The sequence below is a fragment of the Pseudomonas sp. GV085 genome (genome assembly GCF_003050925.1).
Classification (GTDB): Bacteria; Pseudomonadota; Gammaproteobacteria; order Pseudomonadales; family Pseudomonadaceae; genus Aquipseudomonas.
The window spans coordinates 1-115,343 of record NZ_QAOV01000004.1 but is presented as its reverse complement, the minus strand read 5'-3'; the positions used below and the strand labels follow the sequence as shown (position 1 = coordinate 115,343).

98 protein-coding genes, 1 tRNA gene and 1 pseudogene are annotated in these 115,343 nt (G+C 59.2%); 35 read left to right on the top strand and 65 right to left on the bottom strand.

What is annotated here, in order from left to right; genetic code table 11:
* Nucleotides 1-131: 131 nt before the first annotated feature.
* Complete coding sequence (locus tag C8K63_RS10075; protein WP_108216571.1) at nt 132-707, top strand: PadR family transcriptional regulator; 576 nt, start codon at nt 132-134, stop codon at nt 705-707.
* Nucleotides 704-1,486: a siderophore-interacting protein gene (locus C8K63_RS10070; RefSeq protein ID WP_108216570.1), complete on the top strand. Its 783-nt coding sequence runs from the start codon at nt 704-706 to the stop codon at nt 1,484-1,486. Before C8K63_RS10075 ends, C8K63_RS10070 begins: the two co-directional genes overlap by 4 nt.
* Before the next feature lie 553 nt (nt 1,487-2,039).
* On the opposite strand, the gene C8K63_RS10065 is transcribed toward C8K63_RS10070, so the two are convergent.
* From C8K63_RS10065 to C8K63_RS10025, 9 genes and pseudogenes are all read right to left on the bottom strand, one after another.
* Nucleotides 2,040-3,302 carry a hypothetical protein gene (locus C8K63_RS10065; protein ID WP_371920751.1) on the bottom strand — a complete coding sequence of 421 codons (1,263 nt, stop codon included), beginning with the start codon at nt 3,300-3,302 and terminating at the stop codon, nt 2,040-2,042.
* A 17-nt stretch (nt 3,303-3,319) separates the two neighbouring features.
* Nucleotides 3,320-3,796, bottom strand: coding sequence for a CS1 type fimbrial major subunit (locus C8K63_RS10060; RefSeq protein ID WP_108216569.1), 477 nt, complete (start codon nt 3,794-3,796; stop codon nt 3,320-3,322).
* 54 nt (nt 3,797-3,850) lie between these two features.
* Complete coding sequence (locus C8K63_RS10055; protein WP_108216568.1) at nt 3,851-4,594, bottom strand: pilus assembly protein; 744 nt, start codon at nt 4,592-4,594, stop codon at nt 3,851-3,853.
* Between the two features lie 59 nt (nt 4,595-4,653).
* A complete protein-coding gene (locus tag C8K63_RS10050; RefSeq protein WP_108216567.1) occupies nt 4,654-5,913 on the bottom strand; it encodes a hypothetical protein in 1,260 nt (419 codons plus the stop codon).
* A 34-nt stretch (nt 5,914-5,947) separates the two neighbouring features.
* A complete protein-coding gene (locus C8K63_RS10045; protein WP_108216566.1) occupies nt 5,948-8,470 on the bottom strand; it encodes a CS1-pili formation C-terminal domain-containing protein in 2,523 nt (840 codons plus the stop codon).
* Nucleotides 8,471-8,585: 115 nt separating this feature from the next.
* Entirely contained in the window at nt 8,586-9,089 is a 504-nt protein-coding gene (locus C8K63_RS10040) for a CS1 type fimbrial major subunit (protein ID WP_108216565.1), read from the bottom strand.
* A gap of 301 nt (nt 9,090-9,390) precedes the next feature.
* A pseudogene (locus tag C8K63_RS10035) lies at nt 9,391-9,630 on the bottom strand (IS5/IS1182 family transposase); the annotation flags it as partial.
* Between the two features lie 214 nt (nt 9,631-9,844).
* A complete protein-coding gene (locus tag C8K63_RS10030; RefSeq protein ID WP_223531165.1) occupies nt 9,845-10,408 on the bottom strand; it encodes a Pr6Pr family membrane protein in 564 nt (187 codons plus the stop codon).
* Nucleotides 10,409-10,488: 80 nt separating this feature from the next.
* The gene (locus C8K63_RS10025; RefSeq protein WP_108216564.1) at nt 10,489-10,719 is read right to left on the bottom strand and encodes a VF530 family DNA-binding protein; all 231 of its coding nucleotides are present in this window, start codon (nt 10,717-10,719) and stop codon (nt 10,489-10,491) included.
* 305 nt (nt 10,720-11,024) lie between these two features.
* Here C8K63_RS10025 and C8K63_RS10020 point away from each other — a divergent pair, with 305 nt between their 5' ends.
* The 7 genes from C8K63_RS10020 to cmoB all read left to right on the top strand — a co-directional run bounded on the left by C8K63_RS10020 (nt 11,025) and on the right by cmoB (nt 20,875).
* Nucleotides 11,025-12,407: a carbohydrate porin gene (locus tag C8K63_RS10020; RefSeq protein WP_108216563.1), complete on the top strand. Its 1,383-nt coding sequence runs from the start codon at nt 11,025-11,027 to the stop codon at nt 12,405-12,407.
* A gap of 224 nt (nt 12,408-12,631) precedes the next feature.
* On the top strand, nt 12,632-15,043 hold the full coding sequence (locus C8K63_RS10010; protein WP_108216562.1) for a glucose/quinate/shikimate family membrane-bound PQQ-dependent dehydrogenase: 2,412 nt from the start codon (nt 12,632-12,634) through the stop codon (nt 15,041-15,043).
* Between the two features lie 299 nt (nt 15,044-15,342).
* A complete protein-coding gene (lon, locus tag C8K63_RS10005) occupies nt 15,343-17,760 on the top strand; it encodes an endopeptidase La (protein ID WP_108216561.1) in 2,418 nt (805 codons plus the stop codon).
* A gap of 217 nt (nt 17,761-17,977) precedes the next feature.
* Nucleotides 17,978-18,370: a protease inhibitor I42 family protein gene (locus C8K63_RS10000; RefSeq protein ID WP_108216560.1), complete on the top strand. Its 393-nt coding sequence runs from the start codon at nt 17,978-17,980 to the stop codon at nt 18,368-18,370.
* A 2-nt stretch (nt 18,371-18,372) separates the two neighbouring features.
* Nucleotides 18,373-19,014, top strand: a complete 642-nt coding sequence (locus C8K63_RS09995) for a lysoplasmalogenase (protein WP_108216559.1) — start codon at nt 18,373-18,375, stop codon at nt 19,012-19,014.
* Nucleotides 19,015-19,142: 128 nt separating this feature from the next.
* Nucleotides 19,143-19,922, top strand: a complete 780-nt coding sequence (gene cmoA, locus C8K63_RS09990) for a carboxy-S-adenosyl-L-methionine synthase CmoA (protein ID WP_177413266.1) — start codon at nt 19,143-19,145, stop codon at nt 19,920-19,922.
* Nucleotides 19,919-20,875 (top strand): tRNA 5-methoxyuridine(34)/uridine 5-oxyacetic acid(34) synthase CmoB, encoded by a 957-nt coding sequence (gene cmoB, locus C8K63_RS09985; protein WP_108216557.1) that lies wholly within the window; start codon nt 19,919-19,921, stop codon nt 20,873-20,875. Before cmoA ends, cmoB begins: the two co-directional genes overlap by 4 nt.
* A 114-nt stretch (nt 20,876-20,989) precedes the next feature.
* Here cmoB and tadA read toward each other — a convergent pair whose 3' ends face one another.
* The 7 genes from tadA to treP all read right to left on the bottom strand — a co-directional run bounded on the left by tadA (nt 20,990) and on the right by treP (nt 30,602).
* On the bottom strand, nt 20,990-21,487 hold the full coding sequence (gene tadA / locus C8K63_RS09980; RefSeq protein ID WP_108216556.1) for a tRNA adenosine(34) deaminase TadA: 498 nt from the start codon (nt 21,485-21,487) through the stop codon (nt 20,990-20,992).
* Nucleotides 21,487-22,863, bottom strand: a complete 1,377-nt coding sequence (locus C8K63_RS09975) for a multicopper oxidase family protein (RefSeq protein WP_108216555.1) — start codon at nt 22,861-22,863, stop codon at nt 21,487-21,489. Before C8K63_RS09975 ends, tadA begins: the two co-directional genes overlap by 1 nt.
* Before the next feature lie 201 nt (nt 22,864-23,064).
* Nucleotides 23,065-23,355, bottom strand: coding sequence for a PTS transporter subunit EIIB (locus C8K63_RS09970; RefSeq protein WP_108216554.1), 291 nt, complete (start codon nt 23,353-23,355; stop codon nt 23,065-23,067).
* Between the two features lie 2 nt (nt 23,356-23,357).
* The gene (gene ptsP / locus C8K63_RS09965) at nt 23,358-25,892 is read right to left on the bottom strand and encodes a phosphoenolpyruvate--protein phosphotransferase (protein ID WP_108216553.1); all 2,535 of its coding nucleotides are present in this window, start codon (nt 25,890-25,892) and stop codon (nt 23,358-23,360) included.
* Between the two features lie 166 nt (nt 25,893-26,058).
* Complete coding sequence (locus tag C8K63_RS09960; RefSeq protein ID WP_108216864.1) at nt 26,059-27,282, bottom strand: carbohydrate porin; 1,224 nt, start codon at nt 27,280-27,282, stop codon at nt 26,059-26,061.
* A gap of 108 nt (nt 27,283-27,390) precedes the next feature.
* Nucleotides 27,391-29,040 (bottom strand): alpha,alpha-phosphotrehalase, encoded by a 1,650-nt coding sequence (gene treC / locus C8K63_RS09955; RefSeq protein ID WP_108216552.1) that lies wholly within the window; start codon nt 29,038-29,040, stop codon nt 27,391-27,393.
* Nucleotides 29,041-29,159: 119 nt separating this feature from the next.
* Nucleotides 29,160-30,602 carry a PTS system trehalose-specific EIIBC component gene (treP, locus tag C8K63_RS09950; protein ID WP_108216551.1) on the bottom strand — a complete coding sequence of 481 codons (1,443 nt, stop codon included), beginning with the start codon at nt 30,600-30,602 and terminating at the stop codon, nt 29,160-29,162.
* Between the two features lie 237 nt (nt 30,603-30,839).
* On the opposite strand from treP, the gene treR reads away from it, so the two are divergent.
* Nucleotides 30,840-31,544, top strand: coding sequence for a trehalose operon repressor (gene treR / locus C8K63_RS09945; RefSeq protein ID WP_108216550.1), 705 nt, complete (start codon nt 30,840-30,842; stop codon nt 31,542-31,544).
* A 74-nt stretch (nt 31,545-31,618) separates the two neighbouring features.
* Here the strand turns inward: treR and guaA are convergent, their stop codons facing one another.
* The 8 genes from guaA to C8K63_RS09905 all read right to left on the bottom strand — a co-directional run bounded on the left by guaA (nt 31,619) and on the right by C8K63_RS09905 (nt 38,992).
* A complete protein-coding gene (gene guaA, locus C8K63_RS09940; protein ID WP_108216549.1) occupies nt 31,619-33,196 on the bottom strand; it encodes a glutamine-hydrolyzing GMP synthase in 1,578 nt (525 codons plus the stop codon).
* A 99-nt stretch (nt 33,197-33,295) separates the two neighbouring features.
* Nucleotides 33,296-34,765: an IMP dehydrogenase gene (guaB, locus tag C8K63_RS09935; RefSeq protein WP_008053208.1), complete on the bottom strand. Its 1,470-nt coding sequence runs from the start codon at nt 34,763-34,765 to the stop codon at nt 33,296-33,298.
* A gap of 218 nt (nt 34,766-34,983) precedes the next feature.
* Nucleotides 34,984-35,532, bottom strand: coding sequence for a sugar ABC transporter ATPase (locus tag C8K63_RS09930; RefSeq protein ID WP_108216548.1), 549 nt, complete (start codon nt 35,530-35,532; stop codon nt 34,984-34,986).
* Nucleotides 35,533-35,717: 185 nt separating this feature from the next.
* Nucleotides 35,718-36,899, bottom strand: a complete 1,182-nt coding sequence (gene purT, locus C8K63_RS09925) for a formate-dependent phosphoribosylglycinamide formyltransferase (protein ID WP_108216547.1) — start codon at nt 36,897-36,899, stop codon at nt 35,718-35,720.
* An 87-nt stretch (nt 36,900-36,986) separates the two neighbouring features.
* Nucleotides 36,987-37,454: a VUT family protein gene (locus C8K63_RS09920; RefSeq protein WP_108216546.1), complete on the bottom strand. Its 468-nt coding sequence runs from the start codon at nt 37,452-37,454 to the stop codon at nt 36,987-36,989.
* Between the two features lie 148 nt (nt 37,455-37,602).
* Nucleotides 37,603-37,818, bottom strand: coding sequence for a DUF1289 domain-containing protein (locus C8K63_RS09915; protein WP_108216545.1), 216 nt, complete (start codon nt 37,816-37,818; stop codon nt 37,603-37,605).
* Complete coding sequence (locus C8K63_RS09910; RefSeq protein ID WP_108216544.1) at nt 37,815-38,339, bottom strand: gamma carbonic anhydrase family protein; 525 nt, start codon at nt 38,337-38,339, stop codon at nt 37,815-37,817. The genes C8K63_RS09915 and C8K63_RS09910 overlap by 4 nt, the downstream gene beginning before the upstream one ends.
* Nucleotides 38,340-38,392: 53 nt before the next feature.
* Nucleotides 38,393-38,992 (bottom strand): CoA pyrophosphatase, encoded by a 600-nt coding sequence (locus tag C8K63_RS09905; protein WP_108216543.1) that lies wholly within the window; start codon nt 38,990-38,992, stop codon nt 38,393-38,395.
* Nucleotides 38,993-39,139: 147 nt separating this feature from the next.
* Between C8K63_RS09905 and C8K63_RS09900 the strand changes: the two genes are divergently transcribed.
* The 3 genes from C8K63_RS09900 to C8K63_RS09890 all read left to right on the top strand — a co-directional run bounded on the left by C8K63_RS09900 (nt 39,140) and on the right by C8K63_RS09890 (nt 46,366).
* Complete coding sequence (locus C8K63_RS09900; RefSeq protein ID WP_008016748.1) at nt 39,140-39,691, top strand: NUDIX hydrolase; 552 nt, start codon at nt 39,140-39,142, stop codon at nt 39,689-39,691.
* 109 nt (nt 39,692-39,800) lie between these two features.
* The gene (locus tag C8K63_RS09895) at nt 39,801-40,304 is read left to right on the top strand and encodes a murein L,D-transpeptidase family protein (RefSeq protein ID WP_108216542.1); all 504 of its coding nucleotides are present in this window, start codon (nt 39,801-39,803) and stop codon (nt 40,302-40,304) included.
* A gap of 308 nt (nt 40,305-40,612) precedes the next feature.
* Nucleotides 40,613-46,366 (top strand): membrane-targeted effector domain-containing toxin, encoded by a 5,754-nt coding sequence (locus tag C8K63_RS09890; RefSeq protein ID WP_177413267.1) that lies wholly within the window; start codon nt 40,613-40,615, stop codon nt 46,364-46,366.
* An 85-nt stretch (nt 46,367-46,451) separates the two neighbouring features.
* Here the strand turns inward: C8K63_RS09890 and C8K63_RS09885 are convergent, their stop codons facing one another.
* Nucleotides 46,452-46,763 (bottom strand): YqfO family protein, encoded by a 312-nt coding sequence (locus tag C8K63_RS09885; protein ID WP_108216541.1) that lies wholly within the window; start codon nt 46,761-46,763, stop codon nt 46,452-46,454.
* Between the two features lie 20 nt (nt 46,764-46,783).
* Nucleotides 46,784-50,680: a phosphoribosylformylglycinamidine synthase gene (gene purL, locus C8K63_RS09880; protein ID WP_108216540.1), complete on the bottom strand. Its 3,897-nt coding sequence runs from the start codon at nt 50,678-50,680 to the stop codon at nt 46,784-46,786.
* A gap of 285 nt (nt 50,681-50,965) precedes the next feature.
* On the opposite strand from purL, the gene mltF reads away from it, so the two are divergent.
* A complete protein-coding gene (gene mltF, locus C8K63_RS09875; protein ID WP_108216539.1) occupies nt 50,966-52,426 on the top strand; it encodes a membrane-bound lytic murein transglycosylase MltF in 1,461 nt (486 codons plus the stop codon).
* 103 nt (nt 52,427-52,529) lie between these two features.
* Here mltF and pdxJ read toward each other — a convergent pair whose 3' ends face one another.
* From pdxJ to lptF, 8 genes are all read right to left on the bottom strand, one after another.
* Nucleotides 52,530-53,270, bottom strand: a complete 741-nt coding sequence (pdxJ, locus tag C8K63_RS09870) for a pyridoxine 5'-phosphate synthase (protein ID WP_108216538.1) — start codon at nt 53,268-53,270, stop codon at nt 52,530-52,532.
* A 51-nt stretch (nt 53,271-53,321) separates the two neighbouring features.
* On the bottom strand, nt 53,322-54,011 hold the full coding sequence (gene recO / locus C8K63_RS09865) for a DNA repair protein RecO (RefSeq protein WP_108216537.1): 690 nt from the start codon (nt 54,009-54,011) through the stop codon (nt 53,322-53,324).
* A 133-nt stretch (nt 54,012-54,144) separates the two neighbouring features.
* The gene (gene era / locus C8K63_RS09860) at nt 54,145-55,047 is read right to left on the bottom strand and encodes a GTPase Era (protein WP_108216536.1); all 903 of its coding nucleotides are present in this window, start codon (nt 55,045-55,047) and stop codon (nt 54,145-54,147) included.
* Nucleotides 55,040-55,729, bottom strand: coding sequence for a ribonuclease III (gene rnc, locus C8K63_RS09855; RefSeq protein ID WP_008053221.1), 690 nt, complete (start codon nt 55,727-55,729; stop codon nt 55,040-55,042). Before rnc ends, era begins: the two co-directional genes overlap by 8 nt.
* 184 nt (nt 55,730-55,913) lie before the next feature.
* The gene (lepB, locus tag C8K63_RS09850; RefSeq protein ID WP_008053222.1) at nt 55,914-56,768 is read right to left on the bottom strand and encodes a signal peptidase I; all 855 of its coding nucleotides are present in this window, start codon (nt 56,766-56,768) and stop codon (nt 55,914-55,916) included.
* Nucleotides 56,769-56,773: 5 nt separating this feature from the next.
* Nucleotides 56,774-58,573, bottom strand: coding sequence for a translation elongation factor 4 (lepA, locus tag C8K63_RS09845; protein WP_108216535.1), 1,800 nt, complete (start codon nt 58,571-58,573; stop codon nt 56,774-56,776).
* A gap of 170 nt (nt 58,574-58,743) precedes the next feature.
* Nucleotides 58,744-59,805, bottom strand: coding sequence for an LPS export ABC transporter permease LptG (lptG, locus tag C8K63_RS09840; RefSeq protein ID WP_108216534.1), 1,062 nt, complete (start codon nt 59,803-59,805; stop codon nt 58,744-58,746).
* Nucleotides 59,798-60,916 carry an LPS export ABC transporter permease LptF gene (gene lptF / locus C8K63_RS09835; RefSeq protein ID WP_108216533.1) on the bottom strand — a complete coding sequence of 373 codons (1,119 nt, stop codon included), beginning with the start codon at nt 60,914-60,916 and terminating at the stop codon, nt 59,798-59,800. The genes lptG and lptF overlap by 8 nt, the downstream gene beginning before the upstream one ends.
* Nucleotides 60,917-61,345: 429 nt before the next feature.
* Here lptF and C8K63_RS09830 point away from each other — a divergent pair, with 429 nt between their 5' ends.
* Genes C8K63_RS09830 through C8K63_RS09820 form a run of 3 tightly spaced genes read left to right on the top strand, consistent with a single transcriptional unit; the run spans nt 61,346 to nt 63,729 of the window.
* Complete coding sequence (locus tag C8K63_RS09830; protein WP_108216862.1) at nt 61,346-62,836, top strand: leucyl aminopeptidase; 1,491 nt, start codon at nt 61,346-61,348, stop codon at nt 62,834-62,836.
* A gap of 60 nt (nt 62,837-62,896) precedes the next feature.
* A complete protein-coding gene (locus C8K63_RS09825; RefSeq protein WP_108216532.1) occupies nt 62,897-63,325 on the top strand; it encodes a DNA polymerase III subunit chi in 429 nt (142 codons plus the stop codon).
* An 8-nt stretch (nt 63,326-63,333) separates the two neighbouring features.
* Nucleotides 63,334-63,729 (top strand): DNA polymerase III subunit chi, encoded by a 396-nt coding sequence (locus tag C8K63_RS09820; RefSeq protein ID WP_108216531.1) that lies wholly within the window; start codon nt 63,334-63,336, stop codon nt 63,727-63,729.
* A 75-nt stretch (nt 63,730-63,804) separates the two neighbouring features.
* Here the strand turns inward: C8K63_RS09820 and C8K63_RS09815 are convergent, their stop codons facing one another.
* Nucleotides 63,805-64,569 carry a sulfite exporter TauE/SafE family protein gene (locus C8K63_RS09815; protein ID WP_108216530.1) on the bottom strand — a complete coding sequence of 255 codons (765 nt, stop codon included), beginning with the start codon at nt 64,567-64,569 and terminating at the stop codon, nt 63,805-63,807.
* Between the two features lie 136 nt (nt 64,570-64,705).
* Here C8K63_RS09815 and xseA point away from each other — a divergent pair, with 136 nt between their 5' ends.
* A complete protein-coding gene (gene xseA / locus C8K63_RS09805) occupies nt 64,706-66,085 on the top strand; it encodes an exodeoxyribonuclease VII large subunit (RefSeq protein WP_108216529.1) in 1,380 nt (459 codons plus the stop codon).
* A gap of 3 nt (nt 66,086-66,088) precedes the next feature.
* Nucleotides 66,089-66,910: a peptidoglycan DD-metalloendopeptidase family protein gene (locus tag C8K63_RS09800; protein WP_108216528.1), complete on the top strand. Its 822-nt coding sequence runs from the start codon at nt 66,089-66,091 to the stop codon at nt 66,908-66,910.
* 133 nt (nt 66,911-67,043) lie between these two features.
* On the opposite strand, the gene C8K63_RS30460 is transcribed toward C8K63_RS09800, so the two are convergent.
* Entirely contained in the window at nt 67,044-67,205 is a 162-nt protein-coding gene (locus C8K63_RS30460) for a hypothetical protein (RefSeq protein WP_178086783.1), read from the bottom strand.
* 166 nt (nt 67,206-67,371) lie between these two features.
* On the opposite strand from C8K63_RS30460, the gene leuA reads away from it, so the two are divergent.
* Nucleotides 67,372-69,051 (top strand): 2-isopropylmalate synthase, encoded by a 1,680-nt coding sequence (gene leuA / locus C8K63_RS09790; RefSeq protein WP_108216527.1) that lies wholly within the window; start codon nt 67,372-67,374, stop codon nt 69,049-69,051.
* A gap of 104 nt (nt 69,052-69,155) precedes the next feature.
* Here the strand turns inward: leuA and C8K63_RS09785 are convergent, their stop codons facing one another.
* The 21 genes from C8K63_RS09785 to trmJ form a co-directional block, all read right to left on the bottom strand.
* Nucleotides 69,156-69,947 (bottom strand): amidohydrolase, encoded by a 792-nt coding sequence (locus C8K63_RS09785; protein ID WP_108216861.1) that lies wholly within the window; start codon nt 69,945-69,947, stop codon nt 69,156-69,158.
* Nucleotides 69,935-71,083, bottom strand: coding sequence for a pyridoxal phosphate-dependent aminotransferase (locus tag C8K63_RS09780; RefSeq protein WP_108216526.1), 1,149 nt, complete (start codon nt 71,081-71,083; stop codon nt 69,935-69,937). Before C8K63_RS09780 ends, C8K63_RS09785 begins: the two co-directional genes overlap by 13 nt.
* 134 nt (nt 71,084-71,217) lie before the next feature.
* Nucleotides 71,218-72,687, bottom strand: coding sequence for a ribosome biogenesis GTPase Der (gene der / locus C8K63_RS09775; RefSeq protein ID WP_108216525.1), 1,470 nt, complete (start codon nt 72,685-72,687; stop codon nt 71,218-71,220).
* 236 nt (nt 72,688-72,923) lie between these two features.
* The gene (gene bamB, locus C8K63_RS09770) at nt 72,924-74,075 is read right to left on the bottom strand and encodes an outer membrane protein assembly factor BamB (protein WP_108216524.1); all 1,152 of its coding nucleotides are present in this window, start codon (nt 74,073-74,075) and stop codon (nt 72,924-72,926) included.
* Nucleotides 74,068-74,709, bottom strand: coding sequence for a tetratricopeptide repeat protein (locus C8K63_RS09765; RefSeq protein ID WP_108216523.1), 642 nt, complete (start codon nt 74,707-74,709; stop codon nt 74,068-74,070). The genes bamB and C8K63_RS09765 overlap by 8 nt, the downstream gene beginning before the upstream one ends.
* A gap of 41 nt (nt 74,710-74,750) precedes the next feature.
* Nucleotides 74,751-76,040 carry a histidine--tRNA ligase gene (gene hisS, locus C8K63_RS09760; protein ID WP_108216522.1) on the bottom strand — a complete coding sequence of 430 codons (1,290 nt, stop codon included), beginning with the start codon at nt 76,038-76,040 and terminating at the stop codon, nt 74,751-74,753.
* 38 nt (nt 76,041-76,078) lie between these two features.
* Complete coding sequence (gene ispG / locus C8K63_RS09755; protein WP_003185136.1) at nt 76,079-77,188, bottom strand: flavodoxin-dependent (E)-4-hydroxy-3-methylbut-2-enyl-diphosphate synthase; 1,110 nt, start codon at nt 77,186-77,188, stop codon at nt 76,079-76,081.
* Between the two features lie 3 nt (nt 77,189-77,191).
* On the bottom strand, nt 77,192-78,226 hold the full coding sequence (locus tag C8K63_RS09750; RefSeq protein WP_108216521.1) for a RodZ family helix-turn-helix domain-containing protein: 1,035 nt from the start codon (nt 78,224-78,226) through the stop codon (nt 77,192-77,194).
* Nucleotides 78,226-78,984, bottom strand: coding sequence for a type IV pilus biogenesis/stability protein PilW (pilW, locus tag C8K63_RS09745; protein ID WP_108216520.1), 759 nt, complete (start codon nt 78,982-78,984; stop codon nt 78,226-78,228). Before pilW ends, C8K63_RS09750 begins: the two co-directional genes overlap by 1 nt.
* Nucleotides 78,985-78,996: 12 nt before the next feature.
* Complete coding sequence (gene rlmN, locus C8K63_RS09740) at nt 78,997-80,145, bottom strand: 23S rRNA (adenine(2503)-C(2))-methyltransferase RlmN (RefSeq protein ID WP_108216519.1); 1,149 nt, start codon at nt 80,143-80,145, stop codon at nt 78,997-78,999.
* A gap of 28 nt (nt 80,146-80,173) precedes the next feature.
* A complete protein-coding gene (gene ndk, locus C8K63_RS09735) occupies nt 80,174-80,599 on the bottom strand; it encodes a nucleoside-diphosphate kinase (protein ID WP_108216518.1) in 426 nt (141 codons plus the stop codon).
* Between the two features lie 88 nt (nt 80,600-80,687).
* On the bottom strand, nt 80,688-80,888 hold the full coding sequence (gene iscX / locus C8K63_RS09730) for a Fe-S cluster assembly protein IscX (RefSeq protein WP_108216517.1): 201 nt from the start codon (nt 80,886-80,888) through the stop codon (nt 80,688-80,690).
* A 14-nt stretch (nt 80,889-80,902) separates the two neighbouring features.
* The gene (gene fdx, locus C8K63_RS09725) at nt 80,903-81,244 is read right to left on the bottom strand and encodes an ISC system 2Fe-2S type ferredoxin (RefSeq protein WP_108216516.1); all 342 of its coding nucleotides are present in this window, start codon (nt 81,242-81,244) and stop codon (nt 80,903-80,905) included.
* A gap of 2 nt (nt 81,245-81,246) precedes the next feature.
* Nucleotides 81,247-83,109, bottom strand: a complete 1,863-nt coding sequence (hscA, locus tag C8K63_RS09720; protein WP_108216515.1) for a Fe-S protein assembly chaperone HscA — start codon at nt 83,107-83,109, stop codon at nt 81,247-81,249.
* A gap of 51 nt (nt 83,110-83,160) precedes the next feature.
* Entirely contained in the window at nt 83,161-83,682 is a 522-nt protein-coding gene (hscB, locus tag C8K63_RS09715) for a co-chaperone HscB (RefSeq protein WP_108216514.1), read from the bottom strand.
* An 8-nt stretch (nt 83,683-83,690) separates the two neighbouring features.
* Nucleotides 83,691-84,014, bottom strand: coding sequence for an iron-sulfur cluster assembly protein IscA (iscA, locus tag C8K63_RS09710; RefSeq protein WP_003227904.1), 324 nt, complete (start codon nt 84,012-84,014; stop codon nt 83,691-83,693).
* A 34-nt stretch (nt 84,015-84,048) separates the two neighbouring features.
* The gene (iscU, locus tag C8K63_RS09705) at nt 84,049-84,435 is read right to left on the bottom strand and encodes a Fe-S cluster assembly scaffold IscU (protein WP_007982746.1); all 387 of its coding nucleotides are present in this window, start codon (nt 84,433-84,435) and stop codon (nt 84,049-84,051) included.
* A 101-nt stretch (nt 84,436-84,536) separates the two neighbouring features.
* Nucleotides 84,537-85,751 carry an IscS subfamily cysteine desulfurase gene (locus C8K63_RS09700; protein WP_108216513.1) on the bottom strand — a complete coding sequence of 405 codons (1,215 nt, stop codon included), beginning with the start codon at nt 85,749-85,751 and terminating at the stop codon, nt 84,537-84,539.
* A 50-nt stretch (nt 85,752-85,801) separates the two neighbouring features.
* Nucleotides 85,802-86,293 carry a Fe-S cluster assembly transcriptional regulator IscR gene (gene iscR / locus C8K63_RS09695; protein WP_007974010.1) on the bottom strand — a complete coding sequence of 164 codons (492 nt, stop codon included), beginning with the start codon at nt 86,291-86,293 and terminating at the stop codon, nt 85,802-85,804.
* A gap of 262 nt (nt 86,294-86,555) precedes the next feature.
* Nucleotides 86,556-87,332 carry a serine O-acetyltransferase gene (gene cysE / locus C8K63_RS09690; RefSeq protein WP_108216512.1) on the bottom strand — a complete coding sequence of 259 codons (777 nt, stop codon included), beginning with the start codon at nt 87,330-87,332 and terminating at the stop codon, nt 86,556-86,558.
* A gap of 2 nt (nt 87,333-87,334) precedes the next feature.
* On the bottom strand, nt 87,335-88,105 hold the full coding sequence (gene trmJ / locus C8K63_RS09685) for a tRNA (cytosine(32)/uridine(32)-2'-O)-methyltransferase TrmJ (protein ID WP_108216511.1): 771 nt from the start codon (nt 88,103-88,105) through the stop codon (nt 87,335-87,337).
* Nucleotides 88,106-88,251: 146 nt separating this feature from the next.
* Between trmJ and suhB the strand changes: the two genes are divergently transcribed.
* The gene (suhB, locus tag C8K63_RS09680) at nt 88,252-89,070 is read left to right on the top strand and encodes an inositol-phosphate phosphatase (RefSeq protein ID WP_008053258.1); all 819 of its coding nucleotides are present in this window, start codon (nt 88,252-88,254) and stop codon (nt 89,068-89,070) included.
* Between the two features lie 88 nt (nt 89,071-89,158).
* Nucleotides 89,159-89,302, top strand: coding sequence for a hypothetical protein (locus C8K63_RS30455; RefSeq protein ID WP_177413269.1), 144 nt, complete (start codon nt 89,159-89,161; stop codon nt 89,300-89,302).
* Nucleotides 89,303-89,317: 15 nt separating this feature from the next.
* Here C8K63_RS30455 and C8K63_RS09675 read toward each other — a convergent pair whose 3' ends face one another.
* The 6 genes from C8K63_RS09675 to queA all read right to left on the bottom strand — a co-directional run bounded on the left by C8K63_RS09675 (nt 89,318) and on the right by queA (nt 95,402).
* Nucleotides 89,318-89,866, bottom strand: coding sequence for a glycine zipper 2TM domain-containing protein (locus tag C8K63_RS09675; protein WP_108216510.1), 549 nt, complete (start codon nt 89,864-89,866; stop codon nt 89,318-89,320).
* A 120-nt stretch (nt 89,867-89,986) separates the two neighbouring features.
* Complete coding sequence (gene secF, locus C8K63_RS09670; RefSeq protein ID WP_108216509.1) at nt 89,987-90,901, bottom strand: protein translocase subunit SecF; 915 nt, start codon at nt 90,899-90,901, stop codon at nt 89,987-89,989.
* Between the two features lie 9 nt (nt 90,902-90,910).
* Complete coding sequence (secD, locus tag C8K63_RS09665) at nt 90,911-92,779, bottom strand: protein translocase subunit SecD (protein ID WP_108216508.1); 1,869 nt, start codon at nt 92,777-92,779, stop codon at nt 90,911-90,913.
* Between the two features lie 64 nt (nt 92,780-92,843).
* Nucleotides 92,844-93,179: a preprotein translocase subunit YajC gene (yajC, locus tag C8K63_RS09660; RefSeq protein ID WP_007982729.1), complete on the bottom strand. Its 336-nt coding sequence runs from the start codon at nt 93,177-93,179 to the stop codon at nt 92,844-92,846.
* Nucleotides 93,180-93,222: 43 nt separating this feature from the next.
* Nucleotides 93,223-94,338: a tRNA guanosine(34) transglycosylase Tgt gene (tgt, locus tag C8K63_RS09655; protein WP_177413271.1), complete on the bottom strand. Its 1,116-nt coding sequence runs from the start codon at nt 94,336-94,338 to the stop codon at nt 93,223-93,225.
* Between the two features lie 14 nt (nt 94,339-94,352).
* Nucleotides 94,353-95,402, bottom strand: a complete 1,050-nt coding sequence (gene queA / locus C8K63_RS09650) for a tRNA preQ1(34) S-adenosylmethionine ribosyltransferase-isomerase QueA (protein ID WP_108216506.1) — start codon at nt 95,400-95,402, stop codon at nt 94,353-94,355.
* A gap of 108 nt (nt 95,403-95,510) precedes the next feature.
* Here queA and C8K63_RS09645 point away from each other — a divergent pair.
* The 5 genes from C8K63_RS09645 to C8K63_RS09620 all read left to right on the top strand — a co-directional run bounded on the left by C8K63_RS09645 (nt 95,511) and on the right by C8K63_RS09620 (nt 101,805).
* A tRNA-Leu gene (locus C8K63_RS09645) sits at nt 95,511-95,595 on the top strand.
* A 163-nt stretch (nt 95,596-95,758) separates the two neighbouring features.
* On the top strand, nt 95,759-97,078 hold the full coding sequence (locus C8K63_RS09640; RefSeq protein ID WP_108216505.1) for an integrase arm-type DNA-binding domain-containing protein: 1,320 nt from the start codon (nt 95,759-95,761) through the stop codon (nt 97,076-97,078).
* 906 nt (nt 97,079-97,984) lie between these two features.
* Nucleotides 97,985-98,968 carry an integrase domain-containing protein gene (locus C8K63_RS09630; protein ID WP_108216504.1) on the top strand — a complete coding sequence of 328 codons (984 nt, stop codon included), beginning with the start codon at nt 97,985-97,987 and terminating at the stop codon, nt 98,966-98,968.
* Nucleotides 98,961-99,236, top strand: coding sequence for a hypothetical protein (locus C8K63_RS09625; RefSeq protein ID WP_108216503.1), 276 nt, complete (start codon nt 98,961-98,963; stop codon nt 99,234-99,236). Before C8K63_RS09630 ends, C8K63_RS09625 begins: the two co-directional genes overlap by 8 nt.
* 196 nt (nt 99,237-99,432) lie before the next feature.
* Nucleotides 99,433-101,805, top strand: a complete 2,373-nt coding sequence (locus tag C8K63_RS09620) for a DEAD/DEAH box helicase family protein (protein WP_108216502.1) — start codon at nt 99,433-99,435, stop codon at nt 101,803-101,805.
* 192 nt (nt 101,806-101,997) lie between these two features.
* Here C8K63_RS09620 and C8K63_RS09615 read toward each other — a convergent pair whose 3' ends face one another.
* Nucleotides 101,998-102,900, bottom strand: a complete 903-nt coding sequence (locus C8K63_RS09615) for a LysR substrate-binding domain-containing protein (RefSeq protein ID WP_108216501.1) — start codon at nt 102,898-102,900, stop codon at nt 101,998-102,000.
* A 251-nt stretch (nt 102,901-103,151) separates the two neighbouring features.
* Here C8K63_RS09615 and C8K63_RS09610 point away from each other — a divergent pair, with 251 nt between their 5' ends.
* The 4 genes from C8K63_RS09610 (at nt 103,152) to speB (ending at nt 108,894) form a co-directional block, all read left to right on the top strand.
* A complete protein-coding gene (locus tag C8K63_RS09610; RefSeq protein ID WP_256594921.1) occupies nt 103,152-104,351 on the top strand; it encodes an agmatine deiminase family protein in 1,200 nt (399 codons plus the stop codon).
* Between the two features lie 322 nt (nt 104,352-104,673).
* Nucleotides 104,674-105,963, top strand: a complete 1,290-nt coding sequence (locus C8K63_RS09605; protein WP_256594920.1) for a polyamine ABC transporter substrate-binding protein — start codon at nt 104,674-104,676, stop codon at nt 105,961-105,963.
* Between the two features lie 118 nt (nt 105,964-106,081).
* Nucleotides 106,082-107,791 carry an amidase gene (locus C8K63_RS09600; RefSeq protein ID WP_108216500.1) on the top strand — a complete coding sequence of 570 codons (1,710 nt, stop codon included), beginning with the start codon at nt 106,082-106,084 and terminating at the stop codon, nt 107,789-107,791.
* A 146-nt stretch (nt 107,792-107,937) separates the two neighbouring features.
* Nucleotides 107,938-108,894, top strand: a complete 957-nt coding sequence (gene speB / locus C8K63_RS09595; protein ID WP_108216499.1) for an agmatinase — start codon at nt 107,938-107,940, stop codon at nt 108,892-108,894.
* A 225-nt stretch (nt 108,895-109,119) separates the two neighbouring features.
* Here speB and C8K63_RS09590 read toward each other — a convergent pair whose 3' ends face one another.
* Nucleotides 109,120-110,571: a DUF1254 domain-containing protein gene (locus C8K63_RS09590; RefSeq protein ID WP_218279796.1), complete on the bottom strand. Its 1,452-nt coding sequence runs from the start codon at nt 110,569-110,571 to the stop codon at nt 109,120-109,122.
* 931 nt (nt 110,572-111,502) lie between these two features.
* On the opposite strand from C8K63_RS09590, the gene C8K63_RS09585 reads away from it, so the two are divergent.
* The 4 genes from C8K63_RS09585 to C8K63_RS30615 all read left to right on the top strand — a co-directional run.
* Entirely contained in the window at nt 111,503-111,832 is a 330-nt protein-coding gene (locus C8K63_RS09585; protein ID WP_108216498.1) for a hypothetical protein, read from the top strand.
* 654 nt (nt 111,833-112,486) lie between these two features.
* Nucleotides 112,487-114,046 carry an AAA family ATPase gene (locus C8K63_RS09575; RefSeq protein ID WP_108216497.1) on the top strand — a complete coding sequence of 520 codons (1,560 nt, stop codon included), beginning with the start codon at nt 112,487-112,489 and terminating at the stop codon, nt 114,044-114,046.
* The gene (locus C8K63_RS30100) at nt 114,047-115,126 is read left to right on the top strand and encodes a hypothetical protein (protein ID WP_146176385.1); all 1,080 of its coding nucleotides are present in this window, start codon (nt 114,047-114,049) and stop codon (nt 115,124-115,126) included.
* A gap of 29 nt (nt 115,127-115,155) precedes the next feature.
* Nucleotides 115,156-115,343: hypothetical protein (locus tag C8K63_RS30615; RefSeq protein ID WP_218279795.1), on the top strand; the 188-nt coding region annotated here is incomplete at its 3' end.

The window sequence follows — 115,343 nt, the reverse complement described above, 5'->3', positions numbered from 1 at the left end:
TTTTTCGATGAATTCCACACATTCTACTGCGTCACCGCTCGTCGGCATGAGGTCGCCTCGCATGGAAAACGCCTTGATCGAGATAAAAGATATATCTTAAGTTGTATCTAAACACGACGAGAGAAGACGAAATGAGAGACCATCATTCCCCCCATCGCGAACACGGTGACGGCCGCGACGGCTTCGAGAAGCGCCCCGGCCGCGAACGCGGTGGCCGCGGCCCACGGGTATTTGCCCCCGGCGATCTGAAACTGCTGCTACTGGCGCTGATTGCCGAACAGCCGTGCCACGGCTACGACCTGATCCGCCAGATCGAAGGGATGTTCGATGGCGCCTACAGTCCCAGTCCCGGTGTGATTTACCCGACGCTGACGTTCCTTGAAGAAAGCGAACTGATCCAGGGTGACGCCGAAGGCGGAAAAAAACGCTACACAATCACCGACGCCGGACGTCTGTCTTTAAGTGAACAAGCGATTGCCCTGGACGGCGTGCGCATGCGCATCGAAGTCAGCAAGCGCTCATTGCGCGGCCATGACCGTCCCGCCGAAATTCACGAAGCGGTGCACAACCTGCGCCACGCCCTGCAAATGCATCATGGCCGCTGGAGCCCCGAAGAAATCCTGCGGGTACGCGACTTGCTCAACAACACCGCCAAAGCCATCGTCGACGGCCCTGCCGTTGAACCGGTTCAGGAGAACGCCGAATGACTGAAGTGATCACCGCCATTGCCCGTGTCATGCACGACATCAAACGCCGTCGTCTGGAAGTGTTGCGCGTGGTCGACCTGACCCCGCGCATGCGCCGGATTACCCTGGGTGGCCCTGAGCTGGCAGGTTTCGTCAGCCTGGGTACGGACGACCACGTCAAACTGCTGTTCCCGCAAAACGCCGAGCAAGCTGCGGCCCTGGAAACCCTGGTGCCGGGCGCCGGCAAGGACAACGGTCCGCAGCCTGAAATGCGCGACTACACGCCGCGTCGCTACGACCTGAACACCCTGGAGCTGGACATCGACTTCGTGCTGCACAGCGACGGCCCTGCCTCGACCTGGGCCGAGCAGGCCAAACCCGGCCAATTCCTGCACATCGCAGGGCCGCGGGGTTCGATGATCGTGCCGGACATCTTCGACAGTTACCTGCTGATCGGCGACGAAACCGCCCTGCCCGCCATCGCCCGACGCCTGGAAGGCCTGGCGGCCAACCGTCGTGCGTTGGTGATCGTGGAAGTGGAAAACGGCAAGGAACAGCAAGTGCTGCACAGCGCGGCCGAGGTCAATGTGATCTGGGTGCTGCGTGAAGGTGGCAAGGACAATCTGCTGACCACCGTGCGCCAGATCCAGGTGCCAGCCGGCAGCCTGTACGCGTGGGTGGCGACCGAGAGCAAGGTGTCGCGGCAGATTCGTCGGGTGTTGCTCGATGAGCATGGGCTGGACGAGCAGTTCGTCAAGGCGGTTGGTTACTGGAAACTGGCTGGCAGTGACGAGGAATAAAGATCATCCATAGTCAGCCGAATATTCTGTGGCGAGGGCGCTTGCCCTAATGCCAGTCAGTTAAGCGTTTGAACACCGCAAACCTTGTGAGAGCGAGCTTGCTCGCGATGACGATTAGACAGTCACACAAGGGGCGCCTGACGGTCCGCTATCGCGAGCAAGCTCGCTCCCACAATGTCCGGGCTTAACTGACAGACATTAGGGCTTGCCCGCGATGACGGCGGCACATCCGGTATTGATGTGACTGACAGGACGCTATCGTCGGAACGCCGCCCGGACCAAGCTCGCTCCCACAATGTCTGGGGCTTAACTGACTGGCATCAGGGCCAGCCCGGCAACTTGATCATCGGCCCGTTGCGCTGGCTGTGTCCGGCCTGAAAGAGGCGTCGATATTGATCGCGGCAGCATTCGTTACGGCAGAGAACCAACCCAGTGCCGTCATCAGCACGAACCTGAGGCCCATTGCCGCTCCATTATATTTTTTCCAGGAAACATGATTCCCACCTAACCATACGGAGTTATTGAGCGCCCGGTACAAGTCATGGAAAGCGATTCACACTTCCGAATCCCAGATCACCGACACCGTGCCCGACCAGGTATCGCCCTCGCGCTTGAGCATTTCTTCCACACCTTCCCTTTGCACTTCGAAGTGCAAGGTGCCAGGCCGTCGGTCGACATAGAAGGAAGGTTGAAACAGCTCGGTCCCCGCGCCGCTGACCCGCAGCGGCAGGCGGTTGACCGCACCACCATCGATGTTCGTCAGGCCGTTGGGCAAGCTCACCAGTACCTCCAGCGGCACCTGGCTACCGGCAGCGTTTTGCACGGCGCAGGTATCGCCAATCTGGCCCGTGCCACACTCGAGCTGCATCTTGAAACGTGAACTGGCCGAGAGGTTGAAGGTCTGGTCGCGGAACAACTTTGCGGGTTTGCGGCCCTGATTGAGCCAGGCTTGCCAGCCGCCCTGGGGCTCCAATTGGATACGGTTGCCACCGGGCGGGATTTCGACCTTGAGGGTGTGCTCCACCGTCAGGGTGAAGTTGAAGACGATGTTGTCGTCGCCGGGCAGCATTACATCGCCCATATCGAAGTCTTTGAACGGCCCCACGCTATAGGAAATACTGCCCGTGTAAATGCCGGCGTCCATTTCCAGAGGCTTAGGAGTGCGCAGCTCATACGCCACATCAAGGTACTGATACACCATTCCAGGTATCGGGTACCGGGCCAACTTCGAACAGAACCCTTCAACGGGTGTTTTCCAGAAGAACGCATAACCTCTGGCCCCATACAGTGCCAGGCCGGTGCCTAAGCAAGGCCCGGGCGCATAGAGCCAGTCGCTCCCCCATAATTTTCTGTGTGCATCAAGTACGCTGACCGCCCCCGGAACAAGCTCCACGGCGCTGTGACTCAGAAGGTAAGCACTGCCGATTCCCGAAATGCGCAGCTCCACCTCGGTTTCATCACCCGTTGCAGGGTTGACCACCGTCAACGTCCGCCAATCGGCGGGCGCCTTGAGGGTGGCGCCCTGACGATGGTCACTATGATTGGCCTCAATGGTCGTACGGGAATTAAACGTCAACGGCAGTCGAAAACTGAGCTTGCATCGGGTCGGATAGTTGGCGCAGTAACCGCTCGACGGCGTGGTGTTGGTGAACTCGTTTTTCAGTGGATCACCCGCATCCGGGCGAAACGAAGCCTTGAACTCGACCTCGACCGCATGGGCCGATAAAGAAAACAGCACCGCTGGGAAGGCCAGCCAGAGTCGGCGGCATACCTGCCTGAACATGCGATCCACATTGCCGCTCACAAACTTCATCATTGATGCCCTCTGGTGTTTCACGGGCTCATCGCCTCGAAAATCATATGCACGTTGCCGTGGTAGTCGCCGGCCTTGAAGCCGTCCGGGCCTTCCAGCGCAGCGATTTCCAGAATCACCCGGCGGCCCGGCCGGGCGTCGTCCACCACCGGCTGGCTGTCCAGCGTCAGGGGGACTTTGTTGAAGGCCACGTTCAAGTCGATCTCGTCCTGGCCATTGGACAAGTACGCCCGCTCACTCAGGCGCGCCGATATCCCGCCATTGATATTCTTCACATCAAAGTTGGCGCGCAGCGGGCTGAGCGTTGAAGTGACCGGGTTCCAACTCAGGCGCTGTTCGCGCTCAAGCAGCTGCGGATCGACAGGCAGTACATAAAAGCTCGCAGTCGGAATGGTGACCGACACTTCAAACTGCTCGACGAAGCGTGCGGCCAATGCCACAGGTCCCAACGCCGATGTCATCACCAACACGGTCGTCATGACTAATTTACGAAGCATTTTTTTCACCGTTACTTGCAGGCCATTGGGTTGAGGTCAAGAGCGCCTTCATTGTTAGTTCCCTGCCACGCGCAGGCTCTTGGTCTGTGTGCCCTCAACCAGATTGAAGCGATACTCACGGCCTGGCTGTTTATCGAACTGGAAAGTCCGACCGGCAAGAATGTGATGTTTGGTAGTGGGTTGACACTCCTGCTCGCTTTTCACTGAACAGTCCTTGAACTCATCGATCACCACCACCGTGTTGCCGTTGTTGCGGATCTGATAGCTGGCCGTGCCGTTATCGATCACGCTGTCAAAGCGTGTTTCCTTGGGGCGCACGAAAAACACTGTGCCGTAGCCAGCCAGTACGTTAACGCCGGCCGACAGGCCTTTTTTGTAGTCTTCGCGTTCTTCGGTGGACACCGCGAACTCATCTTCTTTCTCCGGTACTACCGGAACGAAGCGCACCCGGAAGTAACGCTCTTTATCGCGCTCGCCCATGTACAACAACCGCGTACCCTGCATGCCATTGGCCGGCACGATCAACCTGGCCGGACTGGCCATCAAACCATCACGGGCGCTGGCGTCGGCCTGAGAGGTCAGCGGGATTTCCCGTGCCTTCCCATCGGCGTCATAGACGATCTCGAGGATATTGACCTTGACGAAGGCGGTGCTGTCGCCACCGTTGAAGACCCGTTTCAGGTAGGTGCTTTTATCGCCATCGAGGTAGTCGTACACCACCCCGACATTGATCTGCGGCCCGGCTTGAGCCGCCTGAGAAAGCAGATAAAAACCGAATAATGCCAACAGGTGTTTCATAACGTTAAACCTCAATTAATAAACACAACCGAACCGGGCCGTTATGGCCCGAACGCCGCTTAAACTTCCGAATCCCAGATCACCGTGACGTTGCCCGAATATTGCTTTGCAGCACCATCGTTCAACATTTGTTCGACCTGATCCCTGGTGATCTCGAAGTGCAAGGTTCCCGGTTTGCGATCGACATAGAAACCAGGTTGAAACAGCTCGGTACCACTGCCGTCGAGCCGCAATGGACGAAGTTTGACCGGTTGCCCGTTGGCGTCTGTCAGGCCGTTGGGCAAACTCACACTGATATTGAGTGGCACAATATGATCGGATTCGGGATCGCGCACAGCGCAGGTATTGCTATCGGAGTATTGGCACTCCAACTGCATCTTGAAGCGGTTCGACGAAGAGATATTAAATGTCTGGTCACGGAACAGCCGCGTGGGTCTACGCCCCTGATTCAGCCATGCCTGCCAGCCGCCTTGAGGCACCAATTCAACCTTGTTACCGCCGGGAGGTATTTCGACTTTGAGGGTGTGTTCGACGGTCAGGGTGAAGTCGAGCTGGATGACCGCGTCTGAAGGAACGACGATGTCGCCAAGATCGAAATCGCCGTTAGGTCCGATCGAGTAGACCTGTGTACCCTCATAGATCCCCGTGGACATCTTCAGCGGATTGGGCGTACGCAGTTCATAGACGAAGTCCAGGCCCCGATAGCCAAAGCCGGGAATCAGGAACTTGGCCTGCTTGTTACACACCGCTTCCTCAGGGGTCAGCCAGAAGAACGCGTAGTGGTCAGGACCGTAATAGGCGCTGACGATGGAAATACAAGGACTCGGCGGATTGTCCCAACGCTCCCCCCACAACGCTCTATGACCCCTATAGTTATCAGGGTTGCCGGTGAGCTCCTGCACTGTGTGACTCAGTTCATAGCGACCGGCTATCCCGGCAATACGTACTTCCACCGTGGTCTCTTCGCCGGATTGGCGCTCCTTGACCGTCAAGGTGCGCCAGCCCGCCGGCGTCTTGATCATCGCCCCCTTTCGTACGTCTGCGTGGTTGGGCTCGATAGGGCCGTTGAGCGCAATTACCTCGTGAGAGCGCAGACTGAATACATTGTGGGCCTTGCAGTGCTGCTGCAGCGTCTGGCAGACCCCTTCATTGGGTGTCGTGTTCTTGAATTCGTTTTTCAGCGGATTCCCCGGATCCGGGTTGAAGGTGGCTGTAACCTGCTTAACGACCGCCCCAGCCTCCATGGCCGAGACCGACAGACAGCAGCCGACCAGGATCACCCTTAGCGTGTGCCATTGATAAATAGTCCAAAAGCTCATCGTTTTACGCGCTCCAAATAGTAGGTAACCTTCATCAGCCGGCTCTCTGTACGGCATTGGTGGTATCCGCCAACGTATCCGGCGTACAACGCAAATCCCCGATCATCAACACATCGTTCTCATTGCGCGCACTGCTCGGATCAAGTCGGAACTGGCACAACAACTGGTTGCCGTAACGCACTTCCAGGGTCGGCGAACCGGCCTTCATTTCCATGGAGAAGAACCCGTCCACTTCACTCACGCCACGGCTGGCGTGGTTGATGATGTGGTGGCCCTTGAGCGGTTTGCCCTGGGGGTCGACCAGGCGGCCGAGCACGGTCAGGGTTTTGCTGATGGTGATCTTGCGGTAGTCCACGCCGCCCTTGTTCAGGTGATAACTGGTGCGGGCCGGCTGGATACTGGCCGCTGGCGGGTGGTTGCCTTCAAAGTCGAAGCTCACCGAACTGCTCTTGTAGGCAGTGATCGGGATGAAGTTGCGCCCGGGACGCAAGGCGGTGCTGCCACCGGTCAAGTCGTCGGCGCGCAGGGCGATTTCATCGAGGTCGGATTCGACGTCGATGATCATCCCGGCACCGCTGCCTTGATGCTGGCTCGTCATGACGACGTGCTGGCCGCCCACGGCAACGGTGCTGTCCAGGTTCAACCCGCCGGTGTAGTTGCCATTGAACGACGAACGCTGGACGAAGGCATCGCCGTTGATGGCTTCGGTCTGGAAGTTCGTCAGGCCGGACAGCCCGACCCCGTAGGTATCGGTAATCGCGGTGGCCGACACGTTTTGCAGCACATGGTCCTGCAGGTCTTTGCGGTAGGTCAGCGAGGCGTTGTTATCGCGGCCCCCATCACGGGAAGTGCGCGAACCGATGCTGCCGGACCATTGCTCACCCGGTCCGCCCAGCGCGAGGCTGACGGTCAGGTCGAAGCCACGGTTGCGTTGGTCACCGCTGCTGAAAGTGCCGGGCCGGTCAAATACCGAGAATCGCCAGTTGCCATCGCTGCCGAACAGCTGGGTGCGCTGGGTCCAGCCCAGATCCAGGCCTACGCCTTCACTGTTGCCGTCGGTGTGAGAGATTCGGCCGTTGAGCGAGCTTCTGCTGCTGATCCGATGATTCACCGACAACGACGAAGTGCTGGTCTGGCCGACAAACACATTGCGCTGCCGCACCCGAGTGCCATCGGGCAGGGTTTCGTAGATTTTGGTGGTGTCCAGCCAACTGCGGTTATGGGTGGCGAATACACTTCCGGTGCCATAGTTGTACATCGCTTGCACATCAAGACCGGTGCCATGGTCCTGGGTCTGATACACGTTGGCAAAGAGGCTGGTGTTGTCAGCCAGGGTCCAATCGACCGACGAGCCATATTGCAGTGCGTCCCGAACCTGGCGCCCCGAGACGCCGAGAATGAGCCGTGGATGCAGCAGGTAGTTGAAGGCGGCGCCGGCGGTCATGTCGCCGTAAGCCTGCTCATCCCAGTTGCTCAACAACTTGCTTTCCTGCCCGGCGAACAGGTTGTAGCGCCAGCGCTCATCGTAATTGCGCCAGTTGCTCGGTTTGTACACCAGTTCCTGGGTAGTGGAGGTGATTTGACCGTCTTCGATCAAGCGCACTTCCACTTCGTAGATCCCGCCGGGCAAGGGCCGCGTATCCAGGGTTTGCAAGCCGGCATCGACCGGTTGGGTATTGATCAGCAAGCCATTGCGAAAAATCTCCACCGAGGCCTGACGGTTGGCGGTGACATAGATCGGGTAAACGCTGGGCTTGGGGCTGTTGATCGCCAGGCTGTCGGAGCTTCCGTACATGAGGCCCACGGCCGTGTCGGGGCTGGCACCAAACGAACGTGGCTGGCGGCTCAGGCCTTCGGAGTTGGGGGTGAAATAACCCAGGCGCATAAAATTGCCCTCCAACTCACGTTGGCTGTAAAGCTCATGTATCGCGTGATAAAGCTTGTCATCCGGGCCGCCCAGACGGGCTAGCTGCATATTCAGATTCTGGGTCCAGTTGCCCAGGCTGCTGCTGGCCTCCAGCCCATATCGCCCACCCAGGTCCTGATCCTGGCCACCGTTGAGGTTCAGCTGGTTGCGCAAGATCAACCCTGTGCTGCCGCCTTCCGGCTGCTGGTAATAACGCTTGGTTTGAGTGTCGCGCTCGGCATTTTCAGTGAGAATCGACACCAATGAATTCTGAAGGTTGTAATGCACGGCCAGCATCTGCTCCGGGCAACTGCCTTCGCAGGCGCCAAGGGCCACGCCTTTTTGCAGGTAAGCCGCCCAGGTTTCACGCTCACTGGCGAGAATGTTGCTATCGCTGACATCGGCAAACTCAAGCAGGGTGATGCGATCATCGCGGGACAATACGATCATCGCCTCACCCAGAAATTGTTGATCAAGTTCCACCCGAACCGCCAAAGGCACATCGAAGAAGTGCTCTTCGAACTCGGACGGCAAACCTTTGGCCTGAGCGAGCAAACTGCGGGGTGTCGTGCCATTGTCAGTTGGCGCGGCCAGTGCACTTGCGCAAAAAAAAAGTGCGAGCGCAGCCGCGATGGGAGTCATCGGGAACATGAACGGAATACTCTGAGAATGAACGGTTAACGCTGTAAAAAGCCCGGCCGACAGGGGAGACTGCCGACCGGTTTTTGATGCCTTGTGAGCTTTGCGCTCACAAGCATTCAAGACATCAAGGCGTCACTGTTGGCACTGCATCAAAGATCATGGTGACCGCACCGGTGTAGTCACCCGGCTTATAGCCAGCACCTGGCTTGGTGGGAGCAATGACCAGTTCGACACGCTTGCCCGGAGTGGACTCGGTCTCGCTGACGACTTCCTCAGCCGCCGTATGTTTCAGCGTTTTACCATTGAACGTCACCGTCAAGGGAACCTTATCCGCGTCTGCACCGTTGAACAGGAACGCTTCACTTTCAAGGCTGGCGGCAATCGAGCCATTGGTGTTTTTGGTGTCGAATTGCGCACGCAAAGTGCTCAGATCACCGGAAACCGGGTTGTAGCTCAATCGTTGATCTTTAGTGATCAGATCCGGATCCACCGGCAGTACGTGGAACTCCTCGGTTGGAACCGATGCAACCAGATTAATGGAATGACGCGCTTCACCTGCTGCAAAAGCCATGGAAGAACTCAGTGCCAGAACGGCCAGAGGAGTAGCGATTGCGATTTTTTTGAACATGGTAAATACCTGTTACTTCAAATGGGCCGGACAATTGAAAGCTCGAACAAAGCCGAGACTTCCCTTTTTATTAACGAATAGACGCTGACAAGTCATCACTATGGGCTGGAGCCAAAATAGCTATTTGTCTGGGCTTTCAACGCCGGGGCATACTCGACTAAATCCTAGGAAAAGTAAGTAGGATTTTTCACCAGTCAACGTAGGAAAAATGAAACCTGAATATTGCAAAAACACAAATAAAACCAACAAGTTAACCTTCCGCATGTAAGAACTCACCTACAAACAGATTGACTTAGACTCTTTACGAAAAGTAATGTCGTAAACACCGCATGGCACATACCAGCGAGACCATCGCCGCATAACTTTTCGCGAGTTTGTCGAAGTGCGTAACGATGCGGCGGTTTTCTTTCAGCCAGCCGAACATACGCTCAATGAAGTTGTGCTGCCGGCACTTGGGACAATCAAACAGACTCGGCAAACCCGACTCAGGTTTACGCTTCATGCTGCGCAGAGCAATCACCGGCTGCACGAGCAGTGCGTCAAGGCGGTTGGGTACTGGAAGCTGGATAACAGCACCGAGGAGTGACTGGCGTCACAATGTGGCGAGGGAGCTTGCTCCCGCTGCGCTGCGCAGCAGTGCCAAAACCTGCAACTTGGTTTTTCTGAAAAACCCAATAAGCAGATTTAACGGCTGCTTCGCAGCCGATCGGGAGCAAGCTCCCTCGCCACAAAGGGGATCAACATACCCATGGCACTCACCTTCGAGCCCGCCACCGATCCAGCCCGATCACCAGCAACGCAATCACTACAAACCCCGCCAACAACCCGCCGGCATTGATGAACACCTGTGGATAACCCAGCTTCTCGACATCGATGAACGGATACGGATAAACCGCCAGCAGATGCCCGCGCAGCAGTGCATAGCCAAAATAAACCAGCGGATAAATCACCCACAGCGCGATGTGCCACACGCGCAATGTGCCCTTGGGCACATAACGCCACCAATACCCCAGAAACAGCACTGGCATGATGTCATGCAACAACTCATCGGCCAGCCATTGCCAGCCCTCGGGATGCCACAAGTGGCGCAGCAGCAGGTTGTAGGCCAGGCTCACCACGGCGATGCTCACGGCAATCGCACTGCTGACCCAAGGCTGCAGGAACCAGCGACGCGCGGCTGACTCGCGGGTTGTCCATTCACAGGACAGCACGGTCGCCACCAGGGTGTTGCTCAGCACGGTGAAATAGCTGAAAAAACTCATCAGCCCGCCGATAAGGCTGGCGCCCAGCGTCCAGCGTGAATGGAAAATCAGGTACATCTGGATGCTCAATCCCGCCCAGCCGAGCGTGGCAGCCACAGCCACAAAACGGCGGCGAAACCCGGACGGATTGACCCTGTTCACAGCGGTCGTTTGGTGCGCATCAACTTCACATACAGGCGTTCGACCTTTTCTCGCGCCCATGGGGTTTTACGCAGGAACGTCAGGCTCGACTTGATGCTCGGGTCGCTCTTGAAGCAGCGGATATCGATGCGTTCGGCCAGCCCCGACCACTCGTAGTGTTCAACCAGCGCGTTGAGGATCTGTTCCAGCGTCACGCCGTGCAGCGGGTCAGGGTTGTGTTCGGTCATGCCGGGCCTTCGAGCAGAATGGGAATTGGAAGCCGCGCACCTTACGTTAAATGTAGGTGAAACGGAAAAGATCGCGGCCTGCGGCAGCTCCTGCGTTGGAATCCGTATCCTGTAGGAGCTGCCGCAGGCTGCGATCTTTTGTCACTGTTACCGAATCCGAAAGGATGCATGTCAGTAAAAGCCCTTTCTCTATTTGTAACGGAACATTATCCTTGCGCCCGCTGCCTGCTGAAACGCTTCTGCTTTCGCTTCACGCCTGCTGCTTTCCGTTTATCCCCCAGAAAAAGATCAAGAACTCCGTCTCTATGCCTGACTTTAAAACTTTTCGAGACAGCGCTGTCTTTGCAACTGCTGCCCACCGAAGCATCCTGCCCCTGATTGGTGGCCTCACCGCGCTGGGCCTTGCCTCCTGCGTTCAGGCGGCGCCTGCCTTCGACAGCGATTCACCGTGGATGCTCGGTGACTGGAACGGCACTCGCACAGAACTCGCGGAAAAAGGCTACGACTTCAAAGTCGATTACACCGGTGAAATGGGCAGCAATCTGCACGGCGGCTACGACCACGACCGCACCGCGCGCTACAGCGACCAGTTCGCCCTGGGTACCCACCTGGACTTGCAGAAGATCCTCGGCTGGGATGACGCCGAGTTCCAGTTGACCATCACTGAACGCAGCGGTAACAACATCAGCAACGACCGCATCAACGACCCGCGTGTCGGCGGCTTCACCTCGGCCCAGGAAGTCTGGGGCCGCGGCCAGACCTGGCGCCTGACGCAGATGTGGTATCAGCAGAAATTCCTCGATGAAAAACTCGACATCAAGGTCGGCCGTTTCGGTGAGGGCGAAGACTTCAACAGCTTCCCCTGCGACTTCCAGAACCTGGCGTTCTGCGGATCCCAGGTCGGCAACTGGGCGGGCGACATCTGGTACAACTGGCCGGTCAGCCAGTGGGCGATGCGGGTCAAATATCACCTGACGCCGCAGTTGTACGCGCAGATCGGCGCGTTTGAGCAGAACACGTCGAACCTGGATCGCGGCAATGGCTTCAAGCTGAGCGGCAGCGGTACCCAGGGCGCGGTCCTGCCGGTGGAACTGGTGTGGACGCCGAAGCTCAACGGCCTGCCGGGCGAATACCGCGCCGGTTACTACTACAGCAGCGCCAACGCCACCGACGTCTATAAGGACAGCAATGGCCAGCCTGCTGCCCTGACTGGCGAAGCCTACCGCAGCGCCTCGAGCAAACACGGTATGTGGCTGGGCCTTCAGCAGCAGGTCACCAGCCTCGCCAGCGATCACTCCCGGGGCCTGAGCCTGTTCGCCAACGGCACCATGCACGACAAGAAGACCAACGCCATCGACAACTACGTCCAGGCCGGCCTCGTCTACAAAGGCCCGTTCGACGCGCGCGCCCGGGACGACATCGGTTTCGCCCTGGCCCGCGTCCACGTCAACCCGGCCTTTCGCAAGAATGCCGAGGCGACCAACCAGGCCAACGCAGTCTTCGATTTCGACAATCCGACCTTCCTGCCGCCTCAGGACACCGAATACAGCGCCGAACTCTATTACGGCGTGCACGTGACCAACTGGCTGACCGTGCGCCCGAACCTGCAATACATCCGCCATCCCGGTGGCGTGAACGAGGTCGATGACGCGCTGATCGGCGGGATCAAGGTCCAGTCCTCGTTCTGAAAAACACCACAAAACCTCTGTAGGAGCGAGCTTGCTCGCGATGGACGCCAACGATAACGCTTCGAGCCTGACACCCCGTGGCGTTCTCAGGTTTCTCGCGAGCAAGCTCGCTCCTACAGGGACTGCATCAGCTGAACCAGTTTTATCTGAACCCTGCCCGCGCCGGATCGTCATCTACAGTGAACTGGCGCGGGACTACTTGAAACGTCACGGAGAATCACACTATGAGCACTGATGGTGCCTTGAGTCGAAGCCGTCTGTTGCCGACCCTGCTCGGCATTCTGCTTCTACTGATGGGCCTGGCCATGCTGGCCGGGGGGATCAAGCTGAGCATGCTCGGCGGCTCGCTGTATTACCTGCTGGCCGGTATCGGCATCGCGCTGAGCGGCGTGTTGCTGATCGCCGCCCGCCGCGCCGCGCTGGGCCTGTACGCGCTGGTGCTGTTCGCCAGCACCCTGTGGGCGCTGTGGGAAGTCGGCCTGGACTGGTGGCAACTGGTGCCACGCCTGGCGCTGTGGTTCGCCCTCGGTGTGGTGATGTTGCTGCCGTGGTTCCGTCGTCCATTGCTGATCAACGGCCCTGCCCCTATGGGCACTGGCGCCTTGAGCGTGGCCGTGGCCCTGGCCGGTGTCACTGCCGTGGCCAGCCAGTTCACCCATCCGGGCGAGACCTTCGGCGAGTTGGGTCGTGACTCGGCTGACATGACCAGCACTGCGCCACAAATGCCCGAAGGCGACTGGCAGGCCTATGGCCGCAGCGAATTCGGTGACCGCTACTCGCCGCTCAAGCAGATCACCCCGGCCAACGTCGGCAAGCTGCAAGAAGCCTGGCGTATCCAGACCGGCGATCTGCCAACCGCCGGTGACCCGGTGGAACTGACCAACGAAAACACCCCGCTCAAGGCCAACGGCATGCTCTATGCCTGCACCGCCCATAGCAGGGTGCTGGCGCTGGACCCGGACACCGGCAAGGAACTGTGGCGTTTCGACCCGCAGATCAAGAGCCCGGTAGGCTTCAAGGGCTTCGCCCACATGACCTGCCGTGGCGTGTCGTACTACGACGAAGCGGCGAATGCAAAAGCTGAAAATGCTGCGTCCGCCGTCATCTCTGAAGCCGGCAAGGCCGTCGCCCAGGCATGCCCGCGTCGTCTGTACCTGCCAACCGCCGATGCACGCCTGATCGCACTCAACGCCGACACCGGCAAGGTTTGCGAAGGTTTCGGTAAAAACGGTGTGGTTGACCTAACTCAAGGCATCGGACCGTTCACCCCCGGCGGCTACTACTCCACCTCGCCAGCAGCGATCACTCGTGACCTGGTGATCATGGGCGGCCACGTCACCGACAACGAGTCGACCAACGAGCCATCCGGCGTGATTCGTGCCTTTGACGTACACGACGGTCATCTGGTGTGGAACTGGGACAGCAACAATCCCGACGCGACCGAACCGCTGCCAGAGGGCGAACACTACAGCCGCAACTCGGCGAACATGTGGTCGCTGGCCAGCGTCGACGAAAAACTCGGCATGGTCTACCTGCCACTGGGTAACCAGACCCCTGACCAGTGGGGCGCAGACCGCACCCCGGGCGCCGAGAAGTTCAGTGCCGGCCTGGTCGCGCTGGACCTGGCCACCGGCAAGGTGCGCTGGAACTACCAGTTCACTCACCACGACCTGTGGGACATGGACGTCGGCAGCCAGCCAACCCTGCTGGACATGAAAACCGCCGACGGCATCAAGCCGGCTGTGATCCAGCCGACCAAGCAAGGCAGCCTGTACGTCCTCGACCGTCGCGACGGCACGCCGATCATCCCGATCAAGGAAATCCCGGCTCCGCAAGGCGCCGTGAAAGGCGACCACACCGCACCGACCCAGGCCCGTTCGGACCTGAACCTGCTGGCCCCGGAACTGACCGAAAAAGCCATGTGGGGCGCCAGCCCGTTTGACCAGATGCTGTGCCGCATCCAGTTCAAGGAGCTGCGTTACGACGGTCAGTACACCCCACCGTCGGAACAGGGCAGCCTGATCTATCCGGGTAACGTCGGCGTCTTCAACTGGGGCGGAGTTTCGGTCGACCCGGTTCGCCAGATGCTGTTCACCAGCCCGAACTACATGGCCTTCGTCTCGAAAATGGTGCCTCGCGCCGAAGTCGCGGCCGGCAGCAAGCGCGAGAGCGAAACAGCGGGCGTGCAACCGAACACGGGCGCACCTTACGCGGTGATCATGCACCCGCTCATGTCGCCGTTCGGTGTACCGTGCCAGGCTCCGGCCTGGGGCTACGTGGCCGGCATCGACCTGACCACAAACAAAGTCGTGTGGAAACGCAAGAACGGCACCAGCCGCGACAGCTCGCCATTGCCTATCGGCCTGCCACTCGGCGTGCCAAGCATGGGCGGCTCGATAGTCACCGCCGGCGGCGTCGGCTTCCTCAGCGGCACGCTGGATCAATACCTGCGCGCCTATGACGTCAACACCGGCAACGAGCTTTGGAAATCGCGCCTGCCGGCTGGCGGTCAGGCTACGCCGATGACCTACACCGGCAAGGACGGTAAGCAGTACGTGCTGCTGGTCGTCGGTGGCCACGGCTCACTGGGCACCAAAATGGGTGACTATGTGATCGCGTACAAACTGTCCGAGTAAGCTTTAGCGGCAGTCAAAACAAAGGCGACGCCCTCACAGGCATCGCCTTTTTTATTGCCACCACCGCCTTCCCCTGTAGGAGCGAGCCTGCTCGCGATGGTGTGTCAGCCAAATTGATGCCGACTGACACACCATCGCGAGCAGGCTCGCTCCTACAGTGGGCCGGTGTCGAGCCGAATCCCAGCTAACCTGTCTGTGCGCTGAACACGCCTTCGAAACACCGCGTTGCAGAAAATGACCGTTGAAACCACCGCCAACCTGCCCCATCTAAGACCCATACCCATTGCGCAGGTGCCCCCATGAGCGACCAGCAGGAATTCCCCGAAGACCCGAGCGAATACGCCGCCCCGGAAAACGCCCCGCACCACGTCCCCGGCAAAGGCCTGGCCCTGCCTGGCCAGAACCTGCCGGACAAGGTCTACGTCATCCCGATTCACAACCGACCGTTCTTCCCGGCCCAGGTCCTGCCGGTCATCGTCAACGAAGAGCCGTGGGCCGAGACCCTGGACCTGGTGGCCAAGTCCGAACACCACTCCCTGGCCCTGTTCTACATGGACAGGCCCCAGGATGACCCGCGCCACTTCGACACCTCGGCCCTGCCGCTGTACGGCACGTTGGTCAAGGTGCACCACGCCAGCCGCGAAAACGGCAAACTGCAGTTCGTCGCCCAGGGCCTGACTCGCGTACGCCTCAAGACCTGGCTCAAGCATCACCGCCCACCGTACCTGGTGGAAGTCGAATACCCGCACCAGCCCACCGAGCCGACCGACGAGGTCAAGGCCTACGGCATGGCGCTGATCAATGCGATCAAGGAATTGCTGCCGCTCAACCCGCTGTACAGCGAAGAGCTGAAGAACTACCTCAACCGCTTCAGCCCCAACGACCCGTCGCCGCTGACCGACTTCGCCGCCGCCCTCACTTCGGCCACTGGCAGTGAGCTGCAGGAAGTCCTCGACTGCGTGCCCATGCTCAAGCGCATGGAAAAAGTCCTGCCGATGCTGCGCAAGGAAGTCGAAGTCGCGCGCTTGCAAAAGGAGATTTCTGCCGAGGTTAATCGCAAGATCGGTGAACATCAGCGCGAGTTCTTCCTCAAGGAGCAACTCAAGGTCATCCAGCAGGAGCTGGGACTGACCAAGGATGACCGCAGTGCCGATCTCGAACAGTTCGAACAGCGGCTGACCGGCAAAGTGCTGTCGCCACAAGCGCAGAAACGCATCGAAGAGGAAATGAACAAACTGTCGGTGCTCGAAACCGGCTCGCCCGAGTATGCGGTCACCCGCAACTACCTCGACTGGGCAACCTCGGTGCCGTGGGGCATCTATGGCGAGGACAAACTCGACCTCAAGCACGCGCGCAAGGTGCTGGACAAACATCACGCCGGTCTCGACGACATCAAGGACCGCATCCTCGAATTTCTCGCGGTCGGCGCCTATAAAGGCGAGATCAGCGGCTCCATCGTATTGCTGGTCGGTCCGCCGGGCGTGGGCAAGACCAGCGTCGGCAAATCCATCGCCGAATCCCTGGGCCGGCCGTTCTATCGCTTCAGCCTTGGCGGCATGCGTGACGAAGCCGAGATCAAGGGCCATCGCCGCACCTACATCGGCGCACAGCCGGGCAAGCTGGTGCAGGCGTTGAAGGACGTCGAAGTGATGAACCCGGTGATCATGCTCGACGAGATCGACAAGATGGGCCAGAGCTACCAGGGCGACCCGGCCTCGGCGCTGCTGGAAACCCTCGATCCTGAGCAGAACGTCGAATTCCTCGACCACTATCTCGACCTGCGCATGGACCTGTCGAAAGTCCTGTTCATCTGCACCGCCAACACCCTCGATTCGATCCCCGTCCCGTTGCTGGACCGGATGGAAGTGATTCGCCTGTCGGGTTACATCACCGAAGAAAAAGTCGCCATCGCCAAGCGTCACCTGTGGCCCAAGCAGCTTGAGAAAGCCGGCGTGTCCAAGGGCAGCCTGAGCATCAGCGACAGCGCGCTCAAGGCCCTGATCGACGGTTATGCCCGTGAAGCAGGCGTGCGTCAGCTGGAAAAAAACCTCGGCAAACTGGTGAGAAAAGCGGTGATGAAACTGCTCGACGAGCCGAACTCGGTGATCAAGCTCGGGCCGAAAGACCTCGAAACCTCACTCGGCAAACCGGTGTTCCGCAACGAGCAGGTGCTGTCGGGTGTCGGCGTGATCACTGGCCTTGCCTGGACCAGCATGGGCGGTGCGACCCTGCCAATCGAAGCCACACGCATCCACACCCTCAACCGTGGGTTCAAGCTGACCGGGCAACTGGGTGACGTGATGAAAGAATCGGCGGAAATCGCCTACAGCTACGTCAGCTCGCACCTGAAGTCGTATGGCGGCGATCCGAAGTTCTTCGACGAAGCCTTCGTCCACCTGCACGTGCCGGAAGGCGCCACGCCGAAGGACGGCCCGAGCGCCGGCGTGACCATGGCCAGTGCCCTGCTGTCGCTGGCGCGCAACCAACCGCCGAAAAAAGGCGTGGCCATGACCGGTGAGTTGACGTTGACCGGGCATGTCCTGCCGATTGGCGGGGTGCGGGAAAAGGTGATTGCGGCGCGGCGGCAGAAGATATTCGAGCTGATTCTGCCGGAGGCGAACCGGGGGAATTTCGAGGAGCTGCCGGAGTATCTGAAGGAAGGCATTACCGTGCACTTCGCCAAGCGGTTTGCGGATGTGGCGAAGGTGTTGTTCTGAAAGTGATGTAGTGCCTGCTCCATCGCTATCGCGAGCAGGCTCGCTCCTACAGGGTGTTGTGATGAACACACAATTTGTGAACACCGCCAACCACTGTAGGAGTGAGCCTGCTCGCGATGGCGTCAGCCCTGCCACCGCCTCCTTCCGCGGCTGTCACACTTTGTCCCATCTTAAGTTATGCTCGCCGTTCGTCGTGAACGCCGGAGCCCCTGAGCCTATGTCCCCCATTCGCCTGTTTGTCCCCCTCGCCCTCGCCCTGCTGGCCGCGTGTACCACGCAACCTGCGCATAACGTGACCGTGGAAAAACAAAGCGAATGCCCGGTGCAGCTCAACAACGGGCAAAACCTGATCCTGACCCTGCCGAGCAACCCGACCACGGGTTATCGCTGGGCGATCCAGGATTCGGCTGGTGGCGTACTACACGCCCTGGGGCCAGAGGTTTATCGAAACCCGGAAGATGCCGGCATCGTCGGCGCGGCCGGGGTCTCGACCTGGCGTTTTCAAGCCTTCGCGACCGGCACCGGGCGCTTGCGCCTGACCTCGCAACAGCCGTGGGCACCGGAAGTGCTGCCGGTGGATTCGTTCGACTGCGCAATCTCGGTCAACTGACCGTGGGCTGGCTGATTCTGGCGCTGATGGGCGCGGTGACCTTTCTTTACGGCCTGAGCGTGCATGCCTCGCTGCTGTGCCTGCTGGTCAAGCCGCTGCCGATACTGGCCCTGCTCGGCTGGCTGCATGACGCACCACCCGGCGAATATCGGCGCTGGATCAGCCTCGGCTTGATTTTCTCCCTGGTCGGCGATGTACTGCTGGCGTGGCCGGGGGATCTGTTCGTGTTTGGCCTTGGCGCGTTTCTGGTTGCGCATCTGGCTTATCTCAAGGCTTATCTGAGCGATTGCCGACGCCTGGCCGCGCTGCCGCTGGTGTTGGCCCTCGGTGTCGGCGCCGTCCTGCTGGGGATTTTGATTGCCAACGGCCTAGGGCCATTGCTGGTGCCGGTGATTGTCTATGGCACGGCGATCAGCGCCATGCTCTGGCGCGCCCTGGCCCGACTCGGGACCGGTGTGTCCAAGCGTTCGGCGCTGCTGGCGGCGGCGGGCGCAGTGGCATTCGTATTCTCCGACAGCGTGATCGGCATCAGTCGGTTTGTGGTGCCGTTCGATGCGGCGCCATATGTGATTATCCTCAGCTACTGGCTTGGGCAATGGGGGATCACGGCCTCGGCTTTCAGCAAAAAAACGCAACCGGCATGAGAAAAGATCGCAGCCTGCGGCAGCTCCTACAGGGATCGCGTTCCAATGTAGGAGCTGCCGCAGGCTGCGATCTTTTGATTTGGCGCTTTATCAGACAACCCGCGCATCCCCGCGCCAACTTGGCTAAAATGCCGGCCTTTTCCACCTACACCGCTGGAACCGCCGTGAGCAAAGAATCCGATCGCCTTTTCGCCCAGCCTTTGGCCCAGGTGCCTGACTTCGCCTTTAACGAGGACGTGGTGCGGGTGTTCCCGGACATGATCAAGCGCTCGGTGCCGGGTTATCCGACCATCGTGGAAAACCTCGGCGTGCTTGCCGCGCAGTTCGCCCAGCGGGACAGCGTGCTTTACGACCTGGGCTCTTCGCTGGGTGCCGTGACCCAGGCCCTGCGCCGGCACGTGCGCACCGAGGGTTGCCGGGTGATCGCTGTGGATAACTCGGCGGCGATGGTCGAACGCTGCCGCGAGTACCTCAACGGTCAGGATTCAATGTTCCAGGAGTTGCTGCCGGTTGAAGTGATCGAGGGCGACATCCTCGCCCTTCAATTTCAGCCAGCCTCGGTGGTGGCGCTGAACTTCACCCTGCAATTCATCGCCCCGGACCAGCGCGCGGCGTTGCTGTCGCGCATCCGCCAATCACTGCTGCCCGGCGGTGCTCTGATTCTCTCGGAGAAACTGCGCTTCAACGATGCCGAAGAACACGCGCTGCTGACCGATCTGCACGTGGCCTTCAAACGCGCCAACGGCTACAGCGAACTGGAAATCGCCCAGAAACGCAGCGCCATCGAAAACGTCATGAAGCCCGACAGCCTCGAAGAACACCGCGAACGCCTGCTGGCCGCCGGGTTCTCGAAAGTCGTGCCGTGGTTCCAGTGTCTTAACTTTGCCTCGTTGATTGCCTTGCCATGATTGATCTGTCCCCCCTCGCCCGCCGTCTGGCCGGCACCCCGCTGGCCGACTGGGCCAACACCCTGCAGGCACAACTCGACAAGAAAATGGAAAAGGGTCATGGCGATCTGGAGCGCTGGCAAAGCGCACTGGACGCCCTGCCGAAGATCCAGCCGAGCGAAGTCGATTTGCTCAATGGCCTGAAGCTGGACACCGATTGCGACGATGAAACCCGCGCGCAAATGCGCACCGCGTTGATGGGCCTGTCGCCATGGCGCAAGGGACCGTTCGACCTGTTCGGCGTGCACGTCGACACTGAATGGCGCTCGGACTGGAAATGGTCGCGGGTCGCCCCGCACCTGGACCTTGCGGGCAAGCGCATCCTCGATGTCGGCTGCGGCAACGGCTACTACATGTGGCGCATGCTCGGCGCCGGTGCCGACAGTGTGATCGGTGTCGATCCGAACTGGCTGTTCTTCTGTCAGTTCCAGGCGGTGCAGCGTTACCTGTCCGAGCCGAATGCCTGGCACCTGCCCTTCCCGTTCGAAGACCTGCCGCCAAACCTCGAAGGTTTCGACACAGTGTTTTCCATGGGCGTGTTCTACCACCGTCGTTCGCCCATCGAGCATTTGCTGGCGCTGAAGGATTGTCTGGTCAAGGGCGGCGAACTGGTGCTGGAAACGCTGGTAGTCGAAGGCGACAAACACCAGGTGCTGGTGCCGGAAGACCGCTACGCGCAGATGCGTAACGTGTGGTTCCTGCCATCGGTGCCGGCGCTGGAGTTGTGGTTGCGTCGCGCAGGGTTCACCGATGTGAAGTGCGTGGACGTGAGCACCACCACGGTCGAGGAGCAGCGCGGGACGGAGTGGATGAAGTATCAGTCGCTCAGTGACTTCCTCGATCCCGAGGATCACAGCAAGACCATCGAAGGTTTGCCGGCGCCGATGCGGGCCGTCATCGTCGCCCGAAAATAATTGTCCCGACGGAGATCCCTGTAGGAGCGAGCCTGCTCGCGATGGTGTGTCAGTCGGCATCAATGTAGCTGATACACCATCGCGAGCAGGCTCGCTCCTACAGGGGTTCGGTGTTCAGTCTGCGGGCCTCGCTCTTCGGGCCTTGAAGAACTCGCTCAGCACCGCCCCGCACTCCTGCGCCAACACCCCGCCTTCATACAACACCCGGTGATTCAAAAAGCCCTGGGTAAAAAACTGCCCCTGGCTCTGCACGATCCCGGCTTTCGGCTCTAGTGCGCCGTACACCACCCGCGCAATCCGCGAATGCACGATCAGGCCTGCGCACATGCTGCACGGTTCCAGCGTCACATACAGCGTGCTGCCCGGCAGGCGGTAGTTGCTCACGGCCTGGGCGGCGGCGCGGATGGCGACCATCTCGGCGTGAGCGCTCGGGTCACTGGCACTGATCGGGCAATTGAAACCGCGCCCGATGATTTCCCCGTCCTGTACCAGCACAGCGCCCACCGGCACTTCGCCAAGGGCCGCGCCTTGCGCCGCCAGTGCCAGGGCTTCGTGCATGAATTCGCGATCACGACTGCGGTCGATGATGGCAGCGGGACGAATCTGTCGCATCACGCCACCTCGATGGCGGCCATCAGGCCGGTTTCCATGTGATCGATCACATGGCAGTGGAACATCCACACGCCAGGATTATCCGCCACCAGCGCCACTTGCGCGCGCTCGTTCTTGCCCAGCAGGTAGGTGTCGGTGAAATACGGAATGACCTTGTGCCGGTTCGAGGCAATGACCTTGAAGCTCATGCCGTGCAGGTGAATCGGGTGTTGGTACTGAGTCATGTTCTTCAATTCGAAAATGTAGCTCTTGCCCTTCTCAAGCTTGGCAATCGGGCGGTCGGCGCAGGTCTTGTCGCTGATGTCCCAGGCCTTGCCGTTGATCTGCCACAGGCTCGGCGGCTTGCCGTTTTCGACGTTGACCGATACCGAGCCGACCCATTCGAAATTGAAGTTGAGTTTCTCGGCATTGGCCAGGTCCGGTTCGGCGATCGGATTGGCCGGCAGTGCCGGTGGCCACTCGGTCGGCGCATCGGTATTGGCCACCGAACGGAACGTGCCCAGGCGCACCGGACCGTTGCGTAACGACAGCTCTTCACCGGCCGGCGGGGCCTTGATCGCCAGGCAAATGCGCATGCCAGGACCCAGCCAGTATTCCTTGCCCAGTGGTCGTGGTTCAATCGGATTGCCGTCCAGCGCGTAGATCTGCGCTTCGACGCCTGGGATATTGAGACGATACGTCAGCGTATTGTCGAGGTTGAGCAGGCGTACGCGGGTGATCTGCCCGGCGGGCAAGTCGATCACCGCTTGTGAGACACCGTTGATGGTCGACAAGCCCCCCGCCGTGCCGCCACGGGCTGCTTCGCGAGGAATGCTGAACGCGACGAACGCGCCCTCTTCATCGACGTGCCAGCTCTTGAGGCTCAAGGTCTTTTCGTATTTGAAACCGGTGGGCTCGCGCTCCTCGATGATCAACGGGCCGACCAGTCCGCGACCGAGTTCTTCGCTGCTGTTCACGTGTGGGTGATACCAGTAGCTGCCGGCGTCGGGCACGCGGAATTTGTAGTCGAAGTACTCGCCCGGCAGCACCGGCAATTGCGAGACATACGGCACACCGTCCATTTCCAGCGGCAGACGAATGCCGTGCCAGTGAATGGTGGTCGCCACCGGCAGGTGGTTGATGAAGCGCACCCGCAGCCATTCGCCCTGACGCACGCGCAACTCAGTGCCCGGCGCCGATGGGCCGAACGCCCAGGCCTGAGTCTTGTGCCCGGCCACCAGTTCGACGTCCAGCGGGGCGGCGATCAGCTCATAGTCGTGGCCGGCGTCAGCGTCGGCCATTTTGCCCAGCCAGTAACGCGACGCGCCACCGGCTCCGACACCAACGACAACAAGACCGGCCAGGCCACCGAGGAATTGGCGACGGGTAAAGGACATGAACTCAACTACCTCACGTATCAACCACAGGCGAGGGGCCTGCAAAAGGCGAATACGATACACCTGCGGTTGAGAAACAGTAAGGGCAGAGCGGCGGATGGTCGCCACAAGAGCAAGATCAAAAGATCGTCCGAACGCGGCCCGAACCTTCGGCAGCTCCTACGGGGTGAGGGGCGGCCCCCCCTCATCACAAAGGTCCGGTTATGGCTGAAGGCCGGTGATCAGATGAACAACTCCACCCTCCAGCAGCATCACTCCCGGCACCCCCGCAGCCGTTAGCGCCTGCCGATCCATTTGCACCACATCCCGCAACTCCACCCGCACCCGGGTCAGCGCCACCGGCTGTTGCGACTTGAGGTTATCCACACCACCCAGCGCGGCCACGACATTCGGGGCCAAACCGCAAACAGGCTGAGCCACCACTTTCGGCTCATCCACCACCAGGTCCGGCGTCAACGCTTTCCAGAACGCCCGCTGCATTTTCTCGAACATGCTCAGTTCTCCAGAACCAGTGAAGTATTGACCGTTGTCTCGTGGTGCTGCCGCAATGCCTCGCGTACCTGCTCGGCACTTTCCAGCCCCAGCACCTGCTGGGCGATGGCCTGGCAATCCAGCAGGTCCACTTCACGAACCACCGCTTTGATCGCCGGAATCAACGGCACACTCACCGAAAGCTCATCCACCCCAAGCCCCAGCAACAGCGGCACCGCCAGTTTTTCCGAAGCCATGGCGCCGCACACACCGACCCATTTGCCATGGGCATGAGCGCCTTTCACGGTGCTGGCAATCAAGCGCAACACCGACGGATGAAAACTGTCGGCCTGACTGGCCAGCCGTGGGTGATCGCGGTCCATGGCCAGGGTGTATTGGGTCAGGTCGTTGGTGCCGATGGAGAAGAAATCCACCTCGGGCGCAAACAGGTCAGCCATCAACGCCGCCGCTGGTACTTCGATCATGATCCCCAGTTTCGGCAGTTCCGTGAGCCCCAATGCCAGCGCCTCTTCTGCAAGCAGCTGACGAGCCAGCCGCAACTCCGACAGCTGCGCGACCATCGGCAGCATGATGTGCAGGCGAGCCAGCCCGGCGCTGCTCAAAATCGCCTTGAACTGATCGCGCAACAGTTGCGGACGCTCCAGGCACAAACGAATCCCGCGCATGCCCAAAAACGGGTTGGTTTCGCGCTCCATCGGCACGTAGGCCAACGGCTTGTCACCGCCGACATCCAGGGTGCGCACCACCAGATTGCGCGCTGGCCCCAGGGTGCGGGCGATGGCGCTGTAGGTGGACGCTTGCTCGTCATGGCTTGGCGCATGATTGCGATCCAGATAAAGAAACTCCGAACGCAACAGACCGACGCCCTCGCCACCCAGCGCCATCGCCTGTTCGGCTTCGGCCAGCGAAGCGATATTGGCGGTGATTTCAACGTGATGCCCATCACGGGTACAGGCGGCCAGTCCTGCATTTTCAAGCTCGTATTGCTGGCGTTTCTTTTGCTGCTGACGATGGGTTTGCAACTGCTCGATGGCGGCCAGATCAGGATCCAGCTGCAACTCGCCCTTGTCGGCATCGAGCAACACCCGGGTGCCGTTGGCCAGTGCCAACACCTGAACCGGCAAGCCGCAGATCGCCGGCAAGCCGAAGGCCCGCGCGAGAATCGCCACATGGCTGGTAGCTCCACCGCCGACCGTGGCGAACCCCAGCACCTTGCGCGTGTCCAGACCAGCCGTTTGGGAGGGCGTCAGTTGCTCGGCAATCAGAATCGCCCCGTCCGGCAACTCCATCGCACGATCTTCTACACCGAGAATCAACTTGAGCACCCGTTGACCGACATCGGCCAGGTCTGCGGCCCGTTCGGCCAGCAAAGCATTGCCCAGGCTTTTGAACAAGGCTGCCGTCGACTCGGTGGCCGCACGCCAGGCGAAACCGGCGCTGTTGCCGGCGTTGATCAGTGCCAGGGCCTGATCCAGCAGGCCTGGGTCTTCGAGCAGTTCCTGATGCGCCTTGAAGATGTCTGCCTGGGCGTCACCTGTGGCGTTGTCACGCAACTGCTGCAGTGCCATAACCGCCGCCGCCAACGCCCGGGACAGGTGCTCGCGCTCTGCCTGCGGACTCTCGCCGAACTCGCTCACCTCAAGTGTCTGCTGCGCAATTTGCACCACTTGGCCAAACGCCGACCCCGCCGAGGCGCAGACGCCGCGCAGCACTTTCAGCGATGAGGTCTCGACCACAACTGTCTCGGCCTCTGCCACCACCGTCACGGTTTCTCCGCAACCGGCAGCCAGCAACTCGGCCAGCGTCTTGATCGCCGCTTCGGCATCCGCGCCCGCCGCGCTGACCTGCAGGACATCACCATGGGCGGTCTGCAAAGCCATGATCGCCACCAGGGATTTGGCGTTCGCGCTGGCCTGCTGTTTATGCAGGCAAATGCTCGCCGAAAAGCCTTTCGCCGCCTGGGCAAACACTGCCGCAGGGCGAGCGTGCAAGCCGTTGGCATTGGCCAGCGTCACCGGTTTGGAGAACAGCGCTTCGCCCTCCTGCGCAATCCGCTCATCGGCCGCCACTTCGGATGGATTCAGACTCAGCAGCGGCTGGCCACTTTCCACCACACCCGTTTCGGGCGCCAGCCAGGTGAACGGCTCACCGCTGACCACCAGCATCAAGGTCAACAAACTGCGGGCGTTCAAGGCAATGTAATCGGCATCGAACTCGATCAGCGCCTGCCCCACCACCACCCGCTGACCTTCTTCCACCAACCGGGTGAAACCCTTGCCGGCCAGGTTCACGGTGTCGAGGCCGATGTGCATCAATACCTGCACGCCATTGTCGTCAGTGATGCTGACCGCATGCCCACTGGCCTGCACGTTGCTGATCACTCCTGCCAGCGGTGCGCACAAGGTTTGCGAGGTCGGATCGATGCATAGACCGTCACCGATCACGCGGCTGGAAAACACCTGATCGGGCACCTGGTCCAGCGGCATCAGCACGCCGGACAAAGGTGCCAGCAGTTGCAATTGTTGGGGTGTGGCCATGACGTCACCTGCTGTTTTGTTCTTTATAAAAGACGCTGGGATATTGCGGTACCGGGTAGGCGCTGCCGAAGGTTCGGGCCGCGTTCGGACGATCTTTTGCGTCCGCAAGGACGTCAAGATCAAAAGATCGCAGCCTTCGGCAGCTCCTACGGGGGTCATGCTGCGTTTATTTCCACCAATACTCGACCTGCAATCCGACGTTCGCACCGTGTCGCGCCGTGCCGAAGGAACCGGTGTCGGACAACGCCGAACCCGCCGCCAGCTCGTTGGCCGCCCGTTTGGCCGCCTCGTTCCAGCTGGCATAGGTGTAGTACAAACGCACCTCGGGACGTTCCCAGAACCCCGGGCCTTTTGGCGACCAGGTTGGGACAAAGGAGAATTTACTCAACTTGCGCGTACCTCCCGAGGCCTTGACCTGATCGTGTCCCAGCTCAGTCACCAACTTGAATTGGTCGGTGATTGCGTAAGCCGGGCGAACACCCAGGGAAATCCAGTTCTGGCCGTTACCGTCCGGGCGGATATCCTTCTGATAGACCGCTTCGACCTGACCACCAAAACGCGGTGTCACTTGCCAGTCGAAGAATTCCACCAGCCGGTAGCTCTTGTTGCTGTCGTCCAGGCCCACATCGCCGGTGTAACCCAACCCGGTGCCAGGCCCTTCGCCGTATTGCAGCGCCAGTTTGTTCTTACCGCCGAGGAAGTCTTTCTGCACATGCTGGGCGGTGATTGCCCAACCTGCGTGCGCATCGCTGCGGCCAGGTTTTTCGATGTAACTGAGGCCAAACTCCAGCTCACCGCCGGGGTTGGTCTGAAAACCTGCGACGTTGAAATCCTGCCGGGTGACATAATCCTTCTGGTACAGGTTGTCCTTGCGCGAAAAGGCGTAGCTGTATTTCAGGTCGCCGATCTTCACATCCTCGATACCACCACCCGTGGCGCTCTGGTTCCAGTAGTAGAAGTCGGAAATGTGGATATCGTTGCGTTTGTAGTAACGCCGACCGGCCCACAGCGAACCGCCGTTGAGGCTGGGCATGTTCGACCATTGCACGTACATCTGGGGCATGCGCACCGAGCCGTTGTCACCGTTGAAAGTCAGGTCCTTGTCGTACTGGTTATACAGCGATGCCATGCCGTCGACGCTGAGTACCGAACCATCGTCCAGGGTGTACATATCCTGGCGCAGTTCAAGTTCAGCGTACTGCTCACATTCGTTACCCAAACGGTATTTGGACTGCGCTCCCTGCAACTGGAAACACTGCTGCTCACCGCTGTTAACCGAGGTCCCGACGCCGCTGCGCAAGTAACCGGAGAACTCCAGCGCCTGGGCCGACAGTGGTAATGCCAGGCACGCGCCCGCCGCTACAAGGCTGCGATTTATTGTTGTTTTCAAGAACCACCCCATTATTTTTATTGTGTGATGCAGCAAAAAACGGCGCGCAAAACTCCCCCGCGCAGTGTTCTGCGTGTTTTTTGAAACAGTGCTTTTATTGGTTAAGGGCTAGTGGTTAGTCAGGTGCAGCACGAACGACTCGAATGGCCGTAAAAACACCTGCTGACTACGCAGCGGACAGTCCGGGTAGTTGCTGATCACCAGCCGTTGCGCCATCGCTTCGCTGATCACCTCATCCGGCAGTTCGACTTCGCACGGCGTGCCGTAGAAGTTGTTCAGCACCAGCAAACGCTCGCCATGGCCTTCACGCACGTACGCCCATATTTGCGTGTGCTCAGGCAACAACTGCCGATACACACCGTCGGACATCAGCGTTTCACGGCGGCGCAGGGCGATCAGCTGACGGTAGTGATGCAGCACGGAATCCGGGTCGTCGAGTTGGTGGGCGACGTTGATCTGCGCCGCGTTGGCCGGCACCCCGATCCATGGTTCGGCAGCGCTGAAACCGGCGTTCGGCCCGGCGTTCCAGTGCATGGGCGTGCGACCGTTGTCCCGGGACTTCTGCATGATCGCCGCCATGTTGTCGGCATCGCTGCTACCGGCTTCGCGCTTGAGCCGGTAAATGTTCAGGGTTTCGACATCGCGGTACTGATCGATGTGATCGAACCCCGGATTGGTCATGCCCAGTTCTTCACCTTGATACACAAACGGCGTGCCCTGCAGGAAATGCAGCGCCGTACCGAGCATCTTCGCCGACTCCACCCGATGCTCACCGTCATGACCAAAACGCGAGACCACCCGTGGCTGATCGTGGTTACACCAGAACAGTGCGTTCCAGCCGCCGCCGGCCTGCATGCCGGTTTGCCAGTCGGAGAGGATGCGCTTGAGTGCGAGGAAGTCGAAATCGGCGCGAATCCACTTTTGCAGGTTCGGGTAATCCACCTTCAAGTGATGAAAGTTGAAGGTCATCGAGAGCTCTTTCGACTCTGGCCGCGAATAGCGAATGCAGTGTTCCAGGCTGGTGGATGACATCTCGCCGACGTTGATCAGGTCATGGCCTTCGAACACTTCACGGTGCATTTGCTGCAAGTAGTCGTGGACGTTCGGGCCGTCGGTGTAGAAACGTCGACCGTCGGTGTTGTCCTCGGGGAAATCCGCTGGTTTGGAAATCAGGTTGATCACGTCCAGACGGAAACCACCCACGCCTTTGTCGCGCCAGAAACGCATCATCTTGAAGACTTCGGCACGCACCTGGGGGTTGTCCCAGTTCAGGTCGGCCTGCGTGTGGTCGAACAAGTGCAGATAGTATTGACCGGTCTGGGCCTCGTACTCCCAGGCCGAACCGCCGAACTTGGATTCCCAGTTGTTCGGCTGGTCGCGCCAGATGTAGAAGTCGCGGTAAGGGTTATCGAGGCTGCTGCGGGCCTGCTGGAACCAGGTGTGTTCGATCGAGGTGTGATTGACCACGATGTCGAGCATCAATTTGATCCCGCGCTTACCGGCCTCGGCGATCAGCAACTCGCAGTCGGCCATGGTCCCGTAGCTCGGGTCGATGGCGTAGTAATCGCTGATGTCGTAACCGTTGTCGCGCTGGGGCGAACGCAGGAACGGCGTGATCCACAGGCAATCGACACCCAGCCAGTGCAGGTAATCGAGCTTGGCCACGACGCCGAGCAAATCCCCCGTGGGTTTGCCGGCGTGGCTGTGAAAACTCTTCGGGTAGATCTGGTAGATCACCGAACGTTGCCAGTCTTGCATGGCGCTATTCCTTCAGTAAGTTTTGTACTGGCCTTGCGGGCCTCTTCGCGAGCAGGCTCGCTCCCACATTTGGAATGCGGTCAACCTGTGGGAGCGAGCCTGCTCGCGAATGCGATCTGTCAGGCGACCCGATACCCTGGCCGGACAATCCTCATGCTCAACCCGCAGGTCAGAACAAACGGCACGACCATGGCAATCACCATCCCGATCACGAACATCGGAATGAACTGCGGAATGATCGAGATGAAACCGGGCAATCCGCCGACGCCGATCGCCGAGGCCTGGACCTTGTTCAGCGACAGGAAAACGCTGCCCAGCGCCGAACCGATCAGGGCCGCATAGAACGGAAACTTGTAGCGCAGGTTGACCCCGAACATGGCCGGTTCGGTGATGCCGAAGTAGGCAGAAATCGCCGAAGTCGAGGCCATGCTTTTGTCCCGCACACTGCGGGTCATGTAAAACACCGCCAGTGCCGCGCTGCCCTGGGCGAGGTTGGACATGACGATCATCGGCCAGATGAACGTGCCGCCCTGGGTGGAGATCAGTTGCAGGTCGACCGCGAGAAACATGTGGTGCATACCGGTGATCACCAGCGGTGCGTAGAGCAGCCCGAAAATCGCGCCGCCGACCATGGGCGCCAGGTCGAACAGGGTGACCACGCCTTCGGTGATGAGAATCCCCAGATGACGGGTTACCGGGCCAATCACCGCCAGCGCCAGCACACCGGTGACGACGATGGTAGTGATCGGCACCACCAGCAATTGCACCGCGTTAGGCACTCGCGCCCGCAGCCACTTTTCGATCACGCTCATCACGTAGGCCGCCAGCAGGATCGGCAGGATTTGTCCCTGATAACCGACTTTCTCGATCTGAAACATACCGAGGATGTCGAAGTACGGCAGGCTCTGCCCCTCCAGCCCCGCCACTGCTTTGCCGTAGTTCCAGGCATTGAGCAGATCCGGGTGCACCAGCATCAGGCCGAGCACAATGCCGAGGATTTCGCTGCCGCCAAAGCGCTTGGCCGCCGACCAGCCCACCAGCGCCGGGAGAAACACGAACGAGGTGTTGGCCATCAGGTTGATCAGGCTCCAGAGCCCGTCAAGCTTGGGGTAGGCATCGAGCAGGGTCTTGCCCTCGATGAACATGCCCTTGGCGCCGATCAGGTTGTTGATGCCCATCAGCAGGCCGGCAATGATCAGCGCCGGGAGAATCGGCATGAACACGTCGGAAAATACCCGCACCAATCGCTGCATCGGGTGGATCTTGTCGGCGCTTTTTTGTTTAACGTCGGCGATGGTCGAGGCGGCGAGACCGGTTTGCCGGCGCAGCTCGGCGTAGACCTTCTCCACTTCGCCGGGGCCGATGACCACCTGGAACAGGCCGCCGGTAAAGAACGAGCCTTTGACCAGATCGATCTGGTTCAACGTGGCGCTGTTGACCAGGCTCGGGTCCTTGAGGGCCAGGCGCAGCCGTGTGACGCAATGCGCGGCCTGCTCGAGGTTGTCGCTGCCACCGAGGCTGTGCAGCAGCTCAGTGACGATATTCGGATAGTCGTGGCTCATGCTTGTTCTTCCACTGTAGTTTTTTGTTATTGGCAGCACGCCGAAGCGAAAAGTACTCGTCTGTACGAGTTATTGCAACAACTCGTACAGACGAGTTTGATTTTGTTTATCCTGAACCCGGCAGGCAGCGATATTTCCTACCTCCGAAGTCAAAGAAACCCAAAGCCGCATAGACAAACCCCTACCCTGCCCTTAAGGTTCGAAACCTTGAGCACAGTGCGGCATAGAGCCATCCCCATGAGTAAATACAACCAGATCTACAGCGATCTGCTTGCCAGCATCACGACCGAGCGTCTGGAACGCGGCGCCCGATTGCCTTCCGAAACCGAACTGATGGACAGCTATCAAGCCAGTCGCGGCACCGTGCGCAAGGCCATCGAGCAATTGCAGGAACGCGGTTTTGCGCAGAAAGTCCATGGCAAAGGCACCTTCGTGCTGTCGACCAACCCGATCGAATTTCAGCTCGGCGGTATCGTCAGCTTCCAGGAAACCTACCCGCGACTGGGCAACGACGTCAGCACCGAGGTGGTCGAATTCACCCAGATTCCCCTCGAAGGCCCACTGCTCGAACACATCCAGGCTGAAGAAGGCAGCCTGATCACGCGGATCAAGCGCGTGCGGCGAATCGACGGCAAACGGGTGATCCTCGACATCAACCATTTCGTCAGCGACGTGATTCCCGGCCTGTCCCGCGACATCGCCGAACAATCGATCTACGCCTTCATCGAGCAGACCCTGCAACTGCAAATCGCCTACGCCCAGCGCACCATCGAAGCGGTGCCCTGCAGCAAGGACGACCAGCAACACCTGGACCTCGACGGCCAGAGCCATGTGATCGTGGTCAGCAACCAGACGTTTTTGCAGGATGGCCGGCAGTTCGAGTACACCGAGTCGCGGCATACGCTGGATAAATTCTACTTTTCGGATGTGGCCCGGCGCTGAAACGCAAAAGGCCGTGTGAACTCACGTTCACACGGCCTTTTTTAAGCGATCAAACCATCAAGGCTTGTGCAGGATCACTCCCACTCAATCGTCGCCGGCGGCTTGCTCGACACGTCGTAAGTGACGCGGGAGATGCCTTCGATTTCATTGATGATGCGGCCGCTGACGGTTTCCAGCAGTTCGTAAGGCAGGTGTGCCCAACGCGCAGTCATGAAGTCGATGGTTTCCACGGCACGCAGGGCCACGACCCAGGCGTAACGACGGCCATCGCCAACCACGCCTACCGATTTCACCGGCTGGAACACCACGAATGCCTGGCTGACCTTGTGGTACCAGTCGGCCTTGCGCAGCTCTTCGATGAAGATATGGTCGGCGCGACGCAGCAGGTCGGCGTATTCCTTCTTCACTTCACCAAGGATCCGCACACCCAGGCCCGGGCCCGGGAACGGGTGACGGTAGACCATGTCGTACGGCAGGCCCAGTTCCAGGCCCAGACGACGGACTTCGTCCTTGAACAGCTCGCGCAGCGGTTCAACCAGCTTGAGGTTCATTTCTTCCGGCAGGCCGCCCACGTTGTGGTGCGACTTGATCACGTGGGCCTTGCCGCTTTTCGCGCCAGCCGATTCGATCACGTCCGGGTAGATGGTGCCCTGGGCCAGGTACTTGATGTTGTCCAGCTTGCAGGATTCGGCATCGAACACGTCGATGAAGGTACGGCCGATGATCTTGCGTTTTTTCTCCGGGTCGGCTTCGCCGGCCAGGTTGCCCAGGAACTGCTCTTCGGCGTTGGCGCGGATCACCTTGACGCCCATGTTCTCGGCGAACATGGCCATCACTTGCTCGCCTTCGTGCAGACGCAGCAGGCCGTTGTCGACGAATACGCAGGTCAGCTGGTCGCCGATGGCCTTGTGCAACAGCGCGGCAACCACGGACGAGTCCACGCCGCCAGACAGGCCGAGCAGGACGTTGTCGGTGCCGACCTGGGCGCGAACCTGGGCGATGGCGTCTTCAGCGATCTTCGACGGAGTCCACAGGGCTTCACACTCGCAGATGTCGAGGATGAAGCGCGACAGGATGCGGCCGCCCTGCTTGGTGTGGGTCACTTCCGGGTGGAACTGCACGCCGTAGTAGCGACGTTCGTCGCTGAACATGCCGGCGATCGGGCAGCTCGGGGTGCTGGCCAGGATGTGGAAGTCTTCCGGCATGCGGGTGACCTTGTCACCGTGGCTCATCCACACGTCGAGGCCGAACAGGCCGTCGGCGTCGATGTGGTCTTCGATGCCGTCGAGCAGGCGGCTCTTGCCGACCACGTCTACGCGGGCATAGCCGAACTCACGCAGCTCGGAACCTTCAACCTTGCCACCCAGTTGCTCGGCCATGGTCTGCATGCCGTAGCAGATACCGAAGACCGGCACGCCCAGATCGAAAACGGCTTGCGGGCAGCGAGGGCTGTTGGCTTCGTGAACCGACTCCGGGCCGCCGGCGAGGATGACGCCTTTAGGAGCGAATTCGCGAATCGCTTCATCGTCCATGTCGAACGGATGCAGTTCGCAGTACACGCCGATTTCACGCACGCGGCGGGCGATCAGTTGGGTGTACTGGGAACCGAAGTCGAGGATCAGGATGCGGTGAGCGTGAATGTCGAGGGCCATGATTCAGTCTCGTCTAAAAAATTCGGAAACAGTCGTGATTCAGAAACAACTCGGGGCTGAATAAAACAGCCCCGGTTGCTTAGCTTGTTGCTTGAAGGCTCAACCTACGCGGTAGTTTGGCGCTTCCTTGGTGATCTGCACGTCGTGAACGTGGGATTCGGCCATGCCAGCGCCGGTGATCCGCACGAACTCAGGCTTGGTGCGCATTTCTTCGATGTCGGCACTGCCGGTGTAGCCCATCGAGGAACGCAGGCCGCCCATCAACTGGTGGATGATCGCGCTCAGGGTGCCCTTGTACGGAACACGGCCTTCGATGCCTTCCGGAACCAGCTTCTCGGCGCCTGCCGAGGAGTCCTGGAAGTAACGGTCGGAGGAACCCTGGGCCTGGGACATGGCGCCCAGCGAACCCATGCCGCGATAAGCCTTGTACGAACGGCCCTGGAACAGTTCGATCTCGCCCGGAGCCTCTTCGGTACCGGCGAACATCGAGCCCATCATCACGCAGGAAGCACCGGCCACGATGGCCTTGGACAGGTCACCGGAGAAACGGATGCCGCCGTCGGCGATCAACGGCACGCCGGTGCCTTCAAGGGCTGCGGCAACGTTGGCGATGGCACTGATTTGCGGCACGCCGACACCGGCGACGATACGGGTGGTGCAGATCGAGCCAGGGCCGATACCGACCTTGACTGCGTCAGCGCCGGCTTCGGCCAGGGCCTTGGCGGCAGCGCCGGTGGCGATGTTGCCGCCGATCACCTGCACTTCAGGGAAATTCTGTTTGACCCAGCGAACGCGGTCGATCACGCCCTTGGAGTGACCGTGGGCAGTGTCGACCACCACCACGTCAACGCCGGCAGCGACCAGCGCAGCAACGCGATCGCCAGTATCTTTACCGGTACCCACAGCTGCGCCGACACGCAGACGACCTTGATCGTCCTTGCTGGCCAACGGGTAAGCCTTGGCTTTTTCGATGTCGTTGACGGTCATCATGCCCTTGAGGGCAAATTTGTCGTCGACGATCAGCACGCGTTCGATGCGGTGCTTGTGCAGCAGCTCACGCACATCGTTCTTGTCGGCGCCTTCCTTGACCGTGACCAGACGCTCTTTAGGCGTCATCACTTCACGGACAGTGGCTTCCAGACGGTTCTCGAAACGCACGTCACGGGAGGTGACAATGCCGACCAGGTCGCCATTGTGCAGCACCGGAACGCCGGAGATGTTGTGCATGCGGGTCAGTTCGAACAACTCGCGCACGGTGGCGTCGGCGACGATGGTGATCGGGTCCTTGACCACACCGGCTTCGTAACGCTTGACCTTGCGCACTTCGGCAGCTTGCTGCTCGATGGTCATGTTCTTGTGGATGATGCCGATACCACCTTCCTGAGCCATGGCGATTGCCAGACGGGCTTCAGTGACGGTGTCCATGGCGGCGGAAACCAGTGGAATATTCAGCTCGATGCCACGGGTAAGGCGGGTCTTGAGACTGACTTCGTTAGGAAGCACCTCGGAATAACCGGGCACTAGGAGAATGTCGTCGAATGTCAGAGCTTCTTGGCTGATACGCAGCATCGCGGGGGCTCCCGAGCGGGAAAATGGAAGCGCGACATTATAGTCAGAGACCCCCTCGGGTTCAATGTAAAACTCTGTCTATTATCGATGTTACAGATATACGGGGATTCGGGCTTTTCGTAGGAGCTGCCGCAGGCTGCGATCTTTTGACTTTGATTTTCGGAAAACAAGATCAAAAGATCGCAGCCTGCGGCAGCTCCTACAGGGGAATACGGCGTTTAGAGTTCGACTTTCACCCAACTGACCGGTTGATCCAGCCAATCGGCGAATTCGTCGAGAAAGCTCTGCTTGAACCCGGCTTCGGCCCAGTTGTTGAAGATGAAACCGAGGTTGGAGAAGCCGCATTCCTGCAGGAACAGAAACCCGTTGATGTCGTCTTCATGCCCGCATTCCGGACAGGTGAAGTTGTCGGTGCGCCCCGGCATCCAGTCTTCCAGGCTTTCGAACAGGGCTTCGCCGATTTCCTTGCGGCACTCGGCGCAGCCCGCCTCTTCAAGGAAACCCTTGGCCGGCGTATAGATGCAGCGCTTGGTGATGATCTCCAGGCCATTGATCGGCTCACCGAACGGCAGGGCTTCGGGGTGCAGGACCACTGCGCGGGCACCGTCGGCGATGGCGTGGGCCATGCGATTGCCGGTGCGACCACAGGTGGTCAGCTCTTCCTCGATGATGTTCTTGCGCACCAGCCAGCGCACGACCGCCCGGGCCCGGGGTTCGTGTACCGGCAGGGTGGAGATTTTCGGGACGATGATGCTTTGCGAGTTCATGGGTACAGGCCTGAAGCATTGATAAATGACCTGTAGGAGCGAGCCTGCTCGCGATGGTCGTTAACGATAACGCGGGGAGTCTGGGTTCCCCGCGGTGTTCTTGAGTCCATCGCGAGCAGGCTCGCTCCTACAGGTAAAGCAATGGCGCGATGCCTATAGAAGGTATAGGCCCGCCATAGCTGTTTTTACAGCTCTACGACAACCGCCTGCGCAGCACGGGTCGCCTTGGCGCGGGCGGCTTCGATCGACTCGTCGCGCGCCAGGGCCACGCCCATGCGGCGCTGGCCGTTGACTTCAGGCTTGCCGAACAGGCGCAGCGCGGTATCCGGCTCGCTCAAGGCCGCTCCCAGGTTGGCGAATGCGGTCTGGGTCGACTGTCCTTCCACCAGGATCACCGCCGAGGCCGATGGCCCGAACTGACGGATCAACGGGATCGGCAGACCGAGAATGGCTCGCGCGTGCAGGGCGAACTGCGACAGGTCCTGAGAGATCAGGGTCACCAGGCCAGTGTCGTGCGGGCGCGGCGAGACTTCGCTGAACCACACCTGATCGCCCTTGATGAACAGCTCGACGCCGAACAGACCACGGCCACCCAAGGCTTCGGTCACCGCTTTGGCGACACGCTCGGACTCGGCCAGGGCAATCGGGCTCATGGCTTGCGGCTGCCAGGATTCCTGATAGTCGCCCTTTTCCTGACGGTGGCCGACCGGCGCGCAGAAGGTGGTGCCGCCGATGTGGCGCACGGTCAGCAGGGTGATTTCGTAGTCGAAATCGATGAAGCCTTCGATGATCACCCGACCTTTACCGGCACGGCCACCTTCCTGGGCGTAATCCCAGGCTTTCTGCACGTCATCGACGCTGCGCAGCAGGCTCTGGCCCTTGCCCGAGGAACTCATGACCGGCTTGACCACGCATGGGAAACCGAGGTCTTCGACGGCTTTGCTGTAGTCCTCGAAGGTATCGGCGAAGTGGTAGGGCGAGGTTGGCAGGTCCAGTTCTTCAGCGGCCAGGCGACGGATGCCTTCGCGGTTCATGGTCAATTGCGCGGCGCGGGCAGTCGGGATAACGTTGAAACCTTCGGCCTCCAGTTCCACCAGGGTGGCGGTGGCGATGGCTTCGATTTCCGGCACGATGAAGTGTGGCTTCTCGGCTTCGATCACGGCACGCAAGGCAGCGCCATCGAGCATGTTGATCACGTGACTGCGGTGCGCCACCTGCATGGCCGGCGCATTGGCGTAGCGGTCCACGGCAATCACTTCAACGCCCAGGCGTTGCAGCTCGATCACCACCTCCTTGCCCAACTCGCCACAGCCACACATCAATACGCGGGTCGCGGTGGGCGACAATGGGGTTCCGATACGGGTCATCTGAAGGTCCTCAAGGAGCGGATCATCGAGGGACGCGTCGCCATGCGCGCTTCCCATGGGGAGAAAGCGCGGCATTTTACATGAACTTCAGCTGACGACAGCCTGTTTGCGCAGGCGCCAGGCCATGATCAGCCACACGGCGGTGACCCCGGCGAACTTCGAACCCAGGGCGGTGAGGATCACCCCCGGCGTCAGGGCGTCGATCATGCCGAAAAAGATAAAGGTATCGAGGGGAATGCTCAGGGCCGAACTTATCCACAGGCGATCATGCAGCGGGCGTTTGGTGATGCTGAACACCAGCCAGTCGATGCACTCGGAAACCGCGAACGCCGTGGCGCTGGCCAGAGCGATGGACGGATCGGAGGTGACATAGGACAACACCAGCGCCACCAGCATCGCCGCGAGGGCGCCATGCCCGAACCGGGCTTGCACCATGTCGCGCAGGATAAACACCAGACCACCCCAGGCTGACCAGATGATGTCCAGGTGCGGAGCGGTGGAAAAGGCGTAGTTGATCAGCACGACGCTGCCGATGTAGGCGATCAGGAAGAGCATGGGCGGGAAAGTACCTGTCAATTTGCCGCACAGAATACTGTAGGAGCGAGCTTGCTCGCGATGGTCGTGAACGATAACGCGATAAAACCTGACACCCCGCGGCGTTCATAGGTCCATCGTCGGAACGCCGCCCGGAGCAAGCTCGCTCCTACAACCGCGGTTTTGCCCCGATCATCCAGACAAGCCCACTGGTCTTGGCCCGCTCATGACACAACCCCAGCACTTTGCGCCGCTCGTCGTTGGTCATGCGGCTCCAGCGGGTAATCTCCTCCACCGTGCGTTGGCAACCGGTGCAGATATCATCGTCGTCCAGCGCACAAATGTTCACGCAGGGCGATGCCACCGGGCGTTCGGTGGCGGTCATTGTTCCTGCTCGGCCAGATCGCGGGCATAACGCTGCGAGTTGTGCACGTAGTGAGCAGCGCTGGCCTCCAGCATCCTGATTTGTGGCTCGGTCAGTTCGCGCACCACTTTGCCGGGCGAACCCATGACCAGTGATCCGTCCGGAATCTCCTTGCCTTCGCCGATCAGCGCGTTGGCGCCGATGATGCAGTTCTTGCCGATCTTCGCGCCATTGAGAATCACCGCGTTGATCCCGATCAGGCTGTAGTCGCCGACGGTGCAGCCGTGGAGCATGGCGTTGTGGCCGATGGTCACGCCGGTGCCGATGGTCAGCGGGTAGCCCATGTCGGTGTGCATCACGGTGCCGTCCTGGACGTTGCTGTTCTTACCGATCAGGATCAATTCGTTGTCGCCGCGCAATACGGCGTTGAACCAGACGTTGGCGCCCTCTTCCAGCTTGACCCTGCCCACCAGCACGGCATTGGGTGCGACCCAGCTCTGTGGGTGGGTTTCGACGCGGGCGTCGCCCAGGCGGTATTTCATCGTGTTGTCCTCAAGGCTCAGGCAGGCAGGTTCAAACCATTCGAACGATGGCTTCAGGTATTGATAAAGCTTTTGGGAGGCTGGTGCAGGCTGATTTTGGCGTCATACAGCAGGTTGATCAACTCGACGATCATGATCGCCGTCAACCCCCAGATCTTGTATTCGCCATAGCGATAGCTCGGCACATACCAGCTGCGGCCCTGATAATCGATGCGATGGGTATGTTCGCGGGGGTCTTTGCGGAAGAACTCCAGAGGCACGCTGAACACCGCGGCGATCTCCGCATCGTTGGCCCGGTATTCGACAAAATCCGGGATCACTCCAACATAGGGCGTGACCTGGATGCCATGCAGGCTGATCAGCGGGCTGAGCGGGCCGATCACCTCGACCAGCCCCGGCGGCAGGCCGATCTCTTCTTCGGCTTCCCGCAGGGCGGTGAAAATCAGGTCCGGGTCATCAGGGTCACGACGCCCGCCGGGAAAGGCGACTTCGCCGCCATGGGTCGACAGGCCGCTGGCACGCAGGGTCAACACCAGCTCGGGCTCGTCACTGCGGGTGATGGGCACCAGCACCGCGGCCTCGGGAAAACGACGGTCGGTCTCCAATGTGCTTGGTGTGTGGTTGCTAACCCGATGCAGTAGCTCGTCCAGCATGAGTGTTCTCGATCTGTGCCCTACCCGGCATCATGCACCAATCGCTGCGGTCGCCCAACCCCCGCAACAGCCCCATGTCGCGAAACGACAACTTGCCGACAGACACTGCCGCACGCCAAGATAGGCGCAGCATTCAGGAACCCCAGCATGAAATTTTGCAGCCAGTGCGGTAACCCGGTGACCCAGCGCATTCCCGAAGGCGATTCGCGCCTGCGTTTTGTCTGCGACAGCTGTCAGGCCATTCACTACCAGAACCCCAACATCGTCGCCGGTTGCGTGGCGACCTGGGGCACCAAGGTGTTGTTGTGCCGACGGGCCATCGAGCCACGTCGCGGCTACTGGACCCTGCCTGCCGGTTTCATGGAAAACGGCGAGACCATCGAACAGGCCGCCATTCGCGAAACCGCCGAGGAAGCCTGCGCCCGGGTGCGCAACCTGAGCATCTATACCCTGATCGACGTGCCGCATATCAGCCAGGTACATGTGTTCTTCCGCGCCGAGCTGGCCGACCTGGACTTTTCTGCAGGCCCCGAGAGCCTGGAAGTGCAACTATTCGACGAAGCGGACATTCCATGGGATGAGCTGGCTTTCCGCACGGTGGGCCGTACCTTAGAATGCTTCTTCGCTGACCGGCGGACCGAGGTCTATCCCGTTCGGTCTGAATCGATCCCGCCACTTGCTCAGCCTGCCATTATCTGATGTCATATCGGCATCACTCAAAGGCGTCGAAAGACCGCCCGGACGCGGCACGAGCCTGCAAAAACTTCTATACATAAATAGTCGCGACACCTCCTGGGGAATCGTTTCAATGCGCTGGTTGCTTGCCCTGTTCTGTTTGTCGTTCGTCGCGTTGTCCGAGGCTTCTGCCGTGGAAACCCTGAATGGCAAGATCATCGAGAAAGTCCTGATTCTCAAGTCTTCCCATCAATTGCAATTGATCAATGACGGCAAGCCGCTCAAGACCTATCGCATTTCCCTGGGCAAGCGTCCCAAGGGGCCGAAGCTGATGGAAGGCGACAAGCGCACCCCGGAAGGCTTCTACTGGGTCGACTGGCGCAAGACCAGCGACCGCTTCAACCTGGCGATGCACGTTTCCTACCCGAACATCAGCGACTCGGCCCGCGCCCGTCGTGAAGGCGTCGAACCCGGCGGCATGATCATGATCCACGGCACCCCGGACAGTGAAGACACCCCGGAAGACCTGTTCCACACCCTGGACTGGACCGACGGCTGCATCGCCATGCGCAACATGGACATGCGCGAAGTCTGGAACCTGGTGCCCGACGGCACGATGATCGAAATCCGCCCGTAATCCCCACGACCATTGGTCGACATCAAAAAATAAATTCAAAAGATCGCAGCCTGCGGCAGCTCCTACAGAGGTGATACCAATCCCGACCGTAGGAGCTGCCGCAGGCTGCGATCCTTGCCTTCAAAATCCCCACCTCCAATACCACGTCAAACCAACCCCGAGTCTGTGACTGACAGGCCGTTTTCGCGAGCAGGCTCCCAGCCTGTATCGCGATACTCCCGCCAAATCGTGGCATACATATGTACCACCACCCCCTCCCTCTTCCTCGCCATGCTGCCGGCTCTTTCTACCGACTGGAGACCGCGTCCATGAGCACACCCACCCCCCCACCGTCTTTTGAAGAAATCAAAGGCTACCTCAATCAAATCGGCCATCACCTGCTCAACGCCCAAACCCCACTGCTGCCCGATCATAAACCCACAACCGAACAACGCTACCTGGAACGCCTGGACGGCATCCTCAAGCGCTACCGGGAACAGTTCCTGAGCAAGGCCAAAACCCACTATCAAGGATTAACCAACAGCGACCTGAAAACCTCGGAAGGCCAGACTCTGCTCACTACTCTCAAGAGCACCTTGAACACGCATCTGATGGACATGGACCTGCGTGAGCAGATCGATGGCAGCTCACTCAAATCCTACATGACCTTCGAAGCCGGGTTCACCGCCCTGGAGCATGAAGCCAGGCTCGCCGTCCAGGATCGCCTGCTGCACCCACAAGAAGGCACGATGCTCGAAAGCGTGGCGCTGCCCCCAAGCTTGCGCCCAGGCCTGTACGCCTTGCAGTTCAGTTACCAGGCGCAACAGGTCGAGCTGGCCGGTGCCTTTGTCGCCACAGAAAAAAACAGCGTCGTGGTCAACGACCTGATGAGCGCGCAGGACGTCGGCCAAGTGTTGCTGTTCACACCTGCGCGAGGGATCGAATCGTTCAACACCCTGGCCGAACTCGACACCCACTTGCGGCAAAACATGGAACACGCCAGCGGGCGCAGTGAGTTCATCGACAGGTTGCCCACGCGCTACCACGCCTTGAGCCCCGCCGGAATCTGGCCCCTGGAACTATCACCCATCGACGACCAGCCGTTGTTCGAACACACCGTCGGTGCCCTGATCGCCAAGCGCACCCAGGATATCGACCGGGCCCTGAGCCTGGTGGACAACCCGCAGCACGACCCCGCCCAATTGATCGCGGCCCTCGACCGCGCGATCCGTAGCGCCCTGCCCGACCTCAGCGCCCGCCTGGAACTGCGCGCCCAACGCCTGCTCGAACGGTTGCTGCGCTACAGCGCACCCGATTGGTATCGCAGCGCCAGCGAGGCACACCGAGCCACGCTGGCGGAACATCTGGCCAGTTACAACCAGGCACGCCAACACCTGCTCGATCTGTTGGGCCCCGCCGCGAACCCCCAAGCCCTGGCCCGTTTTCAATGGCTGGAGCGGTTGAGCGATGACCTGGAGATTCACGACCTGAACCCGGAGCACCTACAGGTCAAAACCCAACGGTTTGTGCCCGGCGTCGGCCACTATGAACACAATCGCAACCTGATCGACCTGGCCTTGCGGGGCCTGCATACCGGCGACGAACTGCCTGGCTCCGACTTTCTGACGAAGACCACCTTTACGTATAACGGAGCGCCCTTGCCCGATGCGTACCAAGACCTGACCCCAGCGTGGATCGTGCAACAGTTGATGACCCTGCAACCTCGGTTCGACTTTGCACAGGTGCAACAAGAACTGCACGCCCGGCCTGAGTTCAGCAGCGCCATCGAGCAGATGCTCGACCAGCGGATCAACGCCCTGGCCTACACGGCCTTCCTGCAAGGCCACATTCGCGAAGACGACTACCAGGCGATCCAGCGCCTGCGCCAGGGTACCGATGCGCGACTGAGCGCCGCCACCCTGGGCGCCAGCGTCCTATCGCTGCACGGTGCGCAACTTCAGGACCTCTGGGTGATGCGCCAGAGCGATGCCAACGGGACGGTCAACCGCGTACTGCTTTGCACCCCCGAGGCACCACAAGAGCACCAGTTCCAGGCGTTCGACAGCGAGCTTGCGTGCCGGCAACACATCCTCGGCTGGACCCAGGACAACGGCCTCAAGGCCCCACCCGGCACCATGACCGACTACTTGATCCGCCAGGTACCACTGCGCTTTCGCAACTCGATGAAGCACCTCTTGAACGGTCTGAGCCAGAAGTTCCATGCCCAGGATTACAACAATATCGCGTTCAACGCTGGCAACTATCGCCAGAGTCTGAAATCGATGGCTGATCATGTGCTCGCCACACGTATCGATAACTACGAATTCAATACGCCGAGTTGGTATCGCTCAGCCACCATTGATGTCAGGCGAAGACTCTCGACCCTGGCCGAGGATGCAGAAGGCAGCTTGCAGACCTACAACGACCATCCACAGTCCGAAGCCCGCTTCCAAAGCTTCGATGCCTACCTGCATGAAAAGGCCAGGGAGCGCTTGAACCAACTGCTGGGCCGCCGTCAGAACGATGTCGACCCGGACACCGTATGGGCCTATTCACCCTCCGCGCTCGGCACCCGGACACCGGCGCCCGTGACGTATACCCAGCTCTACCGTGACGGCTACGCCGATGGTGTCGGTTTTCTCGACGAAAAATTCTCCCGTTCGGCAAGGTACAGGGGCCCGCAAGGCATTGACCTGAGCACCCTGAACGCCAATCCGCAAGCCGTCGCACGCTCGGTCACCGGCATCTGGATTGGCCAGCGCTACGTCGACAAGGTCAAGGCCGAGTTGCTGGACCCGGGCAGCCCGGCGTTTACTTTCAGGCGCAATGCGGTGCTGGCCATTACTCAACGACAGATGCTCAGTGCCGCATTGGAGTGTCGCCTGCAAGGACACATCGCCGGCGTTGACCTGCAATGGCTTGAGCGCTGCATTGCCAGTATGGGTGACACGCCGCTGGAGACTCGCGGCAAATACGCCATCCATCGCCTGCTGGTCGACGGCGACTGGGTCATCGACACCTACCTGTTCAGCCACGCTGACAACCCGGTGCTGCTCTATACGCCCCATGCCCCCGACGGCATCACCTTTCGCGAGGCCAGGCAGTTCAATTACCTGCTGAAAAAACTGCCCGGATTCATCGGCTACCTCACCCAGCGTGTCGATGTTCGATCCCGGGGCCGGGTCCAGGCATTTCTGGAGGCCGCCAAACAAGGGCTGCCCGAGGGCCTGGATAAAACCACCCCCAGCCCCCCACGTTACGACTCGACCCGGGCACTGCCTCCGGTGCTTGACCTGCGCCGCTTGCTGTACAACATGAAGCTGCAACGCAAGATCGACGAAGTGACCGCCACCACCACTAACCGCACTCAGATGATCACCAGCATGCTCTGGACGTGCGTGGAGTTCACGGCCGCCATCGCCACTGCGCCTTTCCCGGTTCTGAGTCTGAGTGTTGGCCTGCTACTGGCCTTCAAGGACAGCATGCTCGCCCTGCATGCGTACAACCAGGGCGACACCTCGGCCGCCCTTGAGCACTTCGCCGGGTATCTGTTCAACAGCGCCGGCGCCCTCTTCACCGACCTGCGTCCGGCCCTGAAATCGTTCAAACCCATCGGCAAATCCGTGCGCCTGGCAGTTCCCAGCACCGAGCAAGGTCGGGCGATGAAGCTGATCAGCCAGCTGGAAACCGCCCCCCCGGCGCCTGCAGGCATGCAGCCGGTGCTGTTCAACGGCGAGGTGCTCTGGGCGCCGAATACCCCGGATGTGATCGGTCGCTACTTGCTATATCGCCATGACCCGGTCAGCGGCAAATGGGTCTCGACCACGCGCCTGGCCGCACCGAACGCCGAGGGCATCTGGACCCGCACCGGGGTTTCCGGCGGCGCGCCGAAATACGAAACAGTGCCCGAAACCCCCGGGCCGTCAAAAGACTATGGGATGCCACAGAAATACTGGAGCAGGCTTGAGCCAGTCATGGACCCGCAGATGCGGACGCTCATGATCAGCCAGGCAGCCGATATTGGCCAAGGTCTGGTCGACACCGTGCTGGGCCGTGCCGCCGATGAACTGCGTTCGTTACGCACGGTTTACCTGCAGCAGGTCGAACGCCTGACCAAGGACGCGGATAACTTCTTCCTCTTCCTCGACACGCTGCCCGCTCGCGCCAACGTGCCTGCCGTAGAGGCCAGTACCCCGCTATCCCAATTGATAGCCAACGACGCCTTTGCCGGTAACAAGAACCTGGTTATCGGCGCCGTGCCAGGCTCCATTGCCAGCAAACAGGCACTGATTACCAACATGAATGCCCTGGTCGAACGAGGTTTCAAGCGCCTGTATGTGGAGTTCCTGCCGGGGGAGGTTTTCAAGCTCAAGCTTGAAAAGTTCAACCAAGGGAAATCATGGCGGCACATCAAAAAACATTTGAAGGCCATAGACCAGTCCTTCGGCATCGCAAAAGACGCCGAGCACTCTTACTTGGCCCTCGTACACAAGGCCAGGGAAAAAGGCGTGCAAATCAAGGCGCTGGACGCCTCGACCTCCTATCGACTGGACGATGTACTGCTCATGGGCGATAGCTCGCCGACCACGCCCCAGCCCAACAGCCTGAGAAACTATTACTCGCACAAAGTCATTGAAGCCGACATGGCCGATACACCGAACGAACGCTGGATCGCCCTGGTCGATCACTCGCGCATGACCACATACAATGGCACACCTGGTCTGGCGGACTTGAACAATGCGGTCGCGCTGCGCATCGAAGACGTCGGTTTGAATCAACCGGTGGGCATCTGGTCAGACACCCCCGGCAAAATACCAGGTGATGCACTCGCCAAAGGCGACTACCACATGACCTTGCAAACACCGTACAAGACGCCCGAACCTATCTCACCGACTGCCTCTACATCCGTCGTCAGCACTGGCCATTTCAACGACTTCGATATTGCACCGTCGCTAAGAGATGAGATCGCCCGCATGAGCGACCAACCGCGCGGCCTGGATTCTCGCTACGCACCGTCCCAACTAACGCGAGCTGAAGCGTTCTCTGAATTCATCAAGTTACGCAGAAACTTGAATACCAATGCCAAGAGTTTCTTTGCCGACTATGTTCCACCTGCCAGGCCAGCGTTGCCAACGATCAGCAGCACCACCACGCCCGAGTCGTTCCTGAAACAAATCAGCGAAAGCCACCTGCCGGGGTTGGTGATTGGCGAGGCGCACTCGGCAGAATCGAGCAAGGCATTTCTGATAAAGCACATGAAGCAGTTGAAGCAGCAGGGCTACAAGACGCTCTACGTCGAACACCTGCTCACCGACCTGCACCAGGCTGAACTGGAGGTGTTCCATCTAACCCAGCGGTTTCCCGACAACCTCAAGGCCTACCTCAAAGCCCAGGATCGGGGACATATGCCGCTCTACACTGGCTCTGACAACTATTCGGAAGTCAGCCAGGCCGCCAACAAATATGGCATCCGCATCAGGGCGCTGGACTGTACCGTCAGCTATCACCTCAAGGGCTTGCCTGATCCGGAAAAGGCCCGCAACCAGATGTTCAACTACTTCGCCTCCCGGGTCATCCTGGCCGACCAGACGGCACACGGGCCCCATAAGTGGATTGCCTTCATCGGCAGCGCCCACACCAATAACTTCCTAGGCATATCGGGACTGGCCGAGATCCTGGGCACGGTCAGCCTGCATGTCAGAGAGTGCGCGCCGTCAATGGCCAGAGGCATTCACCTGGGGTTCTGGGAAACCGATCTCACGGGGCCTCGCTGGAGGGCGATACGCAGTGACTTCAAACTGGAAGTCAGCAACGCCCGGCAGCGAGCTCCTGCGCCCTTTGTACCTGTCGACAGGTCCAGACTGCGCCAGACGGGGCACTTCCTGATCGAACGCCCCTCGACTGCCGAGACCAACCTGCTGCACCGCTCCCGCAGCGGTGAAATTGTTTCCACGCCGATTCAGGTGGACCATAACGGGTTGTTCTTTATCGACCGCTGGGACATGACGGCACGACGTTTCGAGTACCAGGACATGCTGATCCAAGTACTCAAGGCAGAGGTTCAGCTGACGCCAGCGCCGTAATCGGCGCCAGTCACCCACTATCACGCCCAATAAAAAACCCGCTGAAATCGCTTTCAGCGGGTTTTTCATTTCAGCAGCAAGAGAGTCAGAAATCCTCCAGCCGCCACACCTCATAAGCCGGTGTCTCATAGGGATGGCTCTGTTTCAGAGCCGCCACCACCGAGCGAATCAACTCATCGGCCACCACCAGCTCGACCTTCCACTCCTCGACCTGTTCGACCTGCCCCGCTTGCCCAATGAACGGCTGGCTGCCGTCCAGTGGACGAAACTGACCCAGGCCCAACACCTGCCATGCGCAGTGATCGTAGGCACCGATCCGTCCGCCACCGGCGGCGAATACGGCGCTCTTCACGTCTTCGACGTGACTGGCTGGAACAAAAAAACTGAGCTTGTACACGGCGCTTGGTTCACCCGTTCTTAGTTCACCCACACGCGAGCATTACGGAACATGCGCATCAGCGGTGCATCTTCGTTCCAGTCATCCGAGCGCCACGAGTTCTGCACGGCACGGAATACACGCTCCGGGTGCGGCATCATGATGGTCACGCGACCGTCGCGGCTGGTCAGACCGGTGATCCCGCGCGGCGAGCCGTTCGGGTTGGCCGGGTAGCTTTCGGTGACCTTGCCGTGGTTGTCGACGAAACGCATCGCCACACAACCCGACAGATCGGCTTCCAGCAGTGCTTCTTCACTGGCGAATTCGGCATGACCTTCGCCGTGGGCGATGGCGATCGGCATGCGCGAACCGGCCATGCCTTGCAGGAAGATCGAGTTCGACTCCTGGATCTGCACCATCGCAACGCGGGCTTCGAACTGCTCGGAACGGTTACGCACAAAGTGCGGCCAGAACTCGCTGCCCGGGATCAGCTCGTGCAGGTTGGACATCATCTGGCAACCGTTGCACACGCCGAGGGTGAAGCTGTCGTTGCGTTCGAAGAAACCCTGGAACGCATCGCGGGCGCGGCTGTTGAACAGCGCCGATTTTGCCCAGCCTTCACCGGCACCCAGCACGTCGCCGTAAGAGAAGCCGCCGCAAGCGACCATGCCCTTGAACTCGTTCAGGTCGACACGGCCGGCCAGAATGTCGCTCATGTGCACGTCGATCGCGTTGAAACCGGCGCGGTCGAACGCAGCCGCCATTTCCACCTGACCGTTGACGCCCTGCTCACGCAGTACGGCAACCTGTGGGCGAATGCCTTTCTTGATGTAAGGCGCGGCGACGTCCTGGTTGATGTCGTAGCTCAGCTTGACGCTCAGGCCCGGGTTGTCTTCTTCCAGCAGCACGTCGAACTCTTGCTCGGCGCAGTCGGCGTTGTCGCGCAGACGCTGGATCTGGTAGCTGGTCTCGGCCCACTGACGTTGCAGCAGACGACGCTGGCCTTCGAACACGGTGTCGCCGTTGAAGGTGATGCTGATCTCGCCGTTGTTGATTGGCTGACCGATCACCGACACACAGTCGCCCAGGCCGGCAGCGCTGAACTGCGCGAGGATGTCCGGGGTAGCGTCCTGGCGAACCTGGATCACCGCACCCAGTTCTTCGTTGAACAGGATCGCGGCGATTTCGTCGGCGCTGTGGGCAACGCTGTCGAGGTTCAGGCTCAGGCCGCAGTGACCGGCGAAGGCCATTTCCACTACGGAGGTCAGCAGACCACCGTCGGAACGGTCGTGATAAGCCAGCAGGTGACCGTCGGCGTTGAGGCCCTGGATCACGGCGAAGAAGGCTTTCAGGTCTTCGGCGTCATCGACGTCCGGAGCGTGCTTGCCGAGCTTGCCGTGCACCTGTGCCAGGATCGACGCGCCCATGCGGTTCTGGCCGTGGCCCAGGTCGATCAGGATCAGGTCGGTGGTGCCCTTGTCCATGCGCAGTTGCGGGGTCAGGGTCTGACGGATGTCAGTCACTGGCGCGAAACCGGTCACGATCAGGGACATCGGCGAAGTGACGGACTTGTCCACGCCTTCATCGTTCCAGCGCGTGGCCATGGACATCGAGTCCTTGCCCACCGGAATGGTAATGCCCAGCTCTGGGCACAGTTCCATGCCGACCGCTTTCACGGTGTCGTACAGGCGTGCATCTTCACCCGGATGACCGGCGGCGGACATCCAGTTCGCCGACAGTTTGATGTCGGAGATCTTGCCGATGCGCGAGGCGGCGATGTTGGTCAGGGTTTCGCCGATGGCCATGCGGCCCGACGCAGGAGCGTCCAGCAGTGCCAGCGGAGTACGCTCGCCCATGGCCATGGCTTCACCGGTGTAGACGTCGAAGCTGGTGGCGGTGACGGCAACGTCGGCTACCGGAACCTGCCACGGGCCGACCATCTGGTCACGGGCCACGAGGCCGGTGATGGTGCGGTCGCCGATGGTGATCAGGAAGCTCTTGCTCGCCACGGCCGGGTGATGCAGGACGCGCTCGACGCAGTCGGCAATGTTCAGGGTCGACGGATCGAAGTCATCGCCCAGTTCGGCTTCACGCACTACCGAACGGTGCATGCGCGGGGCCTTGCCCAGCAGCACTTCGAGCGGCATGTCCACCGGGCTGTTGCCGAAGTGGCTGTCGGTGACAGTCAGCTGCGGTTCGGCAGTGGCTTCGCCGACCACTGCGAACGGGCAACGCTCGCGTTCGCAGATCGCCTTGAAGCGCTCGAAGTCAGCCGGGCCGACCGCCAGAACGTAACGTTCCTGGGATTCGTTGGACCAGATTTCGTGCGGGGCCATGCCCGGCTCGTCGTTTGGAATGTTGCGCAGTTCGAAACGGCCACCACGGTCGCCGTCGTTGACCAGTTCCGGGAAGGCGTTGGACAGACCGCCCGCACCCACGTCGTGGATGAAGCTGATCGGGTTCTTGTCGCCCAGTTGCCAGCAACGGTCGATGACTTCCTGGCAGCGACGTTCCATTTCCGGGTTTTCACGCTGTACCGAAGCGAAGTCCAGGTCTGCCGAGCTGGTGCCGGTGGCCATGGAGGAAGCGGCGCCGCCGCCCAGGCCGATCAGCATCGCCGGGCCGCCGAGCACGATCAGCTTGGAGCCGACCAGGATCTCGCCTTTCTTGACGTGTTCTTCACGGATGTTGCCCATGCCGCCAGCCAGCATGATCGGCTTGTGGTAACCGCGAACTTCGTCACCGTGCGGGGTGGTGATCGACTGTTCGAAGGTACGGAAGTAGCCGGTCAGGGCCGGACGACCGAATTCGTTGTTGAACGCAGCGCCGCCCAGAGGGCCTTCGATCATGATGTCCAGCGCGGTAACGATGCGCTCAGGCTTGCCGTACGGCACTTCCCACGGCTGTTCGAAGCCCGGGATCTGCAGGTTCGACACGGTGAAACCGGTCAGGCCAGCCTTTGGCTTGGCGCCACGGCCGGTCGCGCCTTCGTCGCGGATCTCGCCGCCGGAACCGGTGGATGCGCCCGGGAACGGGGCAATCGCGGTCGGGTGGTTGTGGGTTTCAACCTTCATCAGGATGTGCACCGGCTCCTGCACCGCGCCGTACTGGCGGGTCTCAGGGTCCGGGAAGAAACGACCGGCCACGGAGCCGACGATCACCGAAGCGTTGTCCTTATAAGCAGACAGAACGCCTTCGCTGTGCATCACATAGGTGTTCTTGATCATGCCGAACAGGCTTTTTTCCTGGCTCTGGCCGTCGATGTCCCAACTGGCGTTGAAGATCTTGTGACGGCAGTGCTCGGAGTTCGCCTGGGCGAACATCATCAGTTCGATGTCGTGCGGGTTGCGCGAAAGGCCCACGAAGGCGTTGACCAGATAGTCGATCTCGTCTTCGGCCAGGGCCAGGCCCAGCTCGGTGTTGGCTTTTTCCAGCGCGGCACGGCCGCCACCCAGCACGTCGATGGCGGTCAGGGGTTTCGGTTCGGCGTGGCTGAACAGGCCGGCGGCCTGTTCGAGGTTGCCCAGGACGATCTGGGTCATGCGGTCGTGCAGACCGTCGGCGATCAACCGGGCTTCAGCGTCGCTGAACTGGCCGGCCACGTAGAACGCGATGCCGCGCTCCAGGCGCTGGATTTTCGCCAGGCCACAGTTGCGAGCGATGTCGCTGGCCTTGCTTGACCACGGCGAGATGGTGCCGAAACGCGGTAGCACCAGAAACAGACGACCGGTCGGTTCTTGTACAGGAACGCTTGGACCGTACTTCAGAAGGCGCGCAAGCACCTGCTGTTCGTCGCCGGTCAGGACGCCGGTAACTTCGGCGAAGTGAGCGAATTCAGCATACAGGCCACTGACAGCCGGAACCTTCTGGCTCAGTTGCTCAAGGAGCTTGCTGTGGCGAAAGGCAGAAAGGGCAGGAGCGCCGCGCAGGATCAACATCTTCGGGACAGCCTCGGGAAGGGGTGTGCTTTGAGGCCGTGCATTCTAGCCTAAACAGCCCGCGACAGCACCCGAAACGCTACGCACGGTTGCACCCGGGCGTCGATCTGTGTTTCTGCCTCGAAAGTCAGGTTAATTGGGCGTGTGACGACAGCTTATTTTTACTGTAACAAAACGCAGACAAAGCCCATTCCTGCGGGGTTTCGGCCAGTTTTGCGATCTCTAGCAGACTAGCCCCTCGCTGTCGAGATATGGCGCCCGTGGTCCTTTGCGTATACTGCGCAGATGTTTTTCCCAACGGCTTTGCGTCCGCGGTACGCCAAATGGCTGATCGCAACCGGACTCTTCCTGATGCTCGGTGGCTGTGTTGATAAACCCAACACGCTCGAGCGCGTAAAGGAGGATGGTGTGCTGCGGGTGGTTACCCGAAACAGCCCTGCCACCTACTTTCAGGATCGCAACGGTGAAACCGGCTTCGAATACGAGCTGGTGAAGCGCTTCGCCGACGATCTGGGGGTCGAGCTCAAGATCGAGACCGCCGACAACCTCGACGACCTGTTCAACCAGGTCGGCAAGCCCAATGGCCCGGTGCTGGCGGCGGCCGGCCTGGTCAGCAGCGAAGAGCGCAAGAAGCAGGTGCGCTTCTCGCACTCCTATCTGGAAGTCACCCCGCAGATCATCTACCGCAACGGCCAGTCTCGGCCAACCGACGCGAAGGATCTGGTGGGCAAGAAGATCATGGTGCTCAAGGGCAGCACCCATGCCGAACAACTGGCACAGCTGAAACAGAAATTTCCCGGCATCGAATACGAAGAGTCTGACGCAGTCGAGGTCGTCGATCTCCTGCGCATGGTCGATGAAGGCCAGATCGACCTGACCCTGGTCGACTCCAACGAAGTGGCGATGAACCAGGTGTATTTCACCAACATCCGGGTCGCCTTCGACCTCGGTGACGCCAGCAACCAGAGCTGGGCCGTCGCGCCGGGCGATGACAACAGCCTGCTCAACGAAATCAACGAGTACCTCGACGAGGTCAAGAAAAACGGCACCCTGCAACGCCTCAAGGATCGTTACTACGGGCATGTCGACGTTCTCGGCTACATGGGCGCCACCACGTTTGCCCAACACTTGCAGCAACGCCTGCCCAAGTACGAACAGCACTTCAAGTCGTACGCCAAGAAAGAGAAAGTCGACTGGCGCCTGCTGGCGGCCATCGGGTACCAGGAGTCGTTGTGGCAACCGGCCGTCACGTCCAAGACCGGCGTGCGCGGCCTGATGATGCTGACCCAGAACACCGCGCAGGCCATGGGTGTGTCCAACCGCCTGGACCCCAAACAGAGCATCATGGGCGGCGCCAAGTACCTGGCCTACATGAAAGACCAGCTCGACGATTCGATTCAGGAACCGGACCGTACCTGGTTTGCCCTGGCGGCCTACAACATCGGCAGCGGCCACCTCGATGACGCACGCAAACTGGCGGCCAAGGAAGGGTTGAACCCGGACAAATGGCTGGATGTGAAGAAAATCCTGCCGCGCCTGTCGGAAAAGAAGTGGTACAGCAAAACCCGTTACGGCTACGCCCGTGGCGGCGAACCGGTGCATTTCGTGGCGAACATCCGTCGCTACTACGACATCCTCACCTGGGTCACGCAGCCGCAGCTTGAAGGCGATCAGGTCGCCGAGGGCAAACTGCTGGTGCCGGGGATCGACAAGACCAAGCCGGCGCAGGAGCCTGCACCGCTGTAGGAGCAGCCGGTCGACGCTCGATTGCTCGCGATGGGCGTCAACGATAACGCGAAAAACCTGATGCCCCGCGGCGCCCTCAGGTTTTTCGCGAGCAAGCTCGCTCCTACCGGGCAGCCGCCAGAATCAGCGCCTTCATTTCCGATACCGCCGACTTGAAGCCCACGAACAGCGCATGGGCCACCAGCGCATGGCCGATGTTCAGCTCGTTGACACCCTTGATCGCTGCCACGGCTTCAACGTTGTGATAGTGCAGGCCATGGCCGGCATTGACGATCAGTCCCTGGGCCAGGCCAAAGGCCACGCCATCGGCCACACGCTTGAGTTCTTCGGCGACTTCGGTCGGCGTCTCGGCATCGGCATAACGCCCGGTGTGCAGTTCGATGGCTGGCGCACCGACACGGCGTGAGGCTTCGATCTGCCGCTCATCGGCGTCGATGAACAGCGACACCTCGCAGCCGAGCCTCGACAGGCGCTCGACCGCCGCCTTGATCCGCGCTTCCTGACCTGCCACGTCCAGGCCACCTTCGGTGGTCAGTTCCTGACGGGTTTCCGGCACCAGGCAAATGTGCGCCGGGCGGATGCGTTCGGCGAACTGCATCATTTCTTCGGTGACGCCCATTTCGAAGTTCATGCGGGTTTGCAGCACATCCTTGAGCAGCAGAACGTCGCGCTCCTGAATGTGCCGACGGTCCTCGCGCAGGTGCACGGTGATGCCGTCCGCGCCCGCCTCTTCCGCGTCCAGTGCAGCCTTGACCGGGTCCGGGTAACGGGTGCCCCGGGCCTGACGCAGGGTGGCAACGTGGTCGATGTTCACGCCAAGAAGAATACGGGTGCTGGTGGTCACGGAAGCGCTCCAGAAGAAGAGAAAGTTCGGTGCACAGCATACACAAGGAATTTACGGCTTTCGAAACAACTCTCGGGAAACCAGCGGTCGACCGCCCAAGTGAACGGCCAGCGCCTGACGCATCAAGCGCTTGGCTGCCGACAAGGCACCCGGCGCGCTCCAGTCGGCATCGGCCATGGCCAGCAGTTCAGTGCCATTGAACAGACCGGGTTGCAGCAGGTAGACACGTTCAAGCCCCGCATCCACTTGCAAACGATAGAGGCCGTCGGGGGCGATGGCATCACCGTGGATATCCGTGGTCAGTGAAAATCCGTATCCGAGGTCATCGAGCAGGCGCCATTCAAAGGAACGCAGCAACGGCTCCAGCGCGCGGCCCTCGGCCAAGGCGAGCAAAGTGGCGGCGTAATGATCGAACACGGCGGGATGCGGGTCTTCGGCAGGTAACAGGCGAATCAACAGCTCATTGAGATACAGGCCACTGAACAGCGCCTCGCCATTGAGCCAGGTGGACACCCCGGCACTTTCCATGCGCCCGACGTTCTTCAGCTCGCCCCTGCCCCGGAACTCGACTTCCAATGGCACGAATGGCCGTGCCAACGTCCCGGCCTTGCCCCGCGCACTGCGCAACACCGCCCGCAGCCGCCCTTGTGGCGTGAGGAAATCCACCAGCGCACTGTTTTCGCGGTAGGCGCGGGAGTGCAGGACGTAGGCGGGTTGGGCGATGGGCGGGGTTGAGGACATGGGTTTCTCGCCGAACTGTAGGAGCGAGCTTGCTCGCGATGGAGGATAACGATAACGCGAGCTTTCAGAATGAACGCGGCGCTCTTGAGTCCATCGCGAGCAAGCTCGCTCCTACAAGGGGTCTTGCGGTGTGTTACAGATCGCCATAACCCAACGAACGCAACGCACGCTCGTCATCGGACCAGCCACCCTTAACCTTGACCCACAGGTTGAGCATGATCTTGGAATCGAACAGCAACTCCATGTCCTTGCGCGCTTCGGTGCCGATGCGCTTGATGCGCTCGCCCTTGTCGCCAATGATGATTTTCTTCTGGCCATCGCGCTCGACGAGGATCAAGGCATGGATGTGCAGGGTCTTGCCCTGCTGCTTGAACTCTTCGATTTCAACGGTGATCTGGTACGGCAGCTCGGCGCCCATCTGGCGCATGATTTTCTCACGCACAAGTTCAGCGGCGAGGAAACGGCTGCTGCGGTCGGTGATCTGGTCTTCCGGGAAAAAGTGATCGTTTTCCGGCAGGTGCGCGGCAATCACGCGCTCCAGTGCATCGAGGTTATGCCCGTGCTGCGCGGAAATCGGGATGATCTGCGCATTCGGCAACTGTTCCTGCAACCAGCTCAGGTGCGGCATCAGCTCGGCTTTGTCTTCGATGCGATCGGTCTTGTTCAGCGCCACGATCAGCGGGCCGGTCACGTACTGGACGCGCTCGAGAACCATCTGGTCCTCGTCGGTCCACTTGGTGCGGTCGACCACGAAGATCACCACGTCGACGTCTTTCAAAGCCGCGGAAGCGGTCTTGTTCATGTAGCGGTTCAGCGCCTTTTCGCCGCCCTTGTGCATGCCAGGGGTGTCGACGTAGATCGCCTGCACGTCGCCCTCGGTCTTGATGCCGAGCATGTTGTGACGGGTGGTTTGCGGTTTGCGCGAGGTGATCGCCAGCTTCTGACCCAGGATGTGGTTCAGCAGCGTGGACTTGCCCACGTTCGGACGGCCGACGATGGCAACATAGCCACAGCGAGTTGCGTTTGTATCAGTCATTGCCATTCTCCACACCCAGGGCAATCAGTGCTGCGGCGGCCGCTACCTGTTCGGCAATACGACGGCTCACACCCTGACCTCGGCTTTTTTCATTCAGTAAGATGATTTCGCATTCGACGAAGAACGTCCGGCAATGCGGCTCACCCTGGATATCCACCACTTCGTAACGCGGCAGCTCACAACCACGGGACTGCAGGAACTCTTGCAGGCGGGTCTTTGGATCTTTGTTGGTGTCGACCAGCGTCAGGCCTTCGAACTCGCCGGCCAGCCAGGCGAGCACACGCTCACGGGCCATTTCCATGCCGGCATCGAGGTAGATCGCACCGATCAGCGCTTCCAGTGCATCGGCCAGAATCGACTCGCGACGGAAACCGCCGCTTTTCAGCTCGCCCGAGCCCAGGCGCAGGTATTCGCCAAGATCGAAACCACGGGCCAGTACGGCCAGGGTCTCACCCTTGACCAGACGTGCGCGCAATCGCGACAACTGGCCTTCGCGGGCTAGCGGGAAGCGCTCGAACAACGCCTCGCCGGCGACGAAGTTGAGAATGGCGTCACCGAGAAACTCCAGGCGTTCGTTGTTACGCCCGGCAAAACTGCGGTGAGTCAGGGCCAGGACCATCAGTTCCTGATCCTTGAAGGTGTAGCCGAGCTGACGCTCTAGACGGCTTAAGGAGACGCTCACGGTTTACCCACGCTGAGTTCGTGGCTGGATTCCACCGCCATAGCCGCGAGGCGGCGCAGGCTTGGGACAATTAACGCTGTGTTCAAAAATAACGTCCTGAATATCATTGTTTTCATGCGACTGGCGCCCATTGTGCCGGCTCCAGAAATGCATTCGGCGCTGTGTTCAACAGCGCCGTGTCTGATTACTTGATCAGGCCAACCCGCGAGAAATTCGGCAGGTGGCTGAGTTTGGGTTCCGGCCAGCTCATCCAGACCGCAAAGGCCTTGCCGACGATATTCTTGTCGGGAACCATGCCCAGCAGATCCTTGGGAATGTTCGGATCATCCCAATAGCGACTGTCGTTCGAGTTGTCGCGGTTGTCGCCCATCATGAAGTAGTGCCCGGCCGGCACGGTCCACGAATGGTCCGGCATTGCGCGGTAGCGGCTCATTTCCTTGCGGATCATGTGCTCGGCCGCTCCGAGTTTTTCCTTGTAGAGCTCAGCGCTGCCCAGCGTGCCCGGCTCGGAGCCGACCAGTTGCTCGGCAATCGATTGACCGTTGACGAACAGGCGCTTGTCGGCGGTGTAGCGAACCGTGTCGCCCGGCAAACCAACTACACGCTTGATGTAGTTGACGTTCGGGTCGCTCGGGTAGCGGAACACCATCACATCGCCGCGCTGCGGATCACCGACTTCGATGACTTTCTTGTCGATCACCGGCAAGCGGATCCCGTAGGAAAACTTGCTCACCAGGATGAAGTCGCCGACATCCAGGGTTGGCTTCATCGAGCCGGAAGGAATCTGGAACGGTTCCACCAGGAACGAACGCAGCACCAGCACGATGAACAACACCGGGAAGAACGACTTGCCGTATTCAACCAGCAGCGGTTCTTTGTTCAGCTTCTCGACCACGACCATGTCAGGCTGGCTGACGCTGCCCTGATAGGAGGCGATGGCGGCACGCCGGCGCGGGGCCAGGATCAACAGATCGAGCAACGCCAACAGGCCGCAGACGAACACGGCGATGACCAGCAACAGCGGGAAATTTAGTGACATAGGACCTAACTATCCAACCTGAGCACTGCAAGGAAGGCTTCCTGTGGAATTTCCACGTTGCCGACTTGCTTCATGCGTTTTTTACCGGCCTTTTGCTTTTCCAGCAGTTTCTTCTTACGGCTGACGTCACCACCGTAGCATTTGGCCAATACGTTCTTTCTGAGCGCCTTGACAGTTGTCCGCGCCACAATCTGCCCGCCAATGGCGGCCTGGATTGCCACATCGAACATCTGCCGTGGAATCAGTTCTTTCATCTTCTCGGTCAACTGGCGACCTTTGTAGTGCGAGTTGTCACGGTGCACGATCAGCGCCAGTGCATCGACCTTGTCGCCGTTGATCAGTACGTCCAGTTTCACCAGGCTAGCCGATTGGTAACGATCGAAATGGTAGTCCAGAGAAGCATAGCCGCGGCTGGTGGATTTCAGGCGATCGAAGAAGTCCAGCACCACTTCGTTCATCGGCAGGTCGTAGGTCACTTGTACTTGCGAGCCGAGGAACAGCATGTCGACCTGCACACCACGTTTTTCGATGCACAGGGTAATGACGTTGCCCAGGTGCTCTTGCGGCACAAGAATATTGGCCCGCACGATCGGCTCGCGCATGTCTTCGATGGAAGACAGATCCGGCAGCTTCGACGGGTTATCGACGTAGATCGTCTCACCGGTCTTGAGCAACAGCTCGAAGATTACCGTCGGCGCCGTGGTGATCAGGTCCAGGTTGTACTCGCGCTCAAGGCGCTCCTGGATGATTTCCATGTGCAGCATGCCGAGGAAGCCGCATCGGAAGCCGAAGCCCAGGGCGTCCGAGCTTTCCGGCGTGTATTGCAGCGACGAATCGTTCAGGGTGAGCTTTTGCAGCGCCTCGCGGAAGTCTTCGAAGTCGTCGGAGCTGACCGGGAACAGACCGGCGTACACCTGCGGCTGGATGCGCTTGAACCCCGGCAGCACGTCGACGTCCGGCGTCGTGCTCAAGGTCAGGGTATCGCCCACTGGCGCACCGTGAATGTCCTTGATGCTGGCGATGATGAAGCCCACTTCACCGGCCTTCAGGTCGACGGTAGGGGTGTGTTTCGGGTTGAAAACACCGACGCTGTCCACCAGGTGGATCTTGCCGGTGGATTTGACCAGGATCTTGTCGCCCTTCTTCACGCGGCCGTGGCGCACGCGTACCAGAGAGACTACGCCCAGGTAGTTGTCGAACCAGGAGTCGATGATCAACGCTTGCAACGGATCTTCGATGTTGCCGGTCGGCGCTGGAATGGTGGCCACAAGGCGCTCGAGCACTTCATCGACGCCCAGACCGGTCTTGGCAGAGCAAGTGACCGCGTCGGTGGCATCGATGCCGATGATTTTTTCGATTTCTTCTTTGACGCGGTCCGGATCGGCCTGTGGCAGGTCGATCTTGTTCAGCACCGGCATCACTTCCAGGCCCTGTTCGATTGCGGTGTAGCAGTTGGCAACCGACTGTGCCTCGACGCCTTGACCGGCATCGACCACCAGCAGCGCGCCTTCACAGGCAGCCAGCGAACGGCTCACCTCATAGGTGAAGTCAACGTGGCCGGGGGTGTCAATGAAGTTGAGCTGGTACTTGATGCCGTCTTTGGCGGTGTAATAAAGAGTGACGCTGTGGGCCTTGATGGTGATCCCGCGTTCACGTTCCAGGTCCATGGAGTCCAGCACCTGGGCTTCCATTTCGCGCTCGGCCAGGCCGCCGCACATCTGGATGAAGCGATCGGCCAGCGTCGACTTGCCATGGTCAATGTGGGCGATGATGGAGAAATTGCGGATATGACTCAAATCACTCACGGATCAACACTCAAAAAGGCTGCAGGCATAGCCCGCCGAAAAATAGCCGGGAATTGTACCTGATCCACGGCGCAAGCGTCACGTTCGCAGGTCAGACGGTGCCCGCAAAAACGCCCCGGTCTTGCGACAAGGGCGTTTTTATCGTCAAAGCGGTTGGAAAATGCTGGCCATCAGCCTGCTCGACGCAACAGCCAGAGCCCCGCCACGGCACAAATACCTGCCGGCACCAGCACCGAAAGCAACGGCGGGAAGCCGAACACCTGGCTCGAAGGCCCCAGCAGATCCTGAACGATACGGAAGGTGAAGCCCACCAGCACACCGGTGAACACCCGTTGACCCAGGGTCACCGAACGCAACGGACCAAAGATGAAGGAAATCGCCATCAACACCAGGGCGGCAGTCACCAACGGCTGCAACACCTTGACCCAAAATGCCAGCCAATAGCGGCTATTGTTCAACCCCTGGTCCGCCAGGTAGTGGATATAACTCCACAGACCGCTGATCGACAGCGACTCGGGCACCATGACCACCGTACTCAGCAATTGCGGACTCAAGGCCACGCCCCAACGCTCGACCGGGTTCGACACCACTTCAGTGCTGCGCTCGTGGAACACCGTGGTCGTGACGTCCGTCAACTGCCAGTGATCCGTGTCGAAATCGGCACGCTTGGCGAAGCTCGCCGACAGCATGTGCCGTTCGCTGTCGAAACGATAGCGGGTCACGCCGTACAGGATGCCGTTAGGCTGCACCGAGTTGACGTGAATGAACTCATCGCCCTGGCGGTGCCACAAGCCGTGCTTGGCGCTTTGTGCATCGCCGCTGCCCTGGGCCAGCGAGCGATTGGCCTGCGCGGCGGTTTCAGTGGGCGGAGCGACGTACTCGCCGACCAGCACACCGGCGAGCATCAATACCAGCATTGGTTTCATGACCGCCCAGACGATCCGGCCGGTCGACACACCGGCGGCGCGCATGATGGTCAGCTCACTGTTGCTGGCCAGACTGCCCAGACCGATCAGGCAACCGATCAGCGCGGCCATCGGCAGCATTTCGTACATCCGGCGCGGAGCGGTCAACAACACATAACTCAGCGCATCGACCAGGGTGTAGGTATCGCTGACTTCACTCATCTCGTCGATGAAGGCAAACAGTGTCGCCAGACCAAGAATGATCCCGAGCACCGCCAGAATCGCCATCAACACGCTGCTACCAATGTAGCGATCCAGCTTAACCACGGGCCACCTCCAGCGCGCTGCGGCGACTCGCCCTCTTCAAACGCAGGGGCTCCCAATAAAGCAAGCCCAGGCCAATGGCCAGGAAAATCCCGTGCACCCACCACAAGCCCAGTACCGCCGGGATCTTGCCCTTGTCGAGGGCACCGCGAGCGGCAATCAGAATGGTCAGGTAAGCCATATAAAGAAGAATTGCCGGCAGTAATTTGAGGAATCGGCCCTGACGCGGGTTGACCCGCGACAACGGCACCGCCATCAAGGTCACGATGAACACCAGCAACGGCAGTGACATCCGCCATTGCAATTCGGCGCGCAGACGAATGTCTTCACTGCCGACCAACGTACGGGTCGGCATCGCATCGCGGTCGGTGACTTCGTCGCTGACGTCGGGTTTTGGCAGCAACACACCGTACTCGTCGTACTTGATCGCCCGGTAGTCGGCCTGCCCCGGATTACCGTCATAGCGATAGCCGTTATCAAGGATCAGGTAGCGGTTGCCGTCCGGGCGAATTTCCTGACGCCCCTTCTCTGCCACCAGGACAGAAATCCCGCGATCCTTGTTGTTGGAACTGATGTTCTTTTGCGAGATGAACACACCGCCCAGATTGACGCGGTCATCCGTCATGCGTTCGGTATAGGTGACCCGGGTACCGTCACGCAGGGCCTGGAAGCGCCCCGGCTCCAGGGTATCGAATTCGGTCAGGGCATCCTGCTTGTTCAGCAGCAGCTGAAACTGGTTGGCCCCTTGTGGCGCCAGGCTCAGGCTCAGCCACGCCACGACGAGTGCAACCAGGGTGGCCGGAAACATTGTCATGCAAACCAGCCGTTGCTGGCTCATGCCGGTGGCCGAGAGCACGGTCATTTCGCTTTCGAGGTACAGGCGTCCGTAGGACAACAGGATCCCGAGAAACAGCCCCAGCGGCAGGATCAGTTGGAGGAAGCCCGGCAGGCGATAACCCATGATCAGGAACAGCGACCCCGGATCCAGCAGGCCCGAGGCCGCCTGGGCGAGGTATTTGATGAAGCGCCCGCTCATGATGATGACCAGCAGTACGGCGCTGACGGCGCTCAAGGTCAACAGGACTTCGCGGGATAGGTAACGGAAGACGATCAAACCAGACACTCCAGGGTTGTCAGGCTAAGGCGGCCAAACAAGCAAACGTATCGGACAGCCCGCAAGGCAGGGCCGCCGAAAAAAGTTGGCGCATTATCCTGTGATTGGGTGCACCTGTCACTGCGCAATACATTGGGGCTGGTGTAGGAGCGAGCTCGCTCGCGATGGTCGTCAATGATGACGCGGGAAGCCTGAAAGCCTGCGGTGGTCTCAGGTTCTTCGCGAGCAAGCTCGCTCCTACAGGGGCCCACAAAACCGTGAACATCGTACAACCGAGGGTTGTCAGCCGCCGGTAGCGAGGTTCAAACTGCGGCCTTTGTGGCCGGTCGATACTGGCGCCTTTCTTTTGCTTTCTATTTAAATGCAGGCAATCGACGCACATAAGGTGTCGGGCGCATGCGTGATAACCATCAATTCAGGGACCCGGACATGGAACTGGTTGTAAAAAGCGTCAACCCCGAAACGTTGAAGACCGCCACTCTCGTGGTCTCCGTCGGCGAAGGCCGCAAGCTGGGCGCGGTTGCCAAACAACTCGACGAACTGAGCGGCGGCGCGATCAGCGCAGTGCTCAAGCGCGGCGATCTGGCCGGCAAGGTTGGCCAGAGCCTGTTGCTGCACAGCCTGCCGAACCTCAAGGCCGAGCGCGTGCTGCTGGTGGGCGTGGGCAAGGACGACGAACTGGGTGACCGCCCGTTCCGCAAAATCATCGCCGGCATCCTCAATACCCTCAAAGGCCTGGGCGGCAGTGATGCGGTGCTGGCCCTCGATGAAGTGGTCGTCAAAGGCCGCGACAGCTACGGCAAGACCCGCCTGCTGGCCGAAACCCTGGTGGACGGCGAATACCAGTTCGACCAGTTCAAGAGCCAGAAAGCCGAACCACGCGCCCTGAAGAAAATCACCCTGCTGACCATCAAGGCGGCTCAAGCTGAAGTGCAGCGCGCCGTGGCCCACGCCACTGCCATCGCCAACGGCATGGCCTTCACCCGCAACCTGGGCAACCTGCCGCCAAACATCTGCCACCCGACCTTCCTCGGTGAACAGGCGAAAGACCTGGGCAAAGAGTTCAAGGACCTGAAGGTCGAAGTCCTCGACGAGAAGAAGATCAAGGCCCTGGGCATGGGCTCGTTCTACGCCGTCGGCCAGGGCAGCGCCCAGCCACCGCGCCTGATCGTCATGCAATACAACGGCGGCAAGAAATCCGAGAAGCCGTACGCGCTGGTCGGCAAAGGCATCACTTTCGACACCGGCGGCATCAGCCTGAAGCCGGGCGCCGGCATGGATGAAATGAAGTACGACATGGGCGGCGCCGCCAGCGTGTTCGGCACCCTGCGTGCCGTGCTCGAACTGAAGCTGCCGATCAACCTGGTGTGCATCCTGGCCTGTGCCGAGAACATGCCGAGCGGCAACGCTTCGCGCCCGGGCGACATCGTCACCACCATGAGCGGCCAGACCGTGGAAATCCTCAACACCGACGCCGAAGGCCGCCTGGTGCTGTGCGACGCCCTGACCTACTCCGAGCGCTTCAAGCCGCAAGCGGTGATCGACATCGCCACCCTGACCGGTGCCTGCGTGGTCGCTTTGGGTTCCCACACGTCGGGCCTGCTGGGCAACAACGACGAACTGATCGGCCAACTGCTGAGCGCAGGCAAGGCTGCCGACGACCGCGCCTGGCAACTGCCGCTGTTCGATGAATACCAGGAGCAACTGGACAGCCCGTTCGCCGACATCGCCAACATTGGCGGCCCGAAAGCCGGCACCATCACCGCGGCCTGCTTTCTGTCGCGCTTCACCAAGAACCTGAACTGGGCGCACCTGGACATCGCCGGCACGGCCTGGACCAGCGGCGGCAAGGACAAGGGCGCCACTGGCCGTCCGGTTCCCCTGCTGACCCAGTACCTGCTGGACCGCGCCAAAGCCTGAAACCGATGATGGGCGGCGGCGTCACTTTCCGGTGACGCCGTTTGCCGCTCTGGAACCGCAATGACCAAAGTCGACTTCTATATCCTGCCCAGCGCCGATCCTTCGGCACGCCTGGACTTTGCCTGCAAGCTCACCGAGAAGGCCTGGCGCATGGGCCACCGCATCTACCTGCATTGCAGCGATGCGGCCCAGCGTGACGATCTCGATGCGCGGCTGTGGACGTTCAAGGGCGAAAGCTTCGTGCCCCACGGCCCTGCCGACAGCGAACCTGACGGTTTGATTGTTTTGGGGTTGGGCGATGACTGCGGCCAGCATCAGGATTTACTGGTCAATCTCGACCTGAAGGTCCCGGCCTTTGCCAACAAGTTCGCCAGAGTGGCGGAAGTGGTGGTGGAGGACCCGACGATCAGAGCGGCCGCGCGGGAGAGTTTCCGTTTCTACCGCGAACAGGGCTATCCTCTGCAAGATCACCGTTTACAGCGACTCTGAGCCTTTCAATGGACACTCCAAAACCGCTGCAACAGTCCGCGCACCTGCTGGACGACCTCGAGTCGATCCGCCAACTGCTCGGCGATGACAACCTGCAACCGCCCCTGCTGACCGACACGGTCGAGGACGGTGACCAGGAACAGATTCCCATGTTGTTCGACGCCGTGGGCGAGCCTTCGCAGCCCGTCGAACCAACTCCTGCGGCACCGGCCGTAGAACCGGCGCCGGCGCCAGTCGCCAGCAAGAACCCGGATGACTTGCTGCACCTGGACAGCGAATTGCGCGCCGCCGCGCAACTGATCATGCAAGACGTGATCGACGATTTCGCCCCGCACATCGAGACCGAAATCAAACGCCGCCTCAGTGCGCGGCTGGAGCGTTTGTTGAGCCAGTACAACGACTGAACAACTTGCAGGGAGCTTTTTGTGGGAGCGAGCAGGCTCGCTCCCACAAAAAGCCCCCCGCAACAGGTTTAATCTTCAGGTGCTCAAGTAACGCCCGATCAACGCGATCCCACTGGCCAGCACCAACCACGTCACCAGGCGCACGAATGCCTCGCGGGACAACCTCATGGTCAGCCGTCGTCCGAACCACAGCCCCAGCGCCATGGCCGGCAACAGACAAACCGCCAGCGCCAGCAAGGACAGGTCGGCATACACACCGGCGATGGCAAACAGGCTCAAACGCACCACCGTACTGCAACTGATCAGTGCACTCTGGGTGGCCCGGGCCGCCTCCTTGGGCAAACGGCTGTTCAAATAGATCGCATAGAGAAAGCCGCCGCTGCCAAACAACGCGCCAAACATTCCACCCACCGTCCCCATCGGCACCGCCCAAGCGGCGGACAACTGCGCCGGACGAGCTTTTATCCACAGGCTGTAAATCGCATAGGCGCTGATAAACAACCCCATCAACAGCAGCAACAGGTCAGACTTGAGGTTCAGCAGGAAAATCACGCCCAGCGTGCACCCCACCGCCATGCAGGGCAGTAACCGCAACAGCTCCGGCCTGGCGACATCGCGCCGCGAAGGCAACAGGTTGCCGAATGCCGCGACAAAATCGAGCAACACCAGCAACGGCACGATCTTCGACAGCGGCATGAACAGAATCAGGATCGGCCCCGCCACCAGCGCGGTGCCGAAGCCGGCGATGCCGAACACGATGTAGGCCAGGGCGATGCCCAAGCCGATTACCAGCCAGTCCAGCGGGCCGAAGGGCCATTGGTTTAACAAATCAACCAGCATTTCACTTAATCCCTGTAGGAGCTGCCGAAGGCTGCGATCTTTTGATCTTAAAAAGCAAAATCAAAAGATCGCAGCCTTCGGCAGCTCCTACAAGGGATCGTGCATTCAATAAGAGAATGCCTTTAAACTGCGCCCCATGATTAAAGATCCCTTTTCAAGACTCGGCCTGGACCGTGAGGTCCTGACCGTCAGCCAGCTCAATGGCCGCGCGCGGGTGTTGCTCGAAGACGTGTTCAGCAACATCTGGGTCGAAGGCGAAATCTCCAACCTCGCCCGTCCGGCGTCGGGCCATGTGTACTTCACCCTCAAGGACAGCGGCGCCCAGGTCCGTTGCGCACTGTTCCGGCAGAACGCGGCACGGGTTCGCCAGGCACTGAAGGACGGGCTCGCGGTCAGGGTGCGCGGCAAAGTCTCGCTGTTCGAAGGGCGCGGTGATTATCAGCTGATCCTCGATACCGTGGAGCCGGCCGGCGATGGCGCCTTGCGCCTGGCCTTCGATGCACTCAAGGAAAAGCTCAGCGCCGAAGGCCTGTTCAGTGCCGAGCGCAAGGTCCCGTTGCCGGCGCACCCGCAACGCATCGGCATCATCAGCTCGCCCACCGGGGCGGTGATCCGCGACATCATCAGCGTGTTCCGCCGTCGTGCACCGCAGATCCAACTGACGCTGATCCCCACTGCCGTGCAGGGCCGCGAAGCCACCGCACAGATTGTCCGCGCCCTGAAACTGGCAGATGCCCGGGGTTTTGACGCACTGATCCTTGCCCGAGGCGGCGGTTCGCTGGAAGATCTCTGGTGCTTCAACGAAGAAGCCGTGGCCCGCGCCGTAGACGCTTGCGTGACGCCAATCGTCAGCGCCGTCGGCCATGAAACCGACGTATCGATCAGCGACTTCGTGGCCGACGTTCGCGCACCCACCCCTTCCGCTGCCGCTGAACTGCTGGCTCCGGACTCCAGCGATCTGGTGCGCCGGGTCGAAAGCCTGCACCGACGGCTGGTGATGCGCATGCGTGACCGCTTGATACGCGATCGCCTGCGCCTGGAAGGCATTTCCCGGCGCCTGCGTCATCCCGGCGAGCGCTTGCGCCAGCAAGCACAACGCCTGGATGACCTGGACATGCGCATGCGCCGCGCGTTCGAGCGCAGCCTGAACACCCGTCGCGAACGCTTGATCCGCCTGGAAACCCGTTTGGCCGCACAACATCCGGGCCGGCAACTGACGATGCTTCGCCAGCGCCTCGACAGCCTGGCCGAACGCCTGCCCCGGGCCATGCGTGAAGGACTTAAGTCTCGTCGCCTGCAACTGCAAAGTCAGATGCAGACGCTGCACGTGGTCAGCCCCCTGGCCACCCTCGCGCGTGGTTACAGCATTCTGCTGGACGAGCGCGGCAACGCGATTCGCAGCGCCGCGCAAACCTATACCGGCCAGCGCCTGAAAGCCAAACTGGGTGAAGGCGAGCTGCAAGTGCGGGTCGAAGACAATCACCTGACGCCTGTCACCCTTTCTTTACTGGACTGATCCATGCCGCGTTTCCTCGCTCCGCTGCTCTTGCTGTGCCTGACCGCCAACGCCAACGCCGACAGCTACATCACCCGCCTGTTGAACAAACCGGTGCCGGGCGGCGTCGCGGTGGTGGATCTGGGCACGTCCACCCAGGCGCCAAAAGCCAGTTATCAAGGCAAACCGGTGCTGGTGGTCAAGGAACAGAGCAACTGGCTGGCCATCGTCGGCCTGCCACTGACGGTCGAGCCGGGGCCTCAATCGGTCAGCAGCGGCGATCATAATTTGAATTTTACGGTTGGCAGCAAGAAGTACCCGGAACAGCGCATCACCCTGAAGAACACCCAACAGGTCAATCCTGACCCGGAGAATCTCAAGCGCATCGAGCGTGAACTGGCCGAACAGATTGCGGCCTACCGCACGTTCAGCCCCAACACCCCGAGCAACCTGATGCTGGACAAACCGGTGAACGGGCCACTGTCGAGCAAGTTCGGCGTGCGCCGCTTTTTTAACGGCGAAGAGCGCAACCCTCACGCTGGCCTGGACTTCGCCGTGCCGGCCGGCACACCGATCAAGACCCCGGCTGCCGGCAAGGTGATCCTGATCGGCGACTACTTCTTCAATGGCAATACGGTGTTCGTCGACCACGGCCAGGGCTTTATCAGCATGTTCTGCCACATGTCGAAAATCGACGTGAAAGTCGGGCAGCAACTGGCCCGGGGCGATGTGGTTGGCAAAGTCGGGGCAACTGGCCGGGCGACTGGGCCGCATATGCACTGGAATGTCAGTCTGAACGATGCGCGGGTCGATCCGGCCATCTTCATTGGTGCGTTTCAGCCTTGACCCCCAAATAAGGCCACTGGCCTCATCGCGAGCAGGCTCGCTCCCACATTTTTCCGTATTCACATCGATCCAATGTGGGAGCGAGCCTGCTCGCGATAGCAATTTCACAGACGCCGAAAGTATCCCGGCAGTGTCACGCCAGCAATTGCGCGACGCTCAAACCTCGCGCAAACAACACAATCATCAAAACCATTTTAAGCAATAAAATCTCGATAAATACTCGCCCACGAGTATTCCTCTCAATTTTTTTCGACTGCTTGCCAACCTTCACCCCCGCGGTTAGGGTTGAAGGCATGAAAACCTCTCACACCCTCATTCAGCTCCGCCAGCACCGCAGCCTGTGCCTTGTCAGCGCACGACTGCCGGGCTGAATCGTGGTGCCTCGTCCCAAGCGTTACTCCAAGAACTTTTGATCCACCGGCAGGCCGCCTTTTTTCGGCCAACACAATAAGGATTTCCCGATGAGCATGCTCAAAGACCCGTCTTCGAAATACCGCGCGTTCCCGACCATCGACATCCCGGACCGCACCTGGCCATCGAAGACCATCACCGCCGCGCCGATCTGGTGCAGCTCCGACCTGCGTGATGGCAACCAGTCGCTGATCGAGCCGATGGACGCCGTCAAGAAGCTGCGCTTCTGGAAAACCCTGGTGCAAGTCGGTGTTAAAGAAATCGAAGCCTCGTTCCCGGCCGCTTCGCAAACCGACTTCGACTTCGTGCGCACCCTGATCGAAGGCAACCACATTCCTGACGACACCACCATCCAGGTGCTGACCCAGGGCCGTGAAGACCTGATCGAACGCACCTTCGAATCCCTGCGCGGGGCGAAGAAAGCCATCGTTCACCTGTACAACGCGACCTCCCCTTCCTTCCGCCGCATTGTCTTCAACCAGGACAAGGACGGGGTCAAGGCCATCGCCGTGAACGCCGCCAAGCTGTTCGTCAAATACGCAGCCATGCAGCCGGACACCGAGTGGACCTTCGAGTACTCGCCAGAAACCTTCAGCGCCACTGAACTGGAGTTCGCCAAGGAAGTCTGCGATGCGGTGATCGAAGTCTGGAACCCGACACCCGAGCACAAGATGATCCTCAACCTGCCGGCCACGGTGGAATGCGCGACCCCGAACATCTATGCCGACCAGATCGAATGGTTCGGCCGTCACATCAACCGTCGTGACAGCGTGATCATCAGCCTGCACACCCACAACGACCGTGGCACTGGCGTGGCTGCCACCGAACTGGGCCTGATGGCTGGCGCCGACCGCGTCGAAGGCTGCCTGTTCGGCAACGGCGAGCGCACCGGTAACGTCGACCTCGTGACCGTGGCCCTGAACCTCTACACCCAGGGCATCAACCCTGAGCTGGACTTCTCCGACATCGACGGCGTGCGCAAAGTCGTCGAAGAGTGCAACCAGATCCAGGTGCACCCGCGCCACCCGTACGTCGGCGACCTGGTTCACACCGCGTTCTCCGGCTCGCACCAGGATGCGATCCGCAAGGGCTTTGCCCAACAGAAACCGGACGAATTGTGGGAAGTACCGTACCTGCCGATCGACCCGGCCGATATCGGCCGCAGCTACGAGGCGGTCATCCGCGTCAACAGCCAGTCGGGCAAGGGTGGCATCGCCTACCTCCTGGAACAGGAATACGGCATCAGCCTGCCGCGTCGCATGCAGATCGAGTTCAGCCAGGTGGTGCAGCGTGAAACCGACCGCCTCGGCCTGGAAATGACCGCCCAGCAAATCCACGCGCTGCTGCACAGCGAGTACTTGCAAGCCAACGCTCCGTACGCGCTGGTCAGCCATCGCCTGCAGGAGGAAAACGGTCACAGCGCCGTTGAAGTGGAAGTGGCCAGCCAGGGCCAGGGCGAGACCAACCTGCACTGGCGCGGCAAGGGCAACGGCGCCCTGGAAGCGCTGGTGGCCGGCCTGCCGGTACCGGTGGAAATCATGGACTACAACGAGCACGCCATCGGCGCGGGCACCAATGCCAAGGCTGCGGCCTACATTGAACTGCGAGTGAACGGTGAACGCGCGGTGCATGGCGTCGGCATCGACGAAAACATCACCACCGCCAGCTTCAAGGCCCTGTTCAGTGCACTGAACCGCTCGCTGAGCCAGCCGGAAGCGAAAGCGGCGTAAGCGTCACCGAAAAGCAAAAGGCCTCAAGGTGCGAACCTTGGGGCCTTTTTTTGCCTGCTTGTTTTGTGTTGCCTGAACCGGCCCCTTCGCGGGCAGAGAAAATCTCAGGTGAATTCGAAGGTATCGGCATCCAGATTCGCCGGAAACCGCTGCCGATATGCCGCCAGCTCTGCCGCATCCAGCATCACCTTGAACACCCCGTCAGCCTCCCCCGCACTGAGCAACGTCTCACCCTGGAAATCCAGCACCTGGCTGTCACCGGTGTACGCGAAGCCTTTGCCATCCGTGCCAATGCGGTTCACTGCTGCCACATAGCACAGGTTCTCGATCGCCCGCGCCGGCAGCAAGCGGTTCCAGTGCTGGCGCCGTGCACCTGGCCAGCTGGCGGTGTACAGCAGCAGGTCGGTGTCCTGGGCGTCGCGGCTCCACACCGGAAAGCGCAGGTCGTAGCAAATCAGCGGTCGCACGCGCCAGCCCTTGAGCTCGAACTGCACCTGGCGCTCGCCGGGGGTGTAGTGGTTGTGCTCGCCGGCCATGCGGAACAGATGACGCTTGTCGTAATGCAGCACCTCACCGTCCGGTCGCGCCCACAACAGGCGATTGCGATGGCTGCCATCGGCCGCCTGAACGATCACGCTGCCGGTAATCACTGCATCAAGTTGCGCCGCCTGAGCACGCAGCCATTTGCTGGTCGGACCATTTTCCGCTTCAGCGAGCGTCCCGGACTCCATGGAAAAACCGGTAGTGAACATCTCCGGCAGGATGATCAGGTCAGCGCCACGAGCCTGCTCCAGCAATGGCTCGAAATGCTCCAGGTTGGCCTGACGGTCGTGCCAGGCCAGGGACGTCTGGATCAGCGCCACGTTCAGATTGGGCAATGCACTCAGATCACGCATAGTTTTTCCGCGGCTTCCCGCAGGGTCTCCTCACGCTTGGCAAAGCACAGCCGCACCAGGCGCTGGCCTTCTGGCGGCGTCTGGTAGAACACGGAAATCGGGATACTCGCCACGCCATGCTCGCGCGTCATCCACAGGGCCATCTCGACGTCATTGAGGTCCGGGCGGATCTGCGAGTAATCGACCAACTGGAAATAGGTACCGGTCACCCGGGTGAAACTGAAACGCGACGGCGCCAGCAGATCGCAGAACAAATCACGCTTGGCCTGATAGAAGGCCGGCAGCTCTTCGACGTGTTCAGGATGCTCGGCCATGAAATCGGCCAAGGCATACTGCAGCGGTGTCACGCCGCAGAAACTGACGTACTGGTGCACCTTGCGCAATTCCGCCGTCAGGGCCGGCGGCGCGACAACGTAGCCGGTTTTCCAGCCGGTGACGTGGTAGGTCTTGCCGAACGAACTGACCACGAATGCACGCTGATACAGCTCTTCATGGGCCAGCACGCTGACGTGGGGTACGCCGTCATACACCAGGTGCTCGTAGACTTCGTCGCTGATCACATAGATATCGCGATCGCGGATCAACGCTGCCAACTGGTCGAGTTCGGCACGGTTGATCAATGCGCCGCTGGGGTTGTGCGGGGTGTTGAGAATGATCATCCGCGTGCGCGGGCTCAGTGCCTCGGCGAGCTTCTGGAAGTCGATGCTGAAATCGTTCAGGCCCAGTTGCACGTGCACGCAACGACCGCCGGCCAGTTCTACCGAGGGCTCGTAGCTGTCGTAGGCCGGGTCAAACACTATGACTTCGTCACCGCTGTGGATAACTGCCTGGATGGCGCAAAAGATCGCTTGGGTCGCACCGGGGGTAACCGTCACTTCGTTATCGGCATCGACCTTGACACCATAGCTGCGGGCGATCTTCGTCGCGATCTGCTGACGCAACACCGGCAGCCCGGTCATTGGCGAATATTGGTTATGGCCGCTGGCGATATGCCGGCCGACCGCATCGCACAGGGCCTGCGGGGCCGCGAAATCGGGAAAGCCCTGAGACAGATTGAGCGCGCCGGTCTGTGCCGCGAGCTGAGACATCTGAGTGAAGATAGTGATGCCGACATTCGGCAGCTTGCTGGTGATCATCGGTGGTTCCCTGCTCTACACCCGGCTCTACGGCGGCGCGGGGGAGTCCGAGGATAGCCCAAACGGCGCCCATAAAAAAAGGGCGCTCTGGTGAGCACCCTTCTTATCGCCGAGCCCCTACATGAAGTGATGAATCACTTCTTGTCGCGACGCTTCTTGTCGGCTTTCTTGTGGTGCGACATCAAGCGACGCTTCTTGTTGACCTGACGGTCGGTGAGCGTGTTCTTGTTGCCTTCGTACGGGTTCTCGCCACCCTTGAACTCGATGCGGATCGGCGTACCGACCAGCTTCAGCACACGGCGGTACGTGTTTTCCAGATAACGCACATAGGACTTCGGCACCTTCTCGATCTGGTTGCCGTGAATCACGATGATCGGCGGGTTCGCACCACCCAAGTGGGCATAACGCAGCTTGATCCGGCGGTTGTTGACCATCGGAGGGGCGTGCTCACCGACCGCATCTTCGAGGATCTGGGTCAGGCGGTTGGTCGGCCAGCGGGTTACTGCGGATTTGAACGAGTTCTGTACCGAGGCGTAGAGGTTGCCCACGCCGGTGCCGTGCAGTGCCGAGATAAAGTGAATATCGGCAAACTCGACGAAGAACAGGCGACGCTGCAACTCGATCTTGACGAAGTCGCGCTCGCTCGGCGTCATGCCGTCCCACTTGTTGATCGCGATGACCAATGCACGACCGGCCTCGAGGGCAAAGCCCAGCAGGTTGAGGTCGTGGTCCACCACGCCTTCGCGGGCGTCCATCACGAAGATCACCACGTTGGCGTCTTTGATCGCTTGCAGGGTTTTGACCACGGAGAACTTTTCGACTTCTTCGTGGATCTTGCCGCGCTTGCGCACACCGGCGGTGTCGATCAGCGTGTACTTCTCGTCGTTACGCTCGAACGGGATGTAGATACTGTCGCGGGTGGTGCCGGGCTGGTCGTAGACGATGACCCGATCTTCGCCGAGCATGCGGTTGACCAGGGTCGACTTGCCGACGTTCGGACGGCCGATGATCGCGATCTTGATCCCGTCTTTTTCGCTTGGGCCAGGAATGCGCTTGGCTTCCTCGCCTTCGGCGACGTCTTCTTCCTCGCCTTCTTCCGGCTCTTCTTCGTCTTTCGGGAATTCGCTCAGGGCGATTTCCAGCATCTGAGTAATGCCACGACCATGAGCGCCAGCGATCGGGATCGCGTGTCCCATGCCCAACGGAGCGAATTCGGCGCGGGCCATTTCAGGGTCGATGTTGTCGACCTTGTTGGCAACCACATAGGAACGCTTGTTACGTTTGCGCAAATGCTCGGCGATCATCTGGTCGGCGGCGGTAAAACCGGCCTTGGCATCTACCAGGAACAGCACTACATCCGCTTCTTCAATGGCCAGCAGCGATTGCTCGGCCATTTTTTCGTCCATACCGTGCTCGTCACCGGAGATACCACCGGTGTCGACCAGAATGTAGGAACGCCCTTGCCACTTGGCCTCACCGTACTGGCGATCACGGGTCAGACCGGACAAGTCGCCGACGATGGCATCACGAGTCCTGGTCAGGCGGTTGAACAAGGTGGACTTGCCGACGTTTGGTCGGCCCACCAGGGCGATTACGGGAACCATGCGGCTCTCCACTTCGTTATTTCAGAAAATACAAAAGCCGCTGCGTGGCAGCGGCTGGTGCTCGGGGCAACACTGCGCGCTTGTCTGTGGGAGCGAGCCTGCTCGCGAAAAACGCCAGGACACCGCGTTTATTCAGGACGCAAACGTAATCGTTGACGTCCATCGCGAGCAGGCTCGCTCCCACATTCATAGCCACAAGTGAAGCAGCCTGGGGTGGTTAACCCCAAGCATAGTTGTTACTTGATGGTCAGGGCTTCCAGTTTGCCGCTGTTGCCATATACATAAATCGTGTCACCCATCACCAGCGGTCGGGCACGCAGGCCGTCGCTGTCGATGCGCTCGCGGCCGACGAAACGACCGTCCACCTGACTCAGCAGGTGCAGGTAACCTTCCAGGTCACCGACTGCAACGTAGCTGGAGAACACTTCCGGGGCCGACAGTTGACGACGGGCCAGCGAATCGTTGCTCCACAAGGCTGTGGTGGAACGCTCGTCGACGCCTTCAACGGTGCCCGAAGACAGGCTCACATAAACGGTGCCCAAACCCTGGGCGACACCGGCGTAGCTGGAAGCATCACGCTGCCAGAGCTGACGGCCGCTTTGCAGGTCCAGAGCGGCAACGCGCCCCTGATAGCTGGCGACATACAGCGTCTCGCCCGACAGCAGCAAGCCACCGTCGATATCGACCACACGCTCCAGCTCCGAACGACCTTGCGGGATCGCTACGCGCTGTTCCCACACCGGTACGCCGTTGGAGATATCCACGGCAACCACTTTACCGGTCGACAGGCCAGCCACCGCAAGGCGGTTGGTCACGATCGGCGCACTGGTACCGCGCAGGGTCAGTACCGCAGGGGTGCTGTCATAGATCCAGCGACGGTTACCGGTGGAGGCATCCAGGCCGATCAGGCGATCGTCCTGTGTCTGAACCACCACAACGTCACCGTTGTTGGCTGGCGGAGCCAGTACTTCGCTGGACACGCGAGCGCGCCACTTCTCTTCACCGTTGATAGCGTCCAGGGCAACGATTTCACCCTTGAGCGTACCGATGGTGACCAGACCGTAACCTACGCCAACGGCGCCGGAGACAGGCAGCTCGAGATCTTTCTTCCATTTGACGTCGCCCGTGTTGCGGTCCATCGCCATCAACACGCCAGTGACGTCGGCGGCATAGATGGTATCGCCATCGATGGCCGGAACCAGCATGTTGTAGGTTTCGCCCTGACCGTCACCGATCGAACGACTCCACTGCTTGTGCAGAACCACTTCTTCCTTGAAGTCGACCAGTTCGGCCGGAGGCAATTCTTTTTTGCTGTTGCTGCTGCAACCCGCGGCCAACAAGGCCAGGGCCAGCAATGCTGCATGTTTCCAACGAATCACGTCACGCATCCCCTTTGGCCAGGTCGTCCAGCTTGATTTGCAGGCCACCGACCGCCGCTTCATCCGACAGTGCCGCCTTGGCTTTTTGATACGCCGCGCTCGCCTCATCGGTACGACCCAACTGCACCAGCAGGTCGCCCTTGAGCTCTTCGCGAGTGGCCAGGAATGCCTTGTCGGTATCGCCTTCGAGCAGCTTCAGTGCTTCGTCGGCCTTGTTCTGCGCGCCGAGTACCTGGGCCAGACGCTGACGGGCGATTTCGCCCAGCGCCGGGTTGGCCGGTTTGTCGACAATGGCTTTGAGCTCGCTGGCCGCGTCGTCCAGCTTGCCGCTGTCGACCGCAACCTTGGCCACGAACAGGCTGCCGTACTGCGCGTAGGCGCTGCCGCCGAACTCGCTGTTGAGCTTGCGGGCCAGGTCCGAAACGCGGGCCGCATCAGGCTTGCCGTCAGGCGTCAGCGTGGTTTCGAGCAACTGCTGATAGAGCATCGAGGCGCCTTGCGACTGGTTGCTCTGATACTTGTGGAACGCCTGCCAGCCGAACACGATGACCAGCGCCAACAGGCCGCCAGTGACCAGGGGCTTACCGTTGCGTGACCACCATTCCTTCAATTCCGCCACATGTTCGTCTTCGGTACTCGACACCCCAATACTCCTTAATCGCTAATTCGGCTGTTTAGACAGCTTCAACCCTGCACGACGCAGGTGGCCAGGTGCGCGGCAAGCGCATCCCAGGCAATGCTTTGTTGTTCGCCCTGGCCTCGCAGGGGTTTGAAACCTACCACTTGCCGGTCCATTTCGTCGTCACCGAGGATCAGCGCATACAGCGCGCCGCTCTTGTCGGCTTTCTTGAACTGGCTTTTGAAACTGCCGGCACCGGCATTCACTTGCAGGCGCAGGTTGGGCAACTGATCACGTACGCGCTCCGCCAGGGTCAGGCCAGCCAGCTCGGCGGCTTCACCGAAGGCACAGAGGTAGACATCGACCTGACGAGAGATCTCCTGCGGGATCTGCTCCAGGGTTTCCAGCAGCAGCACCAGGCGTTCGATACCCATGGCAAAACCAACACCAGCGGTCGGCTTGCCGCCCATCTGCTCCACCAGGCCGTCGTAACGGCCACCGGCACATACGGTGCCCTGGGCGCCGAGCTTGTCAGTGACCCACTCGAAAACGGTCTTGCTGTAGTAATCCAGCCCGCGAACCAGCTTAGGGTTGATCACGTAAGGAATGCCGGCGGCGTCCAGGCGAGCCTTGAGGCCCTCGAAATGCACGCGGGACTCTTCGTCGAGGTAGTCGGCCATTTTCGGCGCATCGACCAATACCGCCTGGGTATCGGCGTTCTTGGTATCAAGAACCCGCAGCGGGTTGGTTTTCAGGCGACGCTGGCTGTCTTCGTCGAGCTTGTCCAGATGCCGGGACAGGAACTCGACCAGTGCCTCGCGATAACGGCCGCGGGATTCGCTGGTACCCAGGCTGTTGAGCTCGAGTTTTACCGCATCGCGAATACCCAGTTCACCCCACAGGCGCCAGGTCAGCACGATCAGCTCGGCGTCGATGTCCGGACCGTCGAGGTTGAACACTTCGACACCGATCTGGTGGAACTGGCGATAACGGCCTTTCTGCGGACGTTCGTGGCGGAACATCGGGCCGATGTACCAGAGTTTCTGAACCTGGCCACCACCGGTGATGCCGTGTTCCAGCACTGCGCGCACACAGGCCGCCGTGCCTTCAGGGCGCAGGGTCAGGGAGTCGCCGTTGCGGTCGTCGAAGGTGTACATCTCTTTTTCGACGATGTCGGTCACTTCACCGATGGAACGCTTGAACAGTTCGGTGAACTCGACGATCGGCATGCGGATCTGCTTGTAACCGTAGTTATCCAGCAGACGCGAAACGGTGCCTTCGAAATGACGCCACAGGGGAGTCTGTTCGGGCAGGATGTCATTCATGCCACGAATGGCTTGCAGAGACTTGCTCACTTAAATTCCTTAATTCGTTCGGCTCTTTTTAGCCAGGCTTAGCCGCGCGCAATAACGGCAGCGTCAGCTTCGACCTTTTCAGCCGCTTTCTGGCGGATCAAGCGTTCCAGCTCATCCACCAGATTGTCATTCGTCAGTTTCTGCGACGGCTTGCCGTCGATGTAAATCAGGTTCGGCGTACCGCCGGTCAAGCCGATATGGGCTTCCTTGGCTTCGCCCGGGCCGTTGACCACGCAACCGATGACCGCGACATCCAGCGGTACCAGCAAGTCTTCGAGGCGCCCTTCCAGCTCGTTCATGGTCTTGACCACATCGAAATTCTGCCGCGAGCAGCTCGGGCAGGCGATGAAGTTGATGCCACGGGACCGCAGGTGCAGCGATTTGAGAATGTCGTAGCCGACTTTCACTTCCTCGACCGGGTCGGCCGCCAACGAGATGCGGATAGTATCGCCAATCCCTTCGGCGAGCAGCATACCGAGGCCCACGGCGGATTTCACCGTGCCTGAACGCAAACCACCGGCTTCAGTGATGCCCAGGTGCAGCGGCTGGACGATTTCCTTGGCCAGCAGGCGGTAGGCTTCGACGGCCATGAACACGTCGGATGCTTTCACGCTGACCTTGAAATCCTGGAAGTTCAGGCGTTCAAGGTGCTCGACGTGACGCAAGGCAGACTCGACCAGTGCAGCCGGGGTCGGCTCGCCGTATTTCTTTTGCAGGTCCTTTTCCAGGGAACCGGCGTTCACGCCGATACGGATCGGGATCCCGCGGTCACGGGCGGCATCCACCACCGCACGCACGCGGTCTTCGCGGCCGATGTTGCCCGGGTTGATCCGCAGACAATCGACACCCAGTTCAGCTACGCGCAAAGCGATCCGGTAATCGAAGTGAATGTCGGCAACCAAGGGCACCTTGACCAGTTGCTTGATCTTGCCGAAGGCTTCGGCGGCGTCCATGTCCGGTACGGAGACCCGCACGATATCGACGCCGGCCGCTTCCAGACGATTGATTTGCGCGACAGTGGCCGCGACATCGTTGGTGTCGCTGTTGGTCATGCTCTGCACAGCGATAGGTGCATCGCCGCCAACAGGCACGTTACCGACCCAGATCTTGCGGGATTCGCGACGTTTGATTGGAGATTCGCCGTGCATGACTTATTGACCCAACTTCAGGCGAGCAGTCTCGCCACTGGTGAACGGAGCGACATCAACCGGCTGGCCGTTGTAGCTGACCTGAGCGCCGCGGGCAAAGCCCAGGCGCACGGTAAATGGTGGTTTACCATTGAATGCCAGGCTGGTGCCTTTGCGCTTGAGACCACTGAACAGTACCTTGCCGCTACCGTCGGTCACTTGTGTCCAGCAATCGGCGGTGAACTGCACTTGAACCTGGCCTTGACCGGCCACTGGCGCGGTTACCGCAGGAGCCTGCGCGCTCGGGGCTGCCGGAGCAGTCACGACCGGGGCCGAGACAGCAGGCACCGCCGGCGCTGGCGTTGCCGGCGTCACTGGCGCCGCGACAACTGGCGCCGGATTGTGAGCGGGTGCGGCTGGTGTTGCCGGCGCTGCAGGGACGGCCGGCGCAGTCGCCTGAGCATCCGCCGGCACTTGAGCTGCAGTGTCTGCCTGTGGCAGCACGAGGACGGTTCCGCCTTCGGTCTGACCTTCCACGACAGCCTGGTCTTCTGGCTCGTCCAGTGGATGAATCTGCGTAGTACCGTCGGCGCCTTCGACTTCAACGTGTTCCGGAACCAGCCCGATCAGGTCCTTGGTACGCATCGAGGTCTGATCCTGCCACCAGACGAAACCGCCACCGATCACCGCGATCAGCAACAGCAGGCTGACGATTCGCAGGATGGTGTGGGAGACCCGGACCGGTTCTTCGATACGACCCAGGCTGTGAACACTGCTGCCCTGGGAATCGGTACCGGTGGATTGGTCGAATTGCTGGACCAGTACGGCCTGGTCCATGCCGAGCAATTTGGCATAGGTACGAATATAACCACGGGCAAAAGTATGCCCGGGCAGCTTGTCGAAAGCGCCGGCTTCCAGATTGCTCAGGGAAGTGGTGGTGAGGTTGAGCTTGAGGGCCACTTCGGCCAGCGACCAGCCATTGCTTTCGCGGGCCTGGCGCAAAATCTCACCGGGGTTAACGCGATTCGCTGCTACAACTTCAGGATGCGCCGCTTTCATCATTGCTCCGACAGGTATTGCTGATATTCCGGCGTACCGGGATAGAGTCTTTTTAGTTGCAGGCCCTTACTTGCGGCCTTGTCGCGGTCTTCAAACACTTTTGCCAGCCGAATGCCGAGCAATAGACTACGTGCATTTTGTTCGGAGAGCTGGCTAAAACGGTCGTAATAGTCATGCGCGGGCACATAATGCCTGTCTTCGTAAGACAACTCAGCCATTTCCAGCAATGCGCGAGGTTGCTGACGGTTCAGGCGCAGGGCTTTTTCCAGTTGCTGGCGGGCCAGATCGCGCTGACCAAGCATCGCAGCGGTCATGCCGAGGTTTTCGAATACCCGTGAACGCTCAGGATACAGGGTATCGGCGGCGGCTTGCTCAAAGCGCTCGTAGGCTTCCTTGTAACGTTTCTGCTCGAACAAAAAACTGCCGTAGTTATTGAGGATTCGTGCATCGGCGGGACGGGAAGACAGTGCCTTGCGGAAATGTTCATCGGCAAGTTCCGGCTCCATCTCGGCCTGGAACACCAGCCCCAGCGCCGCGTTGGCATCAGGGTCGGAACTATCCAGCTCCAAGGCTTTTTTCAGCGGGACCTTGGCGCGCTCGGTCATCCCCTGCTGCAAATACCCGATACCCAACTGAACGTACGCCTCCCGCGCTTCATCACGGCCCTTGCTGGTCTTCATCGGGTTGTAGTCGCCCGAAAGCACGCAGCCAGCACACAGGCTGGCCAACAGCAAAAGCAGCGCAAAGCGCAGGGACATAGAGATCCTCTCTTAGTTGTTGTTCGCAGCGTTCGTCGCCAGATCGCTGTCGGCGTTCAACTCGCGCACGGCGATATAACGTTCGCTGCGACGGGTGCGATCCAGCACCTGCCCTACCAATTGACCACAGGCGGCGTCGATGTCTTCACCGCGGGTGGTGCGGACGGTGACGTTGAAACCGGCATGATGAAGCTGATCCTGGAAACGACGAATCGCGTTATTGCTCGGACGCTCGTACCCGGAATGCGGGAACGGGTTGAACGGGATCAGGTTGATCTTGCACGGGATGTTCTTCAGCAGCTCGATCATTTCCACCGCGTGCTCGACCTTGTCATTGATGTCTTTGAGCAAGGTGTACTCAATGGTCAGCACGCGCTTTTCGCCGAGGTTCGACATGTAGCGCTGGCACGACTCGAGCAGCATCTTAAGCGGATACTTCTTGTTGATCGGCACCAATTGGTTACGCAATGCGTCATTCGGTGCGTGCAGGGACAACGCCAGGGAGACGTCGATGTGCTTGGAGAGCTCATCGATCATCGGCACCACGCCGGAGGTCGACAGGGTCACACGGCGCTTGGAAATGCCGTAGCCCAGGTCGTCCATCATCAAATGCATGGCCGCGACGACGTTGTCGAAGTTCAGCAGCGGCTCACCCATGCCCATCATCACCACGTTGGTGATGGCACGGTCGACGGTTGCCGGGACGCTGCCAAAGGATTTGTTGGCAATCCACACCTGGCCGATGACTTCGGCGGCGGTGAGGTTGCTATTGAAGCCTTGCTTGCCGGTGGAGCAGAAACTGCAATCCAGGGCACAGCCTGCCTGGGACGAAACGCACAAGGTGCCGCGTTTGCCCTGGGGAATGTATACGGTCTCGACGCAACTGCCGGACGCCACGCGCACCACCCATTTACGGGTGCCGTCGCTGGAAATGTCCTCGCTGACCACTTCGGGACCACGGACCTCGGCAACAGCCTTGAGCTTTTCGCGCAAAACCTTGCTGACGTTCGTCATGGCATCGAAATCATCGACACCAAAGTGGTGAATCCATTTCATTACCTGACCGGCACGGAAACGCTTCTCCCCGATTGAGTCGAAGAATTTTTCCATTTCCAGCTGAGTCAGACCCAGCAGGTTAGTTTTTACAGTCGATGTAGTCATGGATTCACCTTCACTCTTAAGCCAATGCTTAGCGAGTGGTTACTTCAGTAGCTGCGAAGAAGTATGCGATTTCGCGAGCGGCAGCGGCTTCGGAGTCCGAACCGTGTACAGCGTTGGCGTCGATGGAGTCAGCGAAGTCAGCACGGATGGTGCCAGGAGCAGCTTCTTTAGGGTTGGTAGCGCCCATCAGCTCACGATTCAGAGCGATAGCGTTCTCGCCTTCCAGAACCTGAACGACAACCGGACCGGAGATCATGAAAGCAACCAGGTCGTTGAAGAAACCACGAGCGCTGTGCTCAGCGTAGAAGCCTTCAGCTTCGGCTTTGGACAGTTGCTTCAGTTTCGAAGCTACAACGCGCAGGCCAGCTTTTTCGAAACGAGTGGTGATCTCGCCGATCACGTTTTTTGCAACGGCGTCAGGCTTGATGATGGAGAAAGTACGTTGAACAGCCATGGTGTAACTCCAGAAACGGTAATTTACGAAAAATTAAACCCGCGAATTATACGCGGGTTCTCGGGTATTGCCTAACCTGCGGCGTGGCTCAGTCGCGTTCTTCGATCCAGTGGGCCTGAATGGCCTCCAGGATCTTCTCGCCACAATGCTCAGGCAGATCGTCGAAATCGGGCAATTCCATCACCCAATTACGCAGATCGACGAAGTTGACCGACACAGGGTCCACGTCGGGCTTGCTTTCAGCCAGCTGGATCGCGATCTCCAGCACATCAGTCCACTTGAGTTTCATGACAATTCCTTGAATCAGTGCGGCGCTTCGGCTGCATGGTTGACCGAGTACTTCGGAATTTCGACGGTCAGGTCTTCAGTCCCGACTTTCGCCTGACAGCCCAGACGCGACTGAGCCTCCAGCCCCCAGGCCCTGTCAAGATAGTCTTCCTCCAGCTCGTCAGCCTCTTCCAGCGAGTCGAAACCCTCGCGGATGATGCAGTGGCAGGTGGTGCAGGCGCAGACGCCGCCACAGGCACTTTCCATCTCGATATGGTGCTCATGGGCCAGCTCGAGAATGGAAATACCCGTCTCAGCCTCCACGACCATGCCTTCCGGGCAAAACTTTTCGTGTGGCAGAAAAATGACCTGCGGCATCGTTATTCCTCAATCTCATTCAGGTTGCGCCCCGCCAGTGCGGCTTTCACCGTCGAATCCAGGCGGCGGGCGGCAAAGGCATCGGTCACTTGCGACAGACGCTTGGTCTGCTGCTCGATGGCGTAACCATCGGTACCTTTCATCAATTCGCTCAGTTCCTGCATCTGCAACTCGATGACCATGCGCTCGTCGGCGTCGAGCAAACGCTCGCCATCCGCCTCCAGAGCCGCCTGTACCGCTTCGATCAGGCGCTGCGCATCGACCTGCTGCTCACGCAATACGCGGGCAACCTTGTCGTCGTTGGCGTGCTGGAACGAATCCTTGAGCATCTTGGCGATTTCGCCGTCGGTCAGGCCGTAGGACGGTTTGACCTGGATGCTGGCCTCGACGCCCGAACCCAGTTCGCGGGCGGAAACGCTGAGCAGACCGTCGGCATCGACCTGGAAGGTCACGCGAATCTTCGCCGCACCGGCCACCATCGCCGGAATCCCGCGCAGCTCGAAGCGTGCCAGGGAGCGACAGTCGCTGATCAGCTCGCGCTCGCCCTGCAACACGTGGATCGCCATGGCCGACTGGCCGTCTTTGTAAGTGGTGAAGTCCTGGGCGCGGGCGACGGGGATGGTGGTGTTGCGCGGAATCACCTTCTCCATCAGGCCGCCCATGGTTTCCAGCCCCAGGGACAACGGAATCACATCCAGCAGCAGCAATTCGCTGCCATCGCGCTTGTTACCGGCCAGGGTATCGGCCTGGATCGCAGCACCGATGGCCACCACTTGATCCGGATCGATTTCAGTCAGCGGCTGGCGACCGAAAGCTTCGGCGACGGCATCGCGAACGCGAGGAACGCGAGTCGAACCACCCACCATGACCACGGCATGCACGTCGTCCAGCTCGATACCGGAATCACGCACCGCACGACGGCAGGCTTTCAGGCTGCGAGCGACCATCGGCTCGATCAGCGCATTGAAGGCTTCACGGGTCAGCCCGGCCTTCCAGTCACCATAGGCAACTTCAACGACCGCTGCATTGGTCAGGGCTTCCTTGGCCGCACAGGCGATTTGCAGCAAGTTGCGCTGCGTACCCGGATCGAGGTCGGCGGACAGACCAGCGCTCTCGATGATCCAGCCAGCGATCGCGTGGTCGAAGTCATCGCCACCCAGGGCGCTGTCGCCGCCGGTGGCCAGGACTTCGAACACTCCGCCGGTCAGGCGCAGAATCGAAATGTCGAAGGTGCCGCCGCCCAGGTCGTAAATCGCGACCAGGCCTTCGGCGTGCTGGTCCAGACCGTAAGCCACCGCCGCCGCAGTCGGCTCATTGAGCAAACGCAGCACGTTCAATCCGGCCAGCTTGGCCGCATCCTTGGTGGCTTGACGCTGAGCATCATCGAAATAGGCCGGAACGGTAATCACCGCGCCAACCAATTCGCCACCCAAGGTCGCTTCAGCGCGCTGACGCAGGACCTTGAGGATATCGGCGGAGACTTCGACCGGGCTTTTCGGGCCCTGGATCGTGTCGATGAACGGCATGTGCGACTCGCCGTCGACAAAGCGGTACGGCAACTGATCGCCCAGTTGCTTGACGTCGGACAGACCACGACCCATCAAGCGCTTGACCGACAGCACAGTATTCAGGGGGTCGGTAGCGGCGGCCAGTTTGGCGGATTCGCCGACCTCGACGCGATCGGCGTGGTAGCGCACGGCAGACGGCAGGATGACCCGCCCTTCTGCGTCGGCAAGTGGCTCGGAAAGACCACTGCGCAATGCAGCGACCAGCGAATTGGTAGTGCCCAAGTCGATCCCCACAGCCAGACGACGCTGGTGCGGTTGAGGACTTTGGCCGGGTTCGGCGATCTGCAGTAGGGCCATCGTTATCAGGACTTATCTGTATATCAGGCGTGCGACCGGAGCGGCACTGGGTTAATCGTCGAGGCGCTCTTCTAACTGGCGCACTTCGTAGGTGAGCTTGTCGAGAAACTGCATGCGCCGCATCAGGCGCTCGGCCTGTTCACGTTGCGCTGCATCATTCCAGCAAGCCGCGAAGCTTTGGTTCAGTACATCCTGGGCAGCCTTCAGGCGACGCTTGAAGACGGCAACACCATTGAGGTCGGCGCTGTCCTGCAGGTCTTCGAGCTCTTCACGCAACTCCATCTGCTGCAGAAGGAACTCCGGATCATGCACCGTGACCTCCAGCGGCAGCTCGCCACCATTCAAGGCGAGCAGGTAACGCGCGCGCTTGGGTGGACTCTTGAGCGTCTGGTAGGCCTCGTTGAGGCTCGCGGAATGCTCCAGCGCCAACCGCTGCTCACGCTCGGAAGCATCAGCAAAGCGGTCCGGATGAACACTGCGCGCCAACTCACGGTAGCGCGTAGCCAGCTGATCGAGGTCCAGATCGAAACTCGGTTGCAGCTCGAATAAAGCGAAATGACAAGGAGTTCCCACGACAAGCCTCAGATGTTGAAGCTTTCGCCGCAGCCACATTCACCGCGTACGTTGGGGTTGTTGAACTTGAAGCCTTCGTTCAACCCTTCCTTGACGAAATCGAGCTCGGTGCCGTCCAGGTAGGCCAGGCTTTTCGGGTCGATAATCACTTTTTCACCGTGACTTTCGAACACTTGATCCTCTGCAACCACCTCGTCGACAAACTCCAGCACGTAGGCAAGACCGGAACAGCCTGTGGTGCGAACACCCAGACGAATCCCTTCACCTTTGCCGCGCCCGTCGAGGGAGCGCCGCACGTGTCGAGCAGCCGCTTCTGTCATGCTGATAGCCATCGGTGACTCCTTACTCGTCGCCAAAACTCGAAAATCAGATCAAGCCTTTCTTCTGCTTGTAATCGCGAACAGCCGCCTTGATGGCGTCTTCAGCGAGTACCGAGCAGTGGATTTTCACTGGCGGCAGGGCCAGTTCTTCAGCCAGCTGGGTGTTCTTGATGGTTTCCGCTTCGTCCAGGGTCTTGCCCTTCATCCACTCGGTGGCGAGGGAGCTGGAAGCGATGGCCGAACCGCAGCCGTAGGTCTTGAACTTGGCATCTTCGATGATGCCGGCGTCGTTGACCTTGATCTGCAGGCGCATGACGTCGCCGCAAGCCGGCGCGCCGACCATGCCGGTGCCGACATCAGGATCTTCCGCGTCCATCTTGCCGACGTTACGCGGGTTTTCGTAGTGGTCGATGACCTTTTCGCTGTAAGACATGATTCTCAATCCTCACTCATCAGGGCCGCTCTTGAAGCCCTGCAGTTACGCTGCGTCTATCGCCGCGTTGCTACAGGACCTGTATCCGGCGGCTTCTATAGTTAGTGTGCCGCCCACTCGATCTTCGAGATATCGACGCCGTCTTTGTACATATCCCACAGCGGCGACAGGGCGCGCAGCTTGATAACGGCCTCGCAGACTTTCTGCGCGGCGTAGTCGATTTCTTCTTCGGTGGTGAAACGGCCGAAGGTGAAACGGATCGAGCTGTGTGCCAGTTCGTCGTTGCGGCCCAGGGCACGCAGTACGTACGAAGGCTCAAGGGACGCCGAGGTGCAGGCCGAACCGGACGAAACCGCCAGGTCCTTGAGCGCCATGATCAGCGACTCGCCTTCAACGTAGTTGAAGCTCAGGTTCAGGTTGTGCGGAACGCGGGCGGTCATGCTGCCGTTGACGTACAGCTCTTCCAGGTGCTCGACCTGCTTGTAGAAACGGTCGCTCAACGCCTTGATGCGCGCGTTCTCGGCAGCCATGTCTTCCTTGGCTACGCGGAAAGCTTCGCCCATGCCGACGATCTGGTGGGTCGCCAGGGTGCCGGAACGCATGCCGCGCTCGTGGCCGCCACCGTGCATGGTCGCCTCGATACGTACGCGCGGCTTGCGGCTTACGTACAGGGCGCCGATGCCTTTAGGACCATAGGTCTTGTGGGCGGAGAAGGACATCAGGTCGACTTTCAGCTTCGAAAGGTCGATGTCGACCTTGCCGGTGGACTGAGCGGCGTCGACATGGAACAGGATGCCCCTGGAACGGGTCAGTTCGCCGATCGCTGCGATGTCGTTGATGGTGCCGATTTCGTTGTTCACGTGCATGACCGACACCAGGATCGTGTCGTCGCGCAGTTCGGCTTCGACCATCTCCGGGGTCACCAGGCCATCGGTGCGAGGCTCGATGTAGGTCACTTCGAAACCTTCACGCTCCAGTTGGCGCATGGTGTCGAGGACAGCCTTGTGCTCGATCTTGGTGGTGATCAGGTGTTTGCCCTTGGTGGCATAGAAATGCGCCGCACCCTTGATTGCCAGGTTGTCGGACTCGGTGGCACCGGAGGTCCAGACGATTTCACGCGGGTCGGCGTTGACCAGATCAGCGACCTGACGACGGGCGTTTTCGACGGACTCTTCGGCTTTCCAGCCGAACACGTGGGAACGGGACGCCGGGTTACCGAAGTTTCCGTCGACCAGCAGGCATTCACTCATTTTTTGCGCGACACGCGGATCAACCGGGGTGGTCGCAGAGTAATCAAGGTAAATCGGCAATTTCATGGACTATCTCCTAAATCAGGCTGGCTGGCGTGCCGCTAGCTCTTCGGCTGTCATTCGACGGCGGACGCTTCAATCTTGTCCAGGCGTGGCACCTTGCTGTTGCAACGGCGCTGGTCCTGACGCTGGGCTACTTCTTGCACCTCACGGCGAGTCACAAGATCAGCCAAGCTGATACCGCTCAAAAATTCGTGAATCTGCAGGCTCAGATCGCACCACAAGTGGTGAGTCAGGCAGGTGTCGCCTTGATGGCAATCGCCCTGGCCCTGGCACTTGGTGGCATCGACCGATTCGTTTACCGCATCGATCACCTGGGCGACCTGGATGCCCTGCATGTCGCGGGACAGCTGGTAGCCGCCGCCTGGGCCACGCACACTGGACACCAGATTGCTGCGACGCAGCTTGGCGAAAAGCTGTTCGAGGTAAGACAGGGAGATGCCTTGGCGCTCGGAGATATCGGCCAGGGACACGGGCCCGTGCTGCGCGTGCAACGCCAGGTCAAGCATGGCGGTCACGGCGTATCGGCCTTTTGTAGTCAGTCGCATGGACAATTACCACGGAGTTCGGAATGAGGCGAGTATGCAATTCCCGAGTAATTAAGTCAACTATAAGACCTAGTGCTTTAGTCGGGTTTAGTGGCAAAAGAGCGGCGGAATCATAGCAGGGTCTGCGGCTTAATGGCACACCGGTCAGCGCTCTGCCATTACCTGATTACGACCTGTGTAGGAGCTGCCGAAGGCCGCGATCTTTTGATCTTGCTCTTTTAAAGATCAAAAGATCGCGGCCTTCGGCAGCTCCTACGGGACATCAGCCGGCTTTACTTTCGTCTTTGTCCTTCACACAAGCGAAGTCTTCTTCGCGCAGCTCAGGCAGATCTTTCGCACAGTAATTACTGCCCAGATCCTTCAAGGCTCCGCACATCCCCTCCAGACGCCCATCGACCGCCTGCAGATGATCGAGCAACTGGTTAATGGCACGTGCCACCGGGTCCGGCATGTCTTCAGTCACGCCATAGGCATCAAAACCGATCTTCTCGGCCATGGCCTTGCGCTTGGCGTCCTGCTCTTCGTCGGGCTTGACGATGATCCGCCCCGGAATCCCCACCACAGTGGCGCCCGGCGGCACCTCTTTGGTCACCACGGCATTGGAACCGACCTTCGCACCCGCACCGACAGTGAACGGGCCGAGCACCTTGGCGCCGGCACCGACAACGACACCATCACCCAGCGTCGGGTGGCGCTTGCCTTTATTCCAGCTGGTACCACCGAGGGTCACGCCCTGATAAATGGTCACGTCATCGCCGATTTCCGCCGTTTCACCGATGACAATGCCCATGCCATGGTCAATGAAGAAACGACGACCGACCTTGGCCCCCGGATGAATCTCGATCCCGGTCAACCAGCGACCGAAGTTCGACACCAGCCGCGCCAGCCATTTCAGGTCCGCGCGCCACAGCATCGCCGACAAACGGTGAATCCAGATGGCATGCATGCCGGGGTAGCAAGTCAGGACTTCAAAAGCGTTACGCGCCGCCGGGTCTCGGTGGAATACGCTCTGGATATCTTCACGCAAACGCTCGAACATCATTAATCCTTCCGCTTAAGGAGCTCACCACGGGCCGCTTTCTGGGTTTCCGTGAGGATGCCACGCAAAATATTCATTTCCGCCCGGCTGACCGAGCTGCGTCCGTACAACCGGCGCAGGCGCGCCATCAAGTGCCGTGGCTTTTCCGGATCGAGGAATTCGATGGCCACCAGGGTCTGCTCCAGGTGCTCATAGAATCGCTCCAGCTCATCCATGGTCGCAAGCTCAGCGCTTTTGACCGAGGCCACTTCCTCCTTCTCGACCTTGCTCGGCTGACCTTGCGCGGCCAGCCAGGACATACGCACTTCATAACCCAACACCTGCACCGCCGCCCCCAGGTTCAGCGAGCTGAACTCAGGGTCCGATGGAATGTGCACGTGATAATGACATCGCTGCAGTTCTTCATTGGTCAGGCCGGAGTCTTCACGACCGAACACCAGAGCGATTTGGGCACCCTGCCCGGCTTCCTCGACCACTTTCGCTCCGCATTCGCGGGGGTCGAGCAGCGGCCAGGGAATCCGTCGGTCGCGGGCACTGGTACCCAGCACCAGATTGCAGCCGACCAAGGCATCTTCCAAGGTGGCGACGACTTGCGCATTTTCAAGGATGTCGCCGGCACCGGAAGCACGGGCATCGGCCTCGTGGTGCGGGAACAGCCGCGGTTCGACCAGCACCAGCCGCGACAGGCCCATGTTCTTCATGGCACGCGCAGCCCCGCCGATATTGCCCGGATGGCTGGTATTGACCAGGACGACACGAATGTTTTGCAGCAAGGGAGGCGCTCTCGAACACAATAATCGGGAGCCGAATCTTACAGCTGTAGCAACCGTTAAGCCATGAAAGCGAACGTCGTCCTTCTCCTGTAGAAACTTTCTGATAGAATGCCCGGCTTTCTTTAACAACCTTAGGTGACACATCCATGCAGCCCATGCTGAATATCGCGCTGCGCGCCGCCCGCAGCGCCAGTGAATTGATCTTCCGCTCCATCGAGCGCCTGGATACCATCAAGGTCGACGAAAAAGACGCCAAGGATTACGTATCCGAGGTGGATCGCGCCGCCGAACAGAAAATCATCGACGCCCTGCGCAAGGCCTACCCGAATCACTCGATCCTGGGTGAAGAGACCGGCATGCACGCCGGCACCGGCATCGAAGGCGAAGAGTACCTGTGGATCATCGATCCGCTGGACGGCACCACCAACTTCCTGCGCGGCATTCCTCATTTCGCTGTCAGCATCGCCTGCAAATACCGCGGTCGTCTTGAGCACGCTGTTGTCCTGGACCCGGTTCGCCAGGAAGAATTCACCGCCAGCCGTGGTCGCGGCGCTCAACTGAACGGTCGTCGCCTGCGCGTCAGCGGCCGCACCAGCCTGGACGGCGCCCTGCTGGGTACCGGCTTCCCGTTCCGTGACGACCAGATGGACAACCTCGACAACTACCTGGGCATGTTCCGCGCCCTGGTTGGCCAGACCGCCGGCATCCGCCGCGCAGGTTCGGCGAGCCTGGACCTGGCCTACGTGGCCGCCGGCCGTTTCGACGCCTTCTGGGAGTCGGGCCTGTCCGAGTGGGACATGGCTGCTGGTGCCCTGCTGATCCAGGAAGCTGGCGGCCTGGTGAGCGACTTCACCGGCGGTCACGACTTCCTTGAGAAAGGCCACGTCGTTGCCGGCAACACCAAATGCTTCAAGGCAGTTTTGACGGCGATCCAGCCGCACCTGCCAGCCTCGCTGAAGCGCTAAGCTTCCAGCGACAGAGAAAGCACCCTTCGGGGTGCTTTTTTATGCCCGCAATTCGATCCGAAATACTGTAGGAGCGAGCTCGCTCGCGATGGTCGTCAACGATAACGCGGGCATTCTGGATGAACGCGGTGCCTTTGGGTTCTTCGCGAGCAAGCTCGCTCCTACAGGGATTGGTGGCGGTGCAGAAATGGCAGGCACAAAAAAAAGCACCCCGCAGGGTGCTTCTTTTTAATCCGGCATCAGCAGATCACTGAGCCGCCTGATTCTCCGACAAGATCAGCTTGCCTTCCTTATCCACCGGAATCTGGTTGCCTGGATCACGATCCATGCGCACCTTGCCCTCCTTGCCATCCAGCGAATACTGCACGTCGTAACCTACAACCTTGTCACTGATGTCGTTAACGGTGTTACAGCGGGTCTGGGTGGTGGTGTAGGTATCACGCTCTTGCATGCCTTCCTGCACCTTGTTGCCGGCATAACCACCACCGACAGCGCCCGCGACCGTGGCGATCTTCTTGCCGGTACCACCACCAACCTGGTTACCCAGCAGACCACCTGCCAATGCACCGACCACCGTACCGGCGATCTGATGTTGATCTTTCACCGGCGCCTGCCGGGTGACCGTTACATCCTTGCACACTTCACGTGGAGTCTTGATTTGTGTCTTGACCGGCTCAACGGCGAGTACTTGTGCGTACTCCGGGCCGCTTTTAACCAGGCTGTAGGTGGCCACAGCACCCCCGGCAGTTACACCGACAGCACCCAGTACAGCACCAACCAGCATCGACTTGTTCACATGAACCTCCTGGACCATCACATGCGGAACGTGTCCGCGCTTCTCCCAGCCTTGGAGCACAAAAAAAGGCGCGAGTTCAACTCGCGCCTTTTTGGATGACACCGCTCAAGGAATGCTCCCTCAAGGACGGTCGTCGACTTCCTTCTCGGTATTGGCCGGAGGAATCAGGTCTTCAGTGCTCAGGTTCAGCCAGATCAGCACCACGTTCGCGATGTAGATCGACGAGTAAGTACCCGCCAGAACACCGATGAACAGGGCAATGGAGAAACCGAACAGGTTGTCGCCACCGAAGAACAGCAGGGCCGCGATCGCCAGCAAGGTGGAGATCGAAGTCGCCATGGTCCGCAGCAGGGTTTGCGTGGTCGAGATGTTGATGTTCTCGATCAGGCTGGCCTTGCGCAGTACACGGAAGTTCTCGCGAACCCGGTCGAATACCACGATGGTGTCGTTGAGCGAGTAACCGATGATCGCCAGTACCGCCGCCAGTACCGTCAGGTCGAAGGTGATCTGGAAGAACGACAGGATACCGACAGTCACGATCACGTCGTGGATCAAGGATACGATCGCACCGACCGCAAACTTCCACTGAAAGCGGAACGCCAGGTAGATCAGGATACCGCCCAGCGCCATCAGCATGCCGAGGCCGCCCTGGTCGCGCAGCTCTTCACCCACCTGCGGGCCGACGAACTCGACTCGCTTGACCGTCGCCGGGTTTTCGCCACCCACCTTCTGCAAGGCTTCGGCGACCTGGTGACCCAGTTGCGGGTCTTCGCCAGGCATGCGCACCAGCAAATCGGTGGTCGCACCGAAGTTCTGCACGATGGCTTCGTGATAACCCGCGGTCACCAGCTGCTCACGCACCTTGGTGACATCGGCTGGACGCTCGTAGGTCAGCTCGATGAGCGTACCGCCGGTGAAGTCCAGGCCCCAGTTCATGCCCTTATGGAAGACACTGAATATTGCCAGTGCAGTAAGGAACAATGTGACGCCGAACGCAAAGTTGCGAACGCCCATGAAGTTGATTGTACGTAACATGGCAGCCCCTTAAATCCACAACTTCTTGAAGTCACGACCGCCGAAGATCAGGTTGACCATCGCGCGGGTCACCATGATGGCCGTGAACATCGAGGTAAAGATCCCGAGGGACATGGTCACTGCGAAGCCCTTGACCGGGCCGGTGCCCATGGCAAAGAGGATGCCGCCGACCAGCAAGGTGGTCAGGTTGGCGTCGAGAATCGCGGTGAATGCCCGGCCGAAGCCTTCGTTGATTGCGCGCTGCACGGTCATGCCGGCGGCGATCTCTTCACGGATCCGCGAGAAGATCAGCACGTTGGCGTCGACCGCCATACCCATGGTCAACACGATACCGGCGATACCCGGCAGGGTCAGCGTTGCACCCAGCAGCGACATCAGGGCCAGCAGCATCACCATGTTCACCGCCAGAGCGACGGTGGCGATCAGGCCGAAGAAGCGGTAGATGGCCATGATGAACAGCGAGACGAACAGCATGCCCCACAGCGATGCATCGATACCCTTGGTGATGTTGTCGGCACCCAGGCTTGGGCCGATGGTGCGTTCTTCAGCGAAGTACATCGGTGCAGCCAGACCACCGGCACGCAGCAGCAGCGCCAGTTCGGACGATTCGCCCTGACCGTTCAGGCCGGTAATGCGGAACTGCGCACCCAGCGGCGACTGAATGGTCGCCAGGCTGATGATCTTCTTCTCTTCCTTGAAAGTCTGAACCGGTACGTCTTTCTCGACGCCGTTGACCATCTGCTTGGTGTAAGTGGTGATCGGACGTTGCTCGATGAAGATCACCGCCATGCTGCGACCGACGTTCGAACGGGTCGCACGGTTCATCAACTCGCCGCCGTGACCATCCAGACGGATGTTCACTTCCGGTGTGCCATGCTCGCCGAAGCCAGCCTTGGCGTCGGTCACCTGGTCACCGGTGATGATCAGGCCACGCTCGATCAGCGCAGGAGGACGCTTGCCCTCACGGAACTCGAATTCCTCGGAAGTGGCTTTCGAAGCACCCGGCTCAGCAGCCAGACGGAACTCCAGGTTGGCCGTCTTGCCGAGGATACGCTTGGCTTCGGCGGTGTCCTGCACGCCCGGCAGCTCAACCACGATGCGGTTGGCGCCCTGGCGCTGAACGATCGGTTCGGCAACACCCAGCTCGTTGACGCGGTTACGCACCGTGGTCAAGTTCTGCTTGATGGAGTATTCACGGATTTCCGCCAGCTTGGCCGGGGTCATCGCCAGACGCAGCACCGGTTGACCATTGAGGTCGGCCGGAACAATGTCGAAATCGTTGAAGTTCTTGCGGATGATCGAACGAGCCTGTTCGCGGCTGTCTTCATCAGCGAAGCCCAGCTGGATGGCACCGCCCAGTTGCGGCAGGCTGCGATAGCGCAGCTTCTCTTTACGCAGCAGGCTCTTGACGTCGCCTTCGTAGACTTTCAGGCGTGCATCGAGGGCTTTTTCCATGTCCACTTCCAGCAGGAAGTGCACACCACCGGACAAGTCCAGACCCAGCTTCATCGGGTGCGCAGCGAGGTTGCGCAGCCATTGCGGGGTGGTTTGTGCCAGGTTCAATGCAACGACGTAGTCATCACCCAATGCCTTGCGCACGACGTCCTTGGCCGGCAGCTGGTCTTCAGCCTTGGTCAGGCGAATCAGCCCGCCCTTGCCGCCGGCAGCCAGCGTGGCAGCCTTGACGTTGATCCCGGATTCCTTGAGCGCAGCGCTCACACGGTCCAGATCAGCCTGATTGACCTGCAGCGCCGTGCTGGCACCGCTGACCTGAATGGCCGGGTCATCAGGATAAAGATTGGGAGCGGAATAAATCAGACCGACCGCCAGCACCGCCAGGATCAGAATGTATTTCCACAGAGGATATTTGTTCAGCATCACGCCGCCCGTTTATGACGCGGGGCGCCTTGCGCGCCCCGTCGATTGAAGATGAAGTTGAAACTTAGATCGCTTTGAGCGTGCCTTTTGGCAGCGTGGCGGCAATGGCGCCTTTCTGGAATTTCATTTCGACGGTGTCGGAAACTTCCAGAACGACGAAATCGTCGGCCACTTTAGTGATCTTGCCGGCGATGCCGCCGGTGGTCACAACTTCGTCGCCCTTCTGCAGGCTGCTCAGCAGGTTTTTCTGCTCTTTGGCGCGCTTGGCCTGTGGACGCCAGATCATCAGGTAGAAGATGACCAGGAAACCGACCAGGAAAATCCACTCGAAACCGCCACCCATTGGGCCCGCAGCAGGTGCAGCGGCGTCAGCCATGGCATTAGAGATAAAAAAGCTCATTTAGCACTCCAGTTGCAAATGTTGAATCTTGGGGTCAGAAAACTCAGTCCAAAGGCGGCACGGGAAGCCCGCGTTTGGCGTAGAAGGCATCGACAAAGGCGGCCAATGTACCCTGTTGAATAGCCTCGCGCAAACCAGCCATAAGCACTTGATAATGGCGCAAGTTATGGATGGTATTGAGCATGCTTCCCAGCATTTCGCCGCACTTGTCCAGGTGATGCAGATAAGCGCGGGAGAAGTTCTGGCAGGTATAGCAATCGCAGGTCGGATCGAGCGGCGAATCATCATGGCGATGGAACGCGTTACGGATCTTCAGCACGCCGGTATCGATGAACAGATGCCCGTTGCGGGCATTACGGGTTGGCATCACGCAATCGAACATGTCCACACCGCGGCGCACACCCTCAACCAAGTCTTCCGGTTTGCCAACGCCCATAAGGTAACGAGGTTTGTCAGCCGGCATCATGCCCGGCAGATAATCCAGCACCTTGATCATTTCGTGCTTGGGCTCGCCCACCGACAGGCCGCCGATGGCCAGGCCGTCGAAGCCGATCTTGTCGAGGCCTTCCAGGGAGCGCATGCGCAGGTCCTGGTGCATGCCGCCCTGAACGATGCCGAACAGCGCCGCCGTGTTGTCGCCATGGGCTTCTTTCGAACGCTTGGCCCAACGCAGGGACAATTCCATCGATACGCGGGCAACGTCTTCGTCGGCCGGGTACGGGGTGCATTCGTCGAAAATCATCACGATGTCGGAGCCCAGGTCACGCTGGACCTGCATCGACTCTTCCGGACCCATGAACACCTTGGCGCCATCGACCGGGGAAGCGAAGGTCACACCCTCCTCCTTGATCTTGCGCATGGCGCCCAGGCTGAACACCTGGAATCCGCCGGAGTCGGTCAGGATCGGGCCTTTCCACTGCATGAAATCGTGCAGGTCGCCGTGCTTCTTGATCACTTCCGTGCCTGGGCGCAGCCACAGGTGGAAAGTGTTGCCCAGAATGATTTCAGCGCCAGTCGCCTCGATATCCCGTGGCAGCATGCCCTTGACCGTGCCGTAGGTGCCCACCGGCATGAAGGCCGGGGTCTCGACGGTACCGCGCGGGAAGGTCAAACGACCGCGACGAGCCTTGCCGTCAGTAGCAAGTAACTCAAACGACATACGACTGGTGCGACTCATTCTGTTTCCTCAGGGCCACGTGGTGCGGGGTTACGGGTGATAAACATCGCATCACCGTAGCTGAAAAAGCGGTATCCGTTGTCGACGGCGGCCTTGTAGGCAGCCATGGTTTCGGGATAACCGGCGAACGCCGAAACCAGCATCAACAGCGTGGATTCGGGCAAATGGAAGTTGGTGACCAGGGCATCGACCACATGAAACGGCCGGCCCGGGTAGATAAAGATGTCGGTATCGCCACTGAACGGCTTGAGCACGCCATCGCGCGCGGCGCTTTCCAGGGAACGCACGCTGGTGGTCCCCACGGCCACCACCCGACCACCGCGAGCGCGACAGGCGGCAACGGCATCGACCACGTCCTGGCCGACTTCCAGCCATTCGCTGTGCATGTGGTGGTCTTCGATCTTCTCCACGCGCACCGGCTGGAAAGTGCCAGCGCCGACGTGCAAGGTCACGAACGCAGTCTCGACGCCCTTGGCGGCAATCGCCTCCATCAACACCTGATCGAAATGCAGCCCCGCCGTCGGCGCCGCCACCGCGCCCAAACGCTCGGCGTAGACGGTCTGGTAACGCTCGCGGTCGGCGCCCTCATCCGGACGGTCTATATAAGGAGGCAACGGCATGTGCCCGACGCGGTCGAGCAGCGGCAACACCTCCTCGGCGAACTTAAGCTCGAACAACGCATCGTGACGCGCCAGCATCTCGGCCTCGCCACCGCCGTCGATGAGGATCTTCGACCCAGGCTTGGGCGACTTGCTGGAACGCACATGGGCCAACACGCGATGACTGTCGAGCACCCGCTCCACCAGGATTTCCAGCTTGCCGCCGGAAGCCTTCTGGCCAAACAGCCGCGCCGGAATCACCCGGGTATTGTTGAACACCATCAAATCGCCGGGGCGCAAATGCTCCAGCAAATCAGTGAATTGACGGTGTGCCAGGGCGCCGCTGACCCCATCCAGGGTCAACAGGCGACTATTGCGCCGCTCGGCCAGCGGATGGCGGGCGATCAGCGAATCAGGGAGCTCGAAGGTAAAGTCAGCAACGCGCATGATGGGGTGTCGTCTAGCAGGGCCGGGAAGTCTAGCGGAAATATCAAAAATTCTCCATGTACCTGATTGACCAGCGGTTATCTCATCTCTATACTTCGCCGCCATTGAGCCCTGATGGCGGAATTGGTAGACGCGGCGGATTCAAAATCCGTTTTCGAAAGGAGTGGGAGTTCGAGTCTCCCTCGGGGCACCATTTGCAGTACATAGACGACTACCAGCGTCTACGCAACACCCCTAGAGCCCGCTAATTGCGGGCTTTTTGGTCTCTGGGGTTCCACCCCCGCCCCTTGCAAGCCAGCCTCTTTTTGGTACATTTTCTGTACAGATTCCAGTTCGAGAACCGGAGGTGTACAGCCATGCCCCTCACTGCCTTGCAAGTCAAAGCGTCCAAGCCTGCCGACAAGCAATACACGCTGAGTGATAGTTCGGGTCTTGCCCTTCTAGTCCAGCCGAACGGCCACAAGTACTGGCATTTCCGCTATTCGTATCATGGTCGCCCGGCACGCATGTCATTGGGCGTCTACCCGAGCATCTCCTTGCAGGAAGCTCGCGAACGAGCTGCCGAATGCCGCAAGCTGCTCAAGGAAGGGACCAATCCTGGAGCCAAACGCCGAGATGACAAGCAGCAGCAACGGGAGGCTGGACTCAACACCTTCAGGCGAGCTACGGAGTACTGGTATCAGTTCAAGGCCGACTCCGGCCGCAGCCATGCGACGCTAAAGAAGATTCGCGACTACCTCGACAAGGATCTGCTACCGGCACTCGGCGAGATGCAGCTGGAGCACATTACTCGCGCCGACTGCGCGAAGTTGCAGGCCAGCATCGAAAAGCGCGGGGCGTTCAATGTGGCAGACAAGGCTCGGACCTGGCTCAAGCAGATTTTCAGTCAGGCGATTGCGCGGGGGTTGTGCGAACACAATCCGGCTTCAGAACTTCATGCCATCGCGTTAGCGCCACCTTCCCCTGAGCACTATCCGCATTTGCGTGAAAGCGAGCTGCCGGAATTTCTTCAGGCGCTGAGCAAGACCACCAGCCGGTTGCCGTCGAGGATTGCTTCGTGGATGGCAATACTGACGGCGAGCCGACCCGGCATGGTTCGGTATGCGACGTGGGATGAAATCGATTTTGAAGAAGGGACGTGGACCATACCGGCTGAACGTATGAAGATGCGCCGGGACTATGTCAGTCCCCTACCCCATCAACTGATCGCGATGCTGATCAAGCTGCACCAATGCACTGGACGCAGCAGCTACCTGTTTCCGGGTAGTGGTGAGAAACGGCCCGTCATCAGCGAGAACACGATCAATCTGGTGTTTGCCAAGATTGGCTATAAAGGGCGGATGGTGAGCCATGGCGTTCGCCACACCGCGAGCACGCTGCTGCGCGAACATGGGTGGCTGAAGGATCATGTTGAAAGTCAACTGGCGCATGTCGAGGGTGGCATTGCTGGGGAGTACAACCAGGCGCTGTACCTGACGCAACGGCGGATCATGATGCAGTGGTATGCCGATTATCTCGATGCGCTCAGGGTCGGGATTACGGCGAGCCTGCGGGATCAGTTTGATACGCGGGTTAATCAGTTTCTGTCGCGTAAGTCTTCGGAGCTTCTCGGGGTCAACGCGGTCGGTGGCGGCATCAGCGCCTTGGAAGATGAGCGTGGCGCATTCCAGCGCTAACACGTCAGTGAAATCTCCACAGCTTTGCCTTCCACGCGGGCCCTTCCAAGCAGGGCTGCAAAGCCGCCCTGCTTGGAAGGGCCTCACTTGAAAAATCTAAAAGTCAGCGTAACCGTCTTCTAGAAACCACGGATTTCCATAGACGGCTTACGCCATTCGCAGCCGCAGAATTCTCGAAAAATCGAGCCTTGACCCTGTCTATCGGCGAGTGTAGAAAAGATCGTGCTAGTGCTGTCGTTGACAGCAACCCAGGTAGCCAGAACCTTCAGGGCTACGCCACACCGTGGTGGTTCTCCCCTAAGTGCGATTAGCGTCCGGCGGCTCGCACAGTCACAGCGATGTGATGGATGCCTACTTCTCAGCTTTGCCTACTGCGGCAAAACCCACCCTACCCGGCTGCCCTGCAGCAACCTATCCGCTTGGCCATTCCACTGCGCCAACCTGCGTCCGTCTCTTACTTCCTGGAAGAGACGGACGCGCCTACCGCTGCTGCAGCCCAACTCGTACAAGGCTTTGCGGCATCTCCCCTCGTGACAATCGGCGTGACAAACACCGAAGTCACCAGCAACAGCGATGCAGATGATGGTGCCGCAGCCCACGGAATGGACTGCACCTGACTGACAGTCAGGCATGCCCCGGTCATCGCCTCACTGCCTTCACCCGACTCAGGATCTCGCGGCACTGGCCTCGTCAGCCAGCGCAGCCTCCACCCGCCCACTTCCTCGGAAGTGTTCAGGAGGCCAGATCATGAGATGCCCAAGCTCTTGGCCGTAAGGAGCCGACAGTCCCGCGTGAGTGGACAACCCTCACAGGTCGCAGGGGCCTTGATCCCTGATAGCACTCAACATCCATGGCGGGGTGACGTGGGGATGGTTTTAAAGGTTTGGCTTCGACAGGAGTTTGATCATGGCATTGGTAGGTAGACGGGATGGGCGCAATTTTGGATGGGGTCGGCAACTGAGCTATGCCGGGCCGCAGGCATTGCGCGATATGTTTGGCGGCGGGCATTACGGCACGGTCAAGGCACACAGTGATCGCTGGCAGGCGTTTGTGCGCTGGTGTCGGTCGGAGGATGGGCCAGGGTTTAACGATGCACGAAGAATTGATCGGCAGACCTTGCTGGACTACGCCGGGCATCTGCGGCAGCAAGTCGAACAAGGCGCTATCGGCATCGCCACCGCGCAAAATCGGTTGTCCAGTGTGAACAGAACCATGGCGGCGCTTCGCGGTGATCAGTATGTGAAAGTGCCGAGCCCGAGCAAGGCGTTGGGAATGCATCGCACCAGTGTTCGTCGCTCGGTGCCGCAAGGCCAAGACCGCGAACACGTGAAGCGGATCGTCGAAGTGCTCTGCGAACACCAAATGCCGCGCGCCGCGGCCATCGCGCAGCTGGCACGAGCCACCGGTATGCGCTTGCGCGAGGCCATTCTGGCCGACCTTCCACGCCTAAAACGTGAGGCCGAACACTACGGCAAGATCAACATCCAGGAGGGCACCAAAGGTGGTCGCTCAGGTGCGTCGGCACCTCGCTGGATTACGGTGGATGATCATATTCGTGACGCACTGAAGTTTGCCGAACGGGTCTCGCCTGACGATAGCCGCAACCTGCTTGCACCGGATGAACGCTACCTCGATTTCCAACGGGGAGTCGTTCGTCCCGCACGGGTCATCCTCCATCAGCACAAGCTCAAAGGCTTCCACGAGTTACGAGCCGCTTATGCGTGCGAGCGCTACGAGCACATCACTGGCCATCTCGCCCCCATCAATGGTGGCCGTTGCTATCACCTCGACCGACATCTCGATCGAAAGGCACGCTTACAAATCAGCTATGAGCTGGGACACGGTCGAATCGACGTGGTATCGGCGTACATCGGTGGTCGGTATGAATAAACTATTCGATATGGAGATCTTCTTGGCTGGAATACTGACTGGAGCACATACCTCACGCGAACGTCACATCCGCCAGGCCAAGGCTATTCAAACAGCCATTTCTGAACGCTGGAGCCGAGATAATCCATGGACATGGCAAAGAAAGCATCTCGCTTGGTTTTTGAACCACCACATGAACTCAAACTCAAAATCGACGCGCTACTACTACCTGCTGACCACAAGCCTGATCACTCTGCGCCTAGGAAAATCCTGGAATTTTCAACGTTAGCCGAATGCCAGCAACTGCGCGCTCTGTATCCCTCACCGGCAGATTGAGCCAGCCAACGATTTGATGGGGATTAGGGCGGACCTCTTGGGCCCCTGAACCTAACCTCTGTTGTTTGATAACCTCTATGTTTTACTGATGGACTGAGGGTTGTAGCTCGAGGCTACAGGCTTCACCTGAGACGTAGAGGCTGAAGGCAGTGATAAACACTAGTCTGGTGGCGAAGCTAAGGGCTGAGAATGCAAGATTGGTTGCCTTGCTGGATGCTCATGGCATCGAATGGCGCCCGCCTGCTGAGCCAGTCAAGATAGCGATTGTCCAAGCAGAACAATCACAGCAACTCGATACTGATGGAAAGCTTGCCCTATTCCGAAGCTTGTTTCGTGGTAGGACGGACGTTTATCCCATCCGCTGGGAAAGCAAGGCAGGCAAATCAGGATACGCACCCGCTTGCGCAAACGAATGGAGACCTGGCGTTTGTGAGAAGCCCCGAATTAAATGTGGCGACTGCGGTAACCGCCAGCTGCTTCCGCTGACTGATGAGGTGATCTATCGCCATCTGGCGGGCGAAGTGGTCGTTGGTATCTACCCCCTACTCTCTGATGACACTTGTTATTTTTTGGCGGTCGACTTCGATGAGGCCGAATGGCGTGATGATTCCAAAGCTTTTGTGCAGTCATGCCATGAGCTGAACGTCCCGGTGGCGCTGGAAATATCGCGCTCAGGCCAAGGAGCTCATGGCTGGATTTTCTTTGAGCGTAATGTTCCTGCCTGCGATGCGCGCCGCCTCGGTGCCGCAATCATCAGTCATGCCTGTGAGCGCACCCGCCAGTTGGCGCTCAGCTCCTATGATCGACTGTTTCCAAACCAGGACTATATGCCCAAAGGCGGCTTTGGAAATCTCATCGCGCTCCCTTTACAAAAGCGGGCCAGGGCCCAAAACAATAGCGTTTTTGTAGACGACTCGCTTGAGCCTCATCCTGATCAATGGGCCTTCCTGGCATCGATTCAGCGCATGAGTCCAGAAGATATCCAGCCCGTTATTATCCAGGCGATGGGTAATCGGGACCCTCTAGGGGTCGCCTATGTCGATGACGAAGGTGATGCAGAACCTTGGAAAGATCGTGAATCGAGATCACGTAAATTGACATGCCCGTTGCCTGCTGCTGTCAACATCACGCTGGCTAACTTAATTTACTTTGAAAAGTCGGAATTGCCACAGCCATTGGCAAACCAGCTTGTCCGGCTCGCTGCCTTTCAAAATCCTGAGTTCTACAAAGCTCAGGCCATGCGCATGTCAGTGTGGAACAAGCCAAGGATTATCGGCTGTGCCCAGAACTTCCCCAAACATATTGCGTTACCACGTGGCTGTTTGGATGCTGCGCTGGAGCTTTTAGAGGAAAACGGGGTTACCCCTATTCTTAAAGACGAACGCTTCGCGGGCGACCCCATCGACGTGAGCTTTCTCGGGACCCTGCGTTCTGACCAAGAGGCTGCTGTCAGCGCAATGCTAAGTCATGACACCGGTATCCTCTGCGCACCGACAGCTTTCGGTAAAACGGTGAGTGCTGCTGCGTTGATTGCCGCACGTGGCATTAACACGTTGGTGCTTGTGCATCGGACGGAACTGTTAAGGCAGTGGCAAGAGCGCTTGCAGGCGTTCTTGGGAGTCGGGAATGGTGTCGTTGGTACTCTTGGGGGCGGAAAAGCGAAGCTTACAGGCATCATCGACATTGCCGTAATGCAGTCGTTATCGCGAAAAGGTGAGATCAGCGATCAGGTAAAAAACTATGGCCAGATCATCGTTGATGAGTGTCATCACCTATCAGCAGTGTCATTCGAGGCACTACTGAGGAGCGCGACCGCGCGGTACGTACTGGGACTCACAGCAACCCCAGTGCGCCGAGATGGACAGCAGCCCATTATTTTCATGCAGTGCGGACCGATCCGACATTCTGCTGCTCGGCCAGCGAGTGCGCCCCATGACCTATCTGTCGTGCCTCGATTGCTGCCCAAACCAATAGTGGTCCCCGACGGCTTTGGGATTCAGGACGTTTTTCGGCGTCTAGCCGACGACTCTGAGCGGACAGCCAAAATCGTCTCGGAGATTGAGCTGGCGTACAACGAGGGTAGAAAAATTCTAGTGTTAACGGAGCGGACGGAACATGTGGATGCCCTTGAATTAGAATTGAAGCAGCGCGTGCATAACCTTTTCACTCTTCATGGGCGAGTGCCTAAGAAACAGCGAACTTCCCGTATGCATGAGCTTGAGTCCCTTCCCCCTGATGCTCCACGAGTGCTGCTGGCAACAGGAAAACTAGTAGGTGAAGGCTTCGATCATCCGCCGTTGGACACGCTGGTGCTGGCAATGCCCATCTCATGGAAGGGTATCCTTCAGCAATATGCGGGACGATTGCATCGATCGCATGCCGAAAAGGCCGACGTGAGAGTGATCGACTTCGTTGACGAGGGTAATGTCGCGCTGATGAGGATGTGGGATAAGCGCCAGGCGGGTTACAAAGCGATGGGCTACCGCATGGCTGATTCCATGGCCACCATGGACCTACTCTAACTCTAACGTGGTTGACAGTTGACATATCAACGACCCCACTTTCGTAGACGAATGACCGGCCGCTGTCGGTTGGCTGCAGCCCTTCGAGACAGGCTGAAATCGGCCAAAAGCAGCAGTTCAAGACTCCTAAAAACCCAGAGGTCATTCAGCTTTGTGCTGAGCCACGTGAGCGTTAAACCGCCCCAACAACGCTTACGGGTAGGCCGGGACTATCTTTGCCTGCTCGATCAGCCAATCGATGAGCAAAGCTATCTCAGGGATATCGCGACTCTCCTCGTTGCAGATGCAGAAATAATCCATCCCTGTCGGCACCTTCAGTGCAAAGGGTTGCACCAGGCGTCCCTCATCCAGGTCGCGTGACGAGTTGATCTCATCGCTGAGTGCAACACCATAGCCATCGCGAGCGGCCTGCAAGGCGATGCCGAGGTCTTCCAGATGGACATCGGCATCGCCCGGATAGGGCAGGCGAGCCTCAAGCAACCAGCGCCGCCATTGAGTGCCGTCATCTTCATGCAAAAGACGATGGTGAATCAGGTCAGAGGGTTGCTTGAGCGCGTGGGGGCCGCGCAGCAATTGCGGGCAGCAAACCGGAAACATGTGCAGGTTCTGCAATGGTCGCCACCAGAAACCTTCCCAGATCGGGGCGTCATAGAGCACGGCAACATCAGCCCTGCGCCAGTCCACCTCGCTGATGTCGTCGGCAGTAATGACGCGCAGATGAATATGCGGATGTTCTGCACGAAAGGTGAACAACTTCGGCATCAGCCAGGCCGCGCCAAAAACCGGCTCTGTCGAAATGGTCAAGACTTTCGCCGTCGGCTCTTGGAAGTCCGCCTCGCAGATCTGTCGCACCCCTTCAGTGATTTCGCCGATGCCTCGCGCTACCGAACGTTGTAATGCCAAACCACGCTCCGTCAGCACCAGGTGGCGCCCCTGCTTATAGAACAGTTTGATGCCAAGTGAACCTTGCAAGGCTCTGATTTGCTGGCTGACGGCGCCCGCAGTCACATGCAGTTCAGCGGCGGCAGCGCCGACATGGCCCAGCCTTGCAACACATTCAAATACGCGAAACGCATGGAGCGGAGGCAAGGGCATGCGGGTCTACCATTTAGTTTTTCTGCCTGTTTTGTTGGCAATTTATATAGGTTGATTGCGCCTTCAGCAACCGCAAAGATTCAGCGGAGGGAGGCTAAAGACAACAATTCAATAGGTGGCCCTACGAAGCGCAGGCAACAACAGGCGTGGCAAATAAGCGATGAGGGATGGGCTCGGTGCACCTCTACCTGTTTCGCTCGTGTGCCTTGGTAAATGAGATATCTGGCTGGATAACCTGGGGGACTCGTTACATGGATCAAGAACAAGACATTCAGTTGGCAACAGAGCCGTTGATGGCAGATCAAGCCGCAATGGAGGGGCCTACGAACCCGGGAAGGCGCCCGTTCAATATGGGCGCGTTGGTGGCTATTACTGCAACTGCCATCGGTACGTCAGGTCTTGGACGCCTGGCTCGAGCCGCGGAGCCCAACCCTACCTCCGATGGCTATCGGGTGCCCGCAGAGTGGGAGCCACACCAGAGCGTATTGATGGCGTACCCCTATGACAAGAGCTACAAGGACCAGCTGAAACCCATGCAGGATTCTGTCATCAACGTAGCGAATGCCATTGCGCAGTTCGAGCCGGTCTTGATGATGGCGATGACCGGCAATACCGAGGTTGTACGCAAGCGCTGCGGCCCTAACGTTACTGTCATCGAGTATCCATACAACGATTGCTGGACCCGTGATACCGCGCCAGTCTTCGCGCTGAGCCCATCAGGGCACGACATGCTGGGACGCGATTTCATTTTCAACGGCTGGGGCAACAGGTGGTCGGCCACCCTGGATGATCAATTGCCCGTCGGTGTGTGCGCCACCCTTAACGTGCCTAAATCACCAATCAATATGGTGTTTGAAGGTGGCGCGGTGATTACCGATGGGCAGGGCACGCTCATTACCACCGAACAGTGCCTGCTCAATCCCAATCGCAACCCGAGCATGACCAAGGCACAAATCGAGACCACGCTGCTGCGTGCCTATAACGCGAGCAAGATGATCTGGCTGCCGTATGGGGTGTACGGCGACGACGGCGCTGCCGCTACCGATGGGCATGTCGACCTGGTTGCTGCCTACGTCGAGCCAGCCCATCTGTTATTGAATTACCCGTCGGACCCAAGCAACCCCAACGTGCCCAGGATGGCGGCAAACCTGACAGTGCTGCAACAAAGCACCGATGCAAGGGGCCGCCCCTTCAAGATTACCAAGATGCCCGTTCAGCCAACATTCAAGGTGTCAGGCCTGACGGTGGAGAACTTCAGCTACATCAACTTCTACAAATCCAACGTCGGCATCGTGGTTCCTACTTCAAGCACTCCTGCAGATGAGATTGCCTTGAATCTCTTCCGGGAGATTTTTCCGGGACGGCCAGTCGTGGGTGTCGATGGCACCATCCTTGCCAACAATGGCGGTGGTGTGCATTGCATCACCCAACACATTCCTAGTGTCGGTTAGCGCTGAAAAGAATTGCCGCCTATGAGACGCAAGCAATAGCCAGACTGCTTTCCCTCGCAGGGTTGGGCCAGTTCGGCTGATCCAGCCCTGCGCGGGGAATCACCGCCTAACTCCAAAAGATGACGTGCCCGCGTTTGTGCATGCCGCTGCCTGGTGCATCCCGTCAGCGCCTGCACGAAGCGTAGGAGACTTCGGCGTCAGACCATATCGTTTAGTTTTTTTGCTTGAATTACTTGTAGTTTATATAGATTGATTGTGACTCAAGCAGCCGTAACAATTCATTTGGAGCTAGGCCAAAGACAATAATTCAAAAGGTGGTCCTATGAAGTACAAGCAGCAACAGCCGTGGCAAAAAATCGATATGGGAGCGGACTCGGTGTCCTGGCGCACCGCCCGCGTTGGAGTCGGTAGCCTGCGTGCCGTCCTGCTGAAAGCTCTGACGATGCTTGCTGGCCCGGCGCTGGCAGCCGAACGAGTGGGCACCATCTCCCAAAGCTGTGAGAAATGGATCAAGCATCAACTCCCCCGCTCGCTCCTCGCTACGATCTGCAGCCTGGGCCTGCTGACCGCTAACGCGAATGCGGAGGAGCGCACCCTGCGTGTCTACAACTGGTTCGACTACGTCGCCCCGCAGACCCTGGACAACTTCAAGAAGGAGAACGGCGCAAAACTGGTCTACGACATCTTCGACAGCAACGAAACCCTGGAGGCCAAACTGCTCACCGGCAACTCCGGCTATGACGTGGTGGTGCCGTCCGACAGTTTCCTCGCCAAGCAGATTCAGGCCAATGCGTTCCAGCCACTTGACCGCAGCAAGCTACCCAACTGGAAGCATCTGGACCCGCAACTGATGAAGCTGATCGAAGCCAACGATCCGGGTAACCGTTTCGCCGTGCCTTATTTGTACGGAACCGTACTGATCGGTTTCAACCCGGCCAAGGTCAAGGCTGCGCTCGGCGAAAACGCGCCGGTGGACAGCTGGGATCTGATCTTCAAGGAAGAGAACATTGCCAAGCTCAAGCAGTGCGGCGTGGCCCTTCTCGATTCGCCGACGGATATGATCCCCATCGCCCTCCACTACCTGGGCCTGCCGCCCAACAGCACTCAGGCCAAGGACTACGCGAAGGCCGAAGAACTGCTGAAAAAGATCCGCCCCAACGTCGCCTACTTCCACTCCTCAAAATACATGACCGATATCGCCAATGGTGACATCTGCGTGGCCGTGGGTTACTCCGGCAGTTTCTCCCAGGCGGCCAATCGCGCCAAGGAGGCCGGTAACGGCGTGGTGGTGGACATGCGCTTGCCCAAGGAAGGCGCACCGGTCTGGTTCGACGTGCTGGCCATCCCCAAGGATGCGAAGAACCCGGATGATGCCCATGCCTTGATCAACTACCTGCTGCAACCGCAGGTGATTGCTCCGATCAGCGACTTCGTCGGTTATCCCAACCCGAACAAGGACGCCACTGCCCTGGTCAGCCCGGAAATCCGCAACAACCCCAATCTCTACCCCGCCGCCGACATCCAGACTTCTCTATTCGCGCTGGTGCCTCTGCCGTCCAGTGCAGAACGCGCTCGCACCCGTGCATGGACCAAGCTCAAGTCGGGAACCTGACAGTAAATTGCGCTGCGCCAGTGAAACTCAACGGAACCAGGCGCATGGCCGATGCGGTTTCGCTGGCACGCGGCGCCAATCTAGTCACCTTGCAGACCCAGTAGCCATTGGTAAAAGCATGATTGAAGTAACCGAAGTTTCCATTGCCGAGCTGCGCGCAGCCCTCGAAGCTGGCCGAACCACGGCAGTTGAGCTGGTCCAGGCCTATCTCTCACGGATCGATGCCTACGACGGCCCCAACACGCCCACCGCCCTCAACGCAGTGGTGGTGCGCAACCCGAATGCGCTTGAAGAAGCGCAGGCCTCCGACGCCCGTCGTGCCCGTGGTGAGACCCTCGGCCCGCTCGATGGTATTCCCTATACAGCCAAGGACAGCTATCTGATCAAAGGCCTGAGCGCGGCGTCCGGCAGCCCGGCCTTCAAGGACCTGGTTGCCTATCGCGATGCGTTCACCATCGAGCGCTTGCGCGGCGCCGGTGCGATCTGCCTGGGCAAGACCAATATGCCGCCCATGGCCAATGGCGGTATGCAGCGCGGCGTGTATGGCCGTGCCGAGAGCCCGTACAACGCGGACTACCTCACTGCACCCTTCGCCTCGGGTTCCTCCAATGGCGCAGGCACGGCCACCGCTGCCAGTTTCGCCGCCTTCGGCCTTGCTGAGGAAACCTGGTCGAGCGGTCGCGGGCCGGCCTCAAACAATGGTCTGTGCGCCTATACACCGTCGCGCGGGGTGATCTCGGTGCGCGGCAACTGGCCACTGACGCCAACCATGGATGTGGTCGTGCCCTATGCCAGGACCATGGCCGACCTGCTCGAAGTGCTCGACGTGGTGGTGGCCGAAGACGCCGACAAACGTGGCGACCTATGGCGCTTGCAGCCTTGGGTGCCGATCCCCAGCGTCGCCTCGGTGCGCCCCGCTTCCTACCTGGAATTGGCTGCCAGGCCCGCCGCACTCGCCGGCAAGCGCTTGGGCGTACCGCGCATGTACATCAACGCCGACCCCGACGCGGGCACCAGCGAAGCGCCAGGTATCGGGTGGGCGACAGGCCAGCGGATCAACACTCGCCCCTCGGTGATTGCCCTCTGGGAAAACGCGCGAAAGACTCTTGAAGCGGCCGGTGCCGAAGTGGTCGAGACGGACTTCCCGCTGGTCTCCAATTGCGAGGGAGATCGACCTGGGGCGCCGACGGTGTTAACCCGCGGCCTGGTGTCCAAGGAATTCCTCCATCACGAACTGTGGGACCTGACCGCCTGGGCATTCGATGACTTCCTGCAGGCCAACGACGATCCCAAACTAAACCGTCTGGCTGACGTCGACGGCCCGCAGATTTTTCCGCACGCCCCAGGCGCTCTGCCTGACCGCGAAGATGGCCCGGCCATTGGCATGGACGAATACGTGCGCATAGCGGAGCGTGGCATCACCCCGTGGGATCAGATCGCCACGCTGTCTGATGGCCTACGCGGGCTGGAGCAGACCCGGCGTATCGATCTTGAGGAGTGGATGGATCGGCTGGGGCTCGACGCGGTGATTTTCCCGGCGGTCGCCGACGTGGGCCCGGCGAATGCCGATGTCGATCCGCAATCGGCGGATATCGCCTGGAGCAACGGCGTCTGGGTCGCCAACGGCAACCTCGTCATCCGTCACCTCGGCGTGCCAACGGTCACCGTGCCGATGGGTGTGGTGCCGGACATCGGCATGCCCGTCGGCCTGACGTTTGCCGGTCGCGCCTACGACGACTCAGCGCTGCTGCGCCTGGCGTCGGCATTTGAGGCCACCGGATCGAAGCGCTTGATCCCGGTGCGAACCCCACCCTTGCCAGGCGGCTGAAAACCGCAATGGGTCTGGCGCGATAAAGCGCCAATCCTGCCCATTCACGGCAAGCCCGAGCAACAGAAACCAACCTTTGCCCCAGCGAGCACTGCTTGAGCGTGCACATGTCTGGGTCAGCTTCAGTAACCCGCATTGAGAATCCCATGCTAAATGACAATTCGATAATCGATCAGGCGATGACGCGTGACAGCCTGTACGGCACCGAGGGTGAACCGACCTACGGTGGTATCACCAGCTTTATGCGGCGTCGATACACCCGCGATTTGCGTGGTGTGGATATCGCCATCAGCGGCATTCCGTTCGATACCGCGACCAGCAATCGACCGGGCAGCCGCTTCGGACCACGGGCTATACGTGAGGCATCGGTACAGTCCGCCTGGGCACGTCACTGGCCTTGGGAGTTTGACCCGTTCGACCTGCTGGCTTGTGTCGATTATGGCGATTGCTACTTCGATTACGGCACCCCGGAGCAGACCCCGGCGGCGATCAGGGCCCATGCCGAGCGGATCCTGGCGGCAGGTACTGCGATGCTGACCCTGGGCGGCGATCACTTCATCAGCTATCCGCTGCTGCAAGCTCACGCGGCCAAGTATGGTCCGCTGTCCCTGATCCATTTCGATGCACACCATGACCTGGAATCCGACGGCGAGGACAAGCGCATCGACCACGGCTCGATGTTCTATCACGCCGTCCGCGAAGGGCTGGTTGATCCTGCGCGGTCCATCCAGATTGGCCAGCGCACGACCAATGACGACGTCATGGGCTTTCAGGTGTTGAATGCCAGTGAGGTGCATGATCGCTCTACCAAGGAATTAGCGGAGATTATCCGGGCGCGCGTTGGCGACCATCCGGTCTATCTCACCTTCGATATCGACTGCCTCGACCCGGCATTTGCCCCGGGCACGGGGACGCCGGTCTGCGGTGGACTATCGAGCCATCAGGCCTTGGCGATTCTGCGAGGTCTGCGCGGTATCAACCTGATTGGCATGGACGTGGTGGAGGTAGCACCGCCCTATGACCACGCCGAGATTACTGCGCTTGCCGGGGCCGCGTTGGCGATGGAGATGATCTGCCTGTATGCCGCGCGGCATAAGCTGTAAACCAGTGGTCTGGACAACTACAGACATTTTTCGACCAGTTGCTCTCAAGACAGCAACTGGCCGGTTTCTGCCTGTCCCCACCGGCCGCTATATAGGGTCGTTTTTAGCCCTTCGCAACGGACAACAATCGACCAATAGCAGCCCTTGATGTTTGGCTGCTATTGGCAAAAAGGCAGCACAAGCCGACACCAACCTACGGCGAGTATCAGCAATGGGCCGCAAGATTTACTTCGTGACCACCAGCGCCGGTGGCTGCCAGCTGCCGTCGCCAGCGGGAAGAATCGAAGGCGGTGCGGTCTTCGGCCAGTAGAGGCGCATTACCAGAAAGACCGTGTCGTCAGGCGCGGGCAACCAGTTTGCCTCCTTAGCCTTGCCGGGGGAGTCTTTCTGGATGTACAGCGTCAGTGAACCATCCGTGTTTTTCTTCATCGCCGACAGCATCGGCGAATTGATCAGGTAACGGTTGAGCGGATTCTTGACCAGTAGCTGGCTCTTGCCGTCGTACATGGTCACCGACCAGAAGGCATTGACTGGCGGCAGTTTGCCGGCCGGGAAAGTCAGCGTGTACTTGCGCTTGCTGGTATCCAGCGTCTGGCCGGTGCCGTCGGTGCGCGTGTTGGGATACATCGCCTCGACGGCGTCGTTGCCGTAGAGGCCGCCTTTCGCGGCACCAGCACGTTTCAGCCAGTCGGCCTTGTAGAACGTTTGGTCGCCGAAGTACGCGCCTACGCTCCAGCCGTTGATTATCTTCGTCCCGCTCGCGAGGAACTTGTCGACCTTCTCGTCACCGGCCTTCATCCCGAGCAGGACCACGGCCTTGTGCTCGAGCGAGAGGTCTTTAAATTCGAAGCTGCGACCGGGTCCCACCCCAATGCTCGCCAGCTTGGCCCGGATCTCCTTGTCGTCAGCCGATGGCGGCACATACTCCATCGCGGCCGACAGGTACTCGAAGAAGTTGGCCTTGATGCCTTCCGTCGTAGCCGGCACGAAATCAATCTTCGGCGCAGTGGGCGGCGCGGGTTGATGGAGGAAGGCGGACAGCGGCTGGACCTTGTAGCCCGCTTGCACCTTCTCGACATTCGGCATGTCCTTGGCGTTGTAGAGCTGAGTCCGAATGGCGCTCACGGCGAAGGGAGTGGTCGAGGTGAAGACTTTTTTGATACCGGGAGGGGGCACGCCTTTCCAATCAGGACCGACCACCATGTAGTCGCCCGCTTCGTTGCCGGTGGCACGGCTGCCGATGTAACCGTAGTTGTAAGTGTTACCGTCGATCATCTGCACCGAGTAGTAACGCCGCTTGTCCACTGCCGGCACCGAGATCACCATCGGCTCCGCGCGCAGGTCCAGCCAGACAAACGAGTACGGGGTGTCGCTGTTCGGAGTGATGATGGCCGTGTCTTGGTAGGTGAAGACGCGAGGCTCGTTCTTGATCTGGTTGAACGGCGCCTTGAATTGCGGGCCGCCCTTGTCCACAGCATATTCGTTCATCACGGCGTAGTTCATGACCAGCGGTAAGCCGTAAATAAAGCCTTCCTCGGCGATCGCCTTGGTCTGCTCGAGACTCGGCGCGGGTACGCCCTTGGTCACATCCGTCTTGTCTGCCTGCGTGATCGGATCGTTCTTGCTCGCACACCCCGCAAAAAGCGTTGAACCCACGACGACGAGTGCCGCAGCCATTGTCCAGCCCCGGTTAGACTTCCTGTTCATTTCCACCTCGTTAGTTTTGAGCAAGCTGGCACCGTGAGCGTTCATGACCACGGTGAAATAATTTGAATGCTTGAAACCCTCCCGACTTTTTTCAGTAGTGCCAGGTCATGTGGGCGATCAGGGTTTCAATCCAGGCGTTGTCGAACTCGCCTGATACACGATTGCCAGACAAGTTTTTTTGCTGATCGACTGGCGTGCCCCCACACAGACCGCGACCCACTGAAATTCAGGTCTGTCTCTTTACTTAGCGACTGAGTAAATCCTGTGGCGAAGCGCCAACTCACACGCCCAGGGAGTGTAGATCACAATAAGCCAGCATCCCCTTGCGCAGCTGAGCAGCTCAGATTCAGTTCCGTAATATTTACGCGCGCCGTTATGGACCATTTGGCTTCGAGAACAGCCAATCGTGATCAGCAGCCAAAAAGCGGATAGTCAGAGATTAACTCTTGAGGTCCGCCAAAGACCGCTATGGGTCGACAGTTGCCTATAGCGGCAGGCCAGACTCCGCCAAACCTGATTGCTTTGTTAAAAACAATGACTCACACAACATGCATCTCGTCGGAAATTCAAAAGACGGAATCATAAACTTCCCCCGCCCACCTACTCGCATCAAAATACATGCCAAGTATAAATTCATGTACACAAAAAGATGTACATCCAATTTAATCTATACTAATCAAGTAATTAATGTTATTTTCGAGTCTCCCTCGGGCACCAAAATTAAGAAAGGTCTTGCTTTGCAAGGCCTTTTTTTTCGCCTATAGAAAAGCCACCACTGACACCCCGCTAACACTCTGCTGACAACGCGCCGACCTGTAGGAGCTGCCGAAGGCTGCGATCTTTTGATCCTGCTTCTCTTCTACCCTTCTCGCCGGAAGAACATTTCACAAGGATTCCCCCCATGGAATTGCACCTGGAAACCGTCGCCCTCTTCTCCCTCAAACTGGCTTACGAATCGGAAGATTCAAGCCCGATTTTGCGTGACGATCTGGTGATGGGTGACTACCAGCGGGATGTGTTTGAGTTGCTGGTGCGGCGGCGGGATGTTGAGGGGATTCAGTTGAAAGTGGATGAGTGTGTGGGGTTGGCGCTGGGGGCCATTGGGGGTGTGGATAAGCCGTTGGGGCGGGAGTTGCGGAGGTTGGCGGCTGAACTCGCCAGCATTCAGACGATGGAGCAGCTTGATGCCCCGCTCATCGCACTCAAGGATTATCTGAAAGATATTCAATGAATGCGCGCGAGCCACCTTAAAAAGCTGGTGCGCCTGATAATGGGACGCCCTCGCGCCCCTTATCCAAAGATCTATCCCCTTTTCCTCATTCCACGTTGCTTTCCCAGTTTTTTTACCGTCTACCTGGTTAGCCAAGTCCGCTTCCGGCCGATTCTGTTGAAAAAGTCGGTTTGCCCAAAACGCTCGAATACTGATGGGTAAAAACACCTCTTTTGCGTGCTGCTACTTGAAATCCGAGTCGTGAACCTTCTGCCCAAAGCACAGATTTCAATCTCAGGCGCGAACTTTTCTGCTGTGGAAACCGAAGCCGACTTTTTCAACAGAATCGGCCAAAAACGGACGATCGTAACCGTCGGCTTTCGGCTACATGCAGAGTCGTCTGATGAAGCGTCGGGGGGGTATCGATCCCCTGCGGATGTACATACCGCCGATTGAAATTTCGCGGACCAACGCATGCTTGAACCGTTCGGATTTGAGCCAGAGCCATTCCAGTTTTTTTCTGATGCCATTTAGCCACCGGCCTAGAAGTGCTATAAAAGGCTGAAGATCAACGGTAAAGCACCAAGGTCTACTGACTAGATCGTAAAAATCCGCATGGTCGATGGCCAAAATAGTTTCCAACCGTGCAGCTAAAATCCTCGAGAGGCATACAGGATGTTGACCGAATTTAGAGTAAAAAATTTACGTAGTCTAAAAGATACAGGCACGGTAAAACTTTCGCCACTAACTATTTTATTAGGCGAAAACAGTTCCGGGAAAAGCACTTTTCTACGGACTTTTCCTCTCCTCAAACAAAGCGCTGAAACAACGACTAGAAGCTCAATTCTTTGGTTCGGGAAATATGTTGATTTTGGAGATTTCGATCAGGCACTCATAAGGAAACAAGGAGAAAAAGAAATTGTCTTTTCGTTTGGACTGACAGTACCGGACCAAATTTATTACCGCCCAATAAGGGCCCCGAGAATATCTCGCGACAAGGGCGCTTCCAAAGTTACTGTAAATCTTCGCCTCGCATCCTTGGGAAAAGACGGCCTAACAAGAACTGCAGGAATCGATTTAGACATCGAAGGGAATTCGGTTAAAATCGACATCAGCGAGTCCAACAAAATTAGTTCAATATTCGTAAACGGGGTGAATTACAGCAAGTACTGCGAACTGTATTCATATAGCTCCGCGGTTAGATTACTTCCTTATATACGAGCTAAAAGCAACATAGAGAAAGACGATCTCTACAGGTCATGGTGGAGTGGGTTTTGGCCTGACGAGATCATGAACGACTTAGTAGATACGCTAAGAGCTTACTCAAACAAAAGAACTAGTTCAGAATCACTGACAACTGCAGCTTTCAAGGCCGTAATTGGCAGCAAACAAGACATGCTTATTCATTTTAAAAAAATGTTCACCACCAACACTTGGAAAAGCAAAACTCACGACGCAGAGCTCGATAACGAAGTCTTCGTGAAGTACAACAATCTATTGATTTTGGCCAGAACAGGAATAGCTATTTACAATCTAGATGAAATTTTGGACCAGACCTTTAGACGCGTATCTTATATAGAGCCTATTCGCGCCTCAGCACAACGTTATTACCGCTCGCAAGACATCGGAGTTAAAGAACTCGATTCTAAAGGTGAGAACTTGGCGATGTTTTTACGAAATCTAAGCGAGCGGGAAAAAAACGCCTTAGATGAGTGGTCCATGAAAGAATTTGGATTCAGAACGGTAGTGCAATTCAACGGAGGGCACGTGCATTTAGGAGTTGCATTTGACAAAAACAAAGACTCCTACAACCTTGCTGACATGGGGTTTGGCTATTCCCAAGTAATCCCCATTATGATACAGCTTTGGACTATACTTTATAAACCTACTCGAAACGGCATTGAGGGGCTTTCTTATACTTGCGTCATAGAGCAACCCGAACTTCATTTGCACCCACGCATGCAGTCGAAACTAGCAGAAATGCTAGTTTCTGTTGTAAACACAGCTAAAGAAGCCAATATAACCTTACATCTGATTATCGAGACGCATAGTGAAGTAATAGTCAATAAGATAGGCCTTATGACAGCCATGGGCGTACTAAGAAAAGACGATTCAACTATAGTTCTTTTCTCTAAAGAGCCGAACGCCCCACAAACCTCAGTTGAGTTTAGCGGATATCGTGAAAATGGGTCCCTTCACAACTGGCCATATGGCTTCTTTGACTACGAGGCCTAAATGATTATTTACATTAGCGACACTATCAAAGACTGCATCACAAGTGGAAGTTTAAGTCCTACAGAGATCGGCGCTCTCGAAGATATCGCATCAACAGTTCGATCAGGCGATCACTTAGTACTCGGTGACGCGCAATCATTATTCGCCCTTACCAAATTTGTAAAGCTAGGCACATCTGCAAGAACCGCATTTAAAAGTGTGTTTGTTAGAGTTCCACAACAAGAATCAATCCTTGAGAAGGTGGAAGTATATGTGAAAATAATTCCTGGCGACGGTATTCCGAGCCTAAGCACCATAGGGAATCAAAAAATTATTTGTATACCCTTGACTTTCTGTGCCGATATGAATTTTCGAACACCTCTCGAAATAATCTTTGAGGAAATTAATGATCGTTATATCTATGAAATAATCACTGAATGGTACGTCAGTCAAGCTTTGGATGTAAGAACGCTAAATCGTAAATATAGGCCTATCCATGGTGGAGGTAATCGGACGTATTCGGTATTCGAAAGAACTCAAAGCGAAAACAATTCATTTTGTTTGTGTATAACAGATTCCGATAAAAAATTTCCAACTGACGACAGTGGTGCAACCAGCACGAAAGTCCGCGAATCTAACGACGCAACCAAAGTCCTTGCGCACCACCTAGATCTCGACTTTCACGAAATAGAAAATCTCGTACCCCTATCTTTTATTGCAGATAAATCTAATTCGCGCCATACCGATGTAATGATCGCCGCATTGAAGACTGCAGAGCAAAATGGGCATCAAGAAGCTAAACTTTTTTACGACTACAAAAAAGGTTTGAAGTACAGCTTATTACACTCCTGCCCAGATGCGCGTAACTACTGGGGTACAGCATTACCCGCATTCGCTCAGAGCTGCACTAAAGGCTGCCCACCAGAAACCTGTAAATGCGACCTACTGAAACCACTGCAGAATCGAGCAGAGATGCGCTTACACATCGAGCAACTTACGCCGATATGCCCAAACGAATGCCCTATTCTGGAAGCTTTATGGAAAAGCATTGGGTCGACGCTGACCAGCTGGAGCGCCGCGGCTCCGGCAAGATTGGTTTGATATTGGAGAGAGATTAATAGGTTTCAGTCGTGCAAAAATTGAAACAAAGCCTGTTGAATTTAACGCTGCAGGCTCTAGATCGGCTAGGGTCAAAAGCGGTTTCTAATGACCGGCCGCTATTTGCCGATTCTGTTGAAAAAGTCGGTTTTTCAAATGGCCTGAACTCAGGCACGACCACCACCGGAGAACCTACTCACCACATTGAGTGGTTTTTCGG

What these genes read in the sequence shown, in the direction of transcription:
- C8K63_RS10075 (WP_108216571.1), top strand. Translation starts at nt 132, where the DNA reads ATGAGAGACCATCATTCCCCCCATCGCGAACACGGTGACGGCCGCGAC.
- C8K63_RS10070 (WP_108216570.1), top strand. Translation starts at nt 704, where the DNA reads ATGACTGAAGTGATCACCGCCATTGCCCGTGTCATGCACGACATCAAA.
- C8K63_RS10065 (WP_371920751.1), bottom strand. Translation starts at nt 3,302, where the DNA reads ATGATGAAGTTTGTGAGCGGCAATGTGGATCGCATGTTCAGGCAGGTA.
- C8K63_RS10060 (WP_108216569.1), bottom strand. Translation starts at nt 3,796, where the DNA reads ATGCTTCGTAAATTAGTCATGACGACCGTGTTGGTGATGACATCGGCG.
- C8K63_RS10055 (WP_108216568.1), bottom strand. Translation starts at nt 4,594, where the DNA reads ATGAAACACCTGTTGGCATTATTCGGTTTTTATCTGCTTTCTCAGGCG.
- C8K63_RS10050 (WP_108216567.1), bottom strand. Translation starts at nt 5,913, where the DNA reads ATGAGCTTTTGGACTATTTATCAATGGCACACGCTAAGGGTGATCCTG.
- C8K63_RS10045 (WP_108216566.1), bottom strand. Translation starts at nt 8,470, where the DNA reads ATGTTCCCGATGACTCCCATCGCGGCTGCGCTCGCACTTTTTTTTTGC.
- C8K63_RS10040 (WP_108216565.1), bottom strand. Translation starts at nt 9,089, where the DNA reads ATGTTCAAAAAAATCGCAATCGCTACTCCTCTGGCCGTTCTGGCACTG.
- C8K63_RS10030 (WP_223531165.1), bottom strand. Translation starts at nt 10,408, where the DNA reads ATGTACCTGATTTTCCATTCACGCTGGACGCTGGGCGCCAGCCTTATC.
- C8K63_RS10025 (WP_108216564.1), bottom strand. Translation starts at nt 10,719, where the DNA reads ATGACCGAACACAACCCTGACCCGCTGCACGGCGTGACGCTGGAACAG.
- C8K63_RS10020 (WP_108216563.1), top strand. Translation starts at nt 11,025, where the DNA reads ATGCCTGACTTTAAAACTTTTCGAGACAGCGCTGTCTTTGCAACTGCT.
- C8K63_RS10010 (WP_108216562.1), top strand. Translation starts at nt 12,632, where the DNA reads ATGAGCACTGATGGTGCCTTGAGTCGAAGCCGTCTGTTGCCGACCCTG.
- lon (WP_108216561.1), top strand. Translation starts at nt 15,343, where the DNA reads ATGAGCGACCAGCAGGAATTCCCCGAAGACCCGAGCGAATACGCCGCC.
- C8K63_RS10000 (WP_108216560.1), top strand. Translation starts at nt 17,978, where the DNA reads ATGTCCCCCATTCGCCTGTTTGTCCCCCTCGCCCTCGCCCTGCTGGCC.
- cmoA (WP_177413266.1), top strand. Translation starts at nt 19,143, where the DNA reads ATGCCGGCCTTTTCCACCTACACCGCTGGAACCGCCGTGAGCAAAGAA.
- cmoB (WP_108216557.1), top strand. Translation starts at nt 19,919, where the DNA reads ATGATTGATCTGTCCCCCCTCGCCCGCCGTCTGGCCGGCACCCCGCTG.
- tadA (WP_108216556.1), bottom strand. Translation starts at nt 21,487, where the DNA reads ATGCGACAGATTCGTCCCGCTGCCATCATCGACCGCAGTCGTGATCGC.
- C8K63_RS09975 (WP_108216555.1), bottom strand. Translation starts at nt 22,863, where the DNA reads ATGTCCTTTACCCGTCGCCAATTCCTCGGTGGCCTGGCCGGTCTTGTT.
- C8K63_RS09970 (WP_108216554.1), bottom strand. Translation starts at nt 23,355, where the DNA reads ATGTTCGAGAAAATGCAGCGGGCGTTCTGGAAAGCGTTGACGCCGGAC.
- ptsP (WP_108216553.1), bottom strand. Translation starts at nt 25,892, where the DNA reads ATGGCCACACCCCAACAATTGCAACTGCTGGCACCTTTGTCCGGCGTG.
- treC (WP_108216552.1), bottom strand. Translation starts at nt 29,040, where the DNA reads ATGCAAGACTGGCAACGTTCGGTGATCTACCAGATCTACCCGAAGAGT.
- treP (WP_108216551.1), bottom strand. Translation starts at nt 30,602, where the DNA reads ATGAGCCACGACTATCCGAATATCGTCACTGAGCTGCTGCACAGCCTC.
- treR (WP_108216550.1), top strand. Translation starts at nt 30,840, where the DNA reads ATGAGTAAATACAACCAGATCTACAGCGATCTGCTTGCCAGCATCACG.
- guaA (WP_108216549.1), bottom strand. Translation starts at nt 33,196, where the DNA reads ATGGCCCTCGACATTCACGCTCACCGCATCCTGATCCTCGACTTCGGT.
- guaB (WP_008053208.1), bottom strand. Translation starts at nt 34,765, where the DNA reads ATGCTGCGTATCAGCCAAGAAGCTCTGACATTCGACGACATTCTCCTA.
- C8K63_RS09930 (WP_108216548.1), bottom strand. Translation starts at nt 35,532, where the DNA reads ATGAACTCGCAAAGCATCATCGTCCCGAAAATCTCCACCCTGCCGGTA.
- purT (WP_108216547.1), bottom strand. Translation starts at nt 36,899, where the DNA reads ATGACCCGTATCGGAACCCCATTGTCGCCCACCGCGACCCGCGTATTG.
- C8K63_RS09920 (WP_108216546.1), bottom strand. Translation starts at nt 37,454, where the DNA reads ATGCTCTTCCTGATCGCCTACATCGGCAGCGTCGTGCTGATCAACTAC.
- C8K63_RS09915 (WP_108216545.1), bottom strand. Translation starts at nt 37,818, where the DNA reads ATGACCGCCACCGAACGCCCGGTGGCATCGCCCTGCGTGAACATTTGT.
- C8K63_RS09910 (WP_108216544.1), bottom strand. Translation starts at nt 38,339, where the DNA reads ATGAAATACCGCCTGGGCGACGCCCGCGTCGAAACCCACCCACAGAGC.
- C8K63_RS09905 (WP_108216543.1), bottom strand. Translation starts at nt 38,992, where the DNA reads ATGCTGGACGAGCTACTGCATCGGGTTAGCAACCACACACCAAGCACA.
- C8K63_RS09900 (WP_008016748.1), top strand. Translation starts at nt 39,140, where the DNA reads ATGAAATTTTGCAGCCAGTGCGGTAACCCGGTGACCCAGCGCATTCCC.
- C8K63_RS09895 (WP_108216542.1), top strand. Translation starts at nt 39,801, where the DNA reads ATGCGCTGGTTGCTTGCCCTGTTCTGTTTGTCGTTCGTCGCGTTGTCC.
- C8K63_RS09890 (WP_177413267.1), top strand. Translation starts at nt 40,613, where the DNA reads ATGAGCACACCCACCCCCCCACCGTCTTTTGAAGAAATCAAAGGCTAC.
- purL (WP_108216540.1), bottom strand. Translation starts at nt 50,680, where the DNA reads ATGTTGATCCTGCGCGGCGCTCCTGCCCTTTCTGCCTTTCGCCACAGC.
- mltF (WP_108216539.1), top strand. Translation starts at nt 50,966, where the DNA reads ATGTTTTTCCCAACGGCTTTGCGTCCGCGGTACGCCAAATGGCTGATC.
- recO (WP_108216537.1), bottom strand. Translation starts at nt 54,011, where the DNA reads ATGTCCTCAACCCCGCCCATCGCCCAACCCGCCTACGTCCTGCACTCC.
- era (WP_108216536.1), bottom strand. Translation starts at nt 55,047, where the DNA reads ATGACTGATACAAACGCAACTCGCTGTGGCTATGTTGCCATCGTCGGC.
- lepB (WP_008053222.1), bottom strand. Translation starts at nt 56,768, where the DNA reads ATGTCACTAAATTTCCCGCTGTTGCTGGTCATCGCCGTGTTCGTCTGC.
- C8K63_RS09830 (WP_108216862.1), top strand. Translation starts at nt 61,346, where the DNA reads ATGGAACTGGTTGTAAAAAGCGTCAACCCCGAAACGTTGAAGACCGCC.
- C8K63_RS09825 (WP_108216532.1), top strand. Translation starts at nt 62,897, where the DNA reads ATGACCAAAGTCGACTTCTATATCCTGCCCAGCGCCGATCCTTCGGCA.
- C8K63_RS09820 (WP_108216531.1), top strand. Translation starts at nt 63,334, where the DNA reads ATGGACACTCCAAAACCGCTGCAACAGTCCGCGCACCTGCTGGACGAC.
- C8K63_RS09815 (WP_108216530.1), bottom strand. Translation starts at nt 64,569, where the DNA reads ATGCTGGTTGATTTGTTAAACCAATGGCCCTTCGGCCCGCTGGACTGG.
- xseA (WP_108216529.1), top strand. Translation starts at nt 64,706, where the DNA reads ATGATTAAAGATCCCTTTTCAAGACTCGGCCTGGACCGTGAGGTCCTG.
- C8K63_RS09800 (WP_108216528.1), top strand. Translation starts at nt 66,089, where the DNA reads ATGCCGCGTTTCCTCGCTCCGCTGCTCTTGCTGTGCCTGACCGCCAAC.
- C8K63_RS30460 (WP_178086783.1), bottom strand. Translation starts at nt 67,205, where the DNA reads ATGCCTTCAACCCTAACCGCGGGGGTGAAGGTTGGCAAGCAGTCGAAA.
- leuA (WP_108216527.1), top strand. Translation starts at nt 67,372, where the DNA reads ATGAGCATGCTCAAAGACCCGTCTTCGAAATACCGCGCGTTCCCGACC.
- C8K63_RS09785 (WP_108216861.1), bottom strand. Translation starts at nt 69,947, where the DNA reads ATGCGTGATCTGAGTGCATTGCCCAATCTGAACGTGGCGCTGATCCAG.
- C8K63_RS09780 (WP_108216526.1), bottom strand. Translation starts at nt 71,083, where the DNA reads ATGATCACCAGCAAGCTGCCGAATGTCGGCATCACTATCTTCACTCAG.
- der (WP_108216525.1), bottom strand. Translation starts at nt 72,687, where the DNA reads ATGGTTCCCGTAATCGCCCTGGTGGGCCGACCAAACGTCGGCAAGTCC.
- bamB (WP_108216524.1), bottom strand. Translation starts at nt 74,075, where the DNA reads ATGCGTGACGTGATTCGTTGGAAACATGCAGCATTGCTGGCCCTGGCC.
- ispG (WP_003185136.1), bottom strand. Translation starts at nt 77,188, where the DNA reads ATGCACGGCGAATCTCCAATCAAACGTCGCGAATCCCGCAAGATCTGG.
- C8K63_RS09750 (WP_108216521.1), bottom strand. Translation starts at nt 78,226, where the DNA reads ATGAAAGCGGCGCATCCTGAAGTTGTAGCAGCGAATCGCGTTAACCCC.
- pilW (WP_108216520.1), bottom strand. Translation starts at nt 78,984, where the DNA reads ATGTCCCTGCGCTTTGCGCTGCTTTTGCTGTTGGCCAGCCTGTGTGCT.
- rlmN (WP_108216519.1), bottom strand. Translation starts at nt 80,145, where the DNA reads ATGACTACATCGACTGTAAAAACTAACCTGCTGGGTCTGACTCAGCTG.
- ndk (WP_108216518.1), bottom strand. Translation starts at nt 80,599, where the DNA reads ATGGCTGTTCAACGTACTTTCTCCATCATCAAGCCTGACGCCGTTGCA.
- iscX (WP_108216517.1), bottom strand. Translation starts at nt 80,888, where the DNA reads ATGAAACTCAAGTGGACTGATGTGCTGGAGATCGCGATCCAGCTGGCT.
- fdx (WP_108216516.1), bottom strand. Translation starts at nt 81,244, where the DNA reads ATGCCGCAGGTCATTTTTCTGCCACACGAAAAGTTTTGCCCGGAAGGC.
- hscA (WP_108216515.1), bottom strand. Translation starts at nt 83,109, where the DNA reads ATGGCCCTACTGCAGATCGCCGAACCCGGCCAAAGTCCTCAACCGCAC.
- iscA (WP_003227904.1), bottom strand. Translation starts at nt 84,014, where the DNA reads ATGGCTATCAGCATGACAGAAGCGGCTGCTCGACACGTGCGGCGCTCC.
- iscU (WP_007982746.1), bottom strand. Translation starts at nt 84,435, where the DNA reads ATGTCTTACAGCGAAAAGGTCATCGACCACTACGAAAACCCGCGTAAC.
- C8K63_RS09700 (WP_108216513.1), bottom strand. Translation starts at nt 85,751, where the DNA reads ATGAAATTGCCGATTTACCTTGATTACTCTGCGACCACCCCGGTTGAT.
- iscR (WP_007974010.1), bottom strand. Translation starts at nt 86,293, where the DNA reads ATGCGACTGACTACAAAAGGCCGATACGCCGTGACCGCCATGCTTGAC.
- cysE (WP_108216512.1), bottom strand. Translation starts at nt 87,332, where the DNA reads ATGTTCGAGCGTTTGCGTGAAGATATCCAGAGCGTATTCCACCGAGAC.
- suhB (WP_008053258.1), top strand. Translation starts at nt 88,252, where the DNA reads ATGCAGCCCATGCTGAATATCGCGCTGCGCGCCGCCCGCAGCGCCAGT.
- C8K63_RS30455 (WP_177413269.1), top strand. Translation starts at nt 89,159, where the DNA reads ATGGTCGTCAACGATAACGCGGGCATTCTGGATGAACGCGGTGCCTTT.
- secF (WP_108216509.1), bottom strand. Translation starts at nt 90,901, where the DNA reads ATGTTACGTACAATCAACTTCATGGGCGTTCGCAACTTTGCGTTCGGC.
- secD (WP_108216508.1), bottom strand. Translation starts at nt 92,779, where the DNA reads ATGCTGAACAAATATCCTCTGTGGAAATACATTCTGATCCTGGCGGTG.
- yajC (WP_007982729.1), bottom strand. Translation starts at nt 93,179, where the DNA reads ATGAGCTTTTTTATCTCTAATGCCATGGCTGACGCCGCTGCACCTGCT.
- tgt (WP_177413271.1), bottom strand. Translation starts at nt 94,338, where the DNA reads ATGTCGTTTGAGTTACTTGCTACTGACGGCAAGGCTCGTCGCGGTCGT.
- queA (WP_108216506.1), bottom strand. Translation starts at nt 95,402, where the DNA reads ATGCGCGTTGCTGACTTTACCTTCGAGCTCCCTGATTCGCTGATCGCC.
- C8K63_RS09640 (WP_108216505.1), top strand. Translation starts at nt 95,759, where the DNA reads ATGCCCCTCACTGCCTTGCAAGTCAAAGCGTCCAAGCCTGCCGACAAG.
- C8K63_RS09630 (WP_108216504.1), top strand. Translation starts at nt 97,985, where the DNA reads ATGGCATTGGTAGGTAGACGGGATGGGCGCAATTTTGGATGGGGTCGG.
- C8K63_RS09625 (WP_108216503.1), top strand. Translation starts at nt 98,961, where the DNA reads ATGAATAAACTATTCGATATGGAGATCTTCTTGGCTGGAATACTGACT.
- C8K63_RS09615 (WP_108216501.1), bottom strand. Translation starts at nt 102,900, where the DNA reads ATGCCCTTGCCTCCGCTCCATGCGTTTCGCGTATTTGAATGTGTTGCA.
- C8K63_RS09610 (WP_256594921.1), top strand. Translation starts at nt 103,152, where the DNA reads ATGGATCAAGAACAAGACATTCAGTTGGCAACAGAGCCGTTGATGGCA.
- C8K63_RS09605 (WP_256594920.1), top strand. Translation starts at nt 104,674, where the DNA reads ATGAAGTACAAGCAGCAACAGCCGTGGCAAAAAATCGATATGGGAGCG.
- C8K63_RS09600 (WP_108216500.1), top strand. Translation starts at nt 106,082, where the DNA reads ATGATTGAAGTAACCGAAGTTTCCATTGCCGAGCTGCGCGCAGCCCTC.
- speB (WP_108216499.1), top strand. Translation starts at nt 107,938, where the DNA reads ATGCTAAATGACAATTCGATAATCGATCAGGCGATGACGCGTGACAGC.
- C8K63_RS09590 (WP_218279796.1), bottom strand. Translation starts at nt 110,571, where the DNA reads ATGGCTGCGGCACTCGTCGTCGTGGGTTCAACGCTTTTTGCGGGGTGT.
- C8K63_RS09585 (WP_108216498.1), top strand. Translation starts at nt 111,503, where the DNA reads ATGGAATTGCACCTGGAAACCGTCGCCCTCTTCTCCCTCAAACTGGCT.
- C8K63_RS09575 (WP_108216497.1), top strand. Translation starts at nt 112,487, where the DNA reads ATGTTGACCGAATTTAGAGTAAAAAATTTACGTAGTCTAAAAGATACA.
- C8K63_RS30100 (WP_146176385.1), top strand. Translation starts at nt 114,047, where the DNA reads ATGATTATTTACATTAGCGACACTATCAAAGACTGCATCACAAGTGGA.